The sequence below is a fragment of the Chryseobacterium nakagawai genome, from assembly GCF_900637665.1.
GTDB lineage: Bacteria > Bacteroidota > Bacteroidia > Flavobacteriales > Weeksellaceae > Chryseobacterium > Chryseobacterium nakagawai.
Genome location: NZ_LR134386.1, coordinates 115,344 through 230,686, shown reverse-complemented (window position 1 = coordinate 230,686; position 115,343 = coordinate 115,344). Strand labels below are relative to the sequence as shown.

113 protein-coding genes, 7 tRNA genes and 1 pseudogene (2 of these 121 cut by a window edge) are annotated in these 115,343 nt (G+C 35.2%); 72 read left to right on the top strand and 49 right to left on the bottom strand.

What is annotated here, in order from left to right; translation table 11 throughout:
* Positions 1-365, top strand: the 3' portion of a protein-coding gene (locus EL260_RS01070; RefSeq protein ID WP_123858452.1) for a hypothetical protein. 28 nt of this gene lie to the left of the window's left edge; 365 of the gene's 393 nt are visible here — the last part of the coding sequence; the start codon falls outside the window, past its left edge; it ends in the stop codon at positions 363-365.
* Positions 366-380: 15 nt separating this feature from the next.
* On the opposite strand, the gene EL260_RS01065 is transcribed toward EL260_RS01070, so the two are convergent.
* The 4 genes from EL260_RS01065 to EL260_RS01050 form a co-directional block, all read right to left on the bottom strand.
* Positions 381-1,271, bottom strand: a complete 891-nt coding sequence (locus EL260_RS01065) for a ferric siderophore ABC transporter substrate-binding protein (protein ID WP_123858451.1) — start codon at positions 1,269-1,271, stop codon at positions 381-383.
* 22 nt (positions 1,272-1,293) lie between these two features.
* Positions 1,294-1,692: an ExbD/TolR family protein gene (locus tag EL260_RS01060; protein WP_068941092.1), complete on the bottom strand. Its 399-nt coding sequence runs from the start codon at positions 1,690-1,692 to the stop codon at positions 1,294-1,296.
* A gap of 94 nt (positions 1,693-1,786) precedes the next feature.
* Complete coding sequence (locus EL260_RS01055) at positions 1,787-2,491, bottom strand: MotA/TolQ/ExbB proton channel family protein (RefSeq protein WP_123858450.1); 705 nt, start codon at positions 2,489-2,491, stop codon at positions 1,787-1,789.
* A gap of 173 nt (positions 2,492-2,664) precedes the next feature.
* Positions 2,665-3,126 (bottom strand): hypothetical protein, encoded by a 462-nt coding sequence (locus EL260_RS01050; RefSeq protein ID WP_123858449.1) that lies wholly within the window; start codon positions 3,124-3,126, stop codon positions 2,665-2,667.
* A gap of 169 nt (positions 3,127-3,295) precedes the next feature.
* On the opposite strand from EL260_RS01050, the gene EL260_RS01045 reads away from it, so the two are divergent.
* Both EL260_RS01045 and EL260_RS01040 read left to right on the top strand, forming a co-directional pair.
* Complete coding sequence (locus EL260_RS01045; RefSeq protein ID WP_123858448.1) at positions 3,296-5,092, top strand: DUF885 domain-containing protein; 1,797 nt, start codon at positions 3,296-3,298, stop codon at positions 5,090-5,092.
* Positions 5,093-5,149: 57 nt separating this feature from the next.
* Positions 5,150-5,593, top strand: a complete 444-nt coding sequence (locus EL260_RS01040) for a DUF1572 family protein (RefSeq protein ID WP_185145890.1) — start codon at positions 5,150-5,152, stop codon at positions 5,591-5,593.
* A gap of 69 nt (positions 5,594-5,662) precedes the next feature.
* On the opposite strand, the gene EL260_RS01035 is transcribed toward EL260_RS01040, so the two are convergent.
* Positions 5,663-6,283, bottom strand: coding sequence for an endonuclease III domain-containing protein (locus tag EL260_RS01035; protein ID WP_123858447.1), 621 nt, complete (start codon positions 6,281-6,283; stop codon positions 5,663-5,665).
* A 33-nt stretch (positions 6,284-6,316) separates the two neighbouring features.
* Between EL260_RS01035 and bcp the strand changes: the two genes are divergently transcribed.
* Positions 6,317-6,766, top strand: a complete 450-nt coding sequence (bcp, locus tag EL260_RS01030; protein WP_123858446.1) for a thioredoxin-dependent thiol peroxidase — start codon at positions 6,317-6,319, stop codon at positions 6,764-6,766.
* 71 nt (positions 6,767-6,837) lie between these two features.
* Here the strand turns inward: bcp and EL260_RS01025 are convergent, their stop codons facing one another.
* From EL260_RS01025 to EL260_RS01005, 5 genes are read right to left on the bottom strand one after another with little or no spacing between them, the layout of a single operon-like run.
* A complete protein-coding gene (locus EL260_RS01025) occupies positions 6,838-7,371 on the bottom strand; it encodes a GNAT family N-acetyltransferase (protein WP_123858445.1) in 534 nt (177 codons plus the stop codon).
* Entirely contained in the window at positions 7,340-8,005 is a 666-nt protein-coding gene (locus EL260_RS01020; RefSeq protein ID WP_123858444.1) for a hypothetical protein, read from the bottom strand. The genes EL260_RS01025 and EL260_RS01020 overlap by 32 nt, the downstream gene beginning before the upstream one ends.
* A 31-nt stretch (positions 8,006-8,036) precedes the next feature.
* Positions 8,037-9,119 (bottom strand): mannose-1-phosphate guanylyltransferase, encoded by a 1,083-nt coding sequence (locus EL260_RS01015; RefSeq protein WP_228445257.1) that lies wholly within the window; start codon positions 9,117-9,119, stop codon positions 8,037-8,039.
* 2 nt (positions 9,120-9,121) lie between these two features.
* Entirely contained in the window at positions 9,122-9,712 is a 591-nt protein-coding gene (locus EL260_RS01010) for a SprT-like domain-containing protein (protein WP_123858443.1), read from the bottom strand.
* 1 nt (position 9,713) lies between these two features.
* Positions 9,714-11,036, bottom strand: a complete 1,323-nt coding sequence (locus EL260_RS01005) for a TolC family protein (RefSeq protein WP_123858442.1) — start codon at positions 11,034-11,036, stop codon at positions 9,714-9,716.
* A gap of 183 nt (positions 11,037-11,219) precedes the next feature.
* On the opposite strand from EL260_RS01005, the gene EL260_RS01000 reads away from it, so the two are divergent.
* The 3 genes from EL260_RS01000 to EL260_RS00990 all read left to right on the top strand — a co-directional run bounded on the left by EL260_RS01000 (position 11,220) and on the right by EL260_RS00990 (position 12,696).
* Positions 11,220-12,464, top strand: a complete 1,245-nt coding sequence (locus EL260_RS01000; protein WP_123858441.1) for a bifunctional folylpolyglutamate synthase/dihydrofolate synthase — start codon at positions 11,220-11,222, stop codon at positions 12,462-12,464.
* 49 nt (positions 12,465-12,513) lie between these two features.
* Positions 12,514-12,588, top strand: a tRNA-Val gene (locus tag EL260_RS00995).
* Positions 12,589-12,621: 33 nt separating this feature from the next.
* Positions 12,622-12,696, top strand: a tRNA-Val gene (locus EL260_RS00990).
* A 127-nt stretch (positions 12,697-12,823) separates the two neighbouring features.
* Here the strand turns inward: EL260_RS00990 and EL260_RS00985 are convergent.
* From EL260_RS00985 to EL260_RS25865, 6 genes are all read right to left on the bottom strand, one after another.
* Positions 12,824-13,465, bottom strand: a complete 642-nt coding sequence (locus tag EL260_RS00985) for a 4'-phosphopantetheinyl transferase family protein (RefSeq protein WP_123858440.1) — start codon at positions 13,463-13,465, stop codon at positions 12,824-12,826.
* 113 nt (positions 13,466-13,578) lie between these two features.
* Positions 13,579-14,478 carry a glycosyltransferase family 2 protein gene (locus EL260_RS00980; protein WP_123858439.1) on the bottom strand — a complete coding sequence of 300 codons (900 nt, stop codon included), beginning with the start codon at positions 14,476-14,478 and terminating at the stop codon, positions 13,579-13,581.
* Positions 14,479-14,482: 4 nt separating this feature from the next.
* A complete protein-coding gene (locus EL260_RS00975; RefSeq protein WP_228445255.1) occupies positions 14,483-15,448 on the bottom strand; it encodes a glycosyltransferase family 9 protein in 966 nt (321 codons plus the stop codon).
* Between the two features lie 2 nt (positions 15,449-15,450).
* Complete coding sequence (locus tag EL260_RS00970; protein WP_123858438.1) at positions 15,451-15,870, bottom strand: SufE family protein; 420 nt, start codon at positions 15,868-15,870, stop codon at positions 15,451-15,453.
* Positions 15,871-15,970: 100 nt separating this feature from the next.
* Positions 15,971-17,083 (bottom strand): glycosyltransferase family 4 protein, encoded by a 1,113-nt coding sequence (locus tag EL260_RS00965; protein ID WP_123858437.1) that lies wholly within the window; start codon positions 17,081-17,083, stop codon positions 15,971-15,973.
* Positions 17,083-17,307 carry a uroporphyrinogen decarboxylase gene (locus tag EL260_RS25865; RefSeq protein WP_123858436.1) on the bottom strand — a complete coding sequence of 75 codons (225 nt, stop codon included), beginning with the start codon at positions 17,305-17,307 and terminating at the stop codon, positions 17,083-17,085. Before EL260_RS25865 ends, EL260_RS00965 begins: the two co-directional genes overlap by 1 nt.
* Before the next feature lie 152 nt (positions 17,308-17,459).
* On the opposite strand from EL260_RS25865, the gene EL260_RS00955 reads away from it, so the two are divergent.
* The gene (locus tag EL260_RS00955; protein WP_123858435.1) at positions 17,460-20,000 is read left to right on the top strand and encodes an ATP-dependent Clp protease ATP-binding subunit; all 2,541 of its coding nucleotides are present in this window, start codon (positions 17,460-17,462) and stop codon (positions 19,998-20,000) included.
* A 293-nt stretch (positions 20,001-20,293) separates the two neighbouring features.
* Here the strand turns inward: EL260_RS00955 and EL260_RS00950 are convergent, their stop codons facing one another.
* Positions 20,294-20,821 (bottom strand): transporter, encoded by a 528-nt coding sequence (locus EL260_RS00950; RefSeq protein WP_123858434.1) that lies wholly within the window; start codon positions 20,819-20,821, stop codon positions 20,294-20,296.
* Between the two features lie 212 nt (positions 20,822-21,033).
* Between EL260_RS00950 and mnmA the strand changes: the two genes are divergently transcribed.
* A complete protein-coding gene (gene mnmA / locus EL260_RS00945; RefSeq protein ID WP_123858433.1) occupies positions 21,034-22,221 on the top strand; it encodes a tRNA 2-thiouridine(34) synthase MnmA in 1,188 nt (395 codons plus the stop codon).
* 157 nt (positions 22,222-22,378) lie between these two features.
* Positions 22,379-22,588, top strand: coding sequence for a hypothetical protein (locus tag EL260_RS00940; protein WP_123858432.1), 210 nt, complete (start codon positions 22,379-22,381; stop codon positions 22,586-22,588).
* Between the two features lie 49 nt (positions 22,589-22,637).
* Here the strand turns inward: EL260_RS00940 and EL260_RS00935 are convergent, their stop codons facing one another.
* Positions 22,638-22,991, bottom strand: a complete 354-nt coding sequence (locus EL260_RS00935) for a hypothetical protein (protein ID WP_123858431.1) — start codon at positions 22,989-22,991, stop codon at positions 22,638-22,640.
* A 26-nt stretch (positions 22,992-23,017) separates the two neighbouring features.
* Positions 23,018-23,749, bottom strand: coding sequence for a glycine-rich domain-containing protein (locus tag EL260_RS00930; protein WP_123858430.1), 732 nt, complete (start codon positions 23,747-23,749; stop codon positions 23,018-23,020).
* A 114-nt stretch (positions 23,750-23,863) separates the two neighbouring features.
* Between EL260_RS00930 and EL260_RS00925 the strand changes: the two genes are divergently transcribed.
* Positions 23,864-24,760: a hypothetical protein gene (locus tag EL260_RS00925; RefSeq protein ID WP_123858429.1), complete on the top strand. Its 897-nt coding sequence runs from the start codon at positions 23,864-23,866 to the stop codon at positions 24,758-24,760.
* Positions 24,761-25,006: 246 nt separating this feature from the next.
* A complete protein-coding gene (locus EL260_RS00920) occupies positions 25,007-26,272 on the top strand; it encodes a DUF6051 family protein (protein WP_123858428.1) in 1,266 nt (421 codons plus the stop codon).
* A 63-nt stretch (positions 26,273-26,335) separates the two neighbouring features.
* Here the strand turns inward: EL260_RS00920 and EL260_RS00915 are convergent, their stop codons facing one another.
* The 6 genes from EL260_RS00915 to EL260_RS00890 all read right to left on the bottom strand — a co-directional run bounded on the left by EL260_RS00915 (position 26,336) and on the right by EL260_RS00890 (position 30,365).
* Positions 26,336-27,079: a LytR/AlgR family response regulator transcription factor gene (locus EL260_RS00915; protein WP_123858427.1), complete on the bottom strand. Its 744-nt coding sequence runs from the start codon at positions 27,077-27,079 to the stop codon at positions 26,336-26,338.
* 57 nt (positions 27,080-27,136) lie between these two features.
* The gene (locus EL260_RS00910; RefSeq protein ID WP_123858426.1) at positions 27,137-27,409 is read right to left on the bottom strand and encodes a 2TM domain-containing protein; all 273 of its coding nucleotides are present in this window, start codon (positions 27,407-27,409) and stop codon (positions 27,137-27,139) included.
* A 22-nt stretch (positions 27,410-27,431) separates the two neighbouring features.
* Positions 27,432-27,722 carry a 2TM domain-containing protein gene (locus EL260_RS00905; protein ID WP_123858425.1) on the bottom strand — a complete coding sequence of 97 codons (291 nt, stop codon included), beginning with the start codon at positions 27,720-27,722 and terminating at the stop codon, positions 27,432-27,434.
* Positions 27,723-28,078: 356 nt separating this feature from the next.
* Complete coding sequence (locus EL260_RS00900) at positions 28,079-28,648, bottom strand: methyltransferase family protein (RefSeq protein ID WP_123858424.1); 570 nt, start codon at positions 28,646-28,648, stop codon at positions 28,079-28,081.
* 90 nt (positions 28,649-28,738) lie between these two features.
* Positions 28,739-29,050 (bottom strand): 2TM domain-containing protein, encoded by a 312-nt coding sequence (locus EL260_RS00895; protein ID WP_228445254.1) that lies wholly within the window; start codon positions 29,048-29,050, stop codon positions 28,739-28,741.
* Positions 29,034-30,365 carry a 2TM domain-containing protein gene (locus tag EL260_RS00890; RefSeq protein ID WP_123858423.1) on the bottom strand — a complete coding sequence of 444 codons (1,332 nt, stop codon included), beginning with the start codon at positions 30,363-30,365 and terminating at the stop codon, positions 29,034-29,036. The genes EL260_RS00895 and EL260_RS00890 overlap by 17 nt, the downstream gene beginning before the upstream one ends.
* A 305-nt stretch (positions 30,366-30,670) precedes the next feature.
* On the opposite strand from EL260_RS00890, the gene EL260_RS25410 reads away from it, so the two are divergent.
* Positions 30,671-30,832 (top strand): hypothetical protein, encoded by a 162-nt coding sequence (locus EL260_RS25410; protein ID WP_164466586.1) that lies wholly within the window; start codon positions 30,671-30,673, stop codon positions 30,830-30,832.
* A gap of 94 nt (positions 30,833-30,926) precedes the next feature.
* Positions 30,927-31,100, top strand: coding sequence for a hypothetical protein (locus tag EL260_RS25405; RefSeq protein ID WP_164466585.1), 174 nt, complete (start codon positions 30,927-30,929; stop codon positions 31,098-31,100).
* Positions 31,101-31,245: 145 nt separating this feature from the next.
* On the opposite strand, the gene EL260_RS00885 is transcribed toward EL260_RS25405, so the two are convergent.
* The 3 genes from EL260_RS00885 to EL260_RS00875 all read right to left on the bottom strand — a co-directional run bounded on the left by EL260_RS00885 (position 31,246) and on the right by EL260_RS00875 (position 35,216).
* Entirely contained in the window at positions 31,246-31,902 is a 657-nt protein-coding gene (locus EL260_RS00885; RefSeq protein WP_123858422.1) for a hypothetical protein, read from the bottom strand.
* Positions 31,903-31,951: 49 nt separating this feature from the next.
* Positions 31,952-34,198: a TonB-dependent receptor gene (locus EL260_RS00880; RefSeq protein WP_123858421.1), complete on the bottom strand. Its 2,247-nt coding sequence runs from the start codon at positions 34,196-34,198 to the stop codon at positions 31,952-31,954.
* A 115-nt stretch (positions 34,199-34,313) separates the two neighbouring features.
* Positions 34,314-35,216 carry an AraC family transcriptional regulator gene (locus tag EL260_RS00875; RefSeq protein ID WP_123858420.1) on the bottom strand — a complete coding sequence of 301 codons (903 nt, stop codon included), beginning with the start codon at positions 35,214-35,216 and terminating at the stop codon, positions 34,314-34,316.
* A 340-nt stretch (positions 35,217-35,556) separates the two neighbouring features.
* Between EL260_RS00875 and EL260_RS00870 the strand changes: the two genes are divergently transcribed.
* Entirely contained in the window at positions 35,557-36,060 is a 504-nt protein-coding gene (locus EL260_RS00870; RefSeq protein WP_123858419.1) for a superoxide dismutase family protein, read from the top strand.
* Between the two features lie 55 nt (positions 36,061-36,115).
* Here EL260_RS00870 and EL260_RS00865 read toward each other — a convergent pair whose 3' ends face one another.
* Positions 36,116-38,245 (bottom strand): carboxy terminal-processing peptidase, encoded by a 2,130-nt coding sequence (locus EL260_RS00865; protein ID WP_123858418.1) that lies wholly within the window; start codon positions 38,243-38,245, stop codon positions 36,116-36,118.
* A 334-nt stretch (positions 38,246-38,579) separates the two neighbouring features.
* Here EL260_RS00865 and EL260_RS00860 point away from each other — a divergent pair, with 334 nt between their 5' ends.
* Positions 38,580-38,750, top strand: coding sequence for a lmo0937 family membrane protein (locus EL260_RS00860; protein ID WP_123858417.1), 171 nt, complete (start codon positions 38,580-38,582; stop codon positions 38,748-38,750).
* A 314-nt stretch (positions 38,751-39,064) separates the two neighbouring features.
* Positions 39,065-39,853 carry a 5'/3'-nucleotidase SurE gene (surE, locus tag EL260_RS00855; RefSeq protein ID WP_123858416.1) on the top strand — a complete coding sequence of 263 codons (789 nt, stop codon included), beginning with the start codon at positions 39,065-39,067 and terminating at the stop codon, positions 39,851-39,853.
* 169 nt (positions 39,854-40,022) lie between these two features.
* Here surE and EL260_RS00850 read toward each other — a convergent pair whose 3' ends face one another.
* From EL260_RS00850 to EL260_RS00840, 3 genes are read right to left on the bottom strand one after another with little or no spacing between them, the layout of a single operon-like run.
* A complete protein-coding gene (locus EL260_RS00850; protein ID WP_123858415.1) occupies positions 40,023-41,426 on the bottom strand; it encodes a radical SAM protein in 1,404 nt (467 codons plus the stop codon).
* A 17-nt stretch (positions 41,427-41,443) separates the two neighbouring features.
* Positions 41,444-41,671: a hypothetical protein gene (locus EL260_RS00845; protein ID WP_123858414.1), complete on the bottom strand. Its 228-nt coding sequence runs from the start codon at positions 41,669-41,671 to the stop codon at positions 41,444-41,446.
* On the bottom strand, positions 41,668-42,420 hold the full coding sequence (locus EL260_RS00840) for a prolipoprotein diacylglyceryl transferase (RefSeq protein WP_123858413.1): 753 nt from the start codon (positions 42,418-42,420) through the stop codon (positions 41,668-41,670). Before EL260_RS00840 ends, EL260_RS00845 begins: the two co-directional genes overlap by 4 nt.
* 61 nt (positions 42,421-42,481) lie before the next feature.
* On the opposite strand from EL260_RS00840, the gene EL260_RS00835 reads away from it, so the two are divergent.
* Positions 42,482-43,519: a GMP reductase gene (locus EL260_RS00835; protein WP_123858412.1), complete on the top strand. Its 1,038-nt coding sequence runs from the start codon at positions 42,482-42,484 to the stop codon at positions 43,517-43,519.
* Positions 43,520-43,640: 121 nt separating this feature from the next.
* Here EL260_RS00835 and fabG read toward each other — a convergent pair whose 3' ends face one another.
* The 4 genes from fabG to EL260_RS00815 all read right to left on the bottom strand — a co-directional run bounded on the left by fabG (position 43,641) and on the right by EL260_RS00815 (position 48,241).
* Entirely contained in the window at positions 43,641-44,384 is a 744-nt protein-coding gene (gene fabG / locus EL260_RS00830; protein WP_123858411.1) for a 3-oxoacyl-[acyl-carrier-protein] reductase, read from the bottom strand.
* Between the two features lie 170 nt (positions 44,385-44,554).
* On the bottom strand, positions 44,555-46,066 hold the full coding sequence (locus EL260_RS00825) for a WG repeat-containing protein (RefSeq protein ID WP_123858410.1): 1,512 nt from the start codon (positions 46,064-46,066) through the stop codon (positions 44,555-44,557).
* A gap of 7 nt (positions 46,067-46,073) precedes the next feature.
* Positions 46,074-46,748 carry a 16S rRNA (cytidine(1402)-2'-O)-methyltransferase gene (rsmI, locus tag EL260_RS00820; RefSeq protein ID WP_123858409.1) on the bottom strand — a complete coding sequence of 225 codons (675 nt, stop codon included), beginning with the start codon at positions 46,746-46,748 and terminating at the stop codon, positions 46,074-46,076.
* 2 nt (positions 46,749-46,750) lie between these two features.
* Positions 46,751-48,241 (bottom strand): hypothetical protein, encoded by a 1,491-nt coding sequence (locus tag EL260_RS00815; RefSeq protein ID WP_123858408.1) that lies wholly within the window; start codon positions 48,239-48,241, stop codon positions 46,751-46,753.
* A gap of 61 nt (positions 48,242-48,302) precedes the next feature.
* On the opposite strand from EL260_RS00815, the gene EL260_RS00810 reads away from it, so the two are divergent.
* From EL260_RS00810 to EL260_RS00785, 6 genes are all read left to right on the top strand, one after another.
* Positions 48,303-48,890, top strand: coding sequence for a thymidine kinase (locus EL260_RS00810; RefSeq protein ID WP_123858407.1), 588 nt, complete (start codon positions 48,303-48,305; stop codon positions 48,888-48,890).
* A 180-nt stretch (positions 48,891-49,070) separates the two neighbouring features.
* Positions 49,071-51,515, top strand: coding sequence for a bifunctional UDP-N-acetylmuramoyl-tripeptide:D-alanyl-D-alanine ligase/alanine racemase (locus tag EL260_RS00805; protein WP_123858406.1), 2,445 nt, complete (start codon positions 49,071-49,073; stop codon positions 51,513-51,515).
* Positions 51,516-51,517: 2 nt separating this feature from the next.
* Complete coding sequence (locus EL260_RS00800) at positions 51,518-53,674, top strand: patatin-like phospholipase family protein (RefSeq protein ID WP_123858405.1); 2,157 nt, start codon at positions 51,518-51,520, stop codon at positions 53,672-53,674.
* A gap of 4 nt (positions 53,675-53,678) precedes the next feature.
* A complete protein-coding gene (gene ybeY / locus EL260_RS00795) occupies positions 53,679-54,098 on the top strand; it encodes an rRNA maturation RNase YbeY (protein WP_123858404.1) in 420 nt (139 codons plus the stop codon).
* Positions 54,099-54,243: 145 nt separating this feature from the next.
* Positions 54,244-56,106 (top strand): tRNA uridine-5-carboxymethylaminomethyl(34) synthesis enzyme MnmG, encoded by a 1,863-nt coding sequence (gene mnmG, locus EL260_RS00790; RefSeq protein WP_123858403.1) that lies wholly within the window; start codon positions 54,244-54,246, stop codon positions 56,104-56,106.
* Positions 56,107-56,222: 116 nt separating this feature from the next.
* Positions 56,223-57,044, top strand: a complete 822-nt coding sequence (locus EL260_RS00785) for a class I SAM-dependent methyltransferase (RefSeq protein WP_123858402.1) — start codon at positions 56,223-56,225, stop codon at positions 57,042-57,044.
* A 1,864-nt stretch (positions 57,045-58,908) separates the two neighbouring features.
* Here EL260_RS00785 and EL260_RS00780 read toward each other — a convergent pair.
* Complete coding sequence (locus EL260_RS00780; protein WP_123858401.1) at positions 58,909-60,099, bottom strand: phosphoglycerate kinase; 1,191 nt, start codon at positions 60,097-60,099, stop codon at positions 58,909-58,911.
* Positions 60,100-60,746: 647 nt separating this feature from the next.
* Here EL260_RS00780 and rpiB point away from each other — a divergent pair.
* The 8 genes and pseudogenes from rpiB to tsaB all read left to right on the top strand — a co-directional run bounded on the left by rpiB (position 60,747) and on the right by tsaB (position 68,473).
* Positions 60,747-61,181: a ribose 5-phosphate isomerase B gene (gene rpiB / locus EL260_RS00775; protein WP_123858400.1), complete on the top strand. Its 435-nt coding sequence runs from the start codon at positions 60,747-60,749 to the stop codon at positions 61,179-61,181.
* Between the two features lie 350 nt (positions 61,182-61,531).
* A pseudogene (locus tag EL260_RS00770) lies at positions 61,532-61,861 on the top strand (thrombospondin type 3 repeat-containing protein); the annotation flags it as partial.
* A gap of 530 nt (positions 61,862-62,391) precedes the next feature.
* Positions 62,392-64,542, top strand: a complete 2,151-nt coding sequence (gene rnr, locus EL260_RS00765; RefSeq protein WP_123858399.1) for a ribonuclease R — start codon at positions 62,392-62,394, stop codon at positions 64,540-64,542.
* Positions 64,543-64,815: 273 nt separating this feature from the next.
* Positions 64,816-65,502, top strand: a complete 687-nt coding sequence (locus EL260_RS00760) for a LysE family translocator (protein WP_123858398.1) — start codon at positions 64,816-64,818, stop codon at positions 65,500-65,502.
* Positions 65,499-66,428, top strand: a complete 930-nt coding sequence (locus EL260_RS00755; RefSeq protein WP_123858397.1) for a S66 peptidase family protein — start codon at positions 65,499-65,501, stop codon at positions 66,426-66,428. The genes EL260_RS00760 and EL260_RS00755 overlap by 4 nt, the downstream gene beginning before the upstream one ends.
* Before the next feature lie 40 nt (positions 66,429-66,468).
* Positions 66,469-66,840: a YraN family protein gene (locus EL260_RS00750; RefSeq protein WP_123858396.1), complete on the top strand. Its 372-nt coding sequence runs from the start codon at positions 66,469-66,471 to the stop codon at positions 66,838-66,840.
* A 121-nt stretch (positions 66,841-66,961) separates the two neighbouring features.
* Positions 66,962-67,711: an SDR family NAD(P)-dependent oxidoreductase gene (locus EL260_RS00745; RefSeq protein ID WP_123858395.1), complete on the top strand. Its 750-nt coding sequence runs from the start codon at positions 66,962-66,964 to the stop codon at positions 67,709-67,711.
* A gap of 87 nt (positions 67,712-67,798) precedes the next feature.
* A complete protein-coding gene (gene tsaB, locus EL260_RS00740; protein ID WP_123858394.1) occupies positions 67,799-68,473 on the top strand; it encodes a tRNA (adenosine(37)-N6)-threonylcarbamoyltransferase complex dimerization subunit type 1 TsaB in 675 nt (224 codons plus the stop codon).
* A 68-nt stretch (positions 68,474-68,541) separates the two neighbouring features.
* Here the strand turns inward: tsaB and porW are convergent, their stop codons facing one another.
* The 4 genes from porW to EL260_RS00720 all read right to left on the bottom strand — a co-directional run bounded on the left by porW (position 68,542) and on the right by EL260_RS00720 (position 73,094).
* On the bottom strand, positions 68,542-71,115 hold the full coding sequence (gene porW, locus EL260_RS00735; protein ID WP_228445252.1) for a type IX secretion system periplasmic lipoprotein PorW/SprE: 2,574 nt from the start codon (positions 71,113-71,115) through the stop codon (positions 68,542-68,544).
* 146 nt (positions 71,116-71,261) lie between these two features.
* Entirely contained in the window at positions 71,262-71,825 is a 564-nt protein-coding gene (locus EL260_RS00730; RefSeq protein WP_123858393.1) for a Maf family protein, read from the bottom strand.
* 8 nt (positions 71,826-71,833) lie between these two features.
* Positions 71,834-72,352: a KdsC family phosphatase gene (locus EL260_RS00725; RefSeq protein WP_123858392.1), complete on the bottom strand. Its 519-nt coding sequence runs from the start codon at positions 72,350-72,352 to the stop codon at positions 71,834-71,836.
* Complete coding sequence (locus EL260_RS00720) at positions 72,342-73,094, bottom strand: Rossmann-like and DUF2520 domain-containing protein (RefSeq protein ID WP_123858391.1); 753 nt, start codon at positions 73,092-73,094, stop codon at positions 72,342-72,344. Before EL260_RS00720 ends, EL260_RS00725 begins: the two co-directional genes overlap by 11 nt.
* Before the next feature lie 182 nt (positions 73,095-73,276).
* Here EL260_RS00720 and EL260_RS00715 point away from each other — a divergent pair, with 182 nt between their 5' ends.
* The 4 genes from EL260_RS00715 to lepA all read left to right on the top strand — a co-directional run bounded on the left by EL260_RS00715 (position 73,277) and on the right by lepA (position 76,955).
* Complete coding sequence (locus tag EL260_RS00715) at positions 73,277-73,828, top strand: RNA polymerase sigma factor (protein WP_123858390.1); 552 nt, start codon at positions 73,277-73,279, stop codon at positions 73,826-73,828.
* A 17-nt stretch (positions 73,829-73,845) separates the two neighbouring features.
* Complete coding sequence (locus tag EL260_RS00710; protein WP_123858389.1) at positions 73,846-74,394, top strand: hypothetical protein; 549 nt, start codon at positions 73,846-73,848, stop codon at positions 74,392-74,394.
* 9 nt (positions 74,395-74,403) lie between these two features.
* Complete coding sequence (locus EL260_RS00705; RefSeq protein WP_123858388.1) at positions 74,404-74,919, top strand: hypothetical protein; 516 nt, start codon at positions 74,404-74,406, stop codon at positions 74,917-74,919.
* 239 nt (positions 74,920-75,158) lie between these two features.
* Positions 75,159-76,955 carry a translation elongation factor 4 gene (gene lepA, locus EL260_RS00700; protein ID WP_123858387.1) on the top strand — a complete coding sequence of 599 codons (1,797 nt, stop codon included), beginning with the start codon at positions 75,159-75,161 and terminating at the stop codon, positions 76,953-76,955.
* A 60-nt stretch (positions 76,956-77,015) separates the two neighbouring features.
* Here the strand turns inward: lepA and EL260_RS00695 are convergent, their stop codons facing one another.
* Entirely contained in the window at positions 77,016-77,660 is a 645-nt protein-coding gene (locus tag EL260_RS00695) for a DUF1579 domain-containing protein (RefSeq protein WP_123858386.1), read from the bottom strand.
* Between the two features lie 123 nt (positions 77,661-77,783).
* On the opposite strand from EL260_RS00695, the gene EL260_RS00690 reads away from it, so the two are divergent.
* The 16 genes from EL260_RS00690 to EL260_RS00615 all read left to right on the top strand — a co-directional run bounded on the left by EL260_RS00690 (position 77,784) and on the right by EL260_RS00615 (position 90,179).
* On the top strand, positions 77,784-78,479 hold the full coding sequence (locus EL260_RS00690) for an NUDIX hydrolase (protein ID WP_123858385.1): 696 nt from the start codon (positions 77,784-77,786) through the stop codon (positions 78,477-78,479).
* 321 nt (positions 78,480-78,800) lie between these two features.
* On the top strand, positions 78,801-79,343 hold the full coding sequence (locus EL260_RS00685; RefSeq protein WP_123858384.1) for an NADAR family protein: 543 nt from the start codon (positions 78,801-78,803) through the stop codon (positions 79,341-79,343).
* A 125-nt stretch (positions 79,344-79,468) separates the two neighbouring features.
* Positions 79,469-79,804: a hypothetical protein gene (locus EL260_RS00680; RefSeq protein WP_123858383.1), complete on the top strand. Its 336-nt coding sequence runs from the start codon at positions 79,469-79,471 to the stop codon at positions 79,802-79,804.
* Between the two features lie 2 nt (positions 79,805-79,806).
* Entirely contained in the window at positions 79,807-80,661 is an 855-nt protein-coding gene (locus tag EL260_RS00675; protein WP_123858382.1) for a hypothetical protein, read from the top strand.
* A 44-nt stretch (positions 80,662-80,705) separates the two neighbouring features.
* The gene (locus tag EL260_RS00670; RefSeq protein WP_123858381.1) at positions 80,706-81,776 is read left to right on the top strand and encodes an adenylosuccinate synthetase; all 1,071 of its coding nucleotides are present in this window, start codon (positions 80,706-80,708) and stop codon (positions 81,774-81,776) included.
* 72 nt (positions 81,777-81,848) lie between these two features.
* Positions 81,849-82,442, top strand: coding sequence for a DUF4291 domain-containing protein (locus EL260_RS00665; protein ID WP_123858380.1), 594 nt, complete (start codon positions 81,849-81,851; stop codon positions 82,440-82,442).
* A 10-nt stretch (positions 82,443-82,452) separates the two neighbouring features.
* Positions 82,453-82,881, top strand: a complete 429-nt coding sequence (locus tag EL260_RS00660) for an ADP-ribosylation/crystallin J1 (protein ID WP_123858379.1) — start codon at positions 82,453-82,455, stop codon at positions 82,879-82,881.
* A 156-nt stretch (positions 82,882-83,037) separates the two neighbouring features.
* Positions 83,038-83,853: a TIGR02452 family protein gene (locus EL260_RS00655; RefSeq protein WP_123858378.1), complete on the top strand. Its 816-nt coding sequence runs from the start codon at positions 83,038-83,040 to the stop codon at positions 83,851-83,853.
* The gene (locus EL260_RS00650; RefSeq protein ID WP_123858377.1) at positions 83,850-84,365 is read left to right on the top strand and encodes an O-acetyl-ADP-ribose deacetylase; all 516 of its coding nucleotides are present in this window, start codon (positions 83,850-83,852) and stop codon (positions 84,363-84,365) included. Before EL260_RS00655 ends, EL260_RS00650 begins: the two co-directional genes overlap by 4 nt.
* A 64-nt stretch (positions 84,366-84,429) precedes the next feature.
* Positions 84,430-85,116: a Sir2 family NAD-dependent protein deacetylase gene (locus EL260_RS00645; protein ID WP_123858376.1), complete on the top strand. Its 687-nt coding sequence runs from the start codon at positions 84,430-84,432 to the stop codon at positions 85,114-85,116.
* The gene (locus EL260_RS00640; protein WP_123858375.1) at positions 85,116-86,063 is read left to right on the top strand and encodes an ADP-ribosylglycohydrolase family protein; all 948 of its coding nucleotides are present in this window, start codon (positions 85,116-85,118) and stop codon (positions 86,061-86,063) included. The genes EL260_RS00645 and EL260_RS00640 overlap by 1 nt, the downstream gene beginning before the upstream one ends.
* On the top strand, positions 86,060-86,539 hold the full coding sequence (locus EL260_RS00635) for a hypothetical protein (protein ID WP_123858374.1): 480 nt from the start codon (positions 86,060-86,062) through the stop codon (positions 86,537-86,539). Before EL260_RS00640 ends, EL260_RS00635 begins: the two co-directional genes overlap by 4 nt.
* 16 nt (positions 86,540-86,555) lie before the next feature.
* Entirely contained in the window at positions 86,556-87,098 is a 543-nt protein-coding gene (locus tag EL260_RS00630; RefSeq protein WP_123858373.1) for an RNA 2'-phosphotransferase, read from the top strand.
* A 76-nt stretch (positions 87,099-87,174) separates the two neighbouring features.
* Complete coding sequence (locus tag EL260_RS00625; protein ID WP_123858372.1) at positions 87,175-87,921, top strand: metallophosphoesterase family protein; 747 nt, start codon at positions 87,175-87,177, stop codon at positions 87,919-87,921.
* Positions 87,922-88,088: 167 nt separating this feature from the next.
* On the top strand, positions 88,089-88,346 hold the full coding sequence (locus EL260_RS00620; RefSeq protein WP_123858371.1) for a hypothetical protein: 258 nt from the start codon (positions 88,089-88,091) through the stop codon (positions 88,344-88,346).
* A gap of 108 nt (positions 88,347-88,454) precedes the next feature.
* Positions 88,455-90,179 carry a M14 family metallopeptidase gene (locus EL260_RS00615; RefSeq protein WP_123860624.1) on the top strand — a complete coding sequence of 575 codons (1,725 nt, stop codon included), beginning with the start codon at positions 88,455-88,457 and terminating at the stop codon, positions 90,177-90,179.
* A 60-nt stretch (positions 90,180-90,239) separates the two neighbouring features.
* Here EL260_RS00615 and EL260_RS00610 read toward each other — a convergent pair whose 3' ends face one another.
* A complete protein-coding gene (locus EL260_RS00610) occupies positions 90,240-91,121 on the bottom strand; it encodes a cupin-like domain-containing protein (RefSeq protein ID WP_123858370.1) in 882 nt (293 codons plus the stop codon).
* Between the two features lie 681 nt (positions 91,122-91,802).
* On the opposite strand from EL260_RS00610, the gene EL260_RS00605 reads away from it, so the two are divergent.
* The gene (locus EL260_RS00605; protein ID WP_123858369.1) at positions 91,803-94,514 is read left to right on the top strand and encodes a carboxypeptidase regulatory-like domain-containing protein; all 2,712 of its coding nucleotides are present in this window, start codon (positions 91,803-91,805) and stop codon (positions 94,512-94,514) included.
* 51 nt (positions 94,515-94,565) lie between these two features.
* Here the strand turns inward: EL260_RS00605 and EL260_RS00600 are convergent, their stop codons facing one another.
* The gene (locus EL260_RS00600) at positions 94,566-95,063 is read right to left on the bottom strand and encodes a DinB family protein (RefSeq protein ID WP_123858368.1); all 498 of its coding nucleotides are present in this window, start codon (positions 95,061-95,063) and stop codon (positions 94,566-94,568) included.
* A gap of 201 nt (positions 95,064-95,264) precedes the next feature.
* On the opposite strand from EL260_RS00600, the gene EL260_RS00595 reads away from it, so the two are divergent.
* The 8 genes from EL260_RS00595 to EL260_RS00560 all read left to right on the top strand — a co-directional run bounded on the left by EL260_RS00595 (position 95,265) and on the right by EL260_RS00560 (position 104,690).
* The gene (locus EL260_RS00595; RefSeq protein ID WP_123858367.1) at positions 95,265-96,164 is read left to right on the top strand and encodes a GLPGLI family protein; all 900 of its coding nucleotides are present in this window, start codon (positions 95,265-95,267) and stop codon (positions 96,162-96,164) included.
* A 134-nt stretch (positions 96,165-96,298) separates the two neighbouring features.
* The gene (locus tag EL260_RS00590) at positions 96,299-96,553 is read left to right on the top strand and encodes a FeoA family protein (protein WP_082811058.1); all 255 of its coding nucleotides are present in this window, start codon (positions 96,299-96,301) and stop codon (positions 96,551-96,553) included.
* Positions 96,553-98,586: a ferrous iron transport protein B gene (gene feoB / locus EL260_RS00585; protein WP_123858366.1), complete on the top strand. Its 2,034-nt coding sequence runs from the start codon at positions 96,553-96,555 to the stop codon at positions 98,584-98,586. Before EL260_RS00590 ends, feoB begins: the two co-directional genes overlap by 1 nt.
* A gap of 219 nt (positions 98,587-98,805) precedes the next feature.
* A complete protein-coding gene (locus tag EL260_RS00580) occupies positions 98,806-99,819 on the top strand; it encodes a DUF4421 family protein (RefSeq protein ID WP_123858365.1) in 1,014 nt (337 codons plus the stop codon).
* Positions 99,820-99,888: 69 nt separating this feature from the next.
* Positions 99,889-101,271 carry a phosphoglucosamine mutase gene (gene glmM / locus EL260_RS00575; RefSeq protein ID WP_123858364.1) on the top strand — a complete coding sequence of 461 codons (1,383 nt, stop codon included), beginning with the start codon at positions 99,889-99,891 and terminating at the stop codon, positions 101,269-101,271.
* A 44-nt stretch (positions 101,272-101,315) separates the two neighbouring features.
* Positions 101,316-101,897 (top strand): Crp/Fnr family transcriptional regulator, encoded by a 582-nt coding sequence (locus EL260_RS00570; RefSeq protein WP_123858363.1) that lies wholly within the window; start codon positions 101,316-101,318, stop codon positions 101,895-101,897.
* A 229-nt stretch (positions 101,898-102,126) separates the two neighbouring features.
* Positions 102,127-103,098 carry a quinone oxidoreductase family protein gene (locus tag EL260_RS00565; RefSeq protein WP_123858362.1) on the top strand — a complete coding sequence of 324 codons (972 nt, stop codon included), beginning with the start codon at positions 102,127-102,129 and terminating at the stop codon, positions 103,096-103,098.
* A 209-nt stretch (positions 103,099-103,307) separates the two neighbouring features.
* Positions 103,308-104,690 carry a tetratricopeptide repeat protein gene (locus EL260_RS00560; protein WP_123858361.1) on the top strand — a complete coding sequence of 461 codons (1,383 nt, stop codon included), beginning with the start codon at positions 103,308-103,310 and terminating at the stop codon, positions 104,688-104,690.
* A 66-nt stretch (positions 104,691-104,756) separates the two neighbouring features.
* On the opposite strand, the gene EL260_RS00555 is transcribed toward EL260_RS00560, so the two are convergent.
* From EL260_RS00555 to EL260_RS00545, 3 genes are all read right to left on the bottom strand, one after another.
* The gene (locus tag EL260_RS00555) at positions 104,757-105,635 is read right to left on the bottom strand and encodes a DMT family transporter (RefSeq protein WP_123858360.1); all 879 of its coding nucleotides are present in this window, start codon (positions 105,633-105,635) and stop codon (positions 104,757-104,759) included.
* A complete protein-coding gene (gene aat, locus EL260_RS00550) occupies positions 105,622-106,275 on the bottom strand; it encodes a leucyl/phenylalanyl-tRNA--protein transferase (RefSeq protein ID WP_123858359.1) in 654 nt (217 codons plus the stop codon). Before aat ends, EL260_RS00555 begins: the two co-directional genes overlap by 14 nt.
* A gap of 63 nt (positions 106,276-106,338) precedes the next feature.
* A complete protein-coding gene (locus tag EL260_RS00545) occupies positions 106,339-106,716 on the bottom strand; it encodes a DUF3127 domain-containing protein (protein WP_123858358.1) in 378 nt (125 codons plus the stop codon).
* 179 nt (positions 106,717-106,895) lie between these two features.
* Between EL260_RS00545 and EL260_RS00540 the strand changes: the two genes are divergently transcribed.
* The 5 genes from EL260_RS00540 (at position 106,896) to EL260_RS00520 (ending at position 107,487) form a co-directional block, all read left to right on the top strand.
* Positions 106,896-106,977: transfer RNA gene (locus tag EL260_RS00540), tRNA-Leu, on the top strand.
* 4 nt (positions 106,978-106,981) lie between these two features.
* Positions 106,982-107,057, top strand: a tRNA-Gly gene (locus EL260_RS00535).
* A 6-nt stretch (positions 107,058-107,063) separates the two neighbouring features.
* Positions 107,064-107,147, top strand: a tRNA-Leu gene (locus EL260_RS00530).
* Between the two features lie 122 nt (positions 107,148-107,269).
* A tRNA-Leu gene (locus EL260_RS00525) sits at positions 107,270-107,354 on the top strand.
* A gap of 49 nt (positions 107,355-107,403) precedes the next feature.
* Positions 107,404-107,487 (top strand) — tRNA-Leu (locus tag EL260_RS00520).
* A 171-nt stretch (positions 107,488-107,658) separates the two neighbouring features.
* On the opposite strand, the gene EL260_RS00515 is transcribed toward EL260_RS00520, so the two are convergent.
* A complete protein-coding gene (locus tag EL260_RS00515) occupies positions 107,659-108,645 on the bottom strand; it encodes a helix-turn-helix domain-containing protein (protein WP_228445250.1) in 987 nt (328 codons plus the stop codon).
* A 98-nt stretch (positions 108,646-108,743) separates the two neighbouring features.
* Between EL260_RS00515 and EL260_RS00510 the strand changes: the two genes are divergently transcribed.
* Complete coding sequence (locus EL260_RS00510) at positions 108,744-111,128, top strand: TonB-dependent siderophore receptor (RefSeq protein ID WP_123858357.1); 2,385 nt, start codon at positions 108,744-108,746, stop codon at positions 111,126-111,128.
* Positions 111,129-112,292, top strand: coding sequence for a PepSY-associated TM helix domain-containing protein (locus tag EL260_RS00505; RefSeq protein ID WP_123858356.1), 1,164 nt, complete (start codon positions 111,129-111,131; stop codon positions 112,290-112,292).
* 7 nt (positions 112,293-112,299) lie between these two features.
* On the opposite strand, the gene EL260_RS00500 is transcribed toward EL260_RS00505, so the two are convergent.
* Complete coding sequence (locus EL260_RS00500; RefSeq protein WP_123858355.1) at positions 112,300-112,905, bottom strand: helix-turn-helix domain-containing protein; 606 nt, start codon at positions 112,903-112,905, stop codon at positions 112,300-112,302.
* Positions 112,906-113,030: 125 nt separating this feature from the next.
* Here EL260_RS00500 and EL260_RS00495 point away from each other — a divergent pair, with 125 nt between their 5' ends.
* From EL260_RS00495 to EL260_RS00480, 4 genes are all read left to right on the top strand, one after another.
* Positions 113,031-113,426 (top strand): YbjN domain-containing protein, encoded by a 396-nt coding sequence (locus tag EL260_RS00495; RefSeq protein ID WP_123858354.1) that lies wholly within the window; start codon positions 113,031-113,033, stop codon positions 113,424-113,426.
* A 19-nt stretch (positions 113,427-113,445) separates the two neighbouring features.
* Positions 113,446-114,147: a PspA/IM30 family protein gene (locus EL260_RS00490; RefSeq protein WP_123858353.1), complete on the top strand. Its 702-nt coding sequence runs from the start codon at positions 113,446-113,448 to the stop codon at positions 114,145-114,147.
* A gap of 3 nt (positions 114,148-114,150) precedes the next feature.
* Positions 114,151-114,813: a hypothetical protein gene (locus tag EL260_RS00485; protein ID WP_123858352.1), complete on the top strand. Its 663-nt coding sequence runs from the start codon at positions 114,151-114,153 to the stop codon at positions 114,811-114,813.
* Between the two features lie 116 nt (positions 114,814-114,929).
* Positions 114,930-115,343: the 5' portion of an SPFH domain-containing protein gene (locus EL260_RS00480; protein ID WP_123858351.1), read on the top strand. Its footprint extends 1,608 nt past the window's final position; only the first 414 of its 2,022 coding nucleotides appear in the window; it begins with the start codon at positions 114,930-114,932; the stop codon falls past the right edge of the window.

The window sequence follows — 115,343 nt, the reverse complement described above, 5'->3', positions numbered from 1 at the left end:
GACTTATCCGCCAGCTCACTCAGGCATTAGAAAAACTCATACTGGATAAACCAGAAGAAAGTTTACTACAGAAAGAACTGGATTTTGATACTTTGATGCGGGATATTTTTAAGATGAACTTCGCAGAAGTATCTTCAATGACCAAAGAAGAAATGATTGCCCTTGTCAATGAAAGACAGGAAAGAGATCATAAAGATTATTATGAAATGCTTGGAAATCTCTTTTATTTCACAGGCAAACGTGATCAAAATAAAGATTTTCAGGATAAAGCAAAGACATTCTATGAACTATATCTTCAGACCAGTGGAATCTTTGCCCTTCCCGTTATCAACAGAATAAATGAATTAAAAAAAGCACTTGAATAAAGTGCTTTTGTATTTTTAGAATGTTATTTTATAAGTTCCGCTGGAGGATACATTGGCTTTCTCAGCCTTTACATATTTCTTCACCCAGGCAACGGATGTAGACGATACACAAGCATCTGAAATACCTCCTGCCCTTCTTGCAGATACTACATTTCCTGCTTTATCTACCGTATAGGCAATGGTTATAGATCCACTGGCTGTACAACTGTGAGAAGGCTGAGCACCTCCTCTTCCCATGGTTCCGGGAATATATCCTACCAATTTTCTATCGATGCCCACTTTACTGTCCCCATTTCCTTCTCCACCTAGTGGATCTCCTGCATTTCCGGGGCCATTTCCATCTCCCTGTCCTCCAGGCTTCTGTCCTTTTCCTCCAAGAAACTTACCAATGGCTGCATTTCCTTGTCCGTCTCCGTTTCCGGTCTTTGAATTGCCTTTAGCAGCTCCTGATTTTTTAGTATTTTTAGAGGTACTCGTACTTGTTGCTTCCTTTTTCTCAGCCTTTTTAGACTCCTCTTTTTTAGGAACGGTATTCTTTGAATTATTTCCAGTAATAACCTTATCCTTTGCTTCTATTTTCTTGGGTTCAGGTTTTACTACCGGTTCAGGCTTTACTTCTGTTTTTGTTTCAGGAACAGGAACTTCTACAGGTTCCGGTGTTACCACTTCTGTCTCAGCAGCTAAACTTCCCGGTTGTTCTGCAGGTTCTTCAACTCCATTTCCATTTCTGTTGTCTCCGAAGTTCACCAACATTGTTGTAATTACTTCAGGGTCTTTATCCAGTTCAGGCTTTAATTTATAATAAAAAACAAAAAGCAGAATGGCACACCAAATCAGGATAGAAAGTAATGCGCTCTTTATCCGGTCCCGGTTTTCCTCGTTTTTGTTTGTAGTATAGCTTCTCATCTTAAAAAATGATTCTTAGCATTTATTTATCTTTAACGGTGGCAATAGCAATGTTAAATTTATGTTTCTCGGCGATTTCCATTACGAAAACAACATCTTTATGCATCGTATTTTCATCTGCTCTGATCGTAAAAGACTTATTGGTCTGGCTTGTCAATTTATCTACAATAATCTTCTCCAGATCACCTCTGTTCACAGGATTGTCATCTACAAAATAAGCCCCATCCGGTTTAATGCTTACAACTACAGGATTGGGAATATTATCTTCAACAGCTCCGGCTTTCGGCAGATTCACCTCTATAGCACTTTGGTTGGCTGCAGAAGAGGTAATCATAAAGAAAATCAGCATCAACAGGATAACGTCTGTCATCGCTGCTAAACTGAATTCCGGATTCGCTTTATTTCTTCTCTGAATTTTCATCTGTTTATTCTATTATTTTTAAGGGTCAGATGGAATCGCTCAAATGATAACTCTTTATAAAGAACTTTTTCTGAAAACGATTTCATAACAAGACTTATAAAGGTTTGTTGATAAGATCTAAAAATTCTCCAGACATATTCTGAGCTTTCAGTACAAACTTGTCAATTTTTGTCAAAAGAATATTATAACAGAAGTTCGCAGGAATTGCCACTGCAAGACCTACCGCCGTTTGTCCTAAAGCTGTATAAATCCCTTCCGAAAGGGTCTTCGGAGAGAAAGATCCGGTTGCATGTGATAGATTAAAGAAGGCAATAATCATCCCGATTACTGTTCCCAAAAGCCCCAACATTGGTGCAATACTCGGCACCACTGCCAAAAGGTTCAGGTTTTTTTCCATATTGGCTACTTCTACCTGAGCCTGAGATTCCATCGCACTTACGATATCAGAAACAGGACGCCCCAGTCTTGAGATCCCTTTTTCCAGAATTCTGCCTTCCGGAGAGTTCTGTGTCTTACAATAATCTGCTGCAGCTTCTATTTTTCCTGCCTTAATAAAGTCTTCAATATTATTCATGAAGTTAGAATCTGTCTTTGAGGTTAGCCTTTTAATAAAGAAAAATCTTTCAAAAAACAGATACAGGGAAAATACGCCCAACAGTAATACGGTCGCCATCACTATTTTAGCGAAGGCCCCTCCGTGGAACATGATTTTCCAGAATGAAAATTCTAAATTGTCTGCGGCAACTGCAGGTGTAGTGATTTGTGCAAATAAAATCTGAGAAAGTTCCGTTAACAGCATTAAATGTGAATTTTATTAAAGTTTCAACGACAAATGTAGTGGAATATTATGAATTGCTCTCTTAAAAATTGCTTAAAAACAACTTAAAGTTTGTTATGATTTACAAACAGCAAATTTCTTTCCAAAAGAAATTTTGAAAAGAAATCTGTATTAAAAAGAATGTTTAGTAGCGCTTAGTCTTCGTCTACTTCAATATCATCCTGTTTGAACTCGCATTTTAGCCTAAACGGAATCGGAGTATCTGATCCGGTATAGAAATCATCAATGGTTCCCTTCCATATCATCTGAAGCTCACCCTCCTCATTTTTTTCAAAAAGAAGTTCATTATCATAGATATAGGCATCTTCATCATCGAAGAGATCTACCTCTGTATAGGTTTCCTCATCAGAGTCATTGATTTTGATTGTTTTTCCTTCTATTTCCGCAGAGTCGATAGGGAAATCGAAGATCTCGAGTGAAAGCTGCGGAAAGTTGTACTGTAATGAATCATCGTCTACGTGATCCAGACTGTCATCCGTAATAATTTCAACCTCTAAAAAATGTTGCTGGTTGCTGTAAACTGCTTTACAATAAGTATTTCTGATATTGTATTTTAGCGTTTCGTCCGGATGGTAAATTTTTAAAATCCCTTTCATTTTTTCTTAAAAAAGAGCTGTAATAATATGATTGTTAAACGTTTTAGACAAAGATAAAAAATTGATTTAATGTGAAAAGGATTTTGAATATTATTTTTTTAAAATCAATTCATAGAATGGTATGAATATCCCAATAATACTTACTTTTGTTGTTATAAAGATTCTGAAAATGAAAAACATTTTATCAAAAAGTATTCTGGGACTGGGGCTCTTGATTGGCCTTGCCTCGTGCAAAAAGACTGATTCTCCCCTAACAAAGGTGACGCCTACCAATCTGGATTCTATTGCATCCAATTATTATGAACAGTATCTTAAACTATATCCTTTAGATGCAACTTCTCAGGGAGATCTAAGATATAATGACCAACTTCCCATCAATATTGATAAAGATTTCATCTCCGGAGAAATTGCTTTTTACAATTCAGTACAGAAACAGCTGGAAAATGTAGATTATAAGGCGCTTTCTGATGAAGATAAAGTGGTATACGATGTATTGGATTATACTTTAAAAGATAAAATTGAAGCCTATGCCTATCATCCGGAATATATCCCGTTCACTCAGTTTGGAGGTCTTCCTTTGAACTTTCCTTTGTACGGAAGCGGACAGGGAAGCCAGCCTTTCAAAACTGAAAAAGATTACAGCGATTGGCTCAAAAGAATGGAAAAATTCCCGGAATGGATGGATGCGGCTGCAGATAACTTCCGTGAAGGGATTAATAATAAAATAGTGCTTCCTAAAAAACTGATTGTGAAAATGATTCCTCAAATGAAAGCCGAGGAAATCACGACTCAGGATATGGAGAAAAATATTTTCTACGGCCCCATTAAAAACTTTCCGAAGAATTTCACTCAGGCACAAAAAGATAAATTATCATCACTTTATAAGGATGCCATTACTAAAAAAATTATTCCAGCATATACTAAAATGGGAACATTTCTTGAAAAAGAATATTTACCCAAAGGCAGAGATACAGATGGTTATAACAGTCTTCCTAACGGAAATGAAATCTATGCTTATTATGTAAAAAGCTGGACGACAACAAAGAAATCTCCGGATGAAATCAACAAGATTGGACTACAACAGGTTGCAATGCTTCGCGCAGAAATGGAAAAAGTGAAGCAGCAAGTTGGTTTTAAAGGAACTCTGGAGGAGTTTATCACTTTTGTGAAAACAGATCCAAAAGCAATGCCTTATAAGACCACTAAGGATGTTTTAAATGGGTTCAACAGTATTCTGACAAAGATTACTCCGAAGCTAAAGACGATGTTCAACGTTACTCCTAAAACAAAGTTTGAGATCAGACAAACGGAAAAATTCAGAGAAGCCAGTGCAAGTGCAGAATATATTCCCGGAACTCCTGATGGAAAAAGAGCTGGAATTTTCTATGTTCCACTTCCTGATCCTACCAAGTTCAATGTCACTTCAGGGATGGAATCTTTATTCTTACATGAAGCGATTCCGGGTCACCACTATCAGGTTTCTCTGCAACAGGAAAATACAAAACTGCCAAAGTTCATGAGGTTTGGATGGTTTGGAGCGTATGGAGAAGGATGGGCACACTATTGTGAGACTTTAGGTCCTGAATTTGGTTTGTATACTGATCCTTACCAGAAAATGGGTTATTTAAGTGACCAGATGCTTAGAGCGGTAAGATTAGTAGTAGATACTGGCTTACACACTGGAAAAATGAGCAGAGAAGAAGCTATAAAATATTTCCTGAGCAATATCTCTTATGATGAAGGAGCGGCAATAGCCGAAGTGGAAAGATATATGGCCATGCCGGGACAGGCTTTAGGATATAAAATCGGGTCTTTAAGAATCCGTGAGCTGAGAGAAAAATATCAGAAAGAGCTTGGTAATAAGTTTAACCTGGCAAGCTTCCATGATGAAGTTTTAAGTCAGGGATGTCTTCCATTGGACGTTCTGAACAGAAAGATGGAACTTTGGGCTAAAAAACAAAAATAATATAACAAATGGGGCATTTCTTAACTCTCCCATTTTTTAATTTTAAAACTAACCTCAATGATCACAGCACCATTACGTTCTCTTTATCAAAGAGATCTAAACAAATTAAAAACAGAAATCGAGGCTTATCAAAACGAAGAAAACCTTTGGAAAATTGATAAAAACATTTCCAATTCTGCAGGAAACCTATGTCTGCATCTTATAGGAAATCTCAATCATTTCATTGGCTCACAGCTGGGAAATACAGGATATGTAAGGCATCGTGAACTTGAGTTCTCACTAAAGGATATTCCAAGAATTGAACTTATTGAAAAAATTGGAGCTACAGCAATCATGATAGATTCGGTTTTAAGCCAAATTCCTGAAACAGAAATGGAAAAAGAATATCCACTTGTTGTTTTTGAAGATAGGATGACAACCGGTTATTTTCTGATTCATCTTCTTTCTCATTTGGATTATCATTTAGGGCAGATTAATTACCATAGAAGATTATTGGATTAGCCGGCTTTTTACGAAGCAAAATCTTCCCCTTCTTTGAAGGGGAATTTTGCTTTGTATAGAATTAAGGTTTTATTTCTCAAACATCATTTTGGTAATAAAGTCTTTCTCTCCCTTTCCTCTTGCCGGAGAATATTCTCTTCCATAGAAAATGATCTGAAGATGAAGTTTGTTCCATACTTCTTCGGGGAATAATTTCTTAGCATCTTTTTCTGTTTCTACTACATTTTTCCCGGAAGTAAGTTTCCATTGTGTCATCAGGCGGTGAATATGAGTGTCTACCGGAAAAGCTGGGAATCCAAATCCCTGACTCATCACTACAGAAGCCGTCTTATGTCCAACCCCCGGAAGCGCCTCTAATTCTTCGTATGTTTGCGGAACAATACCATTATGCCTCTCCAGTAAAAGTTCGGCCATTCTCTTTAAGTTCTTGGCTTTGGTATTGGATAATCCTATTTCTTTAATTAATTCCTTGATCTGAAACTCTTCCAGTTTTGCCATTCTCTGTGGCGTTCCTGCAACCTCGAAAAGGTTTGGAGTAACTTCATTTACTTTTTTATCTGTCGTCTGTGCAGAAAGGGCAACGGCAACCATTAAAGTATAAGGATCGGTGTGATCCAAAGGAATAGGAGTAGTAGGATACAATTTATCCAGTTCAATCTGAACGAGCTCAGCTCTTTGCTTTTTTGTCATTTTACCCTTAAATTTGAACAAAATTAAATCATTATGTTGAAAGTTGGAGATAAATTACCTCAATTTGAAGGAACAAATCAGGATGGAGAACCGATATCTTCATCAAACTTAATCGGAAAAAAATTAGTTGTTTTCTTTTATCCACAGGCTAGTACTCCGACATGTACTGTTGAAGCTTGCAATCTGAGTGACAATTATTCAAAGCTTGAAAAAGCCGGATATCAGCTATTGGGAGTAAGTGGAGACACTGTAAAAAAACAGAAAAATTTCCATAGCAAATTTGCTTTTCCTTATGATCTTATTGCAGATGAAAACCGTGATATTATTGAAAAATTTGGGGTTTGGCAGGAGAAAAAGACGTTTGGAAAAACGTATATGGGAATTGTAAGAACCACATTTATTTTTGATGAAAATGGCGTTTGTACAAGAGTTATTGAGAAAGTAACTTCAAAAACAGCCGCTGAACAGATCTTAGAGGCATAATTTCCAGTACTGATAAAAAGAAAAAAATCCACAAGAGTCTAGTCTTTGTGGATTTTTTTGTATTGTAATGATTATTCTGTTTCGTAATAATTCAGTTCTTCTGTTTCACCGGGAAGGGTAACATTTTTCTTAAACTTCAACCCTAATTTTTCGATCAGTTTTTGCGAAGAAAGGTTATCTTTTGATATAATTGCAGATATTTTTGGCAATCCAAATTCTTCCATACCGATCGATTTCACTTTCTGAGCTGCTTCATAAGCATAGCCTTTTCCTTCAAACTCTTCCAATAAAGAATAGCCGATATCTACAATGTCAAGCCCTTCTCTTTCAAAGATCCCCACGGCTCCTATTTTTTCGTTAGTATCCTTGGTTATTAAAAGGTAGTTCCCGAATCCCAGTCTTTCGATCTGTGGGGCAAATCTGTTGAGGATATAGTTTTCAGCATCTTCAATTGTATTTACATTTCGGTTACCGATATATTGAACAAATTTAGGTCGATTATAAAGTTCAAAAATAAAATCTCTGTCTTCACCAGACATAGGACGAAGTATCAGTCGTTCAGTTTGATAGGTATTATCTGCGTTTGGGTGTTTTTTGAGGCTCATTTTTCTTTGGTTCTTCTTTTTTTTCGACTTTTAGAAGTCTTGGGTTATTAGCACATTTTTTATTGTAAAGCTCAATATAGGTCCCATTATCTTTTACATTCGTTACAAGCCCGGTCGTTTTATTAACCGTCAATGTATAATGAGTTTTCTGATAAGGGCATTCCTTTGAAGTTAGTTTTCCAAGGTCCAGGTAGTAGTTTTTTTGATCTTCATGATAGTTACCTGCAAGATCTTTGAATTCCTCATCCACCATATACCCATCGGAAGCCAATATAATAGCAGCTTCCTGAGCATTATCAATTTTTCCTACAAAATTCTTTAAAGTTTCTGTATCAAGAATGTAATTAATTTTCCCTCCTGAAGAATAGGCTATATAATAAAAACTGTCTTCATTAGGAAACAGATTAAATCCAGAAAACTGAGGTGTATAGCCTAACTTCCCTCCGGAAATTTTAATCTCCTCTCCTTTTCCATAGCTGTTGTATACCAAAACCCAGGAATCCACCTTAGCATCAGGTTCAATTCTCTGTAATATATTGGAAATACCAGAAAACTTTTTCTTTTCCTGAGCATATCCCAGTATACTAAAAAGTAAAAGGGCTAAAGTTGCAAATCGGAGTGTATATTTAATCATAGCCTAAAAATAAGCATAAAGAAACCAAATATTACATAAATTTATCTCCTTTCTTGAAATTTTTCAGATCCAGAACATAATCCTTGATTAATTGGTCATTATCTCTGGGGCAAATAAGAAGAGCTTTGTCAGTATCTACTATAATATAGTTTTCAAGACCGTCAATAATAACTGCTTTGTTGTTATTTTTTAAACGGATAATGTTTCCTTTTGAATTATAAGTAAGTAAATGCTTTATTTTCACTGCATTTTCGTTCTTATCTTTTTCTGTATTTTCATAGATAGAAGTCCATGTCCCAAGATCACTCCAGCCCAGATCAGATGGAATAACATATACATTTTTGGCTTTCTCTAAGATTCCATTATCAATGGAAATTTTCTGAACCTTAGGATAAATGATTTCTATACAATTATTTTCTTTCTCAGAATTGTATTCGCAAGCCATAAAATGTTGTGTCATCTCAGGAAGATAACTATCGAAGGCATGTTGAATACTTTTGATATTCCATATAAAGATTCCTGCATTCCAAAGGAAATCACCGCTTTCCAAAAAGTTTTGGGCAATTTCAAGAATCGGTTTTTCAGTAAATGTCTTTACTTTGAAATATTCTGAATTTTTCTTTTCTACAAACTGGATATATCCATAGCCTGTATCAGGTCTTGTTGGGGTAATTCCCAATGTTACCAGGTAGTCATTTTTAGAAGCTAAGTCAAATGCCAGCGTTACTTTTTCCAGAAATACATCTTCCTTCAGGATCAGATGGTCTGCCGGAAGAACAATCATAGTAGCATTCGGATTGATCTCACCAATTTTATTAGCCATGTACAGATTACAGGCTGCTGTATTTTTCATCAGAGGCTCTCCCACAATATTTTCCTCAGGAATTTCCGGAAGTTGCTGATGGGAAAGTGCAATATATTCTTTGTTTGTAATAACGAATATATGTTCTTTTGGAATTACCTTGCTGATTCGATCATAAGTCTGCTGAATCATGGTACGTCCTGTTCCTAAAATATCCTGGAATTGTTTGGGAAATTTCTGCGTGCTCATTGGCCAGAATCTGCTCCCGATCCCTCCAGCCATTATTACGCAGTATCTATCTGATTTTAACATTCTTAGCTACATTTTTCTACCCTTGCTAAAGGTTTGAAAGAATACTTCCTTCCCGTAGCCAGGTTCTTACAAAGATAGTTTTTTTTAATCAGACCTTCTAATAAATACTTTTCGTTGCGATATATAAAAAATTCTCCTTTTTGAAGCTGTTCGATAAAATGGAGGCTATCATCTTGTTTTTCAGTGTGAAAATATCTTACAAGATCAGGGCTCGCCATAAAATTAGCCTTTGGTGATTTTGAAAATTTCACAATGATAGGTTTCAGTTCTTCATCGTAAATTTCAAGGCTTTCCAACAGCATATTTCTAAAGGTTTCTTTCCATTCATTACCATGGGGAGAAATTCTTCTTCCGTATTTTTCAAAAGCAATCAGGTGTGCCAGTTCATGAGTAAGCACAAAGAAAAAAAGTTGTGGAGTAAGCGTAGAGTTTACTGTAATTTCATGAGAATTATCCGGAAGCTTTCTATAATCTCCCAGTTTAGAATTTCTGTTTCTTGTGACTTTTATATGAATATAATAATCTGAAAACCAAATTCTTAAATACTTAAGCGTGTTTTGTGGTAAATATTTTTCTAACGATTGGATAGACATTCTACAAACTTAGTGGAATTCCTGCATAGAAATTCAATAATTTAAGACTGAAAAGATAATTATATTTCGCCTGCGCTACTGATCCCTGTGCATTTGCATAATTATTTCTTGCAACATTAACGTCGTAAATGGTTGTTTTTCCTGCAGCATAACTTTTATCTGCAAAATCAAGTGCCAGCTTAGAGCTTTTTTCAGCTTCTAATGCAGCTAAATATGATTCATAGTTAGCGTCAGCATCAAACTGAGCCTTCTGTATATTTTGTCTTACCGTTTGTTTTTGTTGTTCAAGGGTAATTTTGCTAACACTTTCATTTAATTTGGACTGCTCAACCTGTAATTTTGTTTTCCCTTTATTGAAGATTGGAATATTAAGGGATACTCCTACATTTTGTCCAAATTGATCTTTATATTGCTGAAAAAAGGTTTCCTGTACAATACCTGGAGGAACATTAAATGATCTGTTGTAGAAAGTATTAAGACCAGCACTTGCTGTTAATGTAGGCCAGAATGCTGTTTTACTTACCTCAGTTTGTGCCTCGGCAGATCTTATCCTGCTTTCGGCCGCTTTTATCTGAGGCTGTATTTCATAGGCTTTCGTAAGAACCTCATCAACAGTCACTAATTGTGAATCTAATGCTTCAGGGATATCTACATTTTCTACATCAAAATCTTTATAATCTGAAAGCTGTAAAAGCTGGGCGATTGCAAATAAGGCCCTTCCCACATTAACCTCTGCCGTTTTAAGATTTTGCTTTTCTCTGGCTAGTGCTGCTTCGGCTTCTGCTAAAACAGTTTGGGCTGTAGTTCCCACCTGAGTTGTTATCTTTGCTCTATCGTACTGTTTTTTAGCATTTTCTACAGCACTTTGAGAGATCTTAACAATTTCTTTGTTCAGCAAAGCTGTTAAATATTGTTGTGCAATTTGTACAGAGATATCATTTTTGATCGCTTCTATATCATATTGGCTTGCTTCTACATCAAACTGAAGTTTTCTTACATTCTTCTCTAATCTCCCATTATTGTAAACCAAAACATCAGCACTCACCCCAACACTGTTATTGAATCTATCATTTCTATAACTTCCTGCTCCTAATGACCCTTGCCCGAAGCTCACTCCATTCATCATACTTCCCGATACGGAAGGTAAATAATCTTTTCTGGCTGCTTTAAGGTTATATTCTTGATTTTGCTTGGTATATTGATTTTGGATAACCTGAAGATTATGCTCCACTGCATAGCTTACACATTCTTTTAAGGACCATTTCTTCTGAGCACTTAAACCCAGATAGCCTAATCCAAAAACGATAATCCAAACTTTTTTCATATATAAATGTTTATTTGTTTTTAATGGTCATATGAAATCTACGTCATCTTCATCAGTATTTGTATCTGCAAATCATGACGATTTCATATTAAGATTTTTCCCTATTAGACGAAGTAAATATAAAAAAGTTACAGATTGAAAAAAATAGTTTCATTTTAATAAAACTTTTGAGAATTTTGTATCATGACAAACGAACAATATCAGGAAGCTATCGAATGGCTTTTCGTACAAATGCCCAACTACCAGATAGATGGGCAGCAGGCTTATAAACCAGGTCTTGACAATATCACCAAGCTTTGTAATTACTTTGGAAATCCTCAGGAAAAAATACAATGCATCCATATTGGTGGTACCAACGGAAAGGGATCTTCCAGCAATATGCTGGCATCCATACTCCAGGAAGCCGGCTACAAAGTAGGGTTATATAATTCTCCCCATCTTATTGATTTTACAGAGCGAATTAAGGTGAATGGTAAAAACTGTAATAAAGAGTTTGTCTTCAATTTTATCCAGAAGCTTAAAAATATTCCGGAAGATATTCGACCTTCATTTTTCGAATTTACCACCATCATGGCTTTTGAATATTTCTATCAGCAGCAGGTAGATTTTGCGATTATTGAAGTAGGGTTAGGCGGAAGACTGGATTCTACCAATATTATAAATCCTTTAGTTTCTGCTATTACGAATGTTCAGCTTGATCATCAGAATATATTAGGAGATACTATCGAAGAAATTGCCAGCGAGAAAGCGGGAATCATCAAAAAGAACACCCCCATCATTTCAGGCGATGAAAATGAAACCGTAAAAACAATCATCAGAGAAAAAGCTACAAAAGAAAACGCGCCTTTCATAGACGCTACCCTTCTTCATACTGACCTGTCTTCCGATTTGAAAGGAAACTATCAGCGAAAAAACATTCGGGTGGTTCTGGCCCTTGTTGAAGAATTAAGAAAGCTAGAGGTAAGGATTACCTCTCAAGATATAGAAAACGGCTTATTGAATGTGCATCAGAATACAGGGTTCATTGGTCGTTGGTTTGAATTCTCAAAAGATCCGCTTACTATTTGTGATACGGGACACAATCAGGCAGGTTTAGAATATGTTTTTTCACAATTAAATTCTATTGACAGGCACAAGCATGTTATTTTGGGGTTTGTAAATGATAAAAAAATAGATGAAGTGATGAATTTGCTTCCTGAAAATTCTGAGTTTTATTTTGCCAAACCATCCATCAACAGGGGAAGACATCCCAAAGATTATGAAAATTTACTTCTGGAGGCAAAAATTTTTTATAAAATTTTTAATTCTGTGCAGGAAGCATATCTATCTGCAAAAGAACGGTGTACAAATGAAGAAATGATTTTTATTGGTGGAAGCAACTTTGTTGTGGGAGATTTTTTAGAAAAAAATTTGGAGTGTAAAGAATAAGTTGTATATTTGCACCACTCTAAACGAGGAAACAATAACAAAGTCTAGAGGGTTCTTAGCTCAGTTGGTTCAGAGCATCTGGTTTACACCCAGAGGGTCGGGGGTTCGAATCCCTCAGGACCCACAGAAAAGGAAACGAAACCTTTCAAAAAAATTCGGGCTCTTAGCTCAGTTGGTTCAGAGCATCTGGTTTACACCCAGAGGGTCGGGGGTTCGAATCCCTCAGGGCCCACAAAAAATCTCTCAGATTTCTGAGAGATTTTTTCATTTTATACATGAGATCAGACTTACTATCATAGACAGACTTTGACTGATTCTACCAACCACGAGAACTCTACATAACAATCAAGACCTTTATATCAATACAGGGAGCCAGGATCTTTGTAAAAACATTTTACCTCTTTCTCAAGACTAACGGAAGCAGCCATATAAATGGTATAATTGTGATCAATTTCCACTTCGTACAAAGTATATCTTTTATTATCCAATACTACAGATAAATTCAAAGTATCTATTGTGTTGAAGGGTATAAGTATTCCTCTCCCATCTGCTTTTGCAACAGCTTCTTTACGAGTCCAAAAAGTTTGAAAATTACCCTGTTCACTAATCTCTTTTTGCTCGTCCTTAGTAAAGACATTATTAAAATCCTCCAATACTATTGGTTTATTTTCTTCAATATCAATTCCTAAGTTTTGTTTTTCATCCGTACTAATTACACAAACAATATATTCGCCTGAATGAGAAATGTTAAACCCAAAATCACTATCCTTAAAATGAGGTTTTCCGTATTTAGTTTCTTGTATTAACTCAAGAGAGTAATCATATCCTAATTGAGAGATTGCTTCTTTTAGTAATAGTTTCCCATATAAGCAGGCATGAGCATCCTCCCAACGTCTATACTTCTGTATTTTTTGCTGCATCTCTATAGGTAGCGAAAAAACAGCTTCATCAAAAATATGATCAGGCAGTTGCTGGCATCGGGTATAATATATTGCTGTCATAATTTGGGATAATCATCAATTTAAATACTTAGATCACCTCCAAATATTGTTATTTCTTTGAGATGAAATATTGGGAGTGAGCACCATAAATTCATTATAACTGAAAAAAGGATCTATCTCATCTTCCTGAAAAGAAGCCCAAGTTTATACAGATCCAGATAACGGAGGCTTACATTTCCTTTGGAAAGCTTTCTTTTTAAACTCCCCTCTCCCATTTTGAATAAGGCCCCTAAAATAATTTTAAAAGGTGTATTTTTAAGCTTATTATACATGTTAATAAGTTTAACTTCAGATAACTTTGAACTCAGAGTTTCATCTTTAAGCATGCTAGATAAACTTTCTACAGATTCTTCTACCTTACCAAGATAAACGGTATTGCTTTCCAGATCGTCATTAAGAATTGGATTATCAATATGATCAATCTTGATGCTCTCTGCTTTTAAATCCATCGCAAAAAGGAGATCTTCATATCCATACCTCTGAAAATCAGGATTAAAGATTACTTTTTCCAATACATCTTTTCGAAGTATAAAATTATTGGTCTGAAAAGTTAAATAGGGTTTTTCTCTCCGGAATTTTACAGGAAGATTTTCTCTCTCAACAGCAAACTTCCACCGTAAATAATGATCAGAATCTGATGCCACATCTAACACCTTTCGGCCGCCATAAACAACCTGAGTGTCAATATTTTTCCGTATAAATTTTATGTAGTTTTTTAAGAAGTTCTTTTCTACTATTTTCCCATCGCAGTCCAGAAATAAAAGGTATTCTCCTGTGGCATACTGCAGAAAAAGATTTCGAATCCGGGATCGTCCGATATTTTTTTCAAGAAGAACAATCTGATGAGAAATACTTTGAAGTTCCTTATTAATGTGTTTAAACTCCTCTTTCGAAGCGTCATCTATCAAGATAATTTCAGCATCAATTTTCTGGCTATCAATCTCTTCTTTTAAATCAAAAACCAATTCACGGACATCAAAATTATAGACGGGAATACAGATTGAAAGCTTCATGATGTCAGATTTTCTCAACCACTTTTTGAATACTGAACTCTTCTAGACAAGCCCAATCTCCCCTATAGCATTCTTTATCCCCAAAAACAGAACAAGGCCTGCACGAAAGGTCTTTTACCTGCACCACATCATCTTCACTCTGCCCGAATCCTAAAAATCCGGCATAAGGATGCGTTGCACACCATATAGATACACATCGGGTTCCCATAAGGCTAGCCAAATGCATATTCGCAGAATCCATAGAAATCATTACTTCCAGCTCAGAGATCTTCTGAAGCTCTTCGGTAAGACTTAATTTCCCGGAAAGACTTTTAGTATTGGGGATCTGATTTTCCCAGGACTCAAGGGTTTCTGTTTCTTTTTTTCCTCCTCCAAAGAAATATACCGTCTGTTTCTGAGCCAAAATCCTGGCCAGTTCAAACGATTTTTCCAACGGAAGCATTTTCCCTTTATGCTGAGCAAAAGGAGCAAAACCAATTCCAGATTTATGCTCTGAAACAGGTCTAAGTTTTTGGGAAAGCTGTACTTTAAAACCCATTTCCCGAAAAACATCCGCATATCGCTCAACTGTTTTTTTCAATTGAACTTTATCCAGATTCCAGACATCAGTAAGATGTTCTTTTTCTTCTTTTCCTTTATTTATTTTGAAAACCTTTAATCCCTTTCTTCTGTAAATTCTATCCAGAATTTTGGTTCTGATCACATCATGAAGATTGGCAATATAATCCGGGTTGAATTCTTTAATCAATTCATCTCCTAATCTTCTCAGCCCAAAGAAACCTTTATAATCATCTACATTAATTCCTTTAAATATAACATTAGGAATACCCGTAAATAAAGCTTCAAAATTCTTTCTGGAAACCATGACAATCTCCACACCGGGATTTTGCTCCAAAAATTCCCTAAAAACAGGAACTGTCATGGCAACATCTCCAAATGCAGAAAAACGATATGCTAAAATTCTGGTCACAATTATGATTTCAACTGATAAGCTACTGCGTAAAATTTGATCTGTTTAGTCATGGCCATTAAACCATTAGCTCTGGATGGCGAAAGAAATTCCTGTAATCCAATCTCTGAAATAAACTCAAAGTCAGAATCTAAAATTTCCTGAGTAGAATGTCCACTGTAAATACTCACCAAAAGAGAAACAATACCTTTTGGTAAAATTCCGTCTGAATCTGCGTTAAAGAAAAGCTTTCCTTCCTTAAATTCAGCATCAATCCAAACTTTACTCTGGCAGCCCTTAATCAGATTTTCTTCTATTTTCTTATCTTCAGAAAGTCCTTTTAGTTCCTTTCCGAGGTCAATGATATATTCATATTTCTGCTCCCAGTCGTCAAGAAACGCAAATTCGTCAATTATTTCCTGCTGTTTTTCTTTAATGGTCATTTTATAACAAATTTCTTTGTGCAAAGATAGTAAATTATGCTTTAGGCCTAAAGCGGTAAGGCATACGTTAATTTTGAGAGAATTATATCATGAGAACCGTCTATTGCTTAAAACCTAATGCATTAGAAGCTTTACGAAAAACCTCCAATAGTTTTATTTCTTCATTTTCCCAGCAAAGGACTTCGGAGGCCTTTTCCAGTTCCTGCTGATAATTCACCCTTCCTTTTGCTAACACTTTCTGTATGGCAGCTGCAATATTTTCCGGATGATGATCTTTGATGAGCTCTCCAACATCAAATTGATCTTTAATATTCTTAAGCTCAGGAAGATTCGATAAAATCAAAGGAACTTTGGCCTGAATGCAATCTAAAACTTTATTAGGTAAAGAATATAGATAACTGTCTCCTCCATTTTCTTCGATGCTCATCCCACAATCTGCAGTTACTGTTACTTTTCTTAGCTCTTCAGGTTTTAATTTCCCAAGAAACTCAACTTTATGCTGAAGTCTTTCACTGATTACAAGCTCTTCATATTCTTTTTTTCTTGGACCATCTCCTGCAATTTTCAATCGTACATGATCTATATGATGCATGGCAAGAATTACTTTATCAATTCCCCTGAAAGGATTAATAGCTCCCTGGTAGAGAAGAATTTTAGGATTATTTTCTGGAATAGCAGCAATGGGTCCTAATTTTTTGGGTGCATTTTGAATCACCACAGGATTTATCCCATACTTTTTCTGAAACCATTTTGCATAACTTCCACTTGCCGTAATCATCAATCTAAGCTCAGGAATGACAGTCTTTTCGACATAACGCCACAATTTTTGTGACATTTTGCCCTGAACAGCAGGCATTTCTGAAAAAATTTCATGGCTGTCAAAAACTAATGGAATATTTAGCTTTTTAGCAATAAGATAATTGGGATACAGCGCGTCAATATCGTTGGCATGAAGAATTGTATTTTGATCTGCCTTTTTTTTAAGTTCATGGTATAATTTCCAGTTAAATTCAAAGTAAGCTGTTTTCAAACTTTTTGAAGCCAAATGGATCCGTGAGAATGGATAAGGACGTTGCATTTCTTCTGCCCCATTCCAATCATTTCCTATCAGCTCAATTTCATACCCGTTTTCATGTAAAGTATAGCATACCTTTTCAATACGCTGATCTGTATACAAATTACTAAAGGCAGATGTAATTACTTTTTTCTTCATTACGCTTTTTTTCCAAGCAGTAGATGATAGATTTGAATAAAACAAATAAGCCCGTTCGGGATAATTACCGGCCATAACGGTCCACTGAAGAAGCCGTAAATGACAAAACAGATACAGCCGATCATGTTAACAACTCTGATTTTTCTTACATCTTTCAGTATGAAACTCAACACGATAAATATAGAGGCTGAGTATCCGATGTAAGTAGTAATTTCGGGATTCATGAGAGATTTTTAAGGATAACAAACTTAATCATTTTCAAGAAGATAATAAAATTTTTTACTGCCATAAAGTCATTAATTGATTTTTGGTAAAATATTTGTAATTTAGATAATGAATAAAAGGTAATGTTGCCTTTGTTCTAATGAGATATATTATGGATTATAAGTTTTCACAAGGTTTGAGCCAGGTGTTCAAACAAAGCAAAAGCGAAGCTAAAAGGCTGAAAAGTGAATTTCTTAATACAGAACATCTACTTTTAGGTATTATAAAAACGGAAAACTCTGCTAAAGAAATCCTTCAAAACCTCAATGCGGATTTAACACAAATCAGAAGAAAAATTGAAACTCTAAATACAGCAAGTCTTAATCCCATTTCTGAGGAGGTTACCAATATTTCTTTCACCAAAATGGCGGATCATGCCATCAAACGTGCGGAGTTAGAATGCCGTCAATACAAAAGCAATGAAATTAATACCGTTCACCTGCTTTTAGGTATTCTATATAAATATGAGGATCCTACTTCAAATATTTTGGGAGCTTACGACATCGATTATGAAGGTGTTTCAAGAGAGTACCAGACTATGCTTAAAAATTCCGGGCAGTCACCACAAATGAGTGCTTATGATGATGATGATGAAAGAGAGGAATTCGAGCAAATGAGAAAGCCTACAGGCAATTTAGGCTCTGCAAAAAGCAAAACCCCTACATTAGACAACTTTGGTAGAGATTTAACATCTTTGGCCAGAGATGGAAAATTAGACCCTGTAATTGGACGTGAAAAAGAAATTGAGAGAGTCTCTCAGATCTTATCCCGTAGAAAGAAAAACAACCCGCTTCTTATTGGAGAACCTGGGGTTGGTAAATCTGCCATTGCGGAAGGGCTAGCTTTAAGAATTCAACAGAAAAAGGTGTCAAGAGTTCTTTACGGAAAACGTGTCATCACATTAGATCTGGCAAGTTTAGTAGCCGGAACGAAATACCGTGGTCAGTTTGAAGAAAGAATGAAAGCTATCATGACTGAACTGGAAAAAAACAGAGATGTCATCTTATTCATTGATGAACTACACACGATTGTAGGTGCAGGAAGTTCTACAGGAAGCTTAGATGCATCCAATATGTTCAAACCGGCATTAGCAAGAGGTGAGATTCAATGCATCGGGGCTACTACTCTGGATGAATACCGTCAGTATATTGAAAAAGACGGAGCTTTAGAAAGAAGATTCCAGAAAGTAATGGTGGAACCTACTTCTATTGAGGAAACCATTCAGATTCTGAACCAGATTAAGGATAAGTATGAAGAACACCACAATGTAATTTATACACCTGAAGCAATTAATGCATGTGTCAATCTGACATCAAGATATATTACAGACCGTTTCTTACCGGACAAAGCAATTGATGCGATGGACGAAGCAGGTTCTAGAGTTTACATCAAGAACATGAAAGTTCCTACCGAGATCATTGATTTTGAAAAGAAAATTGAAGAGATCAAGGAAATGAAGCAAAAAGCTGTAAAAGCTCAGGATTATCTTGAGGCAAGAAAGCTTAAGGATGAGGAGGAACGTCTTCAGATGGAACTGAATGCCGCTCAGGAAAAATGGGATAAAGATGTAAAAGAGAAAAAAGAAACCGTAAGTGAAGAAAATGTAGCAGAAGTGGTTTCTATGATGAGTGGAGTTCCAGTAACGAAAGTGGGCAAAAATGAGCTTGATAAATTAGCTCAGATGGATGAGAAACTGAATGGAAAAGTTATCGGTCAGGAAGATGCTGTGAAGAAAGTTGTAAAGGCTATTCAAAGAAACAGAGCTGGTCTTAAAGACCCTAACCGCCCTATCGGTACATTTATTTTCCTTGGAACAACAGGGGTTGGTAAAACTGAGTTGGCGAAGGTAATGGCCAGAGAGCTTTTTGAATCCGATGAGTCTCTTATCCGAATCGACATGAGTGAATACATGGAGAAATTCGCCGTTTCAAGATTGGTTGGTGCGCCTCCGGGATACGTTGGATACGAAGAAGGTGGTCAGTTAACTGAAGCTGTGAGAAGAAAACCTTATGCTGTGGTTCTTCTGGATGAGATTGAAAAAGCCCATCCTGACGTATTCAATATCCTGTTACAGATTCTTGATGAAGGTCACGTTACCGATAGTTTAGGTAGAAAAATCGACTTTAGAAATACGATCATTATCCTTACTTCCAATATCGGAACAAGAGATCTTAAAGATTTCGGAGACGGTGTAGGATTTGGTACCTCAGCTAAAAAAACAACTTCAGACTCAAGAGCAAGAAGTACAATTGAAAACGCCCTTAAAAAGGCATTTGCTCCGGAATTCTTAAACAGAATTGATGACATTGTGATCTTCAACTCTCTTGTACAGGATGATATCAAGAAAATCATTGATATTGAACTGAACAAGCTGTATGGCAGACTTGAGAAATTAGGATATAAAGTGGAATTAACTGAAGAAGCAAAAGACTTTATTTCTGAAAAAGGATGGGATAAAGACTTCGGAGCAAGACCATTGAAGAGAGCTATTCAGAAGTACATTGAGGATTTATTGGCAGAAATGCTTGTGAATAAACAATTGAACGAAGGTGAAACTGTAATTCTTGACCTTAATGAAGCCAAAGATGGATTGGCAGGAAAAACTTCAAAACCTAAAAAACCATCAGCTGCTGAGAAATCTTCTCAATCTTAAATAATTAATTTAATTTCAATAGAAAAGCACCGGGAAATCCCGGTGCTTTTTGCTTTTTATAAGTTTTGGCTAACGCCAATTGATTTTTTAATTTTTATCGAATCGGTTTTAGTCCATTCCTATTGAATATTTATACTGGAAAGCTTAAACCATTTGCTTAATCTGGAAAATCTTCGAAATGATATTGAATCCGTCTAATATCATTCTGACGAAGGAAGAATCTCATATACTTCGTCCTCAAAACTAAACCCAAAAACCCTTCTCTACATTTGAAAAACAGATTCAGTCAGATTTTAAAGTCCCACCACAAATCCGATATTCGGAACCAACCCATTTGCAAATACACTTGATTTCTCTTTCCAAAGTACATTGTACATCAAACCGATCTGCATAAAAGAATTGTTTCCGATTCTCTGCATATATCCTCCACCAAGGTACAAAGCATTTTCTTCTCTGTTATACTTATAATCGTAATATTTATCATTGTAATTGATGAAATAATGCTGGAAGTTAGCGCTTAAATAAAAAGAACGGGCAAAATAATAATTCACAAAAGGTCCTACTCCAAACATGGTAGATCTAAAATAATCTGAAGTCTGCCAGGAAACACTTCCTACCACTCCTCCTTCAAGATCTTCAGTAAGGCGGTATCCTACTCTTGGAGAAGCCTGCAGATAAAACGAACTATTGCTCCCGAACCCAAGACCTATTCCTCCTCCAAAAGTCCATTTGTTATTTTCCTGCACCGGAGCACCTATTGAAACCTGGGAAAATGAGAGTCCTGAGATCATCAGCATCATAGAAATAATAAACTTTTTCATATGTAAATATTTTATTTTGTTCTAAAGTAAGGGATAAATAATCACATTTTCATCTGTGCTTATCTCTTAAAAAACTCTATTAATGGTGTTTTTATTTTAACATCGTTTTTATCAATGTTTAAAATTATGGTTTTTTTACGAATTTATTTAGTTGTATTTTTGCCACGTCAAACTAAGAACTCCCGTTAAGAGTTTCGTAAAATTGAAATACAATGAAAGTAGTAGTAGGCCTCTCCGGAGGTGTAGATTCAAGTGTTACAGCACATTTGCTACAACAGCAAGGTCATGAAGTAGTGGCTTTGTTTATGAGAAACTGGAATGATGCTTCGGTAACATTAGAAGATGAATGTCCCTGGATTGAGGACAGTAATGATGCCCTTATGGTGGCACAAAAACTTGGAATTCCTTTCCAGGTGATTGATATGAGCGAGCTTTATAAGGAACGTATTGTAGATTATATGTTCGATGAATATCAAAAAGGAAGAACTCCGAATCCTGATGTTTTATGCAACAGAGAAGTCAAATTCGATGTTTTTATGAAAACGGCCATGTCTTTAGGTGCTGATAAGGTAGCTACAGGACATTATGCCAGAGTGGATTCTACTATTGATGAAAACGGAAAGGAAATCTTTCATCTTTTAGCAGGAAAAGATAATAATAAAGACCAGTCTTATTTCCTTTGCCAGCTAAGCCAGGATCAGTTGTCAAAAGCTTTATTCCCTATCGGAGAACTTACCAAACCCCAGGTAAGAGAGATCGCCAAAGAAATCGGGTTGGTTACCGCTGATAAAAAGGATTCTCAAGGATTATGTTTCATCGGAAAAGTGAGTTTACCCCAGTTTTTGCAACAGCAATTGAAACCGAATAAAGGAGAAATTGTAGAGATCTTCAAAGATTCCCCTTTATTTGCAGAAGAAACTCCTGAATTTTCTAATAAAGAAGAAGAACTCAGCTTCTTATCCAGAAAAATCAATTATAAAAAAGCTGACGGAAAGGTTATCGGAAAGCATCAGGGTGCTCAATTTTTCACGATCGGCCAAAGTAGAGGATTAGGAATTGGCGGACATAAAGAAAGTTGTTTCATCGTTTCAAGAGACATGGAAAACAATATTATTTTTGTGGGAGAAGGAAGTCATTTTCCAGGTCTTTACAAGAAGGCTTTAAAAATAGATAATGCTGAACTTCATTGGGTTCGTGAGGATATGAGACTTCAAAATGGAGAATCTATGGAGGTAATGGCCAGATTCAGATACAGACAGTCTTTACAAAAAGCGACTCTCTATCAGTTTGAAAACGATTTTTATGTTGAGTTTGAAGAACCACAATCTGCCATTGCTGAAGGGCAGTTCGCTTCATGGTATATTGATGAAGAACTGATTGGAAGTGGTGTAATTTCGTAAAAACCGGATTATATTAATATCAAGACTTAACAATATCATAAAGCCCGAAGCATTTTGTTTCGGGTTTGTTTTTTTAAAAGAAATATTTTTTGATTTTTTTTGTAACGTATTTTAAATTGTTATACTTACTGAGTAAATAACAATAAAAAATATCATTATGAAAACAACTACAAGAAATCAATATGCTTATGCCAACAGTATTTTAATCGTTTTGGTATCAGCTGTTTTTGGATATAATCTCTATCAGTTGATTGTACATCCAGCCCAATCCAATATTGCTCTAAGCATTATTTTGGTGGTTCTTACGTCCATTATGGTCAGAAAATATGGATACAAACAGGTCAGGGATAAAAAAGAAAATAATTAATCTCAATATATAACGCCCGAAGCATTTTTGTTTCGGGTTTGTTTTGGATTTATTTTCTGAATTCATCCTTAGGTTTAAATGCGGCCAGCAAGAATATTATAATCAACTCCAAGATCAAAATCATGGTTAAAAATCCAATAGGTTTTCCCAACATGACTCCGCGGATTAGTTTGATAATTCCCAAGCCACCAATAAGCATTAAAAAATAAAAAGTTGTCTGTGAAATCATTTCCCCTACTGATTTTAGAATAAAAACAGAGAGGTAAAACCCAATGACCAGGATCAGATAGAACTTTAAAAAGTCAGGGCCTTTGATTGCAATCGGATTGAATGTCTGACATTCACTAATAAGCCATATGTAACTTATTGCAACGGGTATAGAATGAATAATTAGTTTTTTCATGATTCATTATATTTTAATTATTTGTATTATCCACCGCAGCCGCCACATCCACCACCGCAACCGCCTCCACAACTGCTTCCTCCTCCGCTACAGCTACTTCCACCACTACAGCCGCTTCCATCACTTCCTGAGCCGGAGTTTCTGTCTCTCTTATCTTTGGCGTTGGCAATAGTAGCGACGGTCCCGCCAAAAATAAGAACTCCCAGGAAGGAAAAGAAGATCGAACTAATTGTTGTGATGACTTCTCCAAGGCAGGACGTAAGCAGTAAAATCAAGGCCAGGAATGGAACTAATTTCCAGATTCTCCATTTCGTTTTTGCCTTTCCGACAGTATTTCCATTCATCCAGATATCCTGAGGAGCCTCAGACTGGAAAATATCTTTATAACTTTTTAAGGTTTCTGTAAACCAATTATTGTGTTTAAGCTTTTCATTACCCCCTCCCTTTGAAGGATGATGATGCAGGGATCTTTTTAAAATATTTGGGCAAAACTCTTCCCAGTAATTCTGAGTATAAATCAAATGCATATGCCATACTTTATCTACAATTTCACTTGGAGAAGCTCCTTTGGGAAGAATACAGCAGAGATAGATAAACTTTTTATACTCTTCGATGGCTTTTCTGGTAAAATCCAGACTCCAGTTTTCTTCTTTTGCCAGTTTTTTCGAAAAAGGGAAATCAGTATCGGAAGCGTCCAGTGAGAATCCTTGGATTCTATTCCAAAGGGACTCATCTTTTAATAACATTTTTGTTTCCATTGTTTTTTCTTTTGTTTTTCTACTCAAATATCAATGGATTTTAAAATATAAAAGTCTTTCAAAAATCTTATTTGGTTTGATAAAAATCTTAAATTAGTCTTACAAAATCAAAATATGAAAAAGGAAGATATTCTGCATCTTGAGAAGTTGATGAATTTCTTAAGTCAGCATTTTTTAAAGAAAAACCAATGGGAAGATGTTACCAAAACGGAATGGTCATACATCTGTGCTGAGCTTAATGAACTTATTACCAATGAGCATTCAGAGAAAGAAATAAAGAAGAGTCCTGATCTTCTGGGAACCCATTATCTTTATGAGCATCTGATTATCAATAAGCTGAAAAGATTCAGACAGAATGAAAATGCTGCTTTAAGCAGACCTAACCTTGCTAAATTAAGCCTGATTGTCAAAGTCTTAGGGTATTCCAATTATATTGATTTTATCAATTCCAATACTGAATCATTCAATTTTAATGATCTTAAGATCGATATGAATAATGTGAATCAGAATACAGCCCTTTTAGAGCGTCTTGTAGGCTGTTGGTATTCATATAACAGAAATCTTCCGGAGAACCCTACACAAGCCCTGGAAGACCGGATATGGCGTTCTGCCATGGAGATTTATAAATCTGAAACCACCGGGGAATATTTCATAGAAAGAAGCGGCGGAGACCATCACAAATATTTCGGAAAAGTAACAGCCTACTCTGATTATGTTTTTATCATCATGAACAGCAATACTTTTATCCGTCAAAGACATTTTATATCAAGAATAAAGGATAGTAAAGAAAAACTTAAAAATCCAGATTATAAGCTTCATGAATTACACTTCATCAGCACATGTATAAGTTTCAATCAGGAACCTATTGCCTTATTTGAAATTTTCCGGAAAGCAGATCGTAAAAACTTTATTTCGGACTCCATCAGTTTTCCAATTGACAGTGATGAGATTCCGGAGTCCATACTTAAACAGCTTGAGGATACTGAATCTAACAGGATTGATTACAGGTAGGATGGGATATGCGGAATATGTGGAGCGAGATACAAGGATGGCTCAGAAATAGGGAACCAAAACTGGTAAGAGAAACACCCTATAAATATCAACAGTTATTCACCATACCCACCAGAAACAGTTCTGTTTCGGGTTTATTCTTATTGATGTTATGTCTGGAATACTTTTACCCTTTAAAAATCAATACTTTACTGAAATAAATACATAAATTAATTGTTCTAAATATGAACCCTCAATGATCTTGTTATGGAATATTATGAATTGTATGAAGCACTGAAAAATCATTTTGATTCCAGAAAAGACATTGTGGAAATCAGAGACCTGAATGTAACCATTGAATCTATTCCTTTTGAATCCAAAGTGTCGGACCTGCTGTATGGTTCTGATAATCTGGACTGTCCTAAACATCATCATCCTTTAAAAATCAATGAAAATACTTATCTGGTATATCAGCAATCTTCAATAGATATAAAGGATTTTGATATTGAATGCAATAAAAAGTTTGAGTATCATATTCTCAAAAGATCTGATGTAGAAACGGCTGACGGCTGTATCATCTTTTTCCACGGACTGAATGAAAAGAAATGGGATAAATACCTTCCTTGGGCTTATGAATTGGCACAAAAAACCCGTAAAGCAATCCTATTATTTCCTATTGCTTTCCACATGGATCGCGCTGAAGCTATGTGGAGCGACCGGCACCAAATGACAGAAATCGTCAAGTTCAGAAAAGAGAAATATCCTGAAAACACTCACTTCTCTTATGTAAATGCCGCAACAAGTTCGAGACTGGAAGCTCATCCCCAACGAATTTTCTGGTCAGGATTACAAACCTACTCGGATATCATTGAAGTAGTGAAGGAAATTAAAGGTCACAAAATTAAAAGCATCGCTTCGGATGCCAGCCTGGATCTGTTTGGATATTCAATAGGTTCATTTCTGTCAATGATTATTAAAATGGCAGATCCACATGGCTTCTTCACGCAATCCAAAGTATTTTGTTTTTGCGGCGGTATGACCATTGACCGAATGTATCCCATTTCAAAATACATTATGGATTCTCAGGCTACGGTTAAAATGCAGTCTGTTTTTACAGAATTATTAAGTTCTGATTTTAAATTTGACAATAGACTAAAACACTATCAGGACGATGAACTTCATCCACAGGAAAGCTGGTTTAAAAAAATGCTCAGATACAATTATTTCCAAAGAGAAAGAGAGGAACGAATTCATGAGATTCAGTCTCAGATAAAGGCTTATGTTTTAGAAAAAGATACGGTAGCTCCGCCAATGGAAGCATTAAATACGTTACAGGGAGGCTACAGAAACATCCATGTAGATGTTGAAATACAAGATTTTCCTTTTGATTATTCTCACATGGTTCCTTTTCCACTGACTCATAAGCACAAAACCGAAATAACGGAGGCCTTTCATCAGTTTACAAAATCTGCTAGTGATTTTTATTCTCAATCATCAGAAGGAGAAAATGGAAAGGAGAAGTCTGAAAAGTAAAAGAATAAGGTCCATGGTTATGTTTTTTGGTGGTTAGGAATGTGGAATGTTGTGAAATTGTTTTCAACTTACAAGCCAGTCTTTAAAGTCTTTGACACGGTCCCGGCTTATGCTAATTTCTTCCTGAGGCTGAAATTCAAGGTCTACTTTGTAATAAGGTGAGGTATGAATGCTTTTGATGTAATCAGAATTGATAATAAACTGTCTGTTAACACGGAAAAACTTTTTCTCATCCAGAATATCAGCTAATTCATCCAATGTAAAATCTGAAGGATACGAACGTTCATCAGTCTGAAGATAAACAATCTTATTCTCGCTGAAAAAACAACTTATTTCGTGAGTCTGAACAATTTTCAGGTTGTATCCTATTTTCACTAAAACTCTTGAAAGAACAGATTTTTCTTTTTTTATCAGCTGCTTGATATCCTGTGATCCAATATCATTATTGGAAGGTATAAAAGATTTAAATTTCTCAATAGCGCCTGAAAGATCCTCTTCAAGAATTGGTTTCAATAGGTAATCTATACTATTTAATTTAAAGGCTCTTAGGGTATATTGATCAAATGCTGTCGTATAAATGATAAATCCTTTGGTTGGAACTTTTTCAAAGATATCGAATGACAATCCGTCTCCAAGAACAATATCTGAAAAAATTAACTGCGGATGTTCATTTTCAGAAAACCAGGCAACTCCTTCTTCTACAGATTCTATTTTAGCAACTACCTCAATATCAGGAAAATTACTTAACATTCTCTCTAATTTCCTTGAAGCGGGTTTTTCGTCTTCGATTATTACAGTTTTGATCATTGAGCTAATAGTTTTAGTTTTAAAATTGAGAAATAAAATTAGACAAAATAATCAAATTTAAAAATCTAACGTTTTCTTATTTTTTCCCACCTCTTTTTCAATGATTCCTGCCTCCCATTCATTATTAAAAATAAATAATGAAATGGCTTTCACTATAAGAATCAGCGCCCAAATGCCTAATAGTAAGTGCCCACCAAACATTTGGTAATGCAATTCATCATTAAACCAATCATCTCCAATAACAATTGCTGATATAATCCCAAACCACATTAGGTTTTTATAGAATTTTTTCAATTGCTGAACTCTGTTGTATGCTCTGTTATAATCCATGATATATTGTTTTTTTAAGTTATTATAATGTTTTAGTTTTTCTGTTCTCTTCAGCCATCAGTTCTTTAATCTTGTTCTCTTCCCAGCTTTTTCCAATTCCAAATACATTCACAGCGTGAAATGTGATTCCGATTCCCCAGCCCAGCATTGGCCATAGGAACCATAAATAGCCAGGAGCCGTCATAAGATTTAAAAAAGCCAGAAACGGAATTACAATACAGAATGAGGTAAGATTTCCGTAGAATTCTTTTAATTCTTTTACTCTTCTTGATGCTCTTTCATAAGCAGTTGTATCTTTATTAAAAGTTTCCATATTTTTTATTTTTTTAAGGTTAATTTGTTCTTTTCTTGAGTCAAATGTATGGCGGAAATGATCCTCAAATCAATTTTATATGACCGAACGGTAGATTATGCTTCCCGAATGGTAAAAAATAAAGGAGTAATGAATTGTATAGAGTTGAAAGGGATACAAAAATCAAAATTTCTTTAATGTTGTTTGTTGGGATGTAAAGTCCTAAAATTTTATAAGTAATATTCTGCATTTAGGCGAAGAAAAGCCAGGGTTAGCAGCAAGCATATATTTTAGGGAGCATATTCTATGTGGCTACGAGGTTACACTAAATTAAGCCATACACCCACATAGTCTTATAAGCTGGATATTTAAGAAAGTTAGTAGATAAACGGAATGAGTTTTTTTGTTGTTTTTCTGTATTGAATATATTCGTCACCGAATTGTTCTACGAGAGCCTGTTCTTCTATTCTGATTCTATAAGCAAAGGCTAAAAACGGAGGTAAAAAAGCAAAAACAAGTGACAGCCAATTATTGAGATATAACCCAAGTCCCAAAGAAGTAAGCAGAGAAAAAGCATATGATGGATGTCTCAAATACTTATAAAAGCCTTCTCTTTTGATCTTGTGATCTTCTTTAATGGTAACATCCACCGTAAAGTATTTCCCTAAAGATCTGATAATGATAAACCTGAAAATAATACCGATAAGAATAAGGGCCTCTCCCCCATACATTATCCAGTTTCCTTGGCTAATCGGTAACGTTGAAAGATTGGAAATCGTTATTGCTGCTGCAATTGAAAAAGGGATCACCAGCCAGAGAATATTAAGGGTGGATTTATCCTTTCCTTTTTTATCATCTTTCCCGGATTTCAACATGTTTTTATAAAGAAACTCACTAAGAAACCAAGCCATCATGGATAGTATGTACAGAATTTCTAAAGCATTCATTTTGATTACTGTTTTAAGGTGTTTTTTATAGATAAAAAGTAAAAAGGAGAAAAAAACTTAATGAAAATTTTGTATTATTATTTCACTATCCTATTGGTTTTTCTTCTCTTTTTCTATCAATTCACGAATCTTCTTTTCCTCCCAATTCTGCAGGTAGCCATTTTTTGAAAGAAAGACTGTCATGGCATGCACCAATATCCCAATACCCCAGAATGTAAGTGTAAAGAAATTTTTGAACTCAAAATAGCTTTCTCCGGGTTTCAGATGGCTATAATTGTAAAATACAATCAACACATTAATAATGACATAGACAAATAAATGAGCGTAAAAGCCCCTTAGTTTCTCAACATATCTTTTTGCTTTCTGATATTGAATATCATTTTCGTTAAATGTTTCCATCATTATTATTTTTTTGATTGTTCATAATTTCACGGATCTTCTTTTCCTGCCATGAATCTCCCACTCCGAAAACCTGAAAAGCATGAGAAGCTACTCCAATTCCCCATCCGAATACCGGAAACCAAAACCAGTGAAACGAGCTTTTGGTAAAAAGATTAATAAAGATCAAAAAGGGAATCACAATACAGTAAGAAATCAGGTTCATATAGAAATCCTTGATCTCTTTCATTCTCTTCTGAGCTTTCTTATAAGCTTTAAGATCATCATCAGACTTTTCACTGACAATATGAGGCTTATTAATGAGCATCGGAAGTTTTACTTTAAAATAATCTTCAGATTTTTCAATGAAAACATTTCTTTTAGTAAGCAGAGAATACCGTTGTACAATATTAGCCAATCCAATTCCCGAGCTTTCTTTGATCTGTTCCCTTACCTGTAAATTATTCTCAATACAAAGAATATCATTTTCTGAAAAAATTCTGATGACCAATGGCTTTGATGATGTGGCAAAATTATGTTTAATACAGTTTTCCAACAGAAGCTGTAATGACAGAGGTACCACAAATTTCCGGTAGTCTTCTTTCTTAACATCAAAAGTAAAATCAACACTGTCTTCAAACCTGGTTTTTAAAAGATCACAATAGGTTCTGGCAAATTCTATTTCATCTTCCACTGTTACCAGCTCTTTATCTTTCTGTTCAAGTACGTAACGGTAAATCTTTGACATTGAAGCGGTAAACTTTTGTGCCTGATTAGGGTTCTCATCAATCAATGAGCTTAAGACATTTAAAGAATTAAAAAGAAAGTGAGGGTCCAGCTGATTTTTTAAACTTTCAAACTGTGCATTGGCAGACTTGGCAATGAGCTTCTGCTCTACCACTTCTTTTCTGGAAGTCTTCTTCAGTTCCTGCATAAAACCTTTGGCGTGAAGAAAGGCAGAAATAAGCAATGCAATGTTGATGGTAAACCAGTTGGCAAGGTTATATTTTCCTGAAAAATATTCTTCCGTAGTAGCCGCCTTCTGGATCAATACAAAATTGATATAGTTACAAAAATAGACTAATATAATATTGATAATAATAACGGAAATAATGCTTATCACCGCTCTTTTGGATGTTTCCTCAGACCAGGGAAACTTTTTATTGAGAAAGTTGTTCAACAATCCGTTTCCACCTCCTAATACAAAAGTATACAGAAGTGAAATGAGTATGGTCAGCACAAAGTTTTCCAGATTTTTCTCTCCTGTAAAGGCAAAAAAGAAAAACATGGAGACTATGAATGAAATCCAAAACATGGTGATAATATCCTTACGTTTCATGATGAGTTTTCTTGATTCAAAAATAGCTTTTATTAAAGGTATCAAAAATTATTTTTTACCGAAAGGTTAGTTTTTATCGCTGAGCCGTACATGTAAATAATATTGAATTATGCCTCATCAGGCCTCATACAAAACATTATTGATTTCACATAAAAAAACACAAAACAACAAAATATTCATTGAAAAATAAATATTTTAATAACAATAATTTTGCAAATAACAATATTTATCCTAAATTGGAGAAATATAAAAACAGCGTTATCCGAAAAGCTTAAAGAGTAGGAATATCAAAAAACAAACTAAAAATGAAAAAACAAATTAAATTCAAAGCGTTAAAAAAACTGACTAGAGATGAGCAAAAGAAAGTGGGTGGTGGCTTAATTCCAAAAGATCCTTTTGAGGATGATGGCTGTGGATGGAATATGTGCAGAAATCAGTATGGAAGATGCTCTGTCTTTGCATGCTAATACCCGAACAAGTAAAATTAATCTAAACATTAGGAAAATATAATACTGTGTTTCCGAAAAAAGTTAAAAAGGAACATCAAGAAACAAACTAATAATGAAGAAACAAATTAAACTAAAAGGTTTAAAAAGCCTTTCCAGAAACGAACAAAAGAATATTTCAGGCGGAGATACAATTCCAAGAGAACCCGGAAATGATGATGGCTGCGCATGGAATATGTGCAGAAGCAAAGCAGGATTTTGTACGAAAGACTGGAGTCTATGTGAGTAAAATTCGTTTTTATATAAAGAAAAAGTACCCTAGTGATAGGGTACTTTTTCTTTATTAGACTAATTATTAATTCTAAACTTTAGAGATCATTGTTCTTATAATGGCTAAAGCTTATTGCTTAAATTTTGAAGCAGTCTCTAAAAGATTATTTATTCTCTGTTGGTAAGCTCAAAAAATACTCAGCCTCTCCTCTTCCCCAATTTGGATCTAAAGTTGTCTTAGGTTTGTAAGCATTAAATTTTGTGATAGCATCTTTAAACATTTCCAGCCCTTTTGTCTTGCTACCTCCAAATTGCTCAGGAGTAAAATAAGTATCTTCTGCTTTGATAAGAGCAATTCTAGGATTGGCTGGGTCCAGCTTTTCAGCTCTGTTAAGCTCTTCAGATGCCCTAGCTCCGTCTGTCATAAAACGTTGTTGTGGGTTAACCATCATTCTAAGAGAATACGCCATTTTTTTCAACAAATGAACTTCTGCATTATCAGCCCCTGCAAGACTTTGAGCACTACCCAGATATTTCTCTGCCTCCGCTGCAACCCCATCCAGATCCTGAGTGTTTCCATTCCTCATCATCATTCTTCCTTTCTGGATTTGAGAAAAAGCAGCATAATACGGAGGCAGCCATTGTGAACTTTCTTTACTTCCTATTCTTTGAAAGTCATTGGCAAGGGTCTGAAAGTCTTCTGTAGTTTTACAGGTTTCAATTTTTGCAATTTTCTCAGTCATTATTTTTTCATAATCTGTTTGAGCAAAAGCAGTTAAACTCATAAAAGCTAAAGCAAAGCTTAAAAGGTATTTTTTCATACTATTAATTTTAAAAAGTTAGTAATAAGGTTCTTCGAAGTTAGTTTTTTTATAGGTTATTATTGATAGCGTCTTGTGTTTTATCTGCTCCGAAGCTTATAAAAGCTCCCACAAATACAAAGGTGTTTACAGGTGGAACCACGGCTGAGCTTCTTGCCCCGTCTACTGAAAAATTATAGCCATACACATTTTTTGATCCCAGCACATTGGAAATACTCAACACAAATACCGTAAATGCCCGTGCATCCTTTTTTCCAAGATTGGGAAGATAATTGATACTGAAATTAAGGGCGTTATAGTCTTTCAGTCTTCCTTCATTTCTAGTGTAATTAACAGCCTTACCATTCTCAAATGTAGAGGCAATATCATAATAAGGTCGCCCTTTTGCATAAGTGTATGATAGATTTACCCCAAGCTTCCATTCAGGAATGAATCTCTTTACCACAGCAGAAAGGGTATGTTCTGCTGCAAAGCTCGGTTTGAGACTCACCGGATAATTGAGAAAATCTCTTTTAGAATCCAGGAATGAATAGGTGATCCAGTAATCTATATTTTTGAATGTTTTTTTATTGTCTCTCCAAAACAATTCAAGTCCTTTGGCATAACCATAACCGTCATTATTCATTGCAGTTTGTACCTGTTGATTTTGTTCTTTGTCCGGTGTTACATTAAATGTTTTAATTAACTGATCATATTTTTTATAAAATGCCTCGAAACGTAAGGTTCTTCCTTCTGAAGCTCTCTGGATCTGAAAAATATAATGTTGTGATTTTTGAAAATCCAGGTTAGCTGGTCCGTTGATATATTTACTTTCAGGATTTTGATAGAAAAGTCCATACGCAATAGAGCTTGTCCAGTCTTTTGCAAAACGGTAAGCCAATGCTAACCTGGGGGCAATATTACTTTTATTTAAATACGATGAATGCTCCGCTCGCACCCCTACTTTAGCAGACAATGCATTACTGAAGCCTAAATCTGTCTCTACAAAAGCAGAAGAAATCAAATCTTTATACCGTTTGTTCACCTGCTCAAAATCGAGTTTTTCATTGGTATTATTGAATTCCAAACCTCCTCTCAATGCACTGATTCTATTTATTTTTCTTTCCATAACAACCTTGAAATTAATATAACTCCCATCTGTTAATAATCTGGTTTTACCTGATTCCACTTCATTGGTTTCGGTAGAGAAATTAAGATCTGATTTGTTGTATGAGTAAGACCCTCCCACATTGAGAAGATATTTTCCGAATTTCTGTCTGAAAGAGAGATTATGATAGGTATTTGCACCATTTAATCTTACCAGGGCAAAATCATATCCGGGTTCCAGACTCTCTGTTTTCACGCCCATTTTGTTAGAATTATACATTCCATAATATTTAAAAAATCCTCCTGATTTTGTTTTAATTCTAAAGTTGAAGTCGCTGTTCAATCCTTTGGGAGCATCAATAAAATTTGTATTGAAATTAAAAACCTTTTGCATCAAATTCAACATTGAATATCCAAGGGTCGCTCCATAGGAATGGTTTTTATCTTCACTAAGCCTCTGGAAACCTGCGCTTAAAAAGATCGGTGAAATTCCAAAATCATAGGAACTCTGATCCGGCAGGTCAACACTTTCCAGTAATAATGCCCCGGAAAGAGCCTGTCCGTATAATGCAGAGTATCCGCCACTTGAAAATATATTTCCTTTAAACAAAGAAGTATTGAACTGATCTCTCCCTGCAATTCCCGGAATAGAATTGGAAAAATAGTTGTTGATAAGGCTGCCATCCATAAAGATTTTGGTTTCAGTTCCGGTTCCTCCTCTAATGAACAACCCTTCAGTACCTCCCACTTTCTGTACTCCCGGAAGATATGTTAAAGCTGAAGAAATTTGTCCGTCTGCACCGGCTGTAGTATAGATATCAATAGGTGACAGCAATGCGGTTGCTCTTTTTTTATCACTGGCCTCAATGGAACCCGCAGAAACCACTACAGCATCAATTTCACTGATTTGTTCTTTAAGCTGCACATTCAATATTACCTCCTGATTGTCAATAACAATGTTTCTTTCCACTTCTTCATACTTGGGATGAGTAAAAGTTAATATGTGATTGCCTTTTTCAGTCGTTTCAAAAGAAAAGTTCCCCTGAGCATCAGTTGTTGCACCATCATATGTATCTTTTAAAGTGACATTTACTTCTCCTATTCCTTTGTTTTTATACGTTACTTTTCCTGAAACTTTCACCTGAGAATACCCCAGTATAAAAGAAAAAAACAAAAGCAGAAATAGTATTTTTTGTCCTTGAGTTTTCATAGTTTTTAATATCTGGTTCAAAAATAATATGAAAAATGCCTTTCTGTAAAAAAATAATTACTGAAAGGCATTCTTTTGTAACCGAATGGTAAATACCAAGAATTATCTGCTAGAATTATACAATAGGGATACAAAAATCCACGATCATTTTCCCTTCCGGATGCTCCTTAAAATTAGAATGATAGATTTCAAAAGGAAACGTTCTTCTCATAGAGTAATGGTGTTCATTCATCCATAAAAATAAGGATACCCAGCATTGTTCAAAATCGTTGAGCGTCACTTCACCACTCCCAACTATAAACTTTCCAGCTTCAATAGTTTCTGAAAAAATCTCTTCTTTTGAGTCCTCAAGTTTTTGATCCAAAAGCATACATGCATGAATTCTGACTTTATCCGGAGGAGTTACTTTGAAACTGTCATGATAAACAGAAAGCATTTTGATATTTTCCCGGGGAAACAAATTCTTCTTTTTTGCCCAATCTATCAATACATTGAATGAACGCTCTACATTTGCAATCCCCAGGCTCATTACTGCAGCCAGATTCATTTCCGGCATTTCTTCTACTTTGATTTTTAAGTTCATTGTTGTCCAATTTAATAGGTTTTCGATAGTGCAAATGTATTGGCTGAAAACCGTATCAATGTGTCCGTTCTTGCGCTCTGTTTGTAAAATCTTGTGAAATGTTTCAGGAGCCTTCTTTCGAAATTCTGAAGGAGGAAGTCCATAATATTTTTTAAATGTTTTACTGAAAACCGAGTGATTTGAAAAGCCAAGATCAAAGTAAATATCTTTAATTTCCATTTCTTTCTTTACCGCCAGTAAAAAGGCACTTTTCTCAGTTTTTTTCCTGATGATATAGTTCTGAAGAGTTTCTCCTGTAACCAGTTTAAAAATCCTGTGAAAATGAAAGGGTGAATAGGCGCTGATCTCTGCTATTCTTTCCAGAGAGAGATCTGCGTCAAAGTTTGTATCAATATATTGTATGGTTTTTACAATCCGTTTTTTATAGTCTTCCAAAATAAAAAATGTAGAATCACAAAGATATTGATCCTAAGTATATTTCGGTTGTCTATTCTTGCTAAATAATAAGGCTTCATAATCCTTATAAACCCTATATTTTATTATGTTTTAACTTCAAATATGCTGTTCTGGTTGTAAGTAATGAAGATCAAAAGAAGGGTTGTAATGCGTTTCTCTCTCTGAACTATAAGGATGATAAACGTACACATTCTGAGGCTAAAGAAGAGCTATTAAAGCGCAATACTCAATATGGTTTCAGAAAAAAGACTGAAATCATAAAGCGTTTTGGAAAATCTTTATTAATTTTAGCATAAATATCACTATAAATCATTTAAAAATGAAAGTACAAACACTAGCATTATTGGCAGGATGTGCATTTTTGGCTGCTTCATGCGGGACTACAAAAACGTACGCCGTAAATGCCAAAAGCGGAACTCAAACAGGTGGAACGGCAAAGTTTACCCAGCAGGGAAATGATGTCATCATGAAACTGAATGTAACCAACCTTACCCCTGGAATCCACGCAGTACACATTCATGAAAAAGGTGACTGCTCTGCAGCAGACGGAACCTCTACAGGCGGACATTGGAACCCATCCAAGAACGATCACGGAAAATGGGGTGCTGAGCACTTCCACATGGGAGATATAGGAAATTTAGTAGCTGATCAAAACGGAACTGCCGTTTTAACTTTCAAGACTGATAAATGGTGTCTTGGCTGTACAGATGAATCTAAAAACATCATCGGAAAGGGTCTTATCGTACACGCTGCAGCTGATGATTTCCATACTCAGCCTACCGGAAATGCAGGAGGAAGAGTGGGATGTGTAGAAATTAAGTAATCTATTATTTATGCAATAAAAAAACCGATAATTTCCATTATCGGTTTTTTTATGTTTATGATTTTACTCCCATGTCTGATACAATATTCATGGCTTCCTGTAGGTAAAGATCCTTTTTCAGATTCTTGATCCACATTTCAGATTTCTTTTTGAAAGCTTCATCTTTCTTCTCTCTTTCAACTTCACTTGGATACATAATAAACTGCAATCCGTTCTCAAATTTTGTCAGTACTTTGAACTTTTCAATCTGAGATTTTCTGTGTTTCATCACTTCATTGAATTTATTGATGTTCAAAGTAATGTTTTCCTCCTTATCCAGTTTTTCTCTCCATTGAGCTGATTCTAATAGAAGCTGGTAATTCTTGTTCTTGGCCATTCTATCTGAACTTGCTTTTTCAAGAGCTTGGATATTAAAGTAGTTGAGTTTCTCAAATTTTGTAGCCGGAATTTTATCCCAAGCCAGGGCAAAATCGTCATAACGCTCTCCAACTTCTGCGTAGGTAAAGAAATCTTTCATCTGAATATCCGAAACAATTCCTTTTCTCTGTGTAGACTCACCTGTAATTCTATAGAACTTCTGAATTGTCAGTTTTAAAGATCCGAAATCATCTTCTGTATTCAGGAATCTGTTCAGATCAACAAAAGTCTGAACCGTTCCTTTTCCGAAAGACTGTGGAGATCCAATCACTATAGCTCTTCCATAGTCCTGCATTACGCCCGCAAGAATCTCAGAAGCTGATGCTGAAAGCTCATTTTGCATAATAACAAGTGGACCTGTCCAGATGGGAGCCTCATACTTGTTCTTTAAAGTCTGTATTTTTCCATTTCCATCTTTCACTTGTACGTAAGGTCCAGCATCCATGAAAAGTCCCATAATATCCCCTACTTCGGTTAGTGATCCTCCACCGTTGTTTCTAAGGTCAAGAATGATTCCTTCAATATTCTGAGCTTTAAGTTTAACAATTTCGTTTTTGATATCGTCAGAAGCATTTCTTCCTTTTGAATTTTCAAAATCAGCGTTAAAGCTTGGAAGGTTGATAAACCCATATTTCTTACCATTCGGAGCATTTACTACAATACTTCTTGCGAAAGTATCTTCAATAGCAACTTCTTCACGAATCATAGTTACATCTTTAATAGTTCCGTCTTTTTTCTGAACGGTTAAGGTAACAGGCGTTCCTTTTTCTCCTCTGATTAATCTTACCGCTTCATCAGAAAGCATTCCTACCACATTTACAGCATCATCTTTTGGTTTTGATTTTACCTTAAGGATCTTATCCCCTTCAGAAAGCTGCTTGGATTTCCATGCAGGAGCACCAATAGTAAGAGCACCAAGATAAAGATTTCCTTTTTTCTCTTGAATTAATGCTCCAATACCGATTACTTTACCCGTAAACTGAGTATCAAAATCCTCTTTATCTTTTGGAGAATAATAATTGGTGTGTGGATCAAATACTTCAGTATAAGCATTCATATACACCGTAAACCAATCCATTTTCTTTCTCTTTTTGAATCGGGTAAAGGTTTCTTTTACAAGATCTTTTACTTCATCCGTAGCTTTTTTAATCTTCTCATCCTGAGTAAGAACTTTAAGCTTAATGGTATCGTTTAATTTATACTTTTGAACAGAATCTTTTTTCTCTTTCTGAGCTTCTTCTTTACTGTTCATCGATTCAACTTCCTGAAGAATGTTGTATTTGATAAATTTTTTCCACTCATTATATTGCTCCTGCTTATTAGCAGGGATTTTTTTAAGCTTTGGCTCCAGAGTAAGCGTTTCATCTTCCTGAAGGTTAATAGGCTTGCTGAAAATGTCCTGAGTAATTTTATCAATTTCGTCTACCCTTTGGTAAAGTCTGTCGATCGTAAGTTTATAAAAACTCAGATCTCCCTGGTTGATATAATCATCAAGCTTTGTTTCATGCTTGCTGAATTCATCCATATCAGACTGCACGAAGTATCTTTTGGCAGGATCTACCAATTCGAAATAATGCTTATAAACATCCTTTGAGTAGGCATCATTGATAGGCTTCGGACTATAATGCAGGTAAGAAAGAGTGTTTTTTACGCTCACCATTATTGTCTGCATCTTTTCATCATCGTTCTTTGGCGAGTTGAAGCAAAACATTAGACTGGTTAATGGAATAAGTAGTAAAAATTTATTCAGTTTGAAATTTTTCCACATAAACTGTCTTTATTTATTAATTTTTTGAAAAATAAGTATTGTAATAAGTAGCAATAATTTGCAGACTGTTACAAACGATCAAATTTAATACCTTATTTATAAATATCGCACAGTTTTAAGAATTTTTATTCAATGAGACCTTCAAGTTTTATTTCCAAAGACTTCCTCTATTATGAAATATAAAGTGCTGACGTACTATTTCTAATAGGCCGATACATTTAAACTTAAAAAAAACTTTCACAAAAATTCATAAATAGATACCACAAAAAACATGATCAATCTAGAAAGGCATAAAATATGCAGAGATTTAAACAAATCACTAAAATTTATTATTATGAGAAGTTTATTATGGTTAGTTGCAGTCATCTGCATCGTTGTATGGCTTTTAGGAATGCTGGGAATTGTTCCTGGGATTAGCACAGGTTATTTAATTCATGTTTTGCTTATTATAGCTATTATTGTTATTCTTTATAACATTATTACAGGGAGAAAACCACTGGATTAATAATACCAGATAAATAATAATAAACACTATTATTATGTTTTCTAATTTCAATAGTACTTCTTCTTTAGAAGAGGAGAACTTGTGTTAAAGCTCAAAACAATTTACCCATTTAAATGCTTCTTCAATGCTGTATTTAGGGTACTTTCCTTACCAAAATATAGGGTGTATATTCTTGAAATTAAATCAATGAATGATCAACCTGTTGTTTTATTGCGTCTTATTTTTAACTACATTTGATGTGTTGAAAAACTCTTTTTGTTCGATTCTCAAATGAACAGATTGTACTGCATTTGTATAAAAAATTAAGATAATATATGGAAAGACCGCTTATTCTGGTTACTAATGATGATGGAATTACAGCTCCGGGTATCAGAAATTTGATCAGTTTTATGAACGAAATCGGAGACGTAGTTGTGGTAGCCCCAAACTCTCCTCAAAGTGGCAAAGGTCACGCTATTACGATTAATTCTACACTAAGCTATGAAGAGGTTACCCTTGATGGTCCACAAACAGATTTTTCCTGCAGTGGAACTCCGGTAGATTGTGTAAAAATGGCTCTTGATAAAATTCTGAAAAGAAGACCTGATATTGTAGTTTCAGGGATTAATCATGGTGCTAATTCATCCATTAACGTAATCTATTCGGGGACAATGTCTGCTGCTGTAGAAGCTGGAGTGGAAGGAATTCCTGCGATAGGATTCTCTTTATTGGATTTCAGTTGGGAAGCAGATTTTAGCCAGGCTAAAGAGTTTATACAGAACATTGTAAGAAGAACTCTTGAAAATCCAATGCCGAAAGGAATTGTTCTGAATGTGAATATTCCGAAACTTCCTGCATCGGAAATAAAAGGAGTAAAAGTCTGCAAGCAGGCTCATGCTAAATGGGAAGAAAGCTTTGACGAAAGAGTAAATCCACATGGAAAAAAATATTATTGGCTAACAGGCTATTTCAACAATATGGATGATTCTGAAGATGCTGATGAAACAGCTTTAGCTAACGGATATATTTCCATTGTACCCGTGAAATTTGACCTTACTGCTTATGATTATATGAAAACATTAGAAGAAGTAATGGTTTTTGACACCGCAAAGGAAAGTAAATAATTGTAAAGATAGAAAAGCGTGAAATCAGATTTCCCGCTTTTTTATTTTCTCGCAGATTACATAGATTTTTGTTGCTACCATCAATTATATACATCATCTGTGAACATCCGTATCATTTGTGATAAACTTATTAACCACAGATTTTCTCAGATGGGTAAGATGATTATGCTTAAAATAATACTTTGTCTTCTTTTCTCAGTTCTTCCAAATAGCTTTTTTTATTATCCCGGTAGAAGAGATTCATAGTTTCAAATGGGATGAGTTTAAGGTCTTTATTGACTATATGAACACAGGATTTCTTTACCGCTCTCACATCAAAATCATGAGCATCCATAAAGTTCATTATAATAATTCTAAAAAGGTTATCATAATCCAGATCCGGAGCACATACTTCTGGAAGACAACAGAGTAACTGGTTAACTTTAGGTTTCACTTTATCTACAGAAATACCAGTACTGAAGATATCCAACAACTGCATATGTAGCCCTGCATCCTGTTCGTAAACAATAGTATTTCTTGATTCGTTATTCAGAAGATCTGCGGGATTGATATATCGGGTGAGAGGAATGATTTCTCCCTGAAGCTTTAAAATATACCCCATCGCCAAAGCATCCGGATTACATGGAACGGGAATAATATCATCAGAGTTTAAAAGTGGAAACTGATTCAGAATCTCCTGCCTTACTTCCGTTAAAGTGATTTTTTCGTGGGCAGAATCATCTCTATTTCTTCCTGCAATTTCTACTGGCTGGAAGGTAATTCCCCTTACACATTTTTGTTTCAACGCAAATTCAATGATTTTTCCGATCTCATCAATATTCTTATCCTTTTGAAGAACAATAACCAGAGTGGTAGAAAGGTTCAGCTCATTTAGTTTTTCCAAAGCCTTCATCCTTACAGAAGTAAGATCTTTACCTCTGAAATCTTCCAAAACTTCCGGTTTAAAAGAGTCAAACTGAAGATAAACCTCAAATTCAGGAGTATAAGTTGCCAGTTTTTCTGCAAATCCCGGATCATTCGCAATCCTTATCCCATTAGTATTCAACATTAGATGTTTAATAGGCTTTGATTTGGCAATATCCATAATTTTGAAAAATTCAGGATGGATAGTAGGCTCTCCACCACTAATCTGAACAACATCCGGCTCTCCCTCATTTTTAACAATAAGATCAAACATCGCCTCAATTTCCTCCAGACTTCTGTGGCTTCCGTAATGTGGGGAAGACATGGCATAGCAGGTTGGGCAGGTCAGATTACAACGATCTGTAACTTCTACTATAGAAAGACAACTATGTTGTTCGTGATCTACACAAAGACCACAGTCGTAAGGGCATCCGTATTCTACATCAGTTCCGAAATGAAGTGGCATTTCCGAAGCTTTATTATAGTTCCTTATATTTTTGTAATAGTGAACGTCAGAAGCTATTTTTGTTTTGAAAAAACCATGATCAGGGCATCTTTTGGTCATAAAAACAGCTTCATCCTCAATAATAATCTTGGCTCCTACCCTTTTCAGACATTCCGGGCAAAGACTGATTGTATAATCATAGTAGGTATAGTTTCTTACTGGCATAATTAATTTTTGAATGTTTACCCACAGATATATCCGCTGATTAGACCACAAACCAATAAACAAATAACAAAAGTCTGTATAAACTGTTTTCGGCTGAATTTTCTGCTATCTTTACTTTCATAGATTAGTTTCACAATAAAAGTAACAATAATAGAAAAGAACAAAGCCCCTAAAATCATCATACCAACGATCATGACTACCAGACCCGTCAGGTCACCTGCTTCTAAAAGTGTTAAAGGTTTCATCTTGAATATTTTAAAGTGGCTTGGGAGTTTTTAATACTATAAATGTAGTAAATAATTACACAAACACATACAAGTTGGATTATCCCGATATTTCCTGCAATTTCAACTCTCGGTTTAATGAAATCCAGTAAGAATCTAAAGGTAAAATAACTCAACATAAAAAGTTGAAAAAGAAAACCGGACTGATATTTTTTCCGTTTCTGAATATATTTAAGAACCACCCAAAGGCTGATAAGGAAACCTATCTCATATAAAGCAACAGGATGTCTGAGATAATGGTCTCCCAAATGCATTCCAAAAACAGAATCCGTTGGGATACCATACGTTTCTTCATGAATTCCTGTAAGAAAACAGCCGATTCTTCCAATAATCATGGCCAGCATTAGAGGAAAAACAATCAGATCTCCTGTACTTTCTTTGTGATTAACTAATTTTTTTGCCAATTCAACCCCCAGTAATCCAAAAGCAAGCCCTCCTACAATCGTATTACTGGACCAAAACTTCTGAAAACTGAAGTTTTCAAAGACAATGTAAGGATTTTCAAGATTTCCAATGAGTTTGGAGCCTAATAATGCTCCAGCAGTAGCCCCTATCAAAACTGCAGAAGAAGTATTGAATGGGATTTTCTCCTTTGATTTTCTTTTAAGGTAAAAATAATATCGCATGCCCAGAAACATTCCAACTGCCTCAAAAAGAGGATGAGCAAGAATTGTCTGACCAAAAATATGAAATGTTACAGGAAAATCCATTGTTTCAAAAATAATCCATTTCAGATTATTTACTACCTTTATTCTGACAAATAATTACAAAATGCGTATAGAATATGACATAAAATTAGGGTTTAAGGATGTAATGTTCCGCCCTAAACGTTCCACATTGAAATCCCGTTCAGAAGTAAATTTGGAAAGAGAATTTATCTTTAAACATACTAAAAAGAAATGGAGTGGAGTTCCCATTATTGCGGCCAATATGGACACTGTGGGAACTTTCGAAATGGCTGTAGAACTGGCTAAAGATAAAATCATCACTGCAGTACATAAGCATTACACCCCAGAGGAATGGGGTCAGTTTCTGCAAAGCCAGCCTGAAAGTATTCATCAGTATATTGCTTTAAGTACAGGAACAGGGAAAGCAGATGAAGAGAAAATCAGACTGATTCTTGAGAAGCATCCAAAAATTGAGTTTCTATGTATAGATGTTGCCAATGGCTATTCTGAGCATTTCGTTCAATTTGTGAAGACCGCAAGGGCTAATTTTCCTGATAAGATCATCATAGCCGGGAATGTAGTAACCGGTGAAATGGTAGAGGAGCTTCTTTTAGTTGGAGCAGATATCATTAAAGTAGGAATTGGACCTGGTTCAGTATGTACCACCCGTGTAAAAACTGGAGTTGGATATCCTCAATTATCAGCTATCATAGAATGCGCTGATGCTGCACATGGTTTAGGAGGCCATATTATTGCAGACGGAGGCTGTAAAGTTCCAGGAGATGTTGCCAAGGCTTTTGGCGGCGGTGCTGATTTTGTGATGCTGGGCGGAATGTTTGCCGGTCACGATGAAAGTGGTGGTGATATGATTGAAGAAAATGGTAAAAAATACCGTTCATTCTATGGAATGAGTTCAAAAACAGCAATGGATAAACACTCAGGTGGTGTTGCCGAATACCGTGCTTCAGAGGGAAAAACTGTAAAAGTAGCTTATAAAGGTCCAGTTGCTGAAACCGTAAAGGATATTTTAGGAGGGGTACGTTCTACCTGTACCTATGTAGGCGCTTCCAAGCTTAAGGAACTTTCCAAAAGAACCACTTTTATAAGAGTTCAGGAACAGGAAAATCAGGTTTTTAACTAATAAATAACTTTCTCGCTGATTTTTCAGATTACCCAGACCCTGAATATAATTTTGTGTAAAGGAGAAAATAAAAAAATAGGCTACACAAAATGTGTAGCCTTTATATTTTAAGCTTTATATTTTAAGTTAACATTCCTCCGTCAACATTTAGGGTCTGCCCGGTAATGTATGATGCCATTTCGCTTCCTAAGAAAACACAAGCATTGGCTACATCAGAAGGCTGTCCTCCTTTTTTCATAGGAATTCCATCTCTCCATTCCTGAACTATTTTTTCATCCAAAATAGCGGTCATTTCTGTTTCAATGAATCCTGGAGCAATAGCATTGCATCTGATATTTCTTGATCCTAATTCTAATGCCACAGATTTGGTAAATCCAATTACTCCTGCTTTAGAAGCAGCATAGTTAGCCTGTCCAGCGTGTCCCTGAATTCCTACTACGGAAGTCATATTAATGATAGAACCAGATCTTGCTTTCATCATCGGCTTGATAACCGCTTTTGTAAGGTTGAAAACTGAATCTAGGTTTACTCTCATTACCTGATCCCAATCTTCTTTAGACATTCTCAGTAATAAGTTATCTTTTGTAATCCCTGCGTTGTTTACCAAAATATCAATCTGCCCAAACTCTGCCATTACTTCCTCTACCAACTTTTGAGCCGCATCATAATCTGATGCGTCAGATTGATATCCTTTAATTTGGGTTACAGAACTTAAAGCTGCTTCTAATTCTTTAGCTTTGTCTACAGAACCGGCATAAGTAAATGCTACTTTTGCTCCCTGTTGAGCATACATTTCAGCAATACCCTTCCCGATTCCTCTTGTAGCTCCGGTAATTAGTGCTACCTTTCCTTCTAATAATTTCATATCTCTTGACGATTATTTTTTTATAACTCATTCAGCTAGTGAAAGCTGACTCACTTAGTACAGTAATTCTTTTTCAGAATTAAACGGTTTGCAAAGATATTATAAATTGTTATTCAACACATTGAAAACATCAAAATACTGAACTTTTTTGTTAAATTTATATGATTTTGCTATAGTTCCGCTACATCATTTCTAAATCTGGTGAAATAAATTAAGTCTGTTCTTTTGTCTTTATTTAATTTCAATACTTCTTTCATCCAGAAATATTTATCATAAATGATCTCCGTTAGTGGTTCATTTTGAAAATTTAAAACTCCGTATTTTCCTTCTTTTTTTACAATGATTTCATTTTCAAAGTTTTCAAAGGCAATAATATCTTCATAATTAAACGGAACAATTTCTGTACCCTTCGCATCCAGAATACCATAAAGATTAGCGTTATTCATACAGACAAGGGGTTTTGAATACTCATTGAGGATATTAAAATATTCAACATCCTGATTCTTTATCAGTTTTACATCTTTGAGTGTAGATACAGATTGATTCATTACTGAAAATTGATAATATTGATCTTGTCTTTTAATAATCATATTTTCAGGATAAAAACCAACGATCTGATCTCCATCATTCAGCATATTTTTAAGTTCCTTGTCCAAAAGTTTTTCCTCTCTCCCCTTTTTCAGATAAATAAAATCTTTGCCAGAAATTGTAAAGTTTTTAATAAAGTTATATTCCTGAGGAAAAATTATATTACCCTGTAGATCTACAATACCCGATTGATCAGATTTATCACTGTAAACTCTGAAAAGATGGTTAGATAATGGATATAGATATTTAAAATTATTAGGATAAAATTTCTGATCTTTCTTATAAAAAACCGTTGTTTTATTGCTTTTTCTGAGATAAATATATTCTTTCTTACCAAAATATTCCGGGGTAATATCACTATAGATTTCATCCGCTATGATATTATCTTGAGCATCAATTAGTCCATATTTTCCGGTTGTCTTATTTTGAGTAATGAGGTAAGGATAGGCATTTATATCTATCACATTTTTTGAAAATTTATGCAAAGTTTGTCCGTTGCTCCCAATGATCTCACTTTGATTGTCTTCATTGCTGATAAGAGCTTTTCCATTTTCAAAATTGTAATCATCCTTAAATTCTCTATCACTAATCTGCTTTCCATTAAAGTCATACAGGAACCATTTTTTATCTTTTAAAACAAAAAAGGCCTCCTTTCCGGCAAAGTGAATCTTGTCTGAATCTGGAATGATAAGTTTTCCGTTATAATCATAAACAGCTTCTTTCCCTTGTCTTGAAGCAATAATACGTTCTTTACTCCACCAGGGCGTATTGAAATCCTGATCTTCAAGAGGAAGCAATTCATTTCCTTTTTCGTCAATAATTGCAGATTTTCTTCTATTTTCTTCCTCAGAATAAAGAATAAACCTGTTTTTAAAAATATGAGAAATTCCGCCTTTGTATGAAGATTCAAAAGTGATATTTCCTGTAGCATCTACGATACCCAATTTTTTGGAAGCAGGATCAAATGCAATCCCGAATCCATCAGAAAATGAGCTTACCTCCCGCCCAGTCTTTTTGGAAAGAAGAACTTTAGTGTATTGGTTAGTTTGCGCCATACAAACTGTAGAACACAATACAAAAATTAGTTTTTTCAATTAAAATTTAAATAGAATTATTGACAATAAGAACAATCTCCCCTTTTAAAGTTTTACTCTTGGAAAATTCAATTAATTCATTGATTGTTCCGCGTTTAGTTTCTTCAAACTTCTTGGAAATTTCACGGCTTAAACTTGCTTTTGTGTTTTCACCAAAGAATTCCTTAATCTGTTCTAATGTCGTGTTGATCTTGTGTGGACTTTCGTACAACACAATGGTTTTCTTTTCTTCAGCAAGCTGCTTTAACTTGGTTTGTCTTCCTTTCTTTTGTGGCAAAAACCCGGCAAATAGAAACTCGTTATTGGGAAGCCCGGAAACCACCAGAGCCGGAATCAAGGCTGTTGCACCGGGAAGGCAGATCATTTCAATATTGTTATCTGCTCCTGCTTTTGCCAATAAATATCCAGGATCTGAAATTCCAGGAGTTCCTGCATCAGTAATGATGGCAATATTCTGACCGTTCTTCAGGTCTGTAATTACTTTCTCCGTGGCCTGATGTTCATTATGTAAATGATACGATTTTAATGGCTTAGAGATTTCAAAATGTTTTAAAAGTATTCCGGAAGTTCTGGTATCTTCACATAAAATATAATCAACATCTTTTAGGACATTTACTGCCCTGAAAGTCATATCTTCCAGGTTCCCAACGGGTGTGGGAACAAAATATAGGATTCCGCTCAAAATTATAAAAATTTATTTTCCACCAATATCCAAAGTCGCTGAGCATATTCGTCCACTTTGCTCCATTTTCTTTCGTAATAAAGGTCGCTCAGGTATTCTTTGGCTTCCTCCAGTGTTCTGAAATGATTCAACTGCGCTACTGTATCATTAAGATCCGTTTGGCTTCCTTCAAATAACATTTTTGAAAAAGCTATTCTATCATTCAAATCCAATTTAAACTCTGGTTTTGGCTTTTCAGCTTCCATAAAGTTGGTAGGAATGTTAGTATTCATAATACTTCCGCTCTCTTCTTTTATAGATTCAGATTGGTTTTCTTTTGGAAAATCTCTTTCCAATGGATCATCATCAAACAGGGATTGAACAGCTTTCAACCCTTTGATATTGGCTAATTTTATTTTTTTCTCCTGATGATATTCATCTAAATTTTCAAAACTTTCATCAGAAGGATGTATTTCTGTTTCTTCGGGAACAGCTTTATCTATTTCAACAATTTTTCTTCTGTCATGCACTTCTGCTAGAACATTTTCTCCCAATATTTCCTTTTCAGAATGTTCATTTTTGATGTCATTCACAATATTTTCTACATTGGAGGTTTCACTGCCCAATTCCCCCTGTTCTAGAGAGATTGTGGAAGCCACAAATTGTTCTTCATTTTCTTCAATAAGTATTTCGTCATCAAGCATTTCAGTATCAAAAATACTTGGAATGGTTTCTCTAACTTTATTTTCATTGGTATTACTTACTTCTGCAAAATCTACCTCTTTTTTATCTTCAATTTCATCATCACCATCTATCTCATTCAGTTGGTTATTAAAGATGGCTTCTTCTTCTGTCACTTCATCTTCAAACATATCTTCATTGATATCTTCATCAGAATCAGGTTTTGCATCCGAAAGAATTTTCTCTTCATCTACGAAATTGAGCACATCTTCATGGGCAATTGAATATTCATTTTCATCTATTTCATTCAATTGATTGTTAAAAATCGCTTCCTCTTCCGTTACTTCATCAGAGTGTATAGGTTGCTGAATATTGTCAACTGCTCTTACTTCATTATTTTCCGCCACAAAGCTAATGATATTTTCATGGAACTCATTTTCAACAATCTCATTCAATTGATTGTTAAAAACAGCTTCCTCTTCATCAGATCCGATGATAAAACTGTCATTTTCATGCTCATCAATTTCGTTCAGCTCATTATTAAAAATAGCTTCTTCTTCTGTTACTTCATTTCCAGAATCATGATGATGATGATCTCCTTCTCCAGAAGCAAAAGAAACAGGATGACTGCCTGAGTGTAGAGCTGGTTCTTCTGTTACGAAATATTCTATGTTTTTTTCCAGCAATTTCAAAAAAGAAATTCTGTTAGCAAGCTCATCTACAAGATCTTGCTTGGAAAGTAATTCATCTACGTTATTTATTTTGTCAAGATTATCGATGATATTCTTAGACTCAAATAAAATCTTTTCCTTTAAATCTTGGATATTTTGCATAATAAGATTCTTATTAAAATTGCTTACTTTTGATGTTGAAAATATACGGCTAATTTAACAAATGTTTTTAGAAAATACAATTAATCATTCCAAACAAAGTGGTTGGATGGAAGTGATTTGTGGCTCTATGTTTTCGGGTAAAACCGAGGAGTTGATTCGAAGATTACGTAGAGCAGAAATGGCAGGACAGAATGTGGAAATTTTTAAACCGAAACTGGATATCCGGTATTCTGAAGAGGACGTTGTTTCTCATAATCAGAATAAAATCCGCAGTACTGCAGTAGATAATCCGAATGAGATTCTCCTTCTGGCATCCAATTGTGATGTAGTAGGAATAGATGAAGCCCAGTTTTTCGACGAAAGCATTGTTGAGATATCCAACCAACTGGCTAACAGTGGAATAAGAGTAGTAATTGCAGGATTAGACATGGATTTTTTGGGCCGTCCTTTCGGGCCAATGCCCAATTTGATGGCTACTGCAGAATATGTTACAAAAGTGCATGCTATTTGCAAGAGAACCGGGAACCTTGCCAATTATTCTATGAGAACTTCTCAGGGAGATAATCTTGTAGAACTGGGTGAAACTGAAAGTTATGAAGCCGTAAGCCGTCGTGTTTTTATTGATGAAGTGCTTTCAAAAAGAAAGTAATTAATGGCAATAAAAGCCCGAACATAAAATATATTTACTTCATATAATATAAATGAAAAACGAAAAAGTAATATTGTAAAATTCCAAAGGAGATCTGCTTATCTGGATGAGCTCTTCTAACCTCTTTGCCATTTTACCTTTTTGCAATTTCGTCTTAAAAATAAAGCAGAAAGGGTACCAATGAATTACACAGTACAACAAATTGCAAAGATCACCAATGCAGAGATTATTGGAGACAAGAATTTAGTGATTAAAAATATAGCTTATGACAGCAGGATTATTTATTCTATAAAGAATACTGCATTTATTGCTATCAACACCCATAAAAATTCTGGCGAAAAGTTCATTGAAGCTGCTATAGATAGAGGAATCAATATTATTATTTCCGAACATCAATATCCACAGTATGAAAATATCACGTGGGTTATTGTAAAAAATTCCGTGGATTTTCTACAGCAATTAGCTAAGTATCACTTCGAAAATTCTCATTTAAGATCCATCGGAATCACCGGAAGTAATGGAAAAACCATTTTAAAAGAATGGCTGTACCAATGTTTATGGAATGAATTCCCTACTGTAAAAAGCCCAAAGAGTTTTAACTCTCAGATAGGACTTCCTCTTTCGCTCCTTCAAATCAATGATTCTCATCAACTGGGAATTTTTGAAGTAGGAATTTCTCAGCCGAACGAAATGGAAAAGCTTGAAAATATTTTTCATCCTCAGATCGGATTGTTAACGCACATCGGAACAGCTCACGCTGCCAACTTTTCTTCCGAAGAGGAACTGATTGATGAAAAGATTAAACTTTTCAAAGAGTCTGAAGTTATTATTTATAATGGTGACCATTCTTTGGTAGATCAGAAAATAAAAAAATTATACCCAGATAAAAAATTAATCTCTTACGGATTTAAAGAAACAAATAATGTCTTCATCAAAAAAAATACTAAGGATGAAAACATCATTGTTGAATATTTTGGTGAGGAAATCAGTTTTCCGGCTCATCAGAGAGACGAATCAACGTTAACCAATGCTACGGCGCTTATCGCAGTCCTTAAGGTGTTACAGATCGAAAATAAAAAGATCGTTGAAAAAATCAACCTTTTAAAGGCCGTTGAAATGAGGCTTGAAGCAATTGAAGGAATTAAAGGCAATATTGTTATCAACGATTCTTTCAACCTGGATCTTGATTCTTTGAAAACTGCCCTGCAATTTTTGAAGGAATACAATAAACCCAAAAAATCTCTGGTCTTAACTGATATTGTAGGAGTGAATACCAATTCTCAGGAATTATACGAAGAAGTTTCCGAATTGGTTAATGAACAAAATTTTGACTCAGTATACCTGATTGGTGATGAAATATCAAAGTTTAGTGAATTATTTAAATCTAAAACTTATACTTTCATTGATACCAAAGAACTGATCGAAAGCAAACATCTATCTGAAATCGAAAACCAGATCATTCTTCTGAAAGGAGCCCGAAAATTTGAAATTGAAAAATTAAAAGATGTTCTTGAGCTTAGAAAACATGATACGGTTTTAGAAATTAATTTAAATGCTATTCTTCATAATATCAATTATCACAAATCTCTTTTAAAGCCACAAACAAAAATGATGGCTATGGTAAAAGCCAATGCTTACGGTTTGGGGAGTTATGAAATTGCAGAGTTTTTGCAACATCACCACATTGATTATTTAGGAGTAGCTTTCGCCGATGAAGGGGTTGAACTTCGTAAAAAAGGAATTACCACTCCTATTATTGTAATGAATCCGGAGCAACATAGCTATCAGACCATCATTGAATATAATCTGGAACCTGAAATTTATAGTTTCAGAGTGATGGAATTATTTTATGAAGCCGTACAGAAATCCGGATATGATAAAAAATATCCTATCCATATTAAACTGGAAACAGGAATGCATCGTCTTGGATTTAAAGATTTTGAATTGGATCAATTAAGTGAAACTTTAAGTCAGAAAAATCTTACAATTCAAAGTATCTTCAGTCATTTATCTTCCTCAGACATGCCAGAAGAGAAAGAATTTACTTTAAGACAAATGGAAGTTTTTGAAAAAAACTCAAGTCACCTGATTGAAAAATTAGGGTATACTCCTCTTCGACACATTTTAAATTCTTCCGGAATAACAAGCTATACAGATCATCAATATGATATGGTAAGAATTGGTATTGGCATGCTTGGAGAATCTCCGGATATTGAAATTCAGAAACAATTACAGTCTGTGGTAAGTTTTAAAACCGTAATTTCACAGATATCAATGGTTGAAAACGGTGAATCTGTTGGATATAGCAGAAGATTTAAACCAGATCATCTGACAAAGATCGCTACGATCCCAGTTGGATATGCTGATGGGATTCCAAGACTGATCGGAAACCAGATTGGAAGTCTGGGAGTCAATAAGGTATTGGTTCCAATTGTTGGAAATATCTGTATGGATATGATGATGATTAATGTAGAAAATGTTCCGAATGTAAAGGAAGGCGACATGGTAACCGTCTTTAATGCAAAACCAAGTTTAAAAGAATTCGCAGGATACTGCAAAACGATAACCTATGAAGTATTAACATCCATTTCGCCCCGGGTGAAACGGATCTATATAAAAGATTAACTATGAGAAAACTCCTGATTCTTCTTTTCATATTCCAATTGCTATGGATCCAATCGCAGGTAAAAAAAGACCTGGTGATTCCGAAAAACCCTAAAATAGGACTGTCGCTTGCCGGTGGTGGTGCCAAAGGTTTTTCACATGTAGGAGTACTTAAAGTATTAGATTCATTAGGAGTAAAAGTAGACTATATTGCCGGAACCAGTATGGGTGCCATCGTTGGTGGTCTGTACGCTTCCGGATATTCTGGAAAAGAAATAGAAAAAATCGTAATGGATACGGATTTCTATTCTTTAATTATGGATCCAAAATCAAGACAGGAATCCAGCTTTTTCAATAAATCTGTTGATAAATATCTTTTATCTATTCCCTTAAAAAACGGAAAAATTACTCTTCCCTCTTCCATCAGTACAGGACAGAGAAACGTCTATCTTCTGAAAGAACTTTTAAAAAATGTCTCCAATATTGAAGACTTTTCTAAAATGCCCATTCCTTTTTTATGTGTAGCTACCAACCTTGAAAGCGGAAATATGCAGATCTTCGAAAAAGGAGATTTGGTACAGTCTATCATGGCCAGTTCTGCATTTCCATCTCTAATGGATCCCGTTAAAATTGGGGATAGTATTTATATTGATGGAGCAATGACGGTAAATTACCCTTCCAAGCCATTAAAAGATCGAGGAATTGATATCGTTATTGGAGTAGATCTGAACCAAGATCTATCCAAAAGAGAGGATTTAAACAATATTATATCAATACTGAACCAGGTTATTGATTTCGGAATCAAGAAAGATACAAGAAAACAGTATAAATACACGGATATTAACATTAAACCTAACCTTAAAGGAATGTCTGCTACAAGTTATGATGAAAAGAAAAAAATACTAGACAGCGGCTATGTGGAAGGTTTAAAATATTCTCAGGTATTGGATCAACTGCCTAAACGTCCATTTGACCGTCTCAGACAGCGTGTAAATCCAATATATTCCAACGTATACAAGATAGACAGTATTTCCATAGAAGGAAGCAAGATTTATGGTAAAAACTATACCCTGGGGAAAATGGGACTGCGTCTCCCCTCTTTGCAAACCTATGGGAACATCAATAAAATGGTTGATAAATTGGTTGCTACCAACAACTATAAATTCATTAATTATGATATTGTTCAGGAGAATGATGCCAATTATTTAAAGCTTTATGTCACGGAAGATGACGCAAGACATTTTGTAAAATTCGGATTGCATTATGATGAAATTTTTAAAACAGGTCTGCTTCTGAACTATTCGGCAAAAAGACTTTTATTTAAAAATTCGAACCTTTCGGTAGATGTAGTGGTAGGCGATAAATTAAGGTATTATCTGAACTATTTTATTGATAACGGTTACATTCCCGGATTTGGTATTTATTCATCCGGAATGAGTTTTGATCTTAAAAATGTAGATAATAATGTTATTGATAAATGGGAATGGATGAGAAACGAGGCGTATATACAATCTGTATGGAAGGACAAATACGCTATTGGCGGTGGTATAAGCCATGACTACTTTAAAGCTGAAATTAATGGTGATAACAGACGTTACAGCCGCTTTTTAAATCCATATATATTCCTGAAGACTGATACGCAGGATGACAAAGAATTTGCAACAAAAGGAATCTATTTTGTTGCTGAGGGAAAAGTAATAGACCTTTTAAAATCTGAAGTAGAAAAAAGAATCGTTCAGATAAAGGCAGATTTAAAGATTAATATTCCATTAGGAAAGCAATTCACTTACCGTCTTAATTTATTTGGAGGGATAACCCTTGGAGAAAACCTTCCCCCTTATTATCAATACCGATTGGGAGGAATTTTTGAACAGAATGTTCTCAATTTTAAACGTTTTGGAGGGTTTTATTTTGCTCAATTATATACCAATAATGTAATATTGGCATCTAATGATCTTCAGTTTAAGTTTAACAAAAACTATTTTATCAGCGGAAATTTTAGCTTTGCCAACCTATCCAATGACATTAAATTTGAAGACGCAGTTAAAGTAAATTATAGTTCGCTAGGTATTACAGCTGGATACAAATCTCCTTTCGGACAAATTAAAGTTAACTTCAGTCACTCACTAAAAAACAATCAAAAAGGCATATTCAGTGTTATTTTAGGACACTGGTTTTAATACAATGATACAATTCTTTTACGAAAATTTACCGGAGTCGGTAGATACAGATTACAAACAATGGCTGGAAGATTTAATTCTTTCAGAAGGAAAAAAACTAGGAGAAATCAACTACATTTTCTGTGATGATGAATATCTTCTGAAGATTAATCAGGATTATTTGCAGCATGATTATTATACCGATATCATCACTTTTGATTATGTAAAAGGCAAGACAATAAGCGCTGAGATTTTCGTATCTTTGCAACGCATTTCTGATAACGCTTCTACCCTTTCCCGAGATTATGAAGATGAATTAAGAAGGGTTTTAGCCCATGGAATTTTACATCTTATAGGCTATAAAGACAAGACGGAAGAAGAGGAAAAAGAGATGCGAAGAATGGAAGATTTGTACTTAGCAAAGTATAGAGATTTAAAAGATTAAATTAAATAATCACTTAAAGTCTGATATGTAAAGTACTCTATTCTAGTAATAATATACATTTACTTAGAGTGCATTCTTCAAAAATGTTTCACGTGAAACATTGGTAATTAAAGTTAAGGTTTAAGCTTAAACAAGCGAGATAAAAATGATTTCAGAAATATATGATGTAATCGTAGTAGGAGCAGGACACGCAGGATGTGAAGCAGCAGCAGCAGCAGCTAACCTGGGTTCAAAAACGCTATTGATTACAATGAATATGCAGACCATCGGACAGATGAGTTGCAACCCCGCAATGGGTGGAATCGCAAAAGGACAAATCGTAAGAGAGATTGACGCAATGGGAGGATATTCCGGAATTGTAGCAGACAAATCTGCCATACAATTCAAAATGCTAAATCTTTCAAAAGGTCCTGCTATGTGGTCCCCAAGAACCCAAAATGACAGAATGCTTTTTGCCGAAGAATGGCGAATGGCTTTAGAGAATACTCCTAATCTTGATTTCTTTCAGGATATGGTGAAACAACTGATTGTTGAAAATAATAAAGTAACCGGAGTTATCACTTCTTTAGGAATTGAGATTAAAGCAAAATCTGTAGTTCTTACCAACGGAACTTTTCTTAACGGATTAATTCACGTAGGAGATAAACAACTAGGTGGTGGAAGAATGGGTGAGCCAAGAGCATTTGGTATCACAGAACAATTAGTCAGCTTAGGTTTCGAAGCCGGAAGGATGAAAACCGGTACTCCCCCAAGAGTGGATGGAAGAAGTTTGGATTATTCAAAAATGGAAGAACAGAAAGGAGATGAAAATCCTCAAAAGTTCAGCTATCTTGATACGCCTAAATTAACAAAACAATTAAGTTGTCATATTGTATATACTAACGAAACGGTACATGATATTCTTCGTGAAGGTTTTGATAGGAGTCCAATGTTCAATGGAACAATTCAAAGTTTAGGTCCAAGATACTGCCCAAGTATTGAAGATAAAATTAATCGTTTTGCAGAAAGAAACAGACATCAGCTTTTTGTAGAACCGGAAGGATGGAAAACTGTTGAGATCTACGTAAACGGATTCAGTTCTTCTCTTCCGGAGGACGTTCAGATCAAAGCCATGAAACATATTCCAGGATTTGAAAATGTAAAAGTTTTCCGTCCGGGATATGCTATTGAATATGATTACTTCCCTCCTACCCAATTGAAACATACTCTGGAAACAAAATTGATTGATAATTTATATTTCGCAGGACAGATCAATGGAACAACAGGATATGAAGAAGCAGCAGGTCAAGGTCTGATCGCCGGAATCAATGCCCATAATAAAGTTCACGAAAAAGATGACTTTATTTTGAACAGAGACGAAGCTTATATTGGAGTACTAATTGATGATTTGATTACAAAAGGAACTGAAGAACCTTACAGAATGTTTACTTCACGTGCTGAATACAGACTTCTACTGAGACAAGATAATGCAGATATCAGATTAACTGAGAAAGCTTATCAACTAGGATTAGCAAAAGAAGAAAGATTAAGAAAGGTAGAAGCGAAAATAACTGAAAGTCAACAACTTGAAGAGTTTTTACGTGAAACATCTTTAAAACCAGGTGTCATTAACCCTATTCTTGAATCTATAGAAAGTAATCCTGTAGATCAGGCTTACAGAGCTTCCCAGTTTCTAACAAGACCCAATATTACTTTAGAAAAACTTGAGGCAATTGATTTTATTAAAGAAACTTCTTCTCAATACAACGATGAAGTAAGAGAACAGGCTGAAATCAATATCAAGTACAAAGGATATATTGAAAAAGAAAAGGAGAACGTAGCCAAGTTAAACCGTCTGGAAAATATTAAAATCCCAGAAGGATTTGATTATATGAACCTTTCAAGCCTTTCTGCAGAGGCTAAGCAGAAGATGTCTAACGTGCGTCCTAAGACGATTGCACAGGCAGGCAGGATAAGTGGCGTTTCTCCTGCTGATATTAACGTTTTGCTAGTGTATTTAGGACGTTAAAAATAAAATGTTTCACGTGAAACATTTCTTACAATAAAAACGAAAATTAAGGTATTTATAAGCTCCTAAAGTTTATAAATATCTTAATTTTTTAAATATAATAGATTTCGACTTCAATGAAAATAAAAGATCATTTTCTTTCACAGGAAATATTTGAAATTAAAGAAACAGAAACAAAGGGAGTTTATAAAACCTCCCCTATCCCTTCCAATATTTCCAGATATTACGAAAGTGAAGATTACATTTCGCATCACCAGGATTCAGGAAGCCTGAAAGAAAAATTATATAAATTTCTTCAGTCTTTTAATCTACAATACAAGAAAAATATCCTGGTAGACAGAATTAAAAAAGGATCTAAAGTATTAGACTATGGATGTGGTGCCGGAGAATTTGTAAAATATATAGAAAATGATTTTGAAACTTTCGGATTCGAACCTGATGCAGATGCAAGAAAAGCAGCGCAGCGTAAAATTACAAAAGCAATAATTCTGGATGATATTCAAAAAATTGAAGACAAAAGCTTAGATGCAATTACATTATGGCATGTATTTGAGCATGTAGAGAACCAGGATGAAATGCTAAATATTTTTCGATCGAAATTAAAAGACAAAGGGCTTCTTATTATTGCCGTACCCAACCCTACTTCTTACGATGCAAAACATTATAAAGAATATTGGGCTGCATATGATGTACCAAGACACATCTACCATTTTTCCAAAAATGGAATGGAAAATCTAATTTCTAAAAAACCGGATTGGAAAATGAGAAAGATTAAACCTTTGGTTCTTGATTCCTATTACATTTCTATGTTGAGCGAAAAATATAAAAAATCACCTCTATTCTGGTTAAAAGCAACCTTCTATGGAACAATTTCGAACATAAAAGCCCTTTTTTCAAACGAATTTTCAAGTTTGATATACATTATCGAAAAAAAATAGAAAATCGATTTTTACCCCATTTCTGAAAGCTATTTTTCAGCATTTAGACCGAAAAAAATAAAAACTCACGGAATTCTTCTCTGAGTTTTTATTTTTTTAAAATCACTTTACCTATTATAATCTCAGTTCGATTTTAAAAATTGAAATAAATTTCTAAAAATATTCTTTACTCCCCTACTCCACTTTTAGCAAACATATTTTTTAAATGAAGGAATGAGCATCAACAAAATCCCGAGAGACCCGAAAAATGTACATCTTGGAAAAAGGAGAGAATTAGCTTCAAAAAAAGTAAATATTCAATTTTAGAAAATTAATTCCTACAAAAACACCTTGTTTTAGCCATTATTTTCAATTTGCATATAAATCCTCAAGAAATAATAGTTTTTCGATTTTACAAGTATTTCTGAAGGTCAATTTTCCGCGTTTTACAAAAAAAAACATAAAATTATCTTGAAGCTCATGAGTAATACAATTTAAATTTTTTAATAGAGCTCATAATTTCCAATTTTAAAAAATCAAATTAGACTCCCTACTCTCTCGTGTAAAAATGAAAAATTTATTACTAAGGAAAAAGTATTTAGGAAAATTTTTAGAATTGACTTTGCTATAGCTTATTCAAATTTTAAAAAATAATTTGATTGAGTCTGGAACCTCAATCATTTCAAAAGAAATTAATTTAGGAAACAAATTGTGATTTCCTACCAGTTCACAACACGTGAAATATAAAAATTACAAATTCCTAAAAAAAATCATGTAAAAATTTTAAATTCATTTTCAATGTTAGCCTGATACATATTATTTTACACCATTAAACAATACAAAATTAGTTTAAATATTGATTTACAATACATTAAACCAAAAAAAAACAAGTATGATAAAAGATAATACTTGCAAGATAAAATTAGCATAAATCATAAAAGAATAAGAATAAAATAGATACATATAATTACGTTTAACCTCTCATTTACAATTAAATACAATACCAATAATCAATCATGGAAATTCATAAAATAGGAATCTAGAAATAATGGATCATAACGTATAATTGTTAATATGAGCAATTATAAATCAGATTATTAACTCCAATTTGTTTCAAAGAAATTGACTAATCAAAATTATTTGTAAATAAAAGATTAAGCTCAAGATTAATCTCAAAATAGATTTTTGAAAAAAACTCAAGTATGTTAAATGACTGCACTTTCTATGCTCATTCAAAAAAATTCAATAGAATTAATAAACTCTATAGATTTTCCCTTAAAAATAAATTTCTAGATAATGATAATGATCTGAAGAAAATTACTAAACCAACGAACAAAGAATAATTAATATAGATCTTCTGCCCACATAAAGTAGCTTGCATCTTAAACAAGAATTTCAAAAGCTATTTTTTTTCTGTAAGTAATCAAATGTTTCTTTTAAATTGTAAGAAAAGAACAACTCCTGTTCCTTATATTTTCACTCCGTAAAATGAATATAAACCATATATCTGTACCAAAAATCTTTCCTTAGTTGTTCCAAAAAATAAGATAAAAAGTAGTTTTCGCCTACTGAAATCTATCCTTTTTGAATATATCAAAATTATAAAATTCAAACAAAATACTTCATTATCGATGGATAAAAACACATGATTAAATCTTAATAATTCTCTTTTGTATTAAGATTTATTGTATCGTATTTTCCTTTATTCACCGGTATAAAAACGTAACATTCACTAAATCAAAACACCTAAACTAAATATAACCTAAGGTTATATCTAAAAGTTATAAAACCTTCGATGAATTCAGGATTTCTCAATGAAAATACAGACATAAAAAAGCCTGCTAATATTATTAGCAGGCTTCAAAATATTGAAATTTAATCTCTATTAATTGTTGATCGCAGCTACTCCTGGAAGCTCAAGTCCTTCAAGGCTTTCAAGCATTGCTCCGCCTCCTGTAGAAACATAACTTACTTTATCAGCATATCCAAATTGCTTCACGAACGCAACACTGTCACCACCTCCTACTAGAGAGAAAGCTCCTAATCTTGTTGCTTCAGCAATACTGTCTCCAAGAGCGATAGTTCCTCCTGCAAAATGTGACATTTCAAAAACACCAATCGGACCATTCCAAAGAATTGTTCTTGAGTTTAATAATACATCATTAAATTGATCTCTTGATTTGTGACCAGCATCCAATCCCATCCATCCTTCAGGAATTGCATAGATATCTACTTCTTTTCTTTCCACATCATTACTGAAACTTTCAGCGATGATGGCATCAGATGGAAGGTATACTTTTACTTTATGCTCTTTAGCTTTCGCTAAAATTTCCAAAGCCAAAGGAAGTTTATCATCTTCTACTAATGAGTTTCCGATTTTCCCTCCTAATGCTTTAATAAATGTGAACGCCATTCCTCCACCGATAATCAAATTATCTATTGCGGGAAGAATATTTTCTATAATGGTTATCTTAGTTGAAACCTTAGATCCACCCAAAATTGCAGTAATTGGTTTCTCACCACTTTTCAAAACTTTATCAATCGCCTGAAGTTCTTTAGCCATTAATAAACCGAAAAATTTAGTTGATTGGAAAAACTTAGCGATTACAGCTGTAGAAGCATGGGCTCTGTGTGCAGTTCCGAAAGCATCATTCACATAAGCATCACCTAATTTAGAAAGCTTTTCAGCAAAACCTTCATCACCTTTTTCTTCTTCATTATGAAAACGAACATTTTCCAATAATAAAATTTCTCCTGGTTTCAAATCAGCAGCAGCCTGTTCAGCTTTCTCTCCGATGCATTCATTAACGAACTTCACTTCCTTTCCAAGAACATTTGAAACCTCGCCAATGATATGTTTTAGAGAAAACTCATCTTTCACTTCTCCTTTCGGCCTTCCAAGGTGTGTCATTAAAATTACAGAACCGCCATCCTGAAGGATTTTTTCAACAGTTGGTTTCACTGCTACAATTCTGGTATTGTCAGACACATTCAACTGGTCATCCTGTGGAACATTGAAGTCAACTCTTACAAGAGCTTTCTTATCTTTAAAATTGAAGTCGTTAATTGTTTTCATTTTTATATTTAGATTTATTTTTTCTGAGATTTTATGTAATCCCCTATCCGGGCCAGGTTACAATTCAACAAATTCCGGCAGGGTCAATTCCATAAATTCCTTTGATTTTTCGTTTCACAAATGTAAGGTTTTAAACTTTTTCAACAGATTGATCGAAATAAAAGTTTTCAAAAACTTTCCCCGAAGCCAATCACTCACTAATCAACAATTCTTTATCTCTTTTAAAAAAAAATAAAGCTGTTGTTGTTATGTATTGTTAGTAACGGGGATAAGTTTTAAGTATAAAGTTGATAATACTCAACTGGTACATAATTCATAAATAACTCACAACATAAATCTCTGTAAACCTGTATATTCAGACACTTATTCACAATTGTTGATAACTTTCCTAATAAAGCATTATTAGTTATTTTATTATGGAAAAGCCTGGGGATAGCTGGAGAAAAGATCTGGAAAGTTGTGGGGAAAACTTTAGAAGAGATTTTCTATTACGAAATAAATTTATCTTTAAAAATAGAAAGTTGAAAAAAGTTTTCCACACTTATTAACATACCTTTTCACAATTAACTCACGGTTTACTAACACGAATTGTTATTATTATTACCTTTGTAAGGAAATAAAATCTAAAAAAGCTTAATAAGAGTATTATGAAAAGAAAAATTGCTATCGCAGCGGACCATGCAGGCTATGAATATAAGGAGATTGTTAAGAACTATCTTTCAGAACAATTTGAAGTTCAGGATTTTGGAACGTTTTCCACAAACAGTGTGGATTATCCGGACTTTGTTCACCCTGCGGCAACCTCTGTGGAAAACGGAGAAAATGAGCTGGGAATTTTGATCTGTGGAAGCGGAAACGGGGTTCAGATCACTGCGAACAAACATCAGAAGATCAGATGTGCACTTTGCTGGATGCCGGAGATTGCGACACTGGCAAGACAGCATAATGATGCGAATATGATTTCTATGCCAGCAAGGTTTATATCAAAAGAAGTGGCGATTGATATTGTTGACAAATTTCTTTCTACAGACTTCGAAGGGGGAAGACACCAGAACAGAGTTGATAAGATTGCTGTTTGCTAAATATACTAAGGCCTGTAATTTGATTGCAGGCCTTATTTATTTTTTATTTGTACATTTGCAGTGTTCAATAGAAATTACATTCTATACTTCTCCTGAACCTTTGTAATATTTTAAAAGATATTTTATAGAAGGTTTTTCTCTTTTCTTCTTCAGATTTGTATTAAATTTATACAAAACTAAAGCTTCCGTTATAAAGTAGATATTAGAAAAATAAACATTAAGGTTTGATGAAAATAAAAGGATCTGCAATATTATTTTTTATGGTCAGTTGTTTCCATGCTCAGGAAATAAAAGATGGTGCTGATTTGAAGAAATGCAAAAAAGAATTCAGTAAAAAAATCTGCCTTTCTGATAAGGATAAAGACAATGTTCCATTCTATATTGATCATTGCCCTGAAATATCAGGACCAGAACTAAACAATGGATGTCCTTGGCCAGATACAGACGGTGATGAAGTTTTGGATAAGGATGATGCCTGTCCTACTGTAGCGGGACCCACGGAAAATAATGGATGCCCATGGCCGGATACAGATGGTGATGGAATTTTAGATAAAGATGATGACTGCCCTACGATACCCGGGGATGCGGAAAGCAAAGGCTGTAAGACTATTCCTACTCCAAAAAGTTTTACTGATGAAGAGTTGCAAAAAATAAAGAGTGATTTTTTAGCTAATAATAAGCATATTAATTATCATGCATTAGCAGATTTTATTTTCAAAAAAATAGAGGGAAAGGATCTAAAAAATAAAGTGCTTTATCTTTCGATGTATAGAAAATTTGAAGCGGGTTGTGGGATGGACAGATCTGATAATTCTGCAGGGAATATGGTACAGCAATTGATATTTCAATCATTCTGGGATGAGAGAAACTTTAAGAAATTTGCCAATCTTTTTCCTGATAAAATGATACTTCCAATAGGAAGACCTCGTATTTTTGATTATGAAAGTATAGAAAATATAAAAGGTCTCAAAGGAGTACCTAAACTAGAAACGAAATATGGAACGGTTTATAATGCAAAAGGAAAATTTGCAGGAATACCAGATTCTAATGATAAAATAATTCCGGACAGTGATAAAATGGATCTTTTTGTATATGTTGAAGATAATAAGGTTGCCATTTCTCTTAATAAAAAGAATTTTTATTTTAGATGTAAGAATTCAAAAATTATAGAGATTCCAGAGTCGGAATATAACAATTAAAAAAAATTAAAATGCCAAAAAAAGGAAAATATATAAGTCATAAAAATGATTTGAAACTGATGGAAATCGGACGATTGATCCTTCGTTTCATGAATGCAAATGCATCAAAAATTTATAATTATAAGCAGATCGCTGATGGAATAGAATACAAAAATCCTAGACAAAGGGAACTTGTAATTCAGGCACTGCATAAACTTCAGGGATCTGAAAAGATTAAAGAAGTAGAAAAAGGAAAGTACATTGTAAACCTAAAAATAGCAGGAACATTAACTGGAATTATTGATTTTAACCAAAGCGGAAATGCTTACGTAAATGTAGAAGGATTAGAAGATGATGTCTTCGTTCACTCTAAAAATGTAAAGGATGCGCTGCAGGGAGATAAGGTTCTTATTATAACTTATCATTATAAAGGAAAGAAATTAGAAGGGTCTGTTTTGGAGGTTTTGGAAAGAAACAGAACAGAGTTTGTGGGGACTTTTCAAAAGGTGGCACACAAAGATTTTGGATTTGTAGTTTGTGATAAAAAATCAATCAATACAGACATCTTTATTCCAAAGGCAAAATTCAATAATGCAGAGGACGGTGACAAAGTGATCGTAAAGATGACGGAATGGAGACCTGGAGATAAAAATCCTGAAGGAGAAATCACACAGGTACTGGGTGCTCCGGGAGAACATGAAACCGAGATCCACTCTATCCTTGCTGAATATGGTCTGCCTTATGAGTTTCCACAGGAAGTAGAATTAGATGCCGATAAAATTGATAGAAGTATTACTGATGAAGAAGTAGCAAAACGTTGGGATATGCGTAACATTTGTACATTTACGATTGATCCTAAGGATGCGAAAGACTTTGATGATGCTTTATCTATAAGAAAACTAGAAAACGGAAACTGGGAAATCGGAGTTCACATTGCTGATGTATCTCACTATGTAATTCCGGGAACAATTCTGGATGACGAAGCTTATCAGAGGGCCACTTCGGTTTATTTGGTAGATAGAGTTGTACCCATGTTACCAGAAGTATTGAGTAATGATGTATGTTCCCTTCGCCCCCACGAAGATAAATATACCTTCTCAGCAGTTTTTGAACTGAATGATCAGGCTGAAATCCAAAAACAATGGTTTGGAAGAACAGTAATTCATTCAGACAGAAGATTTACTTATGAAGAAGCTCAGGAACGTATTGAAACGGGTCAGGGAGATTTGGCTGAAGAGATCAATGTTCTTGACAGATTAGCTAAGATCATGCGTAATGATCGTATCAGAAAAGGAGCTATTACATTTGACAGAAGTGAAGTAAGATTCAATCTGGACGAAAATAATCAGCCCATCGGAGTTTACTTTAAAATTAGTAAAGATTCTAATCACCTGATCGAGGAATTCATGCTTTTAGCCAACAAAAAAGTATCTGAATTTATTTCCTTAACAAGAAAAGGAGAAATCACTAATAATACATTCATCTACAGGGTTCACGACGATCCGGATCCTGCTAAACTGGAAGCATTAAGAGACTTTGTTTCTACCTTCGGATATAAAATGGATCTGGCGAATACCAAAAAGGTTGCAGAATCTTTGAATAAACTTCTTCATGATGTAAAAGGAAAAGGAGAAGAAAATATGATTGAAACACTGGCGATGAGAAGTATGAGTAAGGCGGTATATTCTACGGAACCTATTGGCCACTACGGGCTTGGGTTTGCATATTATACCCACTTCACCTCTCCTATTCGTCGTTATCCGGATTTGATCGCTCACCGTCTTCTTCAGCATTATCTGGATGGAGGAAAATCTCCAAGCAAACAAGAACTGGAAGAAAAATCTAAGCACTGTAGTTCAATGGAAAGATTGGCAGCAGATGCGGAAAGAGATTCTATTAAATATATGCAGGTGAAATTCATGGAAAAACACCTTGGTGAAACATTTACAGGAGTGATTTCGGGAGTGGCAGAATTCGGATTCTGGGTAGAAATCCCTGAAAACGGAGCCGAAGGTCTGATTAAGCTGAGAGATCTTGTAGATGATTCTTATATGTACGATGCCAAAACGCATGCAGTATATGGAATCAGACATGGAAATAAATACCAGTTGGGAGATCAGGTTCAGATTAAAGTAGTAAAAGCTAATCTGATTCAAAAGCAATTGGACTTTAAGATTGTTTAGTAAAATCAAGTGTCAAAATATAATAAGAGGTTGTTCCGAAACAGGAATAGCCTCTTTATTATTTATGCCCCTTAGTGGGTAAAATCTCTTCCTTTTTTTCATTTTCCTTTAAGTACTTCCCTCTCTTAATTTCAAGCTCCCTTTCCCCAAAAAATATCCCAATTTGAGACGAAAATAAAAGTTGATATATAACATCTTTATTGAATAATTAAATCATAAAGTATAACTTTGTATAAAACGGAATGAATTTATTTTCATTTTAAAATTTATTAAATGCTTGAACTTGTACTATCTGCCATCATTTTAGGATTCATGTTGAGTCTGGTTTTTATAGGACCTATATTCTTCCTGTTAATAGAAACCAGTTTCTCAAGAGGCCCAAAGCATGCCTTATCATTGGATCTTGGTGTTATCACTGCAGATTTATTATGTATTGTAGCCGCTTATTATGCCAGTGCAGATATTGTTACTCTAATTGATAAACATCCTGGTTTCTACAGGATCACTTCCATTCTTATTTTTATTTATGGAATTGTTATGTTGGTGACGAAGACTAAAATGCACATGCCAGGCGAAGAGAAGATTATTGGTCAAAACTATATTAAGACCTTTTTCAATGGTTTTTTCTTTAATCTTTTAAATGTTGGAGTCATCCTTTTCTGGCTGGTAACGGTGATTTCCGTAAGAAATCAATATCCGGACACCAGCAGTTTTATTTTATACATAAGCATTGTAATAGGAACTTATCTAGGGATTGACCTTGCCAAGATATTTTTGGCTAAGCAGTTTCACGATAAACTTACCCAAAAGCTGGCCAATAGAATCAGAAGAGTTGTAGGAGTGATTCTTATTATTTTCAGTTTCTTTATCTTCCTACAGAGCTTTAAAAAGTTTAATCAGTTTGACAGACAGCTAGAAGAAGCCGAGAAAAAAGAAGTTAAATATCAAAAAACGAAATGAAAAAAATTATCTTTCCAAAAGATCTTAAAAAAGGAGCTAAAATAGCTGTTATTTCTCCTGCCGGAGCCGTAGAAGCTTCCCAACTTGAAAAGGGAATAGAGTTGATTAAAAGTAAAGGATTTGAACCTGTTTTGGGTGAACATCTTTACTCCAAATTTTCCAACGGATACAATTACGCAGGAACAGAAAAGGAAAGAATAAAAGATATCAACTGGGCTTTAAATGATAGAGAGATTGGTGCAATCTGGGCTTCCAGAGGTGGTTATGGATGCCAACACCTGATTCAGCATTTAAAATTGAAAAATTTCACTGAAAATCCAAAATGGTATATTGGTTATTCTGATAATACCGTCATACAAAGCTATCTATTGAAAAAAGGTTTTGCTTCCATCCATGGACAAACCATTAAAACTTCAAGTTTCGGGGTTACTGATGAAAGCTACGACCTGATCTTTGATATCTTAAAAGGTAAAAGACCTAAATATACCCTAAAATCACATCCATTAAATAAGAAAGGTAATATTGAAGGAGAATTGGTTGGAGGGAATTTAGCCCTAATATATGCCCTTCTGGGAACCAAATATTCTTTCGATTTTAAAGATAAAATCTTATTCATTGAAGATATTGGAGAAAATTTCTATGCGCTGGACCGTATGATTATGAGTCTTGAATTGGCTGGAGTTTTCAATAAGATCAAAGGACTTATTGTAGGCGGAATGACCAATATGGGTGATGAAAAGGAGAACAAAGAATATGAAACAAGCTTTGACGAATTTGCTTATAAAATGATTTCAGAAAGAATTTCAAAATATAAATTTCCTACAGTATTCGGGTTTCCAAACGGACATATCAAAGATAATCGCCCACTTTTGATTGGCGGAACAGTTAAAATAAAAGCTGAGTCTAAGGTTAAGATTGAGTTTTAATGACTACCACTCTCCTATTCACCTATTAAAAATACAAGATATGGCAGATCATAATGACTTTGGAAAGATAGCTGAAGATATGACTGCAGATTATCTCCAGAAAAACGGGTATAAAATCCTGGCCAGAAACTTCAGATTTCAGAAAGCAGAGATTGATATTATTGCTGAAAAAGATGAGCTGATTATCATTGTTGAAGTTAAGGCAAGATCTACCGATTTTTTCATCCTGCCCCAGGAAGCAGTAACCAAAACAAAGATCAGATCTATTGTTCAGGCGGCAAACCATTATCTTGAAGAATTCAATAAACAGAATGAGGTGAGGTTTGATATTATTTCCGTTCTACCTGACGAGAATAAAAACTTAATCATTAATCATATAAGCGATGCTTTCCAGGCTTTGGATGCCAATTAATCAAATAAAAAAATAACAATAAATAATGTATCAGTTTATCGACATATCAGTGTAACAATAAAGATCAGACATTGGTATATTGTTACACTGATACATTGTTACATAAAAAAAAATCAATTGTATGAAGACAATATTAATCACCGGAGCAACTTCAGGGATTGGTAAATCCACTGCAGAGCTTTTGGCTAAACAAGGAAATAGAATCATCATTTGTGGAAGGAGAGAAGAAGTACTGAAATCTTTAAATACTGAATTATCTCAATTTACCGAAATATTTAGTTTAAGGTTTGATGTGAGAAATCTCAATGAGGTGGAAACTGCGATCAATTCGCTTCCTGAAAAATGGAAAGATATTGATGTTCTGATTAATAATGCAGGGAATGCACATGGACTTGATCCGATTTCATCTGGAAAGACAGATGACTGGGATTCTATGATCGATGGGAATGTGAAAGGACTTCTTTATGTTTCTAAAATGATTATCCCAGGCATGAAAACTAAAAACTTAGGTCATATTGTAAACATTAGTTCTGTGGCAGCAAGACAGACATATGCAAATGGAGTAGTGTATTGTGCTACTAAAAAAGCAGTGGACGTTATTTCTGAAGGAATGAGACTAGAACTTACTGAATTCGGGATCAAAGTAACCAATATCCAACCGGGAGCAGTAGAAACAGATTTCTCACTGGTAAGATTCAAAGGAGATAGCGAAAAAGCGGCAACCGTATACACGGGGTATGAAGCATTAAAAGCTGAAGATATTGCAGATGCCATCGCATACTGTGTAAATGCTCCTAAACACGTTACCATTGCTGACATGTGTATCTATCCAAGTGCTCAGGCTGAACCCAGAACAATCTATAGAAAATAGTCTCAAAATAAAGGACTAAATTTGTAGAAAATTTTAAAAGTAATTTTGCTTTTCCGCAAGGTTACCATTTTAGCTTAAAACAAGAAAATGAAAATTCTATATCTTGAAACATCCTCTAAAAATTGTTCGGTAGCCGTATCAGATAACGAAAAGCTGCTGTGTGTATGTGAAGAGGTTTCTGAAAACTATAAACAATCTGAAAGTCTTCATACTTATGTTGAATGGGCGCTGGAAGGCGCAGGAATATTACTGAAAGACATTGAAGCAGTTTCTTTAGGAAAAGGACCGGGGTCTTATACCGGATTAAGAATTGGAGCAGCCTCTGCAAAAGGGTTTTGCTATGGGCTGAAGGTTCCGTTTATAGCCATCAATTCTCTTGAAAGCATGATAGAGCCGTTTTTAAGGCAGAACTATGATTTTATAGTGCCATTAATCGACGCAAGAAGAATGGAGGTTTATACAGGTGTTTATGACGGTTCTACAGGGGAAGAGATATCTGTAACTGAAGCAAAGATTTTAGATGAAACTTCCTTTCAAGAATTTAGAGATAAGAAAGTAGTCTTTGTAGGAGATGGAGCTAAGAAAGCTAAAGATATTTTAAAACTGCCAGCTGCAGACTTTAGGGAAGATATTTATCCATCTGCCCAATATCTGATTAAAAAGACATTGGAGAAAATAGAAAAGAAAGAATTTGAAGATATGGCTTATTTTGAGCCTTTTTATCTTAAAGACTTTCATGGAGTAAAGAAAAAGGGTTCTTAGAATTCTATACTATTTGAAAAATAAATGTGGCATAAAAAAAGCGAAGAGTAAATCTTCGCTTTTTTATTTTATTGATTTTGTGGCCTATCAGGAATACTCTTATTCCTAAATTTTGGCTTATCAGCTTTTTGTTGAGGCGTATTGTTCATATTTGCTGAAGGCAATGGCTGTTTAAGATCCTTCTGTATTCCATTTGAGTTTCCATTGAGGCTCTCATTGGCCATAGGCTGAATATTATTATTTACAGGTGGAGTAGGGGATCCCGGTTGTTGGGGAACAGAATTTCCTTTATTATCAGTGGCTTGAAAGCTGAGATCACTTTTCAGGTAATTCAGCATTTCTTTAGCTCTTATTCCTTCTGGAGTTTTGGGGTAGTTTAAGGCAATCTGTTCAAGCTGTAAAATCATTACTTCTTTTCCACTGGCTTTTCCTGTATTAAAAGCATTCAGCAGGTATAATTTCGGAACTAATGCATCCTTAGGAAACTTTTGGATTGTTTGGTCAATGATTTCCTTACTTTCCCCAAATTTCTCAGCTTCATATAAGGCATAAGCTCTTTTGTATTCATTTTCAACATCTTCTGTTGATTTTACGAACGAAATGTTTTTAGGATTTCTTGCAAATTCAGCATACGAAGTATAAGGATAATCGGTTAATAGAATTTGTTTTGCTCTTTCGGCTGCCTGAGGTGTTTTCTCATAATTCATGGCAAAAATCTCATACAATGCCTGAAGCATAACCTTCTCTTCCGGTTTTACATCTACCAGGTCATACAATGTTTTGGTGGCCAGGGGAGTATTGGTAAAATAATTTTGATACATAATACCAAGACCTAAAGATGCCGTATCTCTATCTTTTTTAAATTGTGCCAGTTTACCCTGATCAGTGGGAATCTGCTCAATGTAATAAGCAGGCTCAAAACGCCTTGGGTTAGGAGCAGTAGTTACCCCCAGCGCTTCACTTTTCATGTCCTCAATAGAAGCCATTTTCTTAGAAAAACGCCAGTTATCAGAAAGCGCTCTTTCACCCCATACTTGTTTAAATGAAGAAGTTCCTTTAGTTACAGTTCCAATATTGTTGAAGTAAAAACCTTTTGTTGTTACCCCAAAATCCTCAAAAGAATTAGAATTGTTATTGGCAAAAATAGAATTTGCATTATAATCTCCGGTATCAAATCCTTTGTTTCGTTCTGCACGTCTTCTTTCCTGTTCCTCTTTCTCCTCTTTGATCTTTAATTTGGCAATGTATTTTGAGAAAAATTCTGTTCGTTGGGTATTATCCATTTTTGCTAAAGAAAGAATGCTGTCATTCTTTTTAATCAGATAATAGTTCTTAGAGATCTTTTTAATATATGCAGATTGATCCTTTAGTAAAATCTTTGAAGGCTCGTAGGTCATTACAACAAGAGCAGAATCATAATAAGCTCCGGCGCCGATATAGTCATTCTTTTCAAGATAACTTTTTCCGATCTCATAATAAGCCAATCCACGAATTTGAGGATCAGAAACCTTCTCAAACAAAGACTTTCTAAAAAACTGTTGTGCTTCATCCTTTTTTCCGGCTTTATTGGCCATAAGTCCTAAAGCATAGTAAAATTCATTTTTTCTGGAACCATAAGTTCCTTTTTTACTGATTCCTTCCAGATAGTTTTTAGCTCCATTGTAATCTCCTTTACCATTGAACGTTTTCGCAATAGCAATTTGAGATTTTACTTCAAACTCAAAATTACTGGAATATTTATAGGCTGCGGTATAGCTTTCTCGTGCTTTATCGTTTTGTCCCATATTTTCAAGAACCTGGCCTCTTAAATAAGCAATTCTGCTTTTCAGTTTTCTATTAGAATTCAGCTCAAAAGCCAAATCAAGTTCTTTTGCAGCATCTTCCTTTTTCCCGGCATCCAAGAGTGATTCAGCATAATAAATGCTTAAAAGCTTGGAATAAGTTTTATTAATTCCATCACCCTTTAACTTGGCAAAAGTTTCATGGGCTCTGTGGTAGTCTTTGATTTTATCATAAGCTACCCCTTGGTAAATTCTAGCCAATGGAATCCTTTTATCATCCTTCATATGAGTGAAGACATAATTAAGAGCATCCATTGCTTCCAACGGTTTATTTCTATAAATTCTAGACTGCGCAAGAATAATATAGGCATCAAAAATCTGTTTGTTTTTTTCCTCTCCGTTTCTGGTAACAGAATATTTATTGATGGCTTTTAACGCTTTGGCTTCAGCAATTTCAAGAGTTGTTGCTCCTTTAGTTGCTGTTCCTCCATCGGGATTAGAAGGGGCATTTCCCTGGCTACTTGGCATATTGGGAATCCCAGAATTTCTTCCGGAGGGTCTGTTGGCAACTTCTGCCATTTTCATGGAATTCTCTGCAAAAGCAGCTGATTGTCCTAACTCACTTCCTAAAGGTTGCTCCTCAAAGGTAAGAATAGGAATGTAAGGAGCATAAAAATTGTCCTTATGTCCTTTATCTCTAGCTGTAAATTCACTGTTTAGGGCATCCTTGGCATTAAACAGGGTGTTGTAATATGTGGAAAATCCTTTTAATAATTTGGAACGCTGCTCCGGCTTCTTTGTTTTGGTAGCACAGGAAGCAACAAGGCAAATCACTAAAAGGAACAATATATTCTTTTTCATTATTCAATATAACTCGCTAATCTGCTTTTTATTATCATCAGTTTGATGATTTTGTAAAAATAATAAAATTTTATAATGAATAATATTTATATTTCTCGCGAAAATATTTATTTCATCTTTATGAGCATCAGAAACCGGTATGATTTTTAAATCACAGGAATCTCTTTCAAAATTTTGTACACAAGGTGGGTAGGAAGCCCCATAATTGTATAAAAACTTCCTGTAAGACTTTTTATTTTTGCCATTCCCAGCCATTCCTGAATTCCATAGCTTCCGGCTTTGTCAAAAGGTTTATAATTTTGAACATAATACTGTATCTCATCATCTGTAATCTCGTCCAGGATCACATCAGCAACATCCGTTTCGGTAAATGTCTGATCAGCAGTTTTGATGGTAATCCCTGTATACACCTGATGTGTTCTTCCCGAAAGATTTCGAAGCATATTTTGAGCGTCAGTTTCATCTTTTGGTTTGCCTAGAATCTGTTGATCAATGGCAACCACAGTATCTGCAGTAAGTAAAACTTCACCCGGAGCTAGACCTCTGAAAGCCTCTGCTTTTAATTCAGATAAATAAGCTGCGGCTTCTTCTATTTTAATGTGTTCAGGAATAATTTCCTCGCAGTCAATTTTTACCACTTCAAATTCGAAACCAAGGCTGGAAAGAAGTTCCTTTCTTCTCGGTGATTGGGATGCTAAAAGTAATTTCATAAGTACGGTTATACAGATTGTGTGTTATCATCATGCCAGTTCCCCTGAACTTTCATTACCTGTTCAATCACATCGCGTACTGCACCGCTTCCGCCTTTTTTAGGAGAGATATAATGAGAAACTCCTTTTACTTCAGGAACTGCATTTTCAGGACATGCTGCAATCGCAGAATTTTCCATAATATGAATATCCGGAAGATCATCTCCCATGGTTAGAATCTCCTCATTCTTAAGGTTATATTTCTTTTTAAAATCTTCAAAATCCTCAATTTTATTATGGGATTTCGGATAATAATCCTGAATACCAAGGTAATTGATTCTGTGTTTTACCATTTCATCATTACCACCAGTAATAACTCCTATTAAATAATTGTTTTTTAAAGCTTTAACTACTGCGTAACCATCCAGTACATTCATCACCCGGCACATATTTCCTCCCGGCATCAGATAGACACTCCCGTCTGTGAAAACTCCATCTACATCAAATACAAAGGCTTTAATATCCTTTAATTTCTCTTTATAACTCATACATTTTTTGAATAGAATGATTCATTGTCTTATAAATGCTAAGACTTTCTTCGTCTTGTAATAACTGCTCATGTAATTCTAAAACCCTAAGATCATTTCTTACAGCAGGTCCCGTTTGAGCCATTTTAGGATCTATCTCATGGATCTTTTGTACCGTTTCGTCAATCAAGGGTAAAAAATAGTTGAATGGGATTTCCTGAGAATCTGAAATTTCTTTAGCCCTTGAAAAAAGATGATTCACAAAATTACAGGCAAAAACTGCGGTAAGGTGAATGTACTTTCTTTTTTCATGATTACTTTCCATCACATTTTTCGAAATTCTGGAAGCCAGTTCAAAGAGTGTTTTTGTATCCTTTTCATACTCAGCTTCAATGAAAAACGGAATCTTGTCATAGTCAAGTTCTTTGGATTTTGAAAAGGTTTGTAACGGATAAAAACTTGCCTTTCTGTATTCTCCACTTAGATTTTCTTTTGGAAGTGAACCAGAGGTATGGGCTACAAGGCAGTCCTTTTTAATAACCAACTTCGAGACTTCTTCTACAGAATTATCACTTACACAGATGATATATAGATCTGCATCTTCCAGATGTTCTGTAGAATAAGGAATATTCAGCTCTTCAGAAATTTTATTCAATTCTTTTTCGTTCCGCCCAAAAATTTGAGCAAGGGAAATACCTTTCAATCTGAAGGCTTTTGCCATATGATACGCAACATTTCCGGAACCGATAATTACAATTTGCATCTAACAAATATAAGATTTTAAGCTGAGTCGGGAAAGGAAGAGTAATACAGAAGCTTCAAACTTAAATATAGGCACGTTTCTTGCGTAACTGTCTCATATTATTTTTAATATTTAAACTGAAAATTGATTATTTAATTTAACTTTCAGTTATTTTTGTAATCCAAAACAGTGAAAGGCATCTTATGAAGATTAAGGACGCGGAGATTATTTCGTTGATGCAGAATCCACGAACACAGGATAAAGGTGTTCGTGCCTTGATGGATGCCTATCAAAGCAGATTGTACTGGCACATACGAAGGATTATTGTGGACGGAGATCTTGCCCAGGATACTTTGCAGGAAACTTTTATTAAAGCTTATCAGAATTTTCATCAGTTTAAAAACGATAGCCAGTTGTATACATGGCTATATAGGATTGCTACCAACGAAGCACTACAGCAGGTTAATAAACTGAAGAAAATGCAGAAGACGGATGAAGATCCGGAGTATTACATGCAGAATCTTGTAGCTGATAATATGGAAGGAGATGCTGAAGAAATACAGATTTTATTGCAAAACGCCATACAAAGCCTGCCGGAAAAGCAGAAACTGGTATTTATGATGCGGTATTATGATGATTTACCTTATGAAGAAATTTCTAAGATTGTAGACATGTCTGTAGGGACATTGAAAACAAATTATCATTATGCCAAACAGAAAATAGAAGAATATATTAAGGAAAATTACGAAAGATAATTTTTGACAAAACAAAGATGAAAGAGTTCGACATAGAAAAATTAGAACGTAAAAACATTTACACAGTCCCTGATAATTTGTTTGAAAATATTCAGGAGAGGGTTATGAATGATATTAAGCCGGAGCAAAAAGCACCAGCACCGGTCTTTAAATTAAATTGGATGTATGCAGCAGCAGCGTCACTGGCTTTAATCTTTGGAGTAACTTTTATCTATAATTCAAATAATGACTCTGCAGATAAAGGACTGAATTCAAAAGAGGCGTATACTATGCATAAAGGAGAACCTCAAACGGAAGCTGAGCTGGCATATGAAACATTAAAAGGAGATTTAACCTCTGTTGAAAATAATAATCAAACAATTGTAAATCAGGAAAGTAATACTTCTTTAGCTATAAAAAGTGAAGAAGGAAACGAAAAAGAAACTGTTTCACAAAAAATAGTGAAACCTGTAACTAAAAAAGAAGAAACACGAATGAATGAATATCTGGACTCGTTCTCCAATTCTGAAATTGCAGAACTGGCAAGTAATTCGACTCAGGATGTTTATTTGGATTTATATAATTAATAAAGGAAGATGAAAAAGATACTATTGACGTTTTTAATTATTTATGGTTTTAGCTTTGGCTTAAATGCTCAAAGAACGGATTACGACTGGAAAAAGATGGATCCTAAACAAAGGAAGGAAGTCATCAATAATCTTTCTTCTGAAGAAAGAAAGGAACTCCTTAAAAAATTCAGGAATAATATGATCATGGATAATCTGAATGTAGATCCAGGAGATAAGGCAGAATTTACACAGCTTTATAACGAGTATCTTGACAGTCAGAAACAGATAAAAAGTCAATTTGATCCAGGCTTTAATCCTGAAACTTTATCAGATGATGAAGCTAAAGCTAAATTACAGCAAAGCTTTGAAATAGGGCAGAAGCTTTTGGATAACAGAAAAAAATATGCAGAGAAAATGCAGGAAGTGATTCCTTGCCAGAAAGTTCTGAAGCTGTTTCAGTCTGAGGGTATGATGAGAGATAAAATGAACGAAAGAAAACCTCATGTACACAATAATGCTTCGGGGACTAAACAAACCCCATAATAGTTTATTTTTTTAATGTTGGACGGCTCTTACAAATCTTTTTTGTGAGAGCCGTTTAATTATCTCTTTAAATCTATATTTTATCGAAGAATAAAGAGATTATTATGTTGAAGAGAAATATTCCGGACAAGAGAGAGTATGATAATTCTGATGAAAATTTAAATAAATTGATACAATAAGATCATGAAAGACAATAATCTCTCGCTTTTTTTTATCTTTGCAAATTACAAGATTCTTAAATGAAAAACATACGAAATTTTTGCATAATCGCTCATATCGACCACGGTAAAAGTACCCTGGCAGACCGTCTTTTGGAGTATACGAATACCGTTACTCAAAGAGAATTACAGTCTCAGACGCTTGATGATATGGATTTGGAAAAGGAACGTGGGATTACGATTAAGTCTCACGCGATCCAAATGGATTATGAATATAAAGGAGAAAAATATATTCTAAACCTGATTGATACACCGGGACACGTTGACTTCTCTTATGAAGTCTCCCGTTCTATTGCTGCCTGTGAAGGAGCGCTTCTAATTGTAGATGCAGCCCAAAGTATTCAGGCACAAACCATTAGTAACTTGTATTTAGCATTGGAAAATGATTTAACGATCATTCCAATTTTGAATAAAATTGACCTTCCGTCTGCTAACCCTGAGGAAGTAACTGATGAGATCATGAATCTTATCGGATGTGAATATGAAGATGTATTGAGAGTTTCAGGAAAGACAGGTGAGGGAGTTCATAATCTATTAGAACAGATCGTTGAAAGAATTCCTGCACCGGTAGGAAATCCCGATGGACCACTTCAGGCATTAGTTTTTGACTCTGTCTATAACCCATTCAGAGGGATTGAAGCTTACTTTAAAGTGGTAAACGGAAGTATTTCTAAAAATGAAAAAATTAAATTCTTTGCTACAGGAAAAGAATATGGAGCTGATGAGGTAGGTACTTTAAAGCTAAAACAAGTTCCAAAGAAAACAATTCAGTGTGGAGATGTAGGCTATTTGATTTCTGGTATTAAAGATGCCCGTGAAGTAAAAGTAGGAGATACTATTACTTCATTTGAGAACCCTGCAGATGGCCCTATCGATGGATTTGAGGAAGTAAAACCAATGGTATTTGCTGGTATTTATCCAATTGAGTCTGAGGATTTTGAAGAATTGAGATTTTCTTTGGAGAAACTAAGACTAAATGATGCTTCTTTGGTTTTTGAACCGGAAAGTTCTGCTGCTCTTGGTTTTGGTTTCCGTTGCGGATTCTTAGGAATGCTTCACATGGAAATTGTTCAGGAACGTTTAGATAGAGAGTTCAATATGAACGTGATTACAACGGTTCCTAACGTATCGTACTTCGGGTATACTAAAAAAGAACCTGAAGTTCCAATCCTGATCAACAACCCATCTGAAATGATGGATCCTTCTACAATGGATAGAGTAGAAGAACCTTTCATTAAAGCATCTATCATTACAAAATCTGACTTTGTTGGAGCAGTAATGACTTTATGTATCGAGAAAAGAGGGGAGATCGTTAATCAAAGTTATTTAACATCAGAAAGAGTAGAACTAATCTTCAACATGCCTTTGGCAGAAGTCGTTTTCGATTTCTATGACAGATTAAAATCAATCTCTAAAGGATATGCATCTTTCGATTACCACCCAATCGGATTCAGAGCTTCCAAGCTTGTAAAAATGGATATCCTGATCAATGGTGACATGGTAGATGCTCTTTCATCTCTGATCCACGATAGTAATGCTTACTATATCGGGAAAAGGATGTGTGAAAAGCTTCGTGAACTGATCCCGAGACAACAGTTTGATATTGCTGTTCAGGCAGCTTTGGGAGCAAAAGTTATTGCCAGAGAAACTATTAAAGCTCTAAGAAAGGACGTTACCGCAAAATGTTACGGTGGAGATATTTCCAGAAAACGTAAACTATTGGAAAAGCAGAAAGAAGGTAAGAAGAAAATGAAACAGATCGGAAGGGTAGAAGTACCGCAGTCTGCATTCATGGCTGTATTGAAGCTTAATGAATAATAATTATTCAGTATCATTATAAAAACAATCCCCGTTTCAAGCTGAAACGGGGGTTGTTTTTTATTTTTTACGGGTGAATTTTATCTCCATAGTTTTCATTTCCTTTCCTGTTTTCGGATTAGGTCCATACATTTCCAAAGTATGATTATTATCGTCAGTAATGGTATAAACTTCTCTTACTTCACATTCTTTTCCAGGTCGGCTTGGATCTGTCATTTTGCCCTTAAAATCAATTGATTTTTTACCAGGATTCCAGTCTCCCTCTGCATGCATTAAGCCTGTTCCCATATTGTCAATCCACGTACTTACAAATTTTTTCTTGGCATTATCATATCCCATAATGCTCATACCTTCAAATGGCATTCCCATGAAATTTCCTTTGTAATTACTTACCTGATATCGGCCTTCAAAGATCATTTTATTAGTGCATTCAGAAGTACTTGTGGCTGCTTTTCCACTGTCATCCATCCACATACTTGTAGCACCTGTCCAGTTTCCATCAAATTTGGCTAACATTTTATGCATATCACCAGGGGTGGCAAATTCCATCCATGCTTTAGTAGCTGTTGCTGAATCCACAGGTTTCCATTCAGATGTGGTGGCTACAGAATCTTTTTTATCAGAATGGTCTAAGGTTGTTGTTTTCCCTTTTTCACAGGCTGCACATAAGAAAGCGAGAGAAATGATTGCTAGTAGATTTTTCATAAATGTTTAATTTTAAGTTGGTTATAATGATAACTTAAAGGTATGAACTTTTATTATATAGGGAATTGTTTTTTATTCTCACGATAAACTGTATATTTGTGTATTCATAACGCAAATAAATTTATGGAGTCTCCAAAAAAATTACAGGATATCAAAGTGGCTGTAGATGCAGTTATTTTCGGATATTTTGATAAGAAAGATCTTCAGATCCTTCTCATCAAAAGAAATATAGAACCTTTTAAAGGAGGATGGGCACTTCCGGGAGGGCTTGTTCTGGATGATGAAAACCTGGATGATGCTGTAAAAAGAGAATTGCATGAAGAAGCTGGCATAAAGCCTGATTTTTTAGAGCAGCTTTATACATTTGGCAACGTAGGCCGTGATCCTAGAAACAGAGTTGTTTCTGTGGCTTATCTTGGGCTTGTAAACCCATCTTACCATGAACTCTTTGCAGATTCTGATGCAGATGATGCACAGTGGTTCAGTGTCAATCAACTTCCTTTAGTTGCTTTTGATCACAAAAGTATCATTGACATTGCTCTAAAAAGGCTTCGTATCAAAATTCAATATCAACCGATCGGCTTTAATCTTCTCAATGAAGAATTCCCTTTTTCAGACCTTGAAAACCTTTATAAAACCATCGTAGGACAGGAAATAGACCGAAGAAATTTCCGCAAAAAAATCATGAGCTATGGATTGCTTAATGAAACCAACAACGTTAAAAAAGAAGGAAGTGGAAGGCCCGGAAAACTCTTTACTTTCAATCAAGAAAAATATAAAGAACTGGAAGAACAGGGATTCTACTTCGAGATCAAATAGTTTTAAAACTACAAATTATATTTAAAATTAAGTGGTCGGCTCAAATTGAGTCGACCATTTTGATTGTTCATGGGGAACGCAGATGAAATAAGAAATGCCATAATAAGCGAATTCTTTCTATGGGCAGTTTATTAACTCCGGTAATCGTAAATTATTGAACAAAAAGTATTTATATTTTGTCAGGTATTGCAAAGTAATAAAATTTTGGATAAATTTTACCGCCTGATAATCAGTAGTTTATATATATTAGCGTAAAATAAACACAAATAAATTTGGTGAATAAAATGATATTGTTTTACATTTGCGTATAAATAACACAATATGAAATACACCCTACAAAATAGTAAAGAGAAATTTCAGAAGAAACAAAAGATAAAGTTTTTATTTTTCTGGGGACATACCGCTAAAGATGAGATCACCAAGTCATGTTTTAGCCAATGGTTTACAGGAAATTTTGAAGAAGACGGGATCGGTTATAAAACGGCAGAGCATTATATGATGGCTGGTAAAGCAAGATTATTTAATGATGCTGAAACCCTGGAAAAAATATTGAAAGCTGCAAGTCCGAACCAGGTTAAAAGTCTGGGAAGAAAGGTTAAAAACTTTGATTCGAAACTTTGGGATGAACACAAATATGAGATTGTAAAACAGGGAAATCTTTTAAAATTTTCTCAGAACAAAAAGTATAAAGACTTTCTTTTGTCAACAGGAGATAAAATCCTGGTAGAAGCCAGTCCTTACGATACTATTTGGGGAATCGGGATGCTGGAAACAGATTCAAGAGCAGAAAATCCTTTATTATGGAACGGAGAAAACCTTTTAGGATTTGCTTTGATGGAAGTAAGAGACGAATTAAGAGGGTAAAAACACAATAACCAGTCACACAATAGGTATCATGGAAAATTATCCCGGATAAATAGCAAAAAATTGAAGCGTAAAACTATGTCCTATTGAATTAGCGTAATAACAACACAGAAAAAATGATCAATATGGAAGATGAATTAAAACCAAGATTTATCGAGTCATTACAAAGAAATAATGATCAGATCAGAGAAGACCGCGCGCGAACGATCGGAGAAGATTCGGAATTGATTTACAGGCGCAAGGTAGAAGACATCGAGTTGAAAATAAAAAGACTCGAGCGTGAGCAGGAAGGACTTATTGATATCAGTCCTTTGGATAGAAATAGTTTGACTTTTGTGGATTTTAATCCCGAAGCATTCGTTCAGAAAGACATGGAATTATCATTAACCATCAGAAATCTGAATATTCAGTTAGAAGTGAGTCAAAAAAGATTTGAATATTTATTCGGAAAAACATTTTAATCATGGGAAGTACAAGATACGATATAGACGCTCGTTATGACAGAGCAAGCAAAGCAGGTTACGGAACAAAATCCGCAGGTGAAATTTTCACACAGAATGCCAAAAGACAGGCGCATCCTTCAATGGTTCCACAGGGAATTTCTTTCAGGGAATCCAGGGATTCTGAAGTGCATCCCAATTCAGTTCCTATCATTCTGGGATTGGATGTCACCGGAAGTATGGGACATATTCCGCATCAACTCATCAAAGAAGGCTTACCTAAGCTGATGGGTGGTATTATCCAGGGTGGAGTGCCGGATCCGGCATTGCTTTTCCTGGGAATAGGAGATCATGAATGTGACAGCTATCCATTGCAGGTAGGTCAGTTTGAATCAGGAGATGAAGAACTGGATATGTGGCTTACTCGAACTTATATTGAATCCGGTGGTGGTGGAAATGGAGGTGAAAGTTATCTTTTAGCGTGGTATTTTGCCGCTTTCCATACCAGAACAGATGCTTTTGAAAAAAGAAACCAGAAAGGGATTTTGTTTACCGTAGGTGACGAACCTTATTTAAAAGTACTTCCGGCATCAGCTATCAGAGAGATTATGGGCTCAGGACAACAAACCTACACTCATTATGAGCTGTTGGAAGAAGCTAAAAAACGATATGAGGTATATCACATCAATGTTCTGCATTCTGATCAGGCTATAAGAGCAGATAGAGACTGGAAAGAATTATTAGGACAACACTGTATATCAATACATGACCATAGAGACATTCCACAGGTGATCACAAAGATTATCTGTAATACATTTAAAGACAAAACCTTTGGAACACCAAACAGAGAAGGATTAGACAACTTCCAGATGCTTTAAATCACAAATTTGCCTGAATGGCACTCACTTTAAAAATGCTAGACATGAAAAAGGCGCAAATCGTTATAGGATTAGGTTTCGGAGATGAAGGAAAAGGAATTACTACAGATTTTCTTGCTCAGCAAAATCCTGAGTCTGTGGTTATCAGATTCTCAGGAGGACAGCAGGCTGCTCATACGGTAATGATGGATGACAGGAAACATGTTCATTCCAGTTTTGGAAGTGGAGCGCTTCGTGGATTGCCTTCTTATTTTACCGAACATTGTACAATTCATCCCTTATTTTTATTTAATGAAAAGGAGGAATTAAAAATAAAAAATGGAAATACAGAGGTTCACATTCATCCTTTGGCCAAGGTAACTACGCCTTTTGATGTCTGGCAAAACAGGACCAATTCAAAAAATCTGGAACATGGAACCTGTGGAAAAGGAGTAGGAGCTACCATGAAAAGAAATGAAAGTCCTTATAAACTATTTGCTATTGATCTTATTGCTCCAAAAGAAATGTTGATAGAAAAGCTGAAAGGAATTGCTTATTACTATGGTTTTATGGAAGAAGAGCAGATCAATGAACAGATCACTCCTTTTTTAGATGCAGTAGAGGAAATAGATTGGAAGATAGATGATTATAGCTCCCTGAACATGTTTAAAAATCTCATTTTTGAGGGAAGCCAGGGCATTTTATTAGATATGGATCATGGTGTTTTTCCGAATGTAACCTATGCTCATACGACCTCAAAGAATGCTTATGAGATCTGTAAGAAACTTGATATTGAGGATGTTGAAATGTATTATGTGACCAGAAGCTACACAACACGCCATGGAAATGGCTGGATGAGCAATGAAAAAGAGCTTGCTCTAAGAAACAATGAAGAGGAAACCTGTACCTTTAATGAATATCAGAAAGAGCTGAGGTTCGGTGAACTGGATTATAGCCTGTTGAATTATGCTTTAAAATTGGATGGAGCCTATGTTAATGCAACAAAAAAGAACTTTGTGGTTACTTGCCTGGATCAGATTGACGAGGAGTTTAAATTTGAGAAACTAGAAATGAAATTTGACAGCATTTTCGGATCTTATTCTCCTTATTCAAAAGATTTTAAAAGACTGATTTAATACTGAAGATAAAGGTTTTAATTTTATATTTAGGTAAAAGTGTGAAGTATACATGATTTTGATTAATAAGTAATGAAAGAATTTGAAATAAGAGCAGATTATACCCGTGATACGATAGTGGTCTATCAGGCTTATAATAAAGCTATTGCAAAAACTGCCGTTGAAAATCAGAAGTTCAGTGCTCCTTTTTCATTCAGCAGAATGACATGGATTAAGCCTTCTTTTCTTTGGATGATGGAACGGAGCAATTACGGACAAAAATCCAACCAGGAATGTACTCTTGCCCTCCATATTAAAAGGGAAGCATGGGAAAAAGCACTGGAACTGGCCATCTTAACCTCTCCTGAAAAAAGAGTTTATCCCAATCCCAAAACCTGGGAAGAAGCATTTGAAAATGCCAAAGTGTATGTACAATGGGACCCGGAAAGAAGTATCAAAGGAAATAAACTTGAATACCGCTCCATTCAGGTGGGAATCAGCCGTCATCTGATAGAAGAATTTAATGAAGACTGGATCGTAAAAATAGAAGATTATTCACCTTTAGTAAAAAAGATCTTGAATCTTACCCAACAGGGAGAATATAATAAGGCAAAAAAACTATTACCAACAGAAAAAATATATCCTTTATCCAATGAAATTGCCCGGAGGATAGGATCAGAACTATAAGATTAACAAAATGAAAACAACAAGATTGTACAGACCGGTAGGAGAAAAGGAAATGGTTCTTATTATTGAGAACGGATATAAAAAATTTCCTCCAAGATTGGAATGGCAGCCCATTTTTTACCCGGTTCTGGATGAAGATTATGCTTCGGAAATTGCTGAGAAATGGAATACCAGAGATGAGTTTGGAAACTATCTTGGTTTTGTTACCCGTTTTGAAGTGTTGGAAGATGTTGCCAATCAGTATCCGGCACAGAATGTAGGAGCCAGAAATCATAATGAATTGTGGGTTCCGTCAGAAAAGCTGGGCACATTCAATCAGGCTATTGTTGGAAATATAGAAGTCATCAAAGTATTTGTAGGAAAGGATTTTAAAGGATCTGCAAATAACGAAATAGAAGGTCTGGTAAAGACTTTAAAAACAACCACCACGAATCCATAGGATTGTAAAAACATTCATGCATTCGTGGCCAAAAAAGAATTAAATGAATAATGCCACGAATGCACGAATAAAAAAGATAATGCAATCATTATGAGGTTTAAAACGACCCATAAACCTAAAAAAAATTAGTGCATTCTTGGCTAAAAAAAAAGAATCATGACAAATAAAGGAATGGCAAAAGATACATTGGATATCCTGGCCAGGAAATATTATATAAATACAGAAAACGAAAGAATAGATATGGGAAAAGAGCTGGAAATCAGTAAAAAGGAAACCGTTCTTTTCACCCCGGAACAACTTTCTGAGCTCACAGCTGCTCCAATGCCGGAAACTCATTTTGAAACTCAATTTGAAACCTGGCGTTGTAGTTCACTAAAGGCTATTTTAGACTTAACACAAAAAGAAGATCCGGAAAAAGTAATGTGCCTGAATTTTGCCTCAGCAAAAAATCCGGGTGGCGGATTTATCAATGGAGCCGAAGCGCAGGAAGAAAGCTTAGCAAGAACTTCGGGATTGTATGAAACCCTGTTAATGGCAGAAGATTATTATACATTACATCGCAGTATGACCTCTTGCTTTTACACGGATACGATGATTTACAGCCCTAAAGTTCCTGTTTTCAGAAAGGATAAGGGAGAATTGCTATCGAAACCGGTACTATGTAATTTCATTACTTCTCCAGCAGTGAATGCAGGGGTTGTAAAGCGACAGGAACCCCAAAGAGAAAATGAGATATTGGGAGCAATGGATATTAGGACAGATAAGATGCTTGCACTGGCCTTACACCAGGGAAATGAAACCCTTATTTTAGGGGCCTGGGGTTGTGGCGTATTCAAAAATGATCCGAAAGAAATCGCCGGGCTGTTCAAAAGATATCTTCACGGAAAATATAAGAACAAATTTAAAAGAGTGGTTTTTGCAGTGCTTACAAAAAAAGAGGAGATGCTGAAACCATTTGAAGAAATACAATGAAAATTGAAGTTATAAAAGGAGACATCACAAAGATTCATGCAGAGGCTGTTGTCAATGCAGCCAACTCTTCCTTATTGGGAGGAGGAGGTGTAGATGGAGCTATTCATCGAGTAGGTGGACCAAAAATATTGGAAGAATGCAGAGCGATTAGAAATAGACAAGGTAAATGCAATACAGGAGAAGCAGTAGTGACAACAGCTGGAAATCTTCCTGCAAAATATATCATTCATACTGTAGGACCAGTCTGGAATAATGATAAAGAAGAGAGTTCAAAGCTTTTATCAGAATGTTATAAGAACTCTTTACTGTTGGCGGAAAGTTTTGGAGTGAAAACCATAGCTTTTCCCAATATCAGCACAGGAATTTATAAATTTCCAAAAGATCTGGCAGGAGAAATAGCTATTAATGAAGTAAGAAAGTTTCGCTCAGATAGTATAGAGAAAGTTATTTTTGTATGTTTTGATGAAGAAAATGAAGAGATTTATAAAAAGCTTTTAAATTCTCCTCTTTAGAATCAATGATATTCGTGTATTCGTAGCTAAAAACCACAGTGTACAAAACAAAAATTTAAAACCAATGAAAAAACTAACCATATTAAGCGGTGCGGGAATCAGTGCTGAAAGCGGAATACAAACCTTCAGAGATGGAGACGGCCTTTGGGAAAATCATAATGTAACCGATGTAGCCAGTCCGGAAGGATGGAGAAAAGATAGGTCCCTGGTATTGGAATTTTACAATCAGAGAAGGCGTCAGCTTCATGAAGTACACCCTAATGAAGCCCACAAACTAGTAGCTGAGCTGGAAAAATACTTTGATGTTCAGATTATTACCCAAAATATTGATGACCTGCATGAAAGAGCCGGTTCAACCAAGATCCTTCACATCCATGGAGAATTGTTCAAATCATGCTCATGCAATAATAAAAGACTGATCTATGAGCAGAAAGACGATATTAAGTTAGGAGATAAAGCAGAAGATGGAGCTCAGTTGAGACCATTTATCGTTTGGTTCGGAGAAGATGTCCCTTTATATCAGGATGCCAGAGAAATAGTAAAAGATTCAGATATTTTGCTGGTCATCGGAACTTCTTTGCAGGTATATCCGGCTGCGGGTCTGATCCACGATATCAAAGATGATTGTCTTTTAATGGTTATCAATCCTAATGAAACAGGCTTTGGCTACGGGCAAAGAGCGGTAGTGATGAAAGAAACAGCCACACAGGGAATGAAACTGTTGTTTGATAAACTTATAAATCTCGCCTGATGAAAAATAAAGTAAAAGCTGGAATTATGGGAGTATGCATCGGCGATGCACTTGGTGTTCCTGTAGAATTCAAAGATAGAGATTATTTAAAACGTTTTCCGGTAACTAAAATGCAGGAATTTGGATCACATAATCAACCCAAAGGTACCTGGAGTGATGATAGCTCTCTGACGCTCTGCCTCGCTGAGGTCCTTACAAAGGGCTATGATCTGGAAAAAATTGGACAAAGTTTTGTAAAATGGGTGAAATATGGCCACTGGACTGCCCACGGAAGACTTTTCGATATTGGAGGAACTACAAGGGAAGCCATTGCAAGACTAATTAAAGGAGAGAGTGCCAGATTTTCAGGAAATGTTTTTGAAGAAGATAATGGAAACGGATCCTTAATGAGAACTCTTCCTCTAGCTTTTTATTTCAAAGATGAAGAAAATCTTGAAAAGATTTACAAAACGGTAAAGGAAGTTTCCACCATTACTCATGGACATTTCCGATCTGTTTTTGCCTGTTTTATCTATGTTATTTTTGCAATTCAGTTAATAAAAGGAAAAAATAAAACGGAAGCATATACTTATACACAAAATGTGGTTCTGGAATATGCAGAAAAACAATGGTTTAGCTTAAGTGAGATTGAACTTTTTCATAGGATTTTAAAAAATGATATTTCAGGGTATTCTGAAGAAGAAATAAGAGGAAGTGGTTATGTGTTACACAGCCTGGAAGCTTCTTTATGGTGTTTTTTAAACTCAGAAAGCTACTCTGAAGCCGTATTGAAAGCCGTAAACCTGGGTGAAGATACAGACACAACCGGAGCTATTACCGGAGGGTTGGCAGGAATCTATTATGGATTTGAAAATATACCCCAGGAATGGGTTGGAGAGCTGGTAAGAAAAGATGATATTGAAAAACTGTGTGAAAATTTAAACCATAAATACCCTGTAAGCGAATGAAATCTTTCCTGAAAGCCCTCGCCAATATGTTTTCCAAATATGACCCTGAGGATATCTTTCTGAATACCCCTTTGCAGCAATATAAAGGAAGAATTGAAATCAATAAAGTAGTAGAATTAGGAAACTGCCGGGTTCACTATTCGCCGGACTATTTATTTCAGACACCAGATGAAGTCTTGAATATTTTAAAGGATCAGTCTTTACTCTGGATGGATAATCAAAATGGTCTGCTGGGTTTTACAGATCAAAAAAGAACTTTATTAATTCCTCTGAATAAGATCAGTGGAATTGAAATTCAAAATATGTTGAAAGGAAGGGGACCTGCTGAAGCTTGTTTATGGGTTTATCTTTATGAAAAATCATTTGTAACGCTTTCAATATCAGCGGAGATTTATCATTTTGATCAATATGCAGAGGAAATCATCAGGAAAACAGGATTTCCAGTGACTTTTTCCCCGGAATTTTATAATGCTTAATTAAAACAAAAAACCAATGAACGAAATAGAAACAAAAAGAATAAGTAAATTTTTAAGCCTCATTTTGAGGCATCAACCCGAGACTATCGGATTAAAGCTGGATGAAAACGGCTGGGCAGATGTAGAAGAGCTGAGAGCAAAATCGGCAAAAAAAAGAGTGCATTTTTCTTTTGAAGAATTAGATGAGGTGGTAGAAACCAATAATAAAAAGAGATTTGCCTTTAATGATGATAAAACAAAGATCAGAGCCAGCCAAGGACATTCTATCGACATCAATTTAGCCCTGGAAGCTATACAGCCGCCTGAGTTTTTATATCACGGAACGGCTGAAGCCAATATTTCCTCCATTTTAGAAAAAGGAATTGAAAAAAGAACCCGCCAGCATGTACACTTAAGCGCTGATAAAGAGACCGCTACGAAAGTGGGAATGAGACACGGCAAACCTATAATCCTGACGATCAGAACCGGAAAAATGCATGAGGATGGATTATTCTTCTTCCAATCTGCTAACGGAGTGTGGCTCACAGAGTTTATAGATCCGAAATACATTTCAAAATAATAAAAATAGCAGTGTTGAACTGGAAGAGCTATTATTTAAAGATAATGGCTTATCTTTTCACCAACTAAAGCATGAAATGAACAGAACATTAGTAATAGGAGACATTCACGGCGGATTTAGAGCATTAGAACAGGTACTTGAAAGAGCTGAAGTGGCCCCAAATGACAAGCTGATCTTCCTTGGAGATTATGTAGACGGTTGGAGTGAATCTTTCCAGGTTATTCAAACTTTAATAGAACTTTCCGAAAAGAACAACTGTATTTTTATCAAAGGAAATCATGACGTATGGTGTGAAGATTGGTTAGCCCGTGGAGAAGGGCCTGGTGTATGGCTTTCCAATGGCGGGAAAAGTACGGTAGACAGTTATGAGAACTATTCTCAGGAAGATCAAGAGTTACATCTTGAGTTTTTCCAGCGTATGAAAAGTTATCACGTTGATGACCAGAACCGTCTGTTTATTCATGCCGGATACTCGTCCATGCACGGGCCTGAAAAAGAAGTGTATTCCAGCAATTACCGCTGGGATAGAACCCTTTGGGAAACAGCTGTAGCCATGGATAAGAAACTGGAAAAGCACTCCATGTTATATCCCAAAAGGCTGCTTCTTTACAAGGAAATATTTATCGGACATACTCCAACGCTGTATATTGGAAGTAAAACTCCAACCAATAAAGCCAATATCTGGAATATGGATACCGGAGCTGCATTTACAGGTGCATTATCCATCATGGATATTGATACCAATGAATTCTGGCAAAGTGATCCGCTTCCCTCATTATATCCTAATGAAAAAGGAAGGAATGGTGATATGTTAAATAGATGATAGATAGGGAATTAAACTTTTAAAGGATCATAAATTGATGTGTTCTTCCTTTTGTTCGTAGGCACTAATCTTGTTGGATTGCGCCTACTTTCAAACTTAGTGATTTCCTCTCTTCTTTTAGTATTTTATATCCCTGAAACCTTCTATATTTGTAAAAACGATCCGCTATGAAGAAAAATATCTACGAACAATTATCTGATGAAGAGCTGCTTAAAAAAAGAAATACATTCAGAGGAGTTTCTATTGGCTTTGGAATTGTTTTTATACTAGGCATTATAGCATTTATTACAATTCTGGCCATAAAAGGGGCGAAAGGCTTTCCCTTTGCAGCATTTACTCCATTCATTGTAATGCCTGTAACGATGGCTCCTTTGCTTATCAATCTAAACTTAGTGAATAAAGAGATCAAATCAAGAAATCTCTAATCACCTTATCATTGGACAGGAAGCAGAAAAAATACTATATTGATGTATATTTTGCTTTTTTGACAGGATCATATTGATTAATTTTAAATCCTGAAAATTATGTCAATAATGAAACTGAAATATCTCCTGCTTACCTTAAGTTCTTCTCTTCTTTTTGCTCAGAAATCATTCCAGACCCCTTTTGAAAAAGGAAACGGTAATCAAACTGTTACCTATGATGAAATGAATGCCTATTATCAGGATCTGGCCAAAAATTTTAATACCATTCAGTATCTTAAAAAAGGAGAAGATGATAACGGAAAGCCTATCTATGTTGTTATATACAATCCTTTTCCTGAAAAAGATCCCGAAAAACTGAGAAAAGATAAAGCTATTCTCTTTGTCAACAACGGAATTCACCCGGGTGAACCGGACGGAATTGATGCTACCATGATGCTGATGAGAGATTTAGCCACGAAAAAGATTAAAACTCCACAAAACTTTATCATTGCTGCTATTTCAGCCTATAATGTCAGTGGGATGCTGAACAGGGGATCACATTCCAGAGCTAATCAGAATGGTCCGGAGCAATATGGATTCAGAGGAAATGTAAGGAACTATGATCTTAACAGAGACTTCATTAAAGCAGATTCTAAAAATGCGAAAAGCTTTCAGGAAATCTATCAATGGCTGAAACCCGATGTTTTTATTGATAACCACGTTAGTAATGGAGCAGATTACCAATATACTTTTACCTATATCTCAACCTTTAAAGAACGGTTAGGAAATATATTAGGAACCTATTTTTATAGTGATTATCAGGCTAAAAACCTTGATGATATGAAGAAGCTGGGCTATGAGAGTACACCTTATGTTAATATTCATGGCGACGTTCCGGAAGTAGGCTTTGCATCATTCGAAGATTCACCGAGATATTCTACAGGGTATACTACTTTGTTCAATTCTTTAGGAACCGTTCCCGAAACGCACATGCTGAAGCCTTATGATAAAAGGGTAGATGCTACCTACAAATATATGTTGGTCAATGTACAGAATCTTGATAAAGACTACCAGAAGATAAAACAGCTTCGTATAGAGAATCTTAAGCAATACCAGGCAGGCAAACAGTACGGAATTTGTTGGAAAATCGACTCTACCCAATATACAACTATGGATTTTAAAGGGTATGAAGGAAAGTATAAACCAAGCGAAATCTCAGGAAAACCAAGGCTGTATTATGATAGAAACAAACCCTTTACTAAGAATATAAAACTTTTTACCACAGCTGTACCTACTGGATATATCACGATTCCTAAATACTATGTTATTCCACAATCGCAGTACAGGATCATTGAGGAATTTAAGAGAAACGGCATCCAGATGAAGCCAATCCTGAAGGACAGTACCATTGCCGTGGAGTCCTATAAGATCAAAGATTTTAAAACAGTAAAAAACCCTTACGAAGGACACTATCTGCATTATGAAACCACAGTAGAGACCTCCAAAAAAGATCAGAAATTTGCGGCAGGTGATTATATTGTTTCTACCCATCAGTCTGGAGTTAAATACATTATAGAAACCCTTGAACCTGAAGCATTGGATTCTTTTTTTAACTGGAATTTCTTTGATGGGATCTTGGCTCAGAAAGAATATTATTCAGCCTATATTTTTGAAGACACTGCTGCTGAGTTACTTAAAAAAGATCAAAAGCTTAGGGAAGCATTTGAAATGGCAAAGAAATCAGATAAAAAACTGGCAGAAGATGGAGAGGCTCAACTGGATTGGGTGTACAGACATTCGCCTTATTTTGAAGAGAAAACTTTCAAACAGTATCCGGTGTTTAGGGTTATGTAAATGACTATAAATGAATAGATAAGATTAAAAAAGACGTTTCATTGAAACGTCTTTTTTGTTTTATTTTGGTAAGCCTCTTTTTAAAGCAATCTCTGCTCTCTTAATGGCCATCTTTTCCTTCCAGTCCATGTATTTGTTCTTGAAGTTAGACTTCATAATGTCATCAAACTTTCGTTGTACGGTAAGGTTCCATAAAGAATGTGCTTTTACTGCCCATGATTTATCCCATGCTCTTAACGAGATAGAGAAAGAACCATCAAGATATTTCATCCAGTGCCACCATCCTGTAGGCATGAATAGGGTATCACCATGCTCAAGGAAACATTCAATACCTTCTACACCATCCAATGCCGGGAACTTTGTGAAATCAGGATTTTCAATATCATAATCCTCCAGAGCATAGGTTGCATAAGGAATCTGATATAGCCTCTCTCTCCATTTATAATCAAAAAGAAGAATATGCTTTCTTCCGTTAAAATGAGTATGGAAGATGTGCGCCATATCTATATCAAAATGCAAAAAGGTAACGGAGCCTTTCCCACCGAAGAACATATTAGGGTATTTATCAAGAAATCCACCCATGAGCTCTTTAGGTGAGATATAATCTTCTAACAGTTTTGGAGCGTATTTTATCGGATCAAAAAGGAAAATTCTAAGATCAGTAGGCTCCCTCTGAATAAGATCTATATAATCTCCGAATTTCATGTTGGCTGCAGAAGAATTGATGGGAGCAGAAGGATCTGCCTTTGAGCTGTCATATAACGGGACCTCCACATCTCCTACAACCTCCTTCATATATTCCATCGTCCATTTTTGATAAGCAGGCCACTTTTTTGCCATATTTTTGATGACAACGGGCCTTCTTGGCTTTAGATATTTTTCGTAGAATTCCTCTTTAGAAATATCATCTACAACATCTATAGGCTTTAAAATAATTCCCATTTTGTAAATTTTATGTTACAAAATTATTAAATAAATATTTATGAACCCGTGTTTAATTTTTTTTTAATATAAGATTCAATTCAAATTTTCTTATTTAGTCTAAATAAAAAATAAAAACATTTGCAATAGTTTATCCAGCGTTTAATTTTATTGTCAATATGAACAAAAAATGGCCTGTTACAGAATTACAGGTAAAAAAAGTGAAATTAGAAGGATGAAATCCATTTTTAGGTATGAGATTCTCCTTTTATTAGGAGGTTATTTTTGTAAAAAGAGAATAAATTAAAGAATTAACAGAGAGTTACATGATTTCAATTCAAAACTTGGGAATTTTTTTTAAAATTTTATTTTAAAAAAATAGTAGTTGATAATATTTTTTATTTAATGAACAAGGTTATTTTTTAAATATTTAATATAAAGTTGTTTATTTTAACAATTTTATATTTGAATATTATTCATGTGTTAGTGATTTTTAAATATTTAATAATCATATTTAGCTTTCATTACCGTGAGATAGAGAATAGAAAGAATAATTTAACAGATTGACTTATTTCTTTTGCTGAAAAAATAAATAATAACTATTTTTATAGTGATACGATTTAACTTTTCAGTTAAAAATATATCTTTAAAGAAAGTGTAACGAAAAACTACAATGATTAACTAATTACTCAAATAGTGAATATGAAAAAAAATATTTCCTTATTTCTGATGCTTTTTATAACGGTATTCACCTTTGCTCAGAAAACAATTTCCGGAAAAATTACGGATGATGATGGGGTAGGTATACCGAGTGCAAGTGTAACCATTGAAGAACCGGGAAAAGATGCCATTTTAGCTTATGGAATAACGAATTCCAAAGGGGAGTACAAGGTTACTTTCACCTCTCCGGAATCCAATGTGGACCTTAAGGTAAAAGCCTTCAACCTGAAATCGCTCACAAAGCAAATCAGCAACAGTGATCAGACTCTGAATTTTAAAATGCAGTCTGAAGCTACAGAAATTAAGGAAGTACAACTGAAAACAAAAATGATCACTGCGAGAGGAGATACCATTTCCTATGATCTTAAAGCATTCAACAGCAAAAATGACAGGACCCTGGCCGATGTCATGAAAAAGATTCCCGGAATTGAAGTCAATACAGACGGAACCATTCTGTATCAGGGAAATGCAATCAATAAATTCTATGTCAACGGTAAAGACCTTATGGAAGGTGGTTATGGGACAATCAATAATTCGCTTCCCAAAGATGCTGTACAAAAAGTGGAAGTCCTTGAAAATCACCAGCCGGTAAAAATCCTTCAGGATAAAGTACCTTCAGACCAGGCGGCGATCAATATTAAACTTAAAAACTCAGTAACTATGACCGGCCGTGGTGAAGTGGGGACCGGTTTTGGTGAACCATGGCTATGGAATGTGAAGCTTACTCCTATGTTTTTCGGACAGAAAAGCCAGTGGGTAGTCAACTATAAAACCAATAATATGGGTGAGCAGGTGGAAAATGAAGGGAATATTCTGGCATTCGGAAGTGGATGGGAAGGGAAGAGATCCAATATTTCCCAGAATAACTGGCTGAGTGTAGAAAATGCAGATGCACCCAATCTTCCTGTGAAAAGATATTTGCTGAATAGTGTACATTACCTCTCTGCCAATTACCTTACCAATATTGATAAGAAAAAAGAATGGGAACTTAAAGCCAATGCCAATTATACTAATAATGCGGTGGAAAGAGAGTCAAATGCTATAACTACAGATATCCAGCAGGGAATAAAGTATAATACCAGGTTTCTGAATAATTTTTATACAGATAAACTTAAAGGAGAATTAATTTTCACAAAGAATGCTAAAAAGGGATTCTTTAAAAATACAACAACTTTCTCCCAGTTTTGGAATGCAGATAGAGCCTTTGCAGAGAGAAATGATAAATTTGGATATAGATACGGAAATGAAGCATTGCAGTCTCCAACTTCATCATTTCAGAACTCCTTAAGTACCATCATTCCATGGAAAGAGAAAATGGTCAATTTTAAATCCTATATAAGTTATCAGAATGATAAACAGGTATTGGAGATTTCTCCTGCCAATTATTTACTAATTCCTTATAAAGAGAAAGATGATGATGAAATTAAAAATATGAAGTTTGCACCTGGAAGCATTGCTTTACAGAGTTTTAGAATTAAAAGTTTAGATACATCACACTCTGCAAATATCAGTTTTACCACAAAAGGATGGACGTTTACACCACAAGTTGGAATTGATTTTTCTACAGATAAGTTAACTACTAATTTTGATGCAATTACAGAGGATAACAAACCTGATTTCAGTACCTTGGCTTATGAAAATGATTTAAAGTTCACTAGAGTTAACCCATCTGCTTCAGTAGGGATAAACTATAAATCAGAATCATGGAGCTTATTTTCCAGCTTTCCGGTTAACTTTAATAATATAAAAGCAGAAGACCAGTTCAGAAATGTTTCAAAGTCTTTAAATAAAGTGACCTTTACCCCTAATATTTTTGCTCAATACTCTTTTGCATCATTCTTTAAAGCAAGTATGAGCGGAGGAATCAGTAATAATTTCGGAGATATACAAACTGCTTATGCAGGATATATTCTTACAAGCCCTGGGGGGTTCAGTATAATGAGTCCTGAAAATCCAATACCTCAGACTACTACAAAAAATGGAGGAGTAAGGTTGGAATATAGAAACCCACTTAATAATCTTTTCTTTAATGTAGGGTATAGGCTAAGTGATGCTAAAAATAACTTATTGGCTTCAAGTGTCGTTAATGCATCAGGGATCAGTATGACTGAATATATAGAGCGTGAAAATAAAAGAACAAACAATAGCTATTATGCAGAAATAGGAAAATATTTTCCAAAATTTAAAACCAATGCATCATTTAGCTTCAATAATAGTCTATCAAAATCACAATTGATAAGGAATACAGATTTGATTGATAATAAGACTGATGCCAATACATTAGGCTTTAAGTTGAACAATACTTATTTCTCATGGATGAGTATAGATTTTAATGCTACTAAAACATGGAGCAAGCAATCTAATGCCTATCTGACAGGAAACTTAGGAAAAATAGAAGGATATACCCATAATTTAAATGTATTCTTCTATCCTTTGGAAGGTCATACGCTTGGATTCTATTGGGATCAGATTAATTCAAAATTGGGCGATACAAAATTTAACAATGGATTTTTTGATGTATCCTATCAATTCAGTTGGACTAAGAAAAAAGTTGATTTTGAACTGAAATGGATGAATATTGCTGATAGAAAAGTATTTGAAAAGGTAACTGTAGAAGATGCTACAATTAAACAAACCACAATGCAGCTCCGTCCTAGTCAAGTCATGTTTACGGTAAAATTCAATTTTAAATAAAATAAAAACCAATCCGAAAGGATTGGTTTTTTGTTGAGATATAGTATAGATTTAAAAAGCCTGATGATCGGCAGAAGGACCGTAGCTTCCCGGTAAAGGAATATCATTGATCCTGTAATAAACACCCAATTGTGCTCTGTGATGAGTAATTTGGTTTAAAGCATGGCGAATGGATTCGTATTTAGACCATTTTGCCAGCTCTTCTCCATTGTTTTTCAGCGCCCAACTTGCTGTAAGATCATTCTCATTGGCATTTTCCAGGGCTTCTTTTCCTGATTTGAAATTCTGATCAAGCGTTTGAAGAAGATCTTCTCTCGTAGAAAGTTGCTTAGGCTGATAGGCACCACTGGCAAAATCAAGCTCAGATGTGGTAAGCATGGTGTTCGGCCATTCAAAAATTTCAGCAATGTGAGTCGCGAGAGGAAGCATTTTCATACTTTTTTCATGAGGGGAAAAGTCATTTTTTTCATCAGGATAAGCTTCAAAGAATTTTCTGGTGGTTTGGTATTCGGCTTCCAGCTCATTTTTAAATTGTGATAAAGTATCCATAATATTTTGTTTTTGAGAGGATTAAAGTTAAAAATTTTAAGCCTTAAAATGTTTTAAGAGAATCATAATTTTTACATACAAAGAGTTATTGTTTGACCAATATTAAATTCTACCTCCATCTTCCTGCTTCCATCTAAAAAAAAATGAAAAAAAACTGTAACAAATTCACCAAAGTGATCACTAATTAATAAAACTTGAGAAATGAAAAAGCTATTTTCAGTATTTCTTATCACGCTTTTTGCCTTTGCTAATGCTCAGGAAGCTAAAGAAACGGCTAACCGATTCTTTTATGAACTTACATTTAAGCCCAAAAAAGACTCTGTAAAGCTAGATAAGCTGATAACGATTTTGGATATTACTCCTAAAAAATCTATTTATCAGGATTATACCATTCCTTCTCAGGATTCTATTATCAAGCTCGCTGTTGAGGAAATGGAGAAAGCCAAAACATGGAAAGATATTTCTAAACTCATCAGGATGCCTAAGTTTGCCTACAAGATTGTGAAAACTTATCCGGAAATGAAAGAGCAGTATGTTGATAGAGTAAGCATGAATTTATTTGGATATGATGATCCTGTTAAGTTTACCTGGAATATTCTTCCGGAGAAGCAGAAAATAGGAGAATACAATACTCAAAAAGCGACTACAGAATATGGAGGCAGAAAATGGACTGCATGGTTTAGTTCAGATATTCCTTTTCAGGATGGCCCCTATAAGTTCTACGGCCTTCCAGGGTTAATCGTTAAGATTGAAGATGACGAGAAAAACTATTCCTGGATGTTAAGCGGGAATAAGAAGATTGAAAATTATGATGAGTTATCCTATTCAGATAAGATCAATGCGAAATATGGTGTTTCCAACACAGTAACACCTACAACAAAAGAAAAATTTGACAAGGCCTATGCTAGTTTTAAGCAGGATCCAATGGCTGAAATCAGACAAAGAGTGACTCCGGAAATGATGAATATGAAAATGCCGGGATCTGATGTAACCATCGGTGATGCACTTAAAAGACAAGAAAAGATGACGAAGGATTACTTTAACTCAAATGATAATCCGATTGAAAAAGATCAGGCTTCTTCTGATAAAAAGAAAAAATAAGCATTCATATCAACTAAATTATATTCCAAATCAACCCAGGTACAGCAATGTATTTGGGTTGATTTTTTTATCGGCTAAACGTTATTTAGATTAAATTTAAATAGCGTATATTTGCACTACAAAAAAATAGGGCTTTGAAAGAGAAAGATTTACATAAATTAAGTGGATTTCCTAAAAACAAAATGGGAAAGATATTGGGATATGATAATGACCATCTGAAAATGCCCAATAAAATCATTGAAATGGGCCTTCTACCAGAGACTGTTTTCAGGATTTTGTACCAGGCTCCGTTTAATGGACCGATGTATGTGGAGTTTGGAGCAGAGAAAAGCCGGATTGCTCTTCGTGAGGAAGAAGGAGATTATATCATTGTTGAAGAATTGAATTAATGCAGGCAAACAAGAAAAAACAGATACTTTTAGTTGGAAATCCTAATGTAGGAAAGTCAACGGTTTTTAATGCACTTTGTAACAAAAAGCAGAAAACCGGAAACTATGCCGGGGTTACCGTTGCAAGCCATTCGGGAAACTATACGCATAAAAACGAAGACGTTGAAGTCATTGACCTTCCAGGTTCTTACAGCGTTTATCCAAGTTCAGAAGATGAGGCTATTTTCTCAAAATACCTTCGTGATGAGCAGAAAAACTACGCCGGAGTTGTTTATATTCTTGAAGCATTAAGTTTAAAAAGAGGTCTTCTTCTATTCCAGCAGATTCAGGATCTTGGGATCCCGATGATTCTGATCGTTAATCAGATTGATCAGGCAGAGAGAAGAGGCATCACCATAGATATTCAGAAATTTTCTGAAGCGTTAGGAATCAAGATTATTCAAACCAACGCTAAAGAGCAAATTGGGATTGATGAAGTGAGAGACGCCGTTTATAACAATGAATTTGTAAAAACAGAAAAGACTTCATTTGAAATACCTGGTGAACACAGAGATTTCATTCAGAAATTAGCCTCTCATAAAGGCTTTGATAATGAATATAAAGCCTGGATGAGCCTTTCACTGGGAGCAGATCTAGGCAAAATAGAATCTGTAAAGGATCAGATTAATGATTCTGATACTAAAAGCTTGGTTCCGAAAAGATTACAAGTTCAGGAAACCGTTAGGAGATATCAGAATGTAGATAAAATATTAGAGAACGTAATTTCTAAAAGACCTCAGTTCAAGGAATTATTAACAGAAAAACTGGATAAAGTTTTAGTCCATAAATTCTGGGGATATGTGGTTTTCATGTTGATCTTATTGGTGATCTTCCAAAGTGTTTTCTTTCTGGCAGAATATCCAATGAACTGGATCGAAGAATTTTTCTCATGGCTGTCAGCTTTTACAGGAGAACATCTTCCGGAAGGACCTATTAATTCACTAATCTCCAATGGAATTGTTCCGGGAATCGGAGGAATTGTAGTCTTTGCTCCACAGATTGGTATTTTACTGTACTTCCTTTATTTGTTAGAGGATTCAGGATATATGGCAAGAGTTGTCTTCCTGATGGATAGACTGTTGCGTCCTTTTGGATTGAACGGAAAAAGTATCGTTCCCCTTGTTTCAGGAACAGCCTGTGCTATTCCTGCAGTAATTTCCACAAGAAATATTGAAAATGTTAAAGAAAGATTGCTCACCATATTGGTAACACCATTTATGACTTGCTCGGCAAGACTTCCGGTGTATAGTATCATTATTGGATTAATTATTTCAGAAGGATCATTTTTAGGAATAAAATATAAAGCTTTGGTTCTAATGGGAATGTATCTGTTAGGATTCTTAGTGGCATTATTCTCTGCGGCAATTCTTAAGAGATTTATTAAAGATAAAGGAAAAACCTATTTGGTAATGGATCTTCCTGCCTATAAAAAACCGCTTTTTGGATATGACCTTAAAATGGTTTTAGGTAAAGTATGGGATTTCATCACTGGAGCCGGGAAAATAATCTTCATTGTAAGTATTATTATCTGGGTGTTAAGCTATTTTGGACCTAAACAACAACCCAATGAGATGGTTGCTTCAAACGTTCATTTAGATCATTCTTACCTGGCTAAAATGGGTAAAAGTATAGAACCGGTGATTGCTCCGCTGGGATATGATTGGAAAATGGGAGTAGGAATCCTGACCAGTTTTGTAGCAAGAGAAGTATTCGTAGGGACGATGTCAACATTGTATAGCCTTGAAGATGATGCCCCGGAAGTAAAAGTAATTGATAAAATGAGAAGAGACGTAAAGCCCAATGGAGAAAAAGTCTTCAGCTTTGCAACAGGAATTTCCGTTCTTCTGTTTTACGCGTTTGCAATGCAGTGTGTTTCTACGCTTGCAGTAGTCTATAGAGAAACCAAAAGCTGGAAATGGACAGGCTTTCAGGTAGCTATGATGACAGGTTTGGCATATTTTGTGTCGTTGATAGTATATCAAATTTTAAAGTAATGGATTCTTCATTAATTTTTCAATACATACTGATTGCATTAATAGTAGCATTTGCCTGCTATTCTTTATTCAAGGTACTTAAAAAGAATTTTGCCCCTAATAAGTTCAGTTCTAAAAGATCAGGTTGCGATAAAGATTGTGGCTGTTCTTAACACAGATTTCAATGGACGAATTAAAAAAAAATGTAGTATTTTCATTTTTTAATTTAAAATATCCAGGTTGAATCTTAGAAAAGAAGTATTTGTTGTATTATTTTTGGTGTTGGCCATTCAGGCTAATGCACAAAGAGATACCACAAATATTAAGTCTTATGCTGATCAGGTAATGATTCGTGCTAATCTGGACACCAATATTGAAAGTTATATTTTTACAGAAGGAGAAAAGGGAAATCAAAAAAAACAGATCTTCTCTATCAATAATAAAACAAAAGTTTCCTTTTCTGTTGATTACAGAATTATAAGTGCTACAGTATCATTTGCACCTCGTTTTTTCGCGGAAAATAAAGATAATGATCTTAAAGGAAATAGTTCCTATACAGATTTTAGTATCAGGTTTTTTCCCAAAAGATTAATCCAGAACCTATATTACAAAAATGTAAAAGGCTTTTATATTGAAAATATGAAAGAGCTTTTTCCTGCCTGGAAGGAAGGAGATCCCTACATGCAGTTTCCAGACTTACGAGTACAAAGCTTTGGAGGCTCTACCGCCTATATTTTGAATAAAAACTTTTCCGCAAGAAGTATTTACACGCAGGGTGAATGGCAAAACAAAAGCAGTGGCAGCTGGGTTCCTTTTCTGGACTATGATCTTACCATTTTAAGAAATAAAGTAGAAGATCAGAATGCTAAAGAAACACAATATAAAATAGGCGCCAATATGGGCTATTTCTACAACTGGGTACTCGGGAAAAATGTAAATATTGCCCCTTATTTTGCCCTCGGACTTGGAGGGAAGTTTTCAACTTATCGCGATGTTTTTGGGGATGGTTCGATAAAGAATGTCCAATATCTGACTTTAAGGATGGAAGGTGGGCTTCACATAGGATACAATACAGATCGTTTTTTATTTGGTGGAAAAATGAATTTCAATGCGTATGCTTATAACCAAACAAGGAATCAAACCGTAGAGAACAACAGTCTGTACGGTTTACTGTACATAGGCTATCGCTTTGCTCCTCCGAGAGTTGTGAAAGATACATATGATAAAGTTCAAAAAAAGATTCCTGTTCTGTAAGGTCAATGTCTTTTTAAGTATCTTTGTTTCTCATAAATTATTACACTAATCAATAAGAAATAAAACAGAATGTCGTTAATAAAATCTATTTCGGGAATTCGCGGAACCATAGGAGGGAAAGTAAATGATAACTTAACACCTCTTGATGTAGTAAAATTCGCTTCCGCATTCGGAACATGGCTTCAGAATAATAAAAATAAAAAAGATTTAACCCTTATCATCGGAAGAGATGCCAGAATCTCAGGACAAATGGTTTCTTCCCTGGTAACTGCAACATTACAGGGATTAGGAATCAACGTGGTTGATCTGGGCCTTTCTACAACGCCTACCGTTGAAGTAATGGTTCCTGAGCTACATGCAGATGGAGGAATTATCCTTACCGCATCTCACAACCCAAAACAATGGAACGCTCTTAAATTGTTAAACGAAAAAGGAGAATTCATCAGTGGTGAAAACGGAGCAGAGGTTCTTGCTTTAGCAGAAAGTGAAGAATTCAATTATGCAGAAGTAGACGATTTGGGGAAATACGAAACAAGAGATGATGCTTTTGACATTCATATTCAGCAGATCCTTGATTTGCCAATGGTAGACGTTGAAGCAATCAAAGCTAAAAACTTTAAAGTAGTATTAGATGCTGTAAACTCTACAGGAGGAATCGCCATTCCAATGTTATTAGACAAATTAGGTTGTGAAACCATTAAATTATATTGCGAACCAACAGGCCATTTTCCACACAATCCTGAACCGTTAAAAGAACATTTAGGGGACATCTGTGAATTGGTTAAAAAAGAAAATGCAGATCTTGGAGTAGTAGTAGATCCGGATGTAGACAGATTAGCTTTAATTGATGAAAAAGGAGAAATGTTCGGTGAAGAATATACCTTGGTAGCCGTTGCAGATTATCTTTTAAAACATAAAAACGGAGCAGCAATTTCCAACCTTTCTTCAAGCCGTGCTTTGAGAGATGTTGCACATACTCACCATTCAGAATATTTCGCAAGTGCTGTAGGGGAGGTAAATGTAGTCACTTTAATGAAAGAAAAAAACGCCGTAATTGGTGGAGAAGGAAATGGAGGAATTATCTATCCTGAACTTCACTACGGAAGAGATTCTTTAGTAGGTGTAGCCTTATTCCTGACTCATTTGGCAAAAGAAAATAAAACCGTTTCCGAACTAAGAGCTGGATATCCAAGCTATTTCATGGGGAAAAAGAAAATAGAATTAACTCCGGAAATTGATGTAGATGCGATCCTTAGTAAGATGGAGAAAGAATATGAAAACGAAGAAGTTTCTACCGTTGATGGCGTTAAAATAGACTTTGAAAACAATTGGGTACACCTTAGAAAATCCAATACAGAGCCAATCATCAGAATTTATACTGAGGCTAAATCTCAGGAAGAAGCTGATAAATTGGGAGATGATATCATCGCTAAAATTAAAAGTTTAATTTAAGTAAACATAAGAACGGACTTGGTCCGTTCTTTTTTTATCTCAGAATGTTTGAACATATCAAAAACAAATTTCCCTTTCCAAAAGAAAAATGGAGAAAATTTTTAGGCAACTTCGAACGGATGGAAGTTCCTGCTAAAACCGTACTTTTAAATGAAGGTGAAGTTTCAAATAATGCCTTCTATCTGGAAAAAGGAATTGTAAGAGCTTGGTATAATAATGACGGTAAAGATGTTACCTTTCAGTTTTTCCTTGAAAATACCATGTTCTCTTCCCTGGAAAGTTTTAAAAAAGGTCTTCCGAGCATGGTCTCCTTTGAAACAGTGGAACCCTGTATTTTGTATAAAATTAAAAAACCTGATGTAGAAGCATTTCTTGAAGAAGCTTACGAAACTCCTGAACTTAGAAACCTATTGATGGATGCTCTTTTCGAAAGGATCTTCGATTATATGAAACATTTCTTTTCATTTATAAAAGACGCTCCACAGCAACGGTATATTCACCTGGCTCAGCAAAAGCCGGAGATCATCAAAAGAGTTCCTCAGCATTATATTGCTTCTTATTTAGGGATTACCACGGTGCATCTCAGTAGGATAAAGAGTAAAATACTGAAAGAGAAGAGGTCTTAGGCAGGAAGACGGGTTTTGGAGCAGGAGGTTTTTCGCAGGCCATGTAGAAATGAAGGCTATGCTTACCTTGTTTGCTAAGTTGCCCTAACATTCAAAAAATAAAAAAACATAGTAAAAACACTTGTGAACTCAGCCTTCCGCTTTCATCTTCCTACGTTTCCTCAACTGATAACAAATGTTATCGCTTCCTCATTTTCCCCTTCATAATTTTGTATAAAAATGTAAAACAATGAAAGCAGCAATAGTATTTGAAAAAGGAAGTATCCCTCAATATGCAGATTTTCCTGAGCCGGAAATAACAAATGAAAACGAAGTATTAGTAACGGTAAAGGCAGCATCCATTAAAAACCTTGATAAAGCAAGAGCTAGTGGGAAACATTATTCTACGGAAAGCGAAGTCCATAAACCAACAATTGTAGGTTCAGACGGAGTGGGGTATCTTGAAAACGGTTCAAAAGTCTATTTTTTCAGTAAAAAGGGAACCGTTGCAGAAAAAGCAGTCGCCAATCCCAATATGATGGTGGCTATTCCTGAAGGATTAGACTTTTCCATAGCAGCAGCACTTCCCAATGCGGTAATGGGATCAGCAATGGCATTAAAGTTCAAAGCCGGTATACAGCCTGGAAACGTTGTGCTGGTGAATGGAGCAACAGGAATTACAGGCAGAATAGCCGTTCAGATTGCAAAGGTGTATGGCGCAAAAAAGATTATTGTAACCGGAAGAAACGAAGAATCTTTGCAGTCACTTCTTGAACTGGGAGCTGATGAGGCTATTTCTCTGCAGTTAAGTGACGAAGATTTTAAAACGAGAATAAAAGAAATTCATAATGAAAGTCCTATTGATATTGTTATCGATTATATCTGGGGACATTCTGTAGAAATGATTTTATCAGCGTTTAAAGGAGATGGAACATTTTCTCATACAACGAAACTGGTTACTATTGGTGGAATGAGTGGTGATACAATCCAATTATCCTCACAGATCCTCAGGGCAACAGATATCCAGATTTCAGGATCAGGATTGGGAAGCTGGACAAAAGAAGAATCAGCACTTTTATTTAAAGAAATTATCCCTCAAATGTTCCGGGCTGCTGTAGAAGGAAAAATTAAAATAGAAACTGAAGAAGTTGATATAAAAAATATCGAAACGATATGGAATGCTGAGATACAAGCCGGAAAAAGGCTTGTAGTAAGAATTTAACCCCAATTTCTGTTTTTTTATCCACAATCCTTTTATTGGTTTTCTTTTTTTACTATTTTTATAATAGAAATTTATGAAATGGAAAATTCAAAAAAAAGTTGCAACTTTGCATAAATATTTGAATATCAGTTTCAGATATATTATTAATTAATAAAGTTTGCCGAGGTCTGTAAGTAAATTCAGGCATTGGGCCGACAAAGAGGACACTATTGGAAGAGTATTTTGGAAATGAACTTGTAAAAAAGTTCGAAGAAATGATGGAAAACAATGACGAATTCTACTTCGATACTGAGGAGTTGGAAGATATCATTGTTTATTATTTGGAGCTTGGTGATTTTAATTACGCCGATATGGCCGTTAATTATGGACTGAAGCTTCATCCCAATTCATTAGATATCAAGATCAAAAGACTTGAAATTCTTCTGGAGTGGGAAGAATATAATACGGCGAAAGAACTTATTGATGAACTAAAAGGTGCTTCGATGGAGAATACAGACTTTTTAGTTTGTTACGCCAAGTATTATTCGAACCTGGGTAACCCTAGAAGATCCATTGAAATTTGTAAAAAAGCTCTTACGCTGGAGGAAGAAGAAAATTTCCTTCACAACTTTATTGCGGATGAATATGTAAATCTAGGCGATCCTTTTAACGCTCTTAAGCATTACAGAAAAGCACTTAAAGAAGATCCTTCTGATGAATATTCAATGGAAAATGCGATGGTGTGCTTTAGTGATTTGAACAAGAGTGAGGAGGCTATTGCCTTTCTTAATGAATATTTAGATGAATTCCCTTATTCCGAAACCGCATGGTTTGAATATGGGCAATTCTACTTCAACAGAAAGAATTTTGAGGAAGCTATAAAAGGATATGATTATCTACTAGCTATTAATTCAAATTCTGTTGGAGTATATGCCAATAAAGCAGCTTGTTATGAAGCATTAGGACAATACCAGAAAGCGATTGAGACCTATGAGGAAATGCTTGAACTGGAATATACCAAGGCATTTACTTTTTATAAAATCGGATTGTGTAACAAAGCACTAAAGCAACCTATTTTAGCTTTAAATTCATTTCAGAAATCGTTGAGAGAAGATCCTCAGTTTTATCTGGCAATGATGGAGCAGTCTTATTTATATGAAGAAATGGGCGGTATGTCAGAAGCTCTTTATTTTGCTAAGGAAGCTACCCAATTGAATGAGAGTAATCTTGATTATCAAAAAAGATTAGCATTTCTGTTCATTGATTCCGGCAAATTTGAAGAAAGTCTTTCCTGTCTAAAAAAGCTGGTAGATGCAGAGCCGTCAAGATTTTACAATTGGTATGCGTATTCAGAAGTTCTGATGCTTGTAGGGGAATATGAAGAAGCGGTGACGGTTTTAAATGCGGCAATAAAGCATCACCACAGAGCAGAATTATATTATCAGTTAAGCAACTGTTTTTTCAACCTGAAAGACCAGGATAAAGGAACAGAATCCCTTCAAAAGGCTTTAGAATTGGATCCGTCTTTAGCTAAGGATATGCAGAAAAAATATCCTTTTATTAAAGATGAAGTGAAAAAAGTAAAAGCAAATAAGGTAAAGAAAAAGAACTAAATATAGTCTCAAATAATGAAAACCTGCAGAAATGCAGGTTTTTTTATTGATAAAAGTATTGTAAATCTATTTTTTCGGATTACTTCTTAAAAAGATCAATCCGGCAATAATAATTCCTGCGCCTATAAATTGGAATAGAGTTAGTTTTTCGCCATCAATTATGCCCCAGATAATAGCTACAATAGGCATTATAAGCGTAACCGTTGAAGCAAAAAGAGGGGTGGAAACTTTTAATAACCGATAATTCATTGTCATGGCAAGCCCGGTTCCGAAAATGGAAAGTAAACTTACGAACATCAGCCCAAGCATATTTTCCTTTGAAAAGCTGAACTCAGAAAAAAATCCTGTACTTGTAAGAGCAATAATAGATGGAAAAATTAAAACAAAAGAAAATATAAAAGAAGATAAAACTACGGAAGAAACTTCCATAAGTTTTGATTTTACGGTCGTTGTACTTAAAGCATAGCATAAAGTTGCCAGTAATAGCAACAAAATCGGTATTATTTTAAGTTCACTGCTGTCACCACCACCAAAAGCCAGAATACAGACTCCTGTAAAGCTTATCAGAGTTCCGATGATCTGTTTTTTTGTGGTTTCAAACTTCCAAACCAAAGCACCTACAATAATGACGAAAATAGGCATCATGGAGTTGATGATCCCGGCAATGCTGCTGCTGACTTCAGTTTCTGCAATCGGAAACAGGAACATAGGGATGAAATTTCCGGTCAGGGCAGCTAAAACAAGCCATTTTAAATGCTTCTTAGGAAAAAGTTTATAATTGGAAATCGCAATAGGAAATAAAATAATACCAGCAATAAGCACCCTTAGTGCGCCTACCTGGTACGGACTAAAATGGTCCAGTGATTTTTTGATCAAAATAAAAGATGACCCCCAAATAATACTCAGGATCCCCAGAAGAAGCCATTTTTCTTTATCTGCGTTCATTATTTTCGTGTAAGATTTTTAAAAATTCTTTTTTGGGAATCATTTTAGCACCCAGGCTCTCCAGGTGTTCGGTATGAGACTGGCAGTCAATTAATTCAATTTGGTGTTTGTGGGTTTCTACAAAATGAATAAATCCAGCTTTTGAAGCGTTGCTTACTTTCGCAAACATGCTTTCACCACAGAAAATATTTCCGATCTGTAAACCATAAAAGCCACCTACAAGTTTTTCATCTTGCCATACTTCAATGCTTTTGGCCAATCCATATTCATGAAGCTGGATGAAAGAATCCATCAGTTCATCAGAAAGCCAGGTACCTGATTGCCCTTTCCGGATAGTTTGCTGACAGTTTTTGATGACTTCCCTGAAACTTTTGTTCTCAGAAAAAGTAAAAACACTTCTGTTTAATATCTTTCTCATTGATTTGGAAATCTTTATTTCAGCAGGAACCAAAACAAATCTTGGATCCGGAGACCACCATAAAATTTCCTCTCCGGGGTTGTACCAAGGGAAGATTCCTAATTGATAAGCGAACCAAATGCGCTCTACAGACAGATCTCCACCATAAGCAATAAGCCCATCGTGGCCATCATACACCTCCGGATCAGGAAATGAAATCTCGTTTTCGTCTAATCGAACCATTTTTTAGAAAAAAAATCCCACTTTATAAGAAAGCAGGATTAATATTTGATCTTAATTCTTTAATTAGAAAGGCAAATCATCATCGTCGTCTCCGGCAAACGGATTCTCGTTAGAAACAGGAGAAGCTGACTGCTGAGGCGTAGCCTGAGTAGGTTCTGATCCATTATCAAAAACTTTCTCTACTTTCCATCCTGTAATAGAGTTGAAGTATTTAGTTTCACCTTGTGGAGAAACCCATTCTCTACCTCTGATGTTGATTCCAATTTTTACGTTTTCACCTTCTTTAATGTTATCTAATAAACTAATTTTATCAGATAAAAATTCTATGTTTATCGGCTGTGGATACTGTTCCTGAGTTAAAATAACCAATTCTCTTTTTTGAAATCCACTTGCAAATGTTTGAGTTTCAAAAAGTTTCTTTACCGTTCCTTGTAATTCCATATCGTAATTATTAACGATGTAAAAGTAAGAAAATGAAATGTAATAATAGGTGCTGCTGAAAAAAAATCTGGAAATTTTAATTTTTTTCCTGAAAAAGTTTGGAGGTAAAGGAAATTGTCCTATATTTGCACTCACAAAAACGAAGCAAGCTCTTTAAAACTTACAATACAAAAAAACCAGCGGATGTGGTGTAATTGGTAGCCACGCCAGACTTAGGATCTGGTGCCGTGAGGCGTGGGGGTTCGAGTCCCTTCATCCGCACTATGCGAAAATAGCTCAGCTGGTAGAGCACAACCTTGCCAAGGTTGGGGTCGCGGGTTCGAATCCCGTTTTTCGCTCCACACCATGCCCTGGTGGTGGAACTGGTAGACACGCAGGACTTAAAATCCTGTGTCCGCAAGGACGTACGGGTTCAAGTCCCGTCTGGGGTACAAGGCCCTCTGTATTTCGTTACGGAGGGTTTTTTGTTTTTATAGAGAGTGTTCTTTAATAGAATTTCTTATATTTGTAAGAGAATTGATTTTGAATCTGTGAAAGCAGATCAATATAACCAGCGGATGTGGTGTAATTGGTAGCCACGCCAGACTTAGGATCTGGTGCCGTGAGGCGTGGGGGTTCGAGTCCCTTCATCCGCACCATACAAAAAGTAGGATTTGCTTTCAAATCCTTTTTTTGTACCATACACCAGCCCTGGTGGTGGAACTGGTAGACACGCAGGACTTAAAATCCTGTGTCCGCAAGGACGTACGGGTTCAAGTCCCGTCTGGGGTACAAAACCCTCTGTATTTTGAATACGGAGGGTTTTTTGTTTTTTTAAGGAATTAGAATGTAACGAAATGATTGATGACCTGATATTGTTATACATTCGTTTAGGAAAAAAATAAATCCGTAAAACGTTGTAACAAGTCTAAATTGTATAGAAAACAGATCTATTTATGTCTTTCAATTTTTACGATAATAGCTAGGCCCAACCCCAAATTCGTTCTTAAAAGCCACACTAAATGACGAAGGAGAAGCATATCCCAAATGATAACCAATCTCTTTAATGGAGAAATCAGAATTTTTAAGCAGATAAAGAGCTTCTTTCATCCTAAGTTTTGAAGCATAATGGAAAACACCATCCCCAAACAGTTCTTTAAACCCATTTTTTAATTTGAATTCATTAATACCAAATTTGATAGAAAGCTGTTCAATAGTATAAAATGATTTTAGGTTTCCTTCTATGAAATCTTTTACAGCCATTAGGGTATGAATTTCAGCATTGCTGATGGAAGTTTTGTTTTTTGTTTCAGTTTCGTTTTCCTTGTTTTTTGCAAATTCAAAAATGAGCAGAAGAAGGCTGAGTATCTTACTTTTAATAAAATAATCTTTGTAAAAACCTTCCAGACTACATTTTTTGATTTCCAGTAAAATACCCATCATTTGTGGGGTGATAGGGAGTCCTTTAGGGAATAAACTGGCGGGCTGGTTCTGGTCTATTTTGTAAATAAAGTCCTGTAATGCACCGCTGCTTTCTGCCAATTGGTGAAAATAATCCTTGGAGACATAAATATCGAGGTTCTTGTAAGAGGTTTCTTTCTGGAAATCTATTTGTACATCAGCATTTTCCGGAGTAAAATAAATATAATGATGAAACAGTTTATATTCTCCAGGTTTCCCATCAATGAGATCCCTGATGACTTCTGCTCCGTCAAGAAAAAAAGCCAGTTCAATATACTTTATGGCTTCTGTACGGAATTTCATTGTATAATCCCTGATATAAGAAAACTGATATTCTTTTACCAAAAATTCATCCCCTTCATATAAAGTCAGGGTTTCAAATGTTCCAAGCTCATTAACGAAAGTTTCGGGCACGCTGCTGCGATGATTTTCCCCGAAAAAATCAAAAATCTGTCTTGCTATCGTATGGTTCGGTACAATCTCTCCCAAAATCTAAAGTCTTTATCCCAAGCTCAAAAGTTTTTCCTATCGGCAACCGCTAATTTTGCCTGTGTAAATTTAATTAAACTAATTCTAAATAACAATTTATGAATAAGAACAGATTCCTTTTTCCTGCAGTGTTTTTTCCTGCAGTGATCTGGGCACAAAGCACGGCACAGATTACAGGAAAGGTAATGAACTCCCAAAAGAAACCGGTTCCGGCTGTAAAAGTTATTCTTAATAACGGAGAATCAGAAACATATACTGATGATAACGGCTTTTATCGTTTTAATAATATGCCTGCAGGGAACTATGTACTTAAAGTAGATGATCCGGAGGTAATCAAAACCTATTCTTTTACACTAAAGGAAAGTGACAGTATTACTCATGATTTTATACAAGCAACAGATACTTATCAGATTGTTGCGGTAAACGTTACGGCAAACCGAAAAACAATTCCTTCTTCTACTTTAAGATTAGGGGAGAATCTTTTGGTAACGCCTCAGAATATTCAGGTGATAGATCAGCGTTTACTGAGCGATCAGCAAATTCTTACGACGGCTGAGGGGCTTACCCGAAATGTAAGTGGAGTGCGGACTATTACTCATCAGGAAGAAGGAAGTGTGGGTATCGCTGTACGCGGATTCTCTGCTTCTAATCTTAGGAACGGAATGGATGTAAGCGGAAGCTTTGGCCCTCTTCGTGAAGATATGTCTTTTGTAGACCGTGTAGAGTTTGTAAAAGGCCCTGCCGGATTTATGATGGGGAATACGCAACCCGGAGGTTTCTATAATATTGTTACCAAAAAGCCTGTAGGGAGAGAAAAAGGAAATGTTCAGCTTACTTTAGGCAGTTTCAATCTGTACCGGGCATCTACAGATGTTGAAAAAAAATTAAGTAAAGATGGTAAGTTCTGGGGGAGACTTAATTTGATGGGGACAAAATCAGGCTCTTTTCAGCAATATGTAGAGCATGAGCAATACGTCATCAACCCATCTTTCAAATATATTGCATCAGAGAACACCAATATTACATTGGAATATATTCTTTCGCAGAATAACTTTCAAGGAGGGTTTGCTAAATATGCCTATGGTATTGATGGATTTAAAGACGTAAAAAGATCATTCAGTTTTTCTGATCCCATTATAGACCCAACCCGTTCATGGGAACATAATATATATGGGACGATCAATCATAATTTTAATGATAATTGGATGATTACCGGTCAGTTTGGGTATATACGATCTCAGATGCAGGGAGAGTCATTATATGCCAGTTATAATAGCATTGCATTGGCAGACGATCCTGTGAAAGGAAGAAAAAAAGGAGATGTAGACCGCGGAATCAGTATCAATGATGCTTTGAACACATCAACAATAGGGCAGGTATTTACGAGAGGGAAATTTGAGACTGGAAATATCAGTCATAATATTCTTGCGGGAATAGATATGGGAAAAAAATCTTATGTGGCCGATTGGTCAGTGCTTCCACAAAAGGTAGGTCCTGTATTTAATATTTATAATCCTGTCTATGGCCATTTGAAAAAATCCGATATTCCGGAATATGATCGTTCAAGATCTCTTAGAGAACGGGGTGCTAATTATCTTACGGATTATTCTTATACTTCATTTCATCTACAGGATGAAGCCCGTTTTATGGAAGATAAATTAAGAATAGCAGCAGGCTTCCGCTATACATCAACGGTGAAAACAAGCGCAGCAGACAAAGGAGCGGAAGTTAAAAATACAGCGGTAACTCCAAGATTTAGTATTACCGGGTTATTGACTCCAACATTCACCGTGTATGGATTGTATGATGAAACTTTTCAGGAACAGACCGGAAAACTTCTTAATGGGAGCACAGCAGATCCATCGTATGGTAAAAATACTGAGCTTGGAGTCAAGAAAACATGGTTCAATGGGCAGTTGATGACCAATCTTACTTTTTACCATCTTACCAAAACAAATATGCTGACTGCCGCCGGAATTGAATATCCTGGACTCTTTGAACAATCCGGGAAAAGCGTCTCAAAAGGAATTGAGTTTGATCTGAATGGAAATATCAGTAAAAACTGGAGTATTCTTTTTAATTATGCTTATACGGATGCAAAAGTGACAGAAGATAATGATCCTAAGAAAATTGGAGGAATGCTGTATGGAACAGCAAAACATATCACCAATGCCTGGCTAAAATATACCATTGCAGAAGGGGATTTGGAAGGTCTTGGGTTTTCTTTTGGGTATGAATATCAAGCTAAAAGAGCTGCGTGGCCGGTGGTTTTAGACCATCCCTATCTTCCTGATGACTATTTCACTTTGGATGTTGGCGTTTCTTATAAACGGGATAATTACCAGCTGTCATTCCTTGTGAATAACCTAACCGACCGCTATAATTATGTAGGGTTTTATCCCGGTGCCTGGGGATATACTCACTATGGATGGAGAGCATCAAATCCAATTAATTTCAGACTTAATCTTTCATATAATTTCTAAATGAAATCCGGAAAACCCAAAAAGAAAAACAACAGAAGCCTTTTTTATAGAATATCGGCCTGGCTGCATTTGTGGCTGGGTCTTATTTCCGGGGTTATTGTTGTAGTGATCTGCATCACCGGAATTACATGGTCTTTTCGTGATGAAATCAAAGATTGGATTGACCCTGAATTGAAATTTGAGTCTATTTCAGGAAAGGAAATGGCTAATCCAGCCGATCTTTACACAAAAGCAAAGACTTTATATCCTGAACAGGAAATATCCTTTGTATGGCGTCCTACTGGCAAAGCTGCGATGATAGGTTTCGGAAAAAGAAATCCGGGGTTTGTTTTGCATCTGAATCCTTACACTGGTGAAGTGATCCGGAAACCTTCATTTAAACAAGAATTTGATTTTTTTGAATGGACATTAAAAGGACATCGGTTTCTATGGCTGCCATCAGAGATTGGAAGACCTGTAATTAATTATTCTACACTGATTTTCTTTATTACTTTACTATCAGGATTAGTTCTGTGGTGGCCTAAAAAATGGACAAAAGCCATGCGGAAACAGAGCTTTTCAGTAAAATGGGCTGCAAAAATAAAAAGACTTAATTATGACCTGCACAATGTCTTTGGTTTCTATGCTATGGTTATTCTTTTGGTGATATCAATGACGGGTATGTATTATGGCCTTCCGTGGTTCAATAAATTTCTGTATTTTACTACTTCTCTTGGTAAACCCCCTACAGAACGGCAGGAAATTAAAAATATTTCTTCTTACCAACCGAAAAAATTACCAATATCTATGCTTTTGGCCTGGGAAGATGCTGCAGATAAAGTAGATGCAAAAGGGTATTATGTATCTGTCCCTAAAGATTCTACGGAAACAATTGGCATATTCTTATATCCTTCAGACCGCCGGTTCTATGACATTCAAAGTTTTAGTTATGATAGGAATACAGGTATTCCACTGGCTAATACTTCAGCATATGCAGCTACATTTGACAGAGCAGATTTTGCAACTAAAGTACAAAAACTGAATTATGATTTGCATGTGGGGTCTGCTCTTGGAGGAATATGGGGAAGGGTTTTGTACTTCTTTATTACCATCATAGGAGCTTCACTTCCTATTACGGGATTTCTGGTATGGTGGTTTAAGAGAAAGAAGAAAGTGAATCCGTAGATAAGATTTATCTTTTTTTCTCAAGCCTTTCAAGTCTTTCCAAAATATCTGTAAAGATATTCTTTTCAGCAGTGGAGACATGTCCTACAATCTTATAAAGATTCTGATTCTTTGTATCCGTAACATACTGCAAATTTCCGTTGTTATATTCTAACAGATGAGTGGAGGCTTCTTTTTTCAGATCAGCTTTATTCAAAAATAAAACATCACCATAATGATAAGGGGAAAGCAATTGCTTTTCTGGGGTAAATTCATAGACCAGATCCACGGATGCTAATATTTTTTGCAAAATAGAACTGTTTTCAGAATCATTTGTCCTTGGATGTGCATTTTCCTTTCTTTCGCTAATGGCTAACTCCGGGAAAAGCATCAGTTGGTCAATGTCTGAAACACTGGCTAATTGGTTTACTTGCAATGTTTCAGTAAGTAATTTATCAAGATCAAGATTAAAATGACTGGCTACTTTTAAGATGGTTTCAATCTTCGGTTCTGCACGTCCTTCTTCATAAGAACTGATTACTCCTCTGTTTAAGTCAAATAAATCAGCAAAAGCCTTTTGGCTCAGTCCTTTAACCTGTCTTATTTTCTTAATATTGGATCCAAAGAAGCTCATTTTTGTCTAATCTTTTTTGCAAATATAGAGAATCTTAAATAAATAATTGCTAAAAATATTTGCAATTTGAAAATTTTATGGTATATTTGTGTAGAACGAAAAAGCAAAACACTAAACCAACCTGCATGAAAAATCAAATATTTAGAACGGTCAAAGAGTGGTTGTTAGATTATGAGTTCAACATCATCCTGGAAGATGAGGCTCAGAGAATCTTAATCATTGAAAAAGAATCCAACGGAATCAAAAATATGATTCTTATTATATCAGATTCTATCCTTATTATGGAACAGTTCCTTTTCGAAATAAAAAAACCAACAGAACAAACCTTTAGAAGACTTCTTCAAAAAAACAGAGATATCGTGCATGGAGCCTTTGTTTTAGATAGTACCGGAAAGCGGGTGATTTTCAGGGATACCCTTCCTACAGATCACATGGCGCAGAACGAAGTGATGGCTTCCATCAATTCACTTGGGATTCTGGTAGGCGAGTTTACCAACGAGATGCTTGAAATGAGTAAGTAATTCACAAAAGATATTTAAAATGAACATTTTCAAAAGATTATTAACAATAGGAAAGGCAGAGGTCCATTCTGTGATCGACAGCTTTGAAGATCCTATAAACTTAACGGAGCAGGGAATCCGTGAAATGAAAGAAGAGCTAGGGAAAAGTGTTGAGTCCTTGGCCCAGCTAAAAGCACTTGCCATCCGTAAGAAAAATGAAGCGGAGACGGAAGGGCAGACTTCAAAAGACTATTACAACAAGGCAATACTGCTTGTTCAGAAAGCGGAAAAAGGAGAAGTGGAAGCTTCAGAAGCAGATCGTCTGGCCAAAGAAGCTTTAAAAAGACAGGCTTCTTCACAGGAAAATGCAGACCAGTTGCACAAAGAGCATGAAAAGCTTCACACCGAATGTGAAAAAATGCAGGCAACTATCAATCATTTGAAATCCAGTATCGCCAAATGGGAAAACGAATTGAAAACCCTTAAAGCAAGAGTTCAGGTAAGTGAAGCTACGAAAGACATTAATCAGAAAATGACTCAGATGGATACCGGAAGTACTGTAAGCATGCTGGAAAAACTGAAAGAAAGAGTGGTACAACAGGAAACGCTGGCAGAAGCCTATTCTGACCTATCGAAATCAGGAAAGACAATTGATGAAGAGATTGAGGCTATGGTAAACAATAAAGATACCGAAGCTGAGGAAGCTTTGAACAGATTAAAGGAAACACTTAAAAAAGGCTAATATATGACCTTTCAGGAATTTTTAAACATTGCATTTTCGCCGGTAAACACTGTTTTGAGTGTATTGCTGGGGCTTTCGGTTGTGTATTGGTTATTTACCATAATCACGGGCCTGGACATCGATGTGGGGTTGCATTCTGACTTTGATGTTGATGCGGGTGCAGATGCCCATGTCCCGGATGGACATTTTCATGCTCATAATCACGATCCTTCTACGTGGATGCATTTCCTGAAGTTTCTTAATCTGGATATTGTTCCTATTACCTATTTCATGACACTGTCATTATTGATGACATGGCTCGGATCTTTTTATCTGAATTATTTTATTCCATTGCCAACATGGCTGGGAATACTGATCTTATTTCCATTGTTGATTGGTGGAATGTTACTTACCAAAATCATTTTGAAGCCTTTAAATCCATTTTTTAAAGAAATTAACCATAAGGGAGAAGCTTCCTATGCCTTTTTAGGGAGAGAAGGAAGGCTGAAGTCGAGTATTCAGGATGATAAAATAGGAATGATGGAAGTCTTTATTGGAAGTGATCCAATGACCCTGATGGTAAGAAGCCAGGACGGAACAAAACTGGAACATGGAACCCGTGTCATGATTGTGGATGAAGATCTTGATAAACGGATTTACTACGTACAGAAATCCATGAGATATTAAAAAACACAATACCATGCTCAGCTTATTTTTAATCATATTGAACTCTATGTTGGAGATCTTTCTCAACACTTTTTAAAAAAACACATTTATATATAAACTATTAAACTTATAAAACTATGAACTTACCATTAATTGCTGGAATTATCATCGTTGCGGTAGCATCAATCGGATTGATTTTCTGGATTTTATCCATGTATAAAAAAACTGTTCAGGGAATTGTTATTTTAAGAACAGGTTATGGTGGCACAAAGGTTTTCTTTAACGCAGGAATCGTAATTCCTGTCATCCACCGTATGGAATCTATGGATATTTCTGTGAAAAAACTGGAGATATCAAGAGAAGGAAGAGCCGGATTGATCTGTAAAGATAATATGAGAGCTGATATTCAGGTAGCATTCTTTATTCGTGTGAACAAATCAGTAGATGATATTGTTAATGTAGGGCAAACAATTGGCTGCCAGAGAGCATCTGATGCGCAGACGTTAAGAGAGCTTTTTGAAGCCAAATTCTCGGAAGCCTTAAAAACAGTA

What these genes read in the sequence shown, in the direction of transcription:
- EL260_RS01065 (WP_123858451.1), bottom strand. Translation starts at nt 1,271, where the DNA reads ATGAGAAGCTATACTACAAACAAAAACGAGGAAAACCGGGACCGGATA.
- EL260_RS01060 (WP_068941092.1), bottom strand. Translation starts at nt 1,692, where the DNA reads ATGAAAATTCAGAGAAGAAATAAAGCGAATCCGGAATTCAGTTTAGCA.
- EL260_RS01055 (WP_123858450.1), bottom strand. Translation starts at nt 2,491, where the DNA reads ATGCTGTTAACGGAACTTTCTCAGATTTTATTTGCACAAATCACTACA.
- EL260_RS01050 (WP_123858449.1), bottom strand. Translation starts at nt 3,126, where the DNA reads ATGAAAGGGATTTTAAAAATTTACCATCCGGACGAAACGCTAAAATAC.
- EL260_RS01045 (WP_123858448.1), top strand. Translation starts at nt 3,296, where the DNA reads ATGAAAAACATTTTATCAAAAAGTATTCTGGGACTGGGGCTCTTGATT.
- EL260_RS01040 (WP_185145890.1), top strand. Translation starts at nt 5,150, where the DNA reads ATGATCACAGCACCATTACGTTCTCTTTATCAAAGAGATCTAAACAAA.
- EL260_RS01035 (WP_123858447.1), bottom strand. Translation starts at nt 6,283, where the DNA reads ATGACAAAAAAGCAAAGAGCTGAGCTCGTTCAGATTGAACTGGATAAA.
- bcp (WP_123858446.1), top strand. Translation starts at nt 6,317, where the DNA reads ATGTTGAAAGTTGGAGATAAATTACCTCAATTTGAAGGAACAAATCAG.
- EL260_RS01025 (WP_123858445.1), bottom strand. Translation starts at nt 7,371, where the DNA reads ATGAGCCTCAAAAAACACCCAAACGCAGATAATACCTATCAAACTGAA.
- EL260_RS01020 (WP_123858444.1), bottom strand. Translation starts at nt 8,005, where the DNA reads ATGATTAAATATACACTCCGATTTGCAACTTTAGCCCTTTTACTTTTT.
- EL260_RS01015 (WP_228445257.1), bottom strand. Translation starts at nt 9,119, where the DNA reads ATGTTAAAATCAGATAGATACTGCGTAATAATGGCTGGAGGGATCGGG.
- EL260_RS01010 (WP_123858443.1), bottom strand. Translation starts at nt 9,712, where the DNA reads ATGTCTATCCAATCGTTAGAAAAATATTTACCACAAAACACGCTTAAG.
- EL260_RS01005 (WP_123858442.1), bottom strand. Translation starts at nt 11,036, where the DNA reads ATGAAAAAAGTTTGGATTATCGTTTTTGGATTAGGCTATCTGGGTTTA.
- EL260_RS01000 (WP_123858441.1), top strand. Translation starts at nt 11,220, where the DNA reads ATGACAAACGAACAATATCAGGAAGCTATCGAATGGCTTTTCGTACAA.
- EL260_RS00985 (WP_123858440.1), bottom strand. Translation starts at nt 13,465, where the DNA reads ATGACAGCAATATATTATACCCGATGCCAGCAACTGCCTGATCATATT.
- EL260_RS00980 (WP_123858439.1), bottom strand. Translation starts at nt 14,478, where the DNA reads ATGAAGCTTTCAATCTGTATTCCCGTCTATAATTTTGATGTCCGTGAA.
- EL260_RS00970 (WP_123858438.1), bottom strand. Translation starts at nt 15,870, where the DNA reads ATGACCATTAAAGAAAAACAGCAGGAAATAATTGACGAATTTGCGTTT.
- EL260_RS00965 (WP_123858437.1), bottom strand. Translation starts at nt 17,083, where the DNA reads ATGAAGAAAAAAGTAATTACATCTGCCTTTAGTAATTTGTATACAGAT.
- EL260_RS25865 (WP_123858436.1), bottom strand. Translation starts at nt 17,307, where the DNA reads ATGAATCCCGAAATTACTACTTACATCGGATACTCAGCCTCTATATTT.
- EL260_RS00955 (WP_123858435.1), top strand. Translation starts at nt 17,460, where the DNA reads ATGGATTATAAGTTTTCACAAGGTTTGAGCCAGGTGTTCAAACAAAGC.
- EL260_RS00950 (WP_123858434.1), bottom strand. Translation starts at nt 20,821, where the DNA reads ATGAAAAAGTTTATTATTTCTATGATGCTGATGATCTCAGGACTCTCA.
- mnmA (WP_123858433.1), top strand. Translation starts at nt 21,034, where the DNA reads ATGAAAGTAGTAGTAGGCCTCTCCGGAGGTGTAGATTCAAGTGTTACA.
- EL260_RS00940 (WP_123858432.1), top strand. Translation starts at nt 22,379, where the DNA reads ATGAAAACAACTACAAGAAATCAATATGCTTATGCCAACAGTATTTTA.
- EL260_RS00935 (WP_123858431.1), bottom strand. Translation starts at nt 22,991, where the DNA reads ATGAAAAAACTAATTATTCATTCTATACCCGTTGCAATAAGTTACATA.
- EL260_RS00930 (WP_123858430.1), bottom strand. Translation starts at nt 23,749, where the DNA reads ATGGAAACAAAAATGTTATTAAAAGATGAGTCCCTTTGGAATAGAATC.
- EL260_RS00925 (WP_123858429.1), top strand. Translation starts at nt 23,864, where the DNA reads ATGAAAAAGGAAGATATTCTGCATCTTGAGAAGTTGATGAATTTCTTA.
- EL260_RS00920 (WP_123858428.1), top strand. Translation starts at nt 25,007, where the DNA reads ATGGAATATTATGAATTGTATGAAGCACTGAAAAATCATTTTGATTCC.
- EL260_RS00915 (WP_123858427.1), bottom strand. Translation starts at nt 27,079, where the DNA reads ATGATCAAAACTGTAATAATCGAAGACGAAAAACCCGCTTCAAGGAAA.
- EL260_RS00910 (WP_123858426.1), bottom strand. Translation starts at nt 27,409, where the DNA reads ATGGATTATAACAGAGCATACAACAGAGTTCAGCAATTGAAAAAATTC.
- EL260_RS00905 (WP_123858425.1), bottom strand. Translation starts at nt 27,722, where the DNA reads ATGGAAACTTTTAATAAAGATACAACTGCTTATGAAAGAGCATCAAGA.
- EL260_RS00900 (WP_123858424.1), bottom strand. Translation starts at nt 28,648, where the DNA reads ATGAATGCTTTAGAAATTCTGTACATACTATCCATGATGGCTTGGTTT.
- EL260_RS00895 (WP_228445254.1), bottom strand. Translation starts at nt 29,050, where the DNA reads ATGATGGAAACATTTAACGAAAATGATATTCAATATCAGAAAGCAAAA.
- EL260_RS00890 (WP_123858423.1), bottom strand. Translation starts at nt 30,365, where the DNA reads ATGAAACGTAAGGATATTATCACCATGTTTTGGATTTCATTCATAGTC.
- EL260_RS25410 (WP_164466586.1), top strand. Translation starts at nt 30,671, where the DNA reads ATGAAAAAACAAATTAAATTCAAAGCGTTAAAAAAACTGACTAGAGAT.
- EL260_RS25405 (WP_164466585.1), top strand. Translation starts at nt 30,927, where the DNA reads ATGAAGAAACAAATTAAACTAAAAGGTTTAAAAAGCCTTTCCAGAAAC.
- EL260_RS00885 (WP_123858422.1), bottom strand. Translation starts at nt 31,902, where the DNA reads ATGAAAAAATACCTTTTAAGCTTTGCTTTAGCTTTTATGAGTTTAACT.
- EL260_RS00880 (WP_123858421.1), bottom strand. Translation starts at nt 34,198, where the DNA reads ATGAAAACTCAAGGACAAAAAATACTATTTCTGCTTTTGTTTTTTTCT.
- EL260_RS00870 (WP_123858419.1), top strand. Translation starts at nt 35,557, where the DNA reads ATGAAAGTACAAACACTAGCATTATTGGCAGGATGTGCATTTTTGGCT.
- EL260_RS00865 (WP_123858418.1), bottom strand. Translation starts at nt 38,245, where the DNA reads ATGTGGAAAAATTTCAAACTGAATAAATTTTTACTACTTATTCCATTA.
- EL260_RS00860 (WP_123858417.1), top strand. Translation starts at nt 38,580, where the DNA reads ATGAGAAGTTTATTATGGTTAGTTGCAGTCATCTGCATCGTTGTATGG.
- surE (WP_123858416.1), top strand. Translation starts at nt 39,065, where the DNA reads ATGGAAAGACCGCTTATTCTGGTTACTAATGATGATGGAATTACAGCT.
- EL260_RS00850 (WP_123858415.1), bottom strand. Translation starts at nt 41,426, where the DNA reads ATGCCAGTAAGAAACTATACCTACTATGATTATACAATCAGTCTTTGC.
- EL260_RS00845 (WP_123858414.1), bottom strand. Translation starts at nt 41,671, where the DNA reads ATGAAACCTTTAACACTTTTAGAAGCAGGTGACCTGACGGGTCTGGTA.
- EL260_RS00840 (WP_123858413.1), bottom strand. Translation starts at nt 42,420, where the DNA reads ATGGATTTTCCTGTAACATTTCATATTTTTGGTCAGACAATTCTTGCT.
- EL260_RS00835 (WP_123858412.1), top strand. Translation starts at nt 42,482, where the DNA reads ATGCGTATAGAATATGACATAAAATTAGGGTTTAAGGATGTAATGTTC.
- fabG (WP_123858411.1), bottom strand. Translation starts at nt 44,384, where the DNA reads ATGAAATTATTAGAAGGAAAGGTAGCACTAATTACCGGAGCTACAAGA.
- EL260_RS00815 (WP_123858408.1), bottom strand. Translation starts at nt 48,241, where the DNA reads ATGCAAAATATCCAAGATTTAAAGGAAAAGATTTTATTTGAGTCTAAG.
- EL260_RS00810 (WP_123858407.1), top strand. Translation starts at nt 48,303, where the DNA reads ATGTTTTTAGAAAATACAATTAATCATTCCAAACAAAGTGGTTGGATG.
- EL260_RS00805 (WP_123858406.1), top strand. Translation starts at nt 49,071, where the DNA reads ATGAATTACACAGTACAACAAATTGCAAAGATCACCAATGCAGAGATT.
- EL260_RS00800 (WP_123858405.1), top strand. Translation starts at nt 51,518, where the DNA reads ATGAGAAAACTCCTGATTCTTCTTTTCATATTCCAATTGCTATGGATC.
- ybeY (WP_123858404.1), top strand. Translation starts at nt 53,679, where the DNA reads ATGATACAATTCTTTTACGAAAATTTACCGGAGTCGGTAGATACAGAT.
- mnmG (WP_123858403.1), top strand. Translation starts at nt 54,244, where the DNA reads ATGATTTCAGAAATATATGATGTAATCGTAGTAGGAGCAGGACACGCA.
- EL260_RS00785 (WP_123858402.1), top strand. Translation starts at nt 56,223, where the DNA reads ATGAAAATAAAAGATCATTTTCTTTCACAGGAAATATTTGAAATTAAA.
- EL260_RS00780 (WP_123858401.1), bottom strand. Translation starts at nt 60,099, where the DNA reads ATGAAAACAATTAACGACTTCAATTTTAAAGATAAGAAAGCTCTTGTA.
- rpiB (WP_123858400.1), top strand. Translation starts at nt 60,747, where the DNA reads ATGAAAAGAAAAATTGCTATCGCAGCGGACCATGCAGGCTATGAATAT.
- rnr (WP_123858399.1), top strand. Translation starts at nt 62,392, where the DNA reads ATGCCAAAAAAAGGAAAATATATAAGTCATAAAAATGATTTGAAACTG.
- EL260_RS00760 (WP_123858398.1), top strand. Translation starts at nt 64,816, where the DNA reads ATGCTTGAACTTGTACTATCTGCCATCATTTTAGGATTCATGTTGAGT.
- EL260_RS00755 (WP_123858397.1), top strand. Translation starts at nt 65,499, where the DNA reads ATGAAAAAAATTATCTTTCCAAAAGATCTTAAAAAAGGAGCTAAAATA.
- EL260_RS00750 (WP_123858396.1), top strand. Translation starts at nt 66,469, where the DNA reads ATGGCAGATCATAATGACTTTGGAAAGATAGCTGAAGATATGACTGCA.
- EL260_RS00745 (WP_123858395.1), top strand. Translation starts at nt 66,962, where the DNA reads ATGAAGACAATATTAATCACCGGAGCAACTTCAGGGATTGGTAAATCC.
- tsaB (WP_123858394.1), top strand. Translation starts at nt 67,799, where the DNA reads ATGAAAATTCTATATCTTGAAACATCCTCTAAAAATTGTTCGGTAGCC.
- porW (WP_228445252.1), bottom strand. Translation starts at nt 71,115, where the DNA reads ATGAAAAAGAATATATTGTTCCTTTTAGTGATTTGCCTTGTTGCTTCC.
- EL260_RS00730 (WP_123858393.1), bottom strand. Translation starts at nt 71,825, where the DNA reads ATGAAATTACTTTTAGCATCCCAATCACCGAGAAGAAAGGAACTTCTT.
- EL260_RS00725 (WP_123858392.1), bottom strand. Translation starts at nt 72,352, where the DNA reads ATGAGTTATAAAGAGAAATTAAAGGATATTAAAGCCTTTGTATTTGAT.
- EL260_RS00720 (WP_123858391.1), bottom strand. Translation starts at nt 73,094, where the DNA reads ATGCAAATTGTAATTATCGGTTCCGGAAATGTTGCGTATCATATGGCA.
- EL260_RS00715 (WP_123858390.1), top strand. Translation starts at nt 73,277, where the DNA reads ATGAAGATTAAGGACGCGGAGATTATTTCGTTGATGCAGAATCCACGA.
- EL260_RS00710 (WP_123858389.1), top strand. Translation starts at nt 73,846, where the DNA reads ATGAAAGAGTTCGACATAGAAAAATTAGAACGTAAAAACATTTACACA.
- EL260_RS00705 (WP_123858388.1), top strand. Translation starts at nt 74,404, where the DNA reads ATGAAAAAGATACTATTGACGTTTTTAATTATTTATGGTTTTAGCTTT.
- lepA (WP_123858387.1), top strand. Translation starts at nt 75,159, where the DNA reads ATGAAAAACATACGAAATTTTTGCATAATCGCTCATATCGACCACGGT.
- EL260_RS00695 (WP_123858386.1), bottom strand. Translation starts at nt 77,660, where the DNA reads ATGAAAAATCTACTAGCAATCATTTCTCTCGCTTTCTTATGTGCAGCC.
- EL260_RS00690 (WP_123858385.1), top strand. Translation starts at nt 77,784, where the DNA reads ATGGAGTCTCCAAAAAAATTACAGGATATCAAAGTGGCTGTAGATGCA.
- EL260_RS00685 (WP_123858384.1), top strand. Translation starts at nt 78,801, where the DNA reads ATGAAATACACCCTACAAAATAGTAAAGAGAAATTTCAGAAGAAACAA.
- EL260_RS00680 (WP_123858383.1), top strand. Translation starts at nt 79,469, where the DNA reads ATGGAAGATGAATTAAAACCAAGATTTATCGAGTCATTACAAAGAAAT.
- EL260_RS00675 (WP_123858382.1), top strand. Translation starts at nt 79,807, where the DNA reads ATGGGAAGTACAAGATACGATATAGACGCTCGTTATGACAGAGCAAGC.
- EL260_RS00670 (WP_123858381.1), top strand. Translation starts at nt 80,706, where the DNA reads ATGAAAAAGGCGCAAATCGTTATAGGATTAGGTTTCGGAGATGAAGGA.
- EL260_RS00665 (WP_123858380.1), top strand. Translation starts at nt 81,849, where the DNA reads ATGAAAGAATTTGAAATAAGAGCAGATTATACCCGTGATACGATAGTG.
- EL260_RS00660 (WP_123858379.1), top strand. Translation starts at nt 82,453, where the DNA reads ATGAAAACAACAAGATTGTACAGACCGGTAGGAGAAAAGGAAATGGTT.
- EL260_RS00655 (WP_123858378.1), top strand. Translation starts at nt 83,038, where the DNA reads ATGACAAATAAAGGAATGGCAAAAGATACATTGGATATCCTGGCCAGG.
- EL260_RS00650 (WP_123858377.1), top strand. Translation starts at nt 83,850, where the DNA reads ATGAAAATTGAAGTTATAAAAGGAGACATCACAAAGATTCATGCAGAG.
- EL260_RS00645 (WP_123858376.1), top strand. Translation starts at nt 84,430, where the DNA reads ATGAAAAAACTAACCATATTAAGCGGTGCGGGAATCAGTGCTGAAAGC.
- EL260_RS00640 (WP_123858375.1), top strand. Translation starts at nt 85,116, where the DNA reads ATGAAAAATAAAGTAAAAGCTGGAATTATGGGAGTATGCATCGGCGAT.
- EL260_RS00635 (WP_123858374.1), top strand. Translation starts at nt 86,060, where the DNA reads ATGAAATCTTTCCTGAAAGCCCTCGCCAATATGTTTTCCAAATATGAC.
- EL260_RS00630 (WP_123858373.1), top strand. Translation starts at nt 86,556, where the DNA reads ATGAACGAAATAGAAACAAAAAGAATAAGTAAATTTTTAAGCCTCATT.
- EL260_RS00625 (WP_123858372.1), top strand. Translation starts at nt 87,175, where the DNA reads ATGAACAGAACATTAGTAATAGGAGACATTCACGGCGGATTTAGAGCA.
- EL260_RS00620 (WP_123858371.1), top strand. Translation starts at nt 88,089, where the DNA reads ATGAAGAAAAATATCTACGAACAATTATCTGATGAAGAGCTGCTTAAA.
- EL260_RS00615 (WP_123860624.1), top strand. Translation starts at nt 88,455, where the DNA reads ATGAAACTGAAATATCTCCTGCTTACCTTAAGTTCTTCTCTTCTTTTT.
- EL260_RS00610 (WP_123858370.1), bottom strand. Translation starts at nt 91,121, where the DNA reads ATGGGAATTATTTTAAAGCCTATAGATGTTGTAGATGATATTTCTAAA.
- EL260_RS00605 (WP_123858369.1), top strand. Translation starts at nt 91,803, where the DNA reads ATGAAAAAAAATATTTCCTTATTTCTGATGCTTTTTATAACGGTATTC.
- EL260_RS00600 (WP_123858368.1), bottom strand. Translation starts at nt 95,063, where the DNA reads ATGGATACTTTATCACAATTTAAAAATGAGCTGGAAGCCGAATACCAA.
- EL260_RS00595 (WP_123858367.1), top strand. Translation starts at nt 95,265, where the DNA reads ATGAAAAAGCTATTTTCAGTATTTCTTATCACGCTTTTTGCCTTTGCT.
- feoB (WP_123858366.1), top strand. Translation starts at nt 96,553, where the DNA reads ATGCAGGCAAACAAGAAAAAACAGATACTTTTAGTTGGAAATCCTAAT.
- glmM (WP_123858364.1), top strand. Translation starts at nt 99,889, where the DNA reads ATGTCGTTAATAAAATCTATTTCGGGAATTCGCGGAACCATAGGAGGG.
- EL260_RS00570 (WP_123858363.1), top strand. Translation starts at nt 101,316, where the DNA reads ATGTTTGAACATATCAAAAACAAATTTCCCTTTCCAAAAGAAAAATGG.
- EL260_RS00565 (WP_123858362.1), top strand. Translation starts at nt 102,127, where the DNA reads ATGAAAGCAGCAATAGTATTTGAAAAAGGAAGTATCCCTCAATATGCA.
- EL260_RS00555 (WP_123858360.1), bottom strand. Translation starts at nt 105,635, where the DNA reads ATGAACGCAGATAAAGAAAAATGGCTTCTTCTGGGGATCCTGAGTATT.
- aat (WP_123858359.1), bottom strand. Translation starts at nt 106,275, where the DNA reads ATGGTTCGATTAGACGAAAACGAGATTTCATTTCCTGATCCGGAGGTG.
- EL260_RS00545 (WP_123858358.1), bottom strand. Translation starts at nt 106,716, where the DNA reads ATGGAATTACAAGGAACGGTAAAGAAACTTTTTGAAACTCAAACATTT.
- EL260_RS00510 (WP_123858357.1), top strand. Translation starts at nt 108,744, where the DNA reads ATGAATAAGAACAGATTCCTTTTTCCTGCAGTGTTTTTTCCTGCAGTG.
- EL260_RS00505 (WP_123858356.1), top strand. Translation starts at nt 111,129, where the DNA reads ATGAAATCCGGAAAACCCAAAAAGAAAAACAACAGAAGCCTTTTTTAT.
- EL260_RS00500 (WP_123858355.1), bottom strand. Translation starts at nt 112,905, where the DNA reads ATGAGCTTCTTTGGATCCAATATTAAGAAAATAAGACAGGTTAAAGGA.
- EL260_RS00495 (WP_123858354.1), top strand. Translation starts at nt 113,031, where the DNA reads ATGAAAAATCAAATATTTAGAACGGTCAAAGAGTGGTTGTTAGATTAT.
- EL260_RS00490 (WP_123858353.1), top strand. Translation starts at nt 113,446, where the DNA reads ATGAACATTTTCAAAAGATTATTAACAATAGGAAAGGCAGAGGTCCAT.
- EL260_RS00485 (WP_123858352.1), top strand. Translation starts at nt 114,151, where the DNA reads ATGACCTTTCAGGAATTTTTAAACATTGCATTTTCGCCGGTAAACACT.